This is a genomic window from Paenibacillus sp. J22P59 (assembly GCF_059383895.1).
This window is the reverse complement of record NZ_JBXENX010000015.1, coordinates 1-115,343: the sequence shown is the minus strand read 5'-3', so window position 1 is coordinate 115,343 and position 115,343 is coordinate 1. Positions and strand designations below refer to the sequence as shown.

The 115,343-nt window shown below is 44.0% G+C and carries 109 protein-coding genes and 1 pseudogene (1 of these 110 running past the window's edge); 87 read left to right on the top strand and 23 right to left on the bottom strand.

Annotated features, from left to right (window positions below):
- The 8 genes from AC50YO_RS22040 to AC50YO_RS22005 all read left to right on the top strand — a co-directional run.
- A protein-coding gene (locus AC50YO_RS22040; RefSeq protein ID WP_494850367.1) for a helix-turn-helix domain-containing protein crosses the window boundary here: on the top strand, positions 1-761 show its 3' end. Its footprint begins 1,210 nt before the window's first position; 761 of the gene's 1,971 nt are visible here — the last part of the coding sequence; its start codon lies off the left edge, out of view; the stop codon is at positions 759-761.
- A gap of 62 nt (positions 762-823) precedes the next feature.
- Positions 824-1,849: a FecCD family ABC transporter permease gene (locus AC50YO_RS22035; RefSeq protein WP_494850378.1), complete on the top strand. Its 1,026-nt coding sequence runs from the start codon at positions 824-826 to the stop codon at positions 1,847-1,849.
- Positions 1,846-2,859 (top strand): FecCD family ABC transporter permease, encoded by a 1,014-nt coding sequence (locus tag AC50YO_RS22030; RefSeq protein WP_494850365.1) that lies wholly within the window; start codon positions 1,846-1,848, stop codon positions 2,857-2,859. The genes AC50YO_RS22035 and AC50YO_RS22030 overlap by 4 nt, the downstream gene beginning before the upstream one ends.
- Positions 2,860-3,108: 249 nt before the next feature.
- Positions 3,109-4,164 carry an NAD(P)/FAD-dependent oxidoreductase gene (locus AC50YO_RS22025; protein WP_494850364.1) on the top strand — a complete coding sequence of 352 codons (1,056 nt, stop codon included), beginning with the start codon at positions 3,109-3,111 and terminating at the stop codon, positions 4,162-4,164.
- Positions 4,164-5,081, top strand: a complete 918-nt coding sequence (locus tag AC50YO_RS22020; RefSeq protein WP_494850362.1) for an iron-siderophore ABC transporter substrate-binding protein — start codon at positions 4,164-4,166, stop codon at positions 5,079-5,081. The genes AC50YO_RS22025 and AC50YO_RS22020 overlap by 1 nt, the downstream gene beginning before the upstream one ends.
- A gap of 82 nt (positions 5,082-5,163) precedes the next feature.
- Positions 5,164-5,967: an ABC transporter ATP-binding protein gene (locus AC50YO_RS22015; protein ID WP_494850359.1), complete on the top strand. Its 804-nt coding sequence runs from the start codon at positions 5,164-5,166 to the stop codon at positions 5,965-5,967.
- On the top strand, positions 5,964-6,968 hold the full coding sequence (locus AC50YO_RS22010; RefSeq protein ID WP_494850358.1) for a FecCD family ABC transporter permease: 1,005 nt from the start codon (positions 5,964-5,966) through the stop codon (positions 6,966-6,968). The genes AC50YO_RS22015 and AC50YO_RS22010 overlap by 4 nt, the downstream gene beginning before the upstream one ends.
- Complete coding sequence (locus AC50YO_RS22005; protein ID WP_494850357.1) at positions 6,961-7,977, top strand: FecCD family ABC transporter permease; 1,017 nt, start codon at positions 6,961-6,963, stop codon at positions 7,975-7,977. Before AC50YO_RS22010 ends, AC50YO_RS22005 begins: the two co-directional genes overlap by 8 nt.
- Positions 7,978-8,418: 441 nt before the next feature.
- Here the strand turns inward: AC50YO_RS22005 and AC50YO_RS22000 are convergent, their stop codons facing one another.
- A complete protein-coding gene (locus tag AC50YO_RS22000; protein ID WP_494850355.1) occupies positions 8,419-8,589 on the bottom strand; it encodes a hypothetical protein in 171 nt (56 codons plus the stop codon).
- A gap of 1,043 nt (positions 8,590-9,632) precedes the next feature.
- Between AC50YO_RS22000 and AC50YO_RS21995 the strand changes: the two genes are divergently transcribed.
- The 6 genes from AC50YO_RS21995 (at position 9,633) to AC50YO_RS21970 (ending at position 13,572) form a co-directional block, all read left to right on the top strand.
- Positions 9,633-9,929, top strand: coding sequence for a LiaF transmembrane domain-containing protein (locus AC50YO_RS21995; RefSeq protein ID WP_494850353.1), 297 nt, complete (start codon positions 9,633-9,635; stop codon positions 9,927-9,929).
- Positions 9,930-9,956: 27 nt separating this feature from the next.
- A complete protein-coding gene (locus tag AC50YO_RS21990; protein WP_494850351.1) occupies positions 9,957-10,637 on the top strand; it encodes a PspA/IM30 family protein in 681 nt (226 codons plus the stop codon).
- Positions 10,625-11,107 (top strand): PspC domain-containing protein, encoded by a 483-nt coding sequence (locus tag AC50YO_RS21985; RefSeq protein ID WP_494850349.1) that lies wholly within the window; start codon positions 10,625-10,627, stop codon positions 11,105-11,107. The genes AC50YO_RS21990 and AC50YO_RS21985 overlap by 13 nt, the downstream gene beginning before the upstream one ends.
- Before the next feature lie 2 nt (positions 11,108-11,109).
- Positions 11,110-11,799 carry a PspA/IM30 family protein gene (locus AC50YO_RS21980; RefSeq protein WP_494850347.1) on the top strand — a complete coding sequence of 230 codons (690 nt, stop codon included), beginning with the start codon at positions 11,110-11,112 and terminating at the stop codon, positions 11,797-11,799.
- Positions 11,800-11,881: 82 nt separating this feature from the next.
- Positions 11,882-12,871: a sensor histidine kinase gene (locus AC50YO_RS21975; protein WP_494850345.1), complete on the top strand. Its 990-nt coding sequence runs from the start codon at positions 11,882-11,884 to the stop codon at positions 12,869-12,871.
- A 2-nt stretch (positions 12,872-12,873) separates the two neighbouring features.
- A complete protein-coding gene (locus AC50YO_RS21970) occupies positions 12,874-13,572 on the top strand; it encodes a response regulator (protein ID WP_494850376.1) in 699 nt (232 codons plus the stop codon).
- A gap of 63 nt (positions 13,573-13,635) precedes the next feature.
- Here the strand turns inward: AC50YO_RS21970 and AC50YO_RS21965 are convergent, their stop codons facing one another.
- Positions 13,636-14,310, bottom strand: coding sequence for a hypothetical protein (locus AC50YO_RS21965; protein WP_494850342.1), 675 nt, complete (start codon positions 14,308-14,310; stop codon positions 13,636-13,638).
- A gap of 55 nt (positions 14,311-14,365) precedes the next feature.
- On the bottom strand, positions 14,366-14,728 hold the full coding sequence (locus AC50YO_RS21960) for a hypothetical protein (protein ID WP_494850336.1): 363 nt from the start codon (positions 14,726-14,728) through the stop codon (positions 14,366-14,368).
- A 138-nt stretch (positions 14,729-14,866) separates the two neighbouring features.
- On the opposite strand from AC50YO_RS21960, the gene AC50YO_RS21955 reads away from it, so the two are divergent.
- The 5 genes from AC50YO_RS21955 (at position 14,867) to AC50YO_RS21935 (ending at position 20,744) form a co-directional block, all read left to right on the top strand.
- A complete protein-coding gene (locus AC50YO_RS21955; RefSeq protein ID WP_494850332.1) occupies positions 14,867-15,676 on the top strand; it encodes a YwmB family TATA-box binding protein in 810 nt (269 codons plus the stop codon).
- A gap of 112 nt (positions 15,677-15,788) precedes the next feature.
- Entirely contained in the window at positions 15,789-17,345 is a 1,557-nt protein-coding gene (gene zwf, locus AC50YO_RS21950; protein WP_494850331.1) for a glucose-6-phosphate dehydrogenase, read from the top strand.
- Between the two features lie 53 nt (positions 17,346-17,398).
- Positions 17,399-18,985 carry a peptide chain release factor 3 gene (locus tag AC50YO_RS21945; RefSeq protein ID WP_494850330.1) on the top strand — a complete coding sequence of 529 codons (1,587 nt, stop codon included), beginning with the start codon at positions 17,399-17,401 and terminating at the stop codon, positions 18,983-18,985.
- A gap of 128 nt (positions 18,986-19,113) precedes the next feature.
- Positions 19,114-19,440 (top strand): hypothetical protein, encoded by a 327-nt coding sequence (locus AC50YO_RS21940; protein WP_494850328.1) that lies wholly within the window; start codon positions 19,114-19,116, stop codon positions 19,438-19,440.
- A 101-nt stretch (positions 19,441-19,541) separates the two neighbouring features.
- Entirely contained in the window at positions 19,542-20,744 is a 1,203-nt protein-coding gene (locus AC50YO_RS21935) for an alpha-D-ribose 1-methylphosphonate 5-triphosphate diphosphatase (RefSeq protein WP_494850326.1), read from the top strand.
- On the opposite strand, the gene sspI is transcribed toward AC50YO_RS21935, so the two are convergent.
- Complete coding sequence (sspI, locus tag AC50YO_RS21930; RefSeq protein ID WP_494850324.1) at positions 20,738-20,965, bottom strand: small acid-soluble spore protein SspI; 228 nt, start codon at positions 20,963-20,965, stop codon at positions 20,738-20,740. The genes AC50YO_RS21935 and sspI overlap by 7 nt on opposite strands.
- A 155-nt stretch (positions 20,966-21,120) precedes the next feature.
- On the opposite strand from sspI, the gene AC50YO_RS21925 reads away from it, so the two are divergent.
- From AC50YO_RS21925 to AC50YO_RS21870, 12 genes are all read left to right on the top strand, one after another.
- Entirely contained in the window at positions 21,121-21,786 is a 666-nt protein-coding gene (locus AC50YO_RS21925; RefSeq protein WP_494850322.1) for a potassium channel family protein, read from the top strand.
- An 11-nt stretch (positions 21,787-21,797) separates the two neighbouring features.
- A complete protein-coding gene (locus tag AC50YO_RS21920) occupies positions 21,798-22,586 on the top strand; it encodes a TrmH family RNA methyltransferase (protein ID WP_494850375.1) in 789 nt (262 codons plus the stop codon).
- A gap of 206 nt (positions 22,587-22,792) precedes the next feature.
- Positions 22,793-23,641 carry a DUF5071 domain-containing protein gene (locus tag AC50YO_RS21915; RefSeq protein ID WP_494850320.1) on the top strand — a complete coding sequence of 283 codons (849 nt, stop codon included), beginning with the start codon at positions 22,793-22,795 and terminating at the stop codon, positions 23,639-23,641.
- A 50-nt stretch (positions 23,642-23,691) separates the two neighbouring features.
- Entirely contained in the window at positions 23,692-25,962 is a 2,271-nt protein-coding gene (locus tag AC50YO_RS21910) for a helix-turn-helix transcriptional regulator (RefSeq protein WP_494850318.1), read from the top strand.
- 140 nt (positions 25,963-26,102) lie between these two features.
- Positions 26,103-28,865: a glycoside hydrolase family 3 N-terminal domain-containing protein gene (locus tag AC50YO_RS21905; protein WP_494850316.1), complete on the top strand. Its 2,763-nt coding sequence runs from the start codon at positions 26,103-26,105 to the stop codon at positions 28,863-28,865.
- Positions 28,866-28,919: 54 nt separating this feature from the next.
- Positions 28,920-31,232 (top strand): glycoside hydrolase family 3 C-terminal domain-containing protein, encoded by a 2,313-nt coding sequence (locus tag AC50YO_RS21900; protein WP_494850314.1) that lies wholly within the window; start codon positions 28,920-28,922, stop codon positions 31,230-31,232.
- Positions 31,233-31,756: 524 nt separating this feature from the next.
- Positions 31,757-32,296, top strand: a complete 540-nt coding sequence (locus tag AC50YO_RS21895; protein WP_494850312.1) for a YkvA family protein — start codon at positions 31,757-31,759, stop codon at positions 32,294-32,296.
- 56 nt (positions 32,297-32,352) lie between these two features.
- Positions 32,353-32,928, top strand: coding sequence for a hypothetical protein (locus AC50YO_RS21890; RefSeq protein WP_494850311.1), 576 nt, complete (start codon positions 32,353-32,355; stop codon positions 32,926-32,928).
- Between the two features lie 29 nt (positions 32,929-32,957).
- Positions 32,958-33,200, top strand: coding sequence for a hypothetical protein (locus AC50YO_RS21885; protein ID WP_494850309.1), 243 nt, complete (start codon positions 32,958-32,960; stop codon positions 33,198-33,200).
- A 45-nt stretch (positions 33,201-33,245) separates the two neighbouring features.
- Positions 33,246-33,986 carry a DUF4184 family protein gene (locus tag AC50YO_RS21880; RefSeq protein WP_494850308.1) on the top strand — a complete coding sequence of 247 codons (741 nt, stop codon included), beginning with the start codon at positions 33,246-33,248 and terminating at the stop codon, positions 33,984-33,986.
- Positions 33,987-34,074: 88 nt separating this feature from the next.
- Positions 34,075-34,647, top strand: a complete 573-nt coding sequence (locus tag AC50YO_RS21875) for a TetR/AcrR family transcriptional regulator (protein ID WP_494850307.1) — start codon at positions 34,075-34,077, stop codon at positions 34,645-34,647.
- A gap of 144 nt (positions 34,648-34,791) precedes the next feature.
- Positions 34,792-35,985 carry an MFS transporter gene (locus AC50YO_RS21870; RefSeq protein ID WP_494850306.1) on the top strand — a complete coding sequence of 398 codons (1,194 nt, stop codon included), beginning with the start codon at positions 34,792-34,794 and terminating at the stop codon, positions 35,983-35,985.
- Positions 35,986-36,078: 93 nt separating this feature from the next.
- Here AC50YO_RS21870 and AC50YO_RS21865 read toward each other — a convergent pair whose 3' ends face one another.
- Entirely contained in the window at positions 36,079-36,855 is a 777-nt protein-coding gene (locus tag AC50YO_RS21865) for a TerC family protein (RefSeq protein WP_494850305.1), read from the bottom strand.
- Positions 36,856-37,199: 344 nt separating this feature from the next.
- Between AC50YO_RS21865 and AC50YO_RS21860 the strand changes: the two genes are divergently transcribed.
- The 3 genes from AC50YO_RS21860 (at position 37,200) to AC50YO_RS21850 (ending at position 41,982) form a co-directional block, all read left to right on the top strand.
- The gene (locus AC50YO_RS21860; protein ID WP_494850303.1) at positions 37,200-37,778 is read left to right on the top strand and encodes a TetR/AcrR family transcriptional regulator; all 579 of its coding nucleotides are present in this window, start codon (positions 37,200-37,202) and stop codon (positions 37,776-37,778) included.
- Between the two features lie 89 nt (positions 37,779-37,867).
- The gene (locus AC50YO_RS21855; RefSeq protein ID WP_494850302.1) at positions 37,868-39,961 is read left to right on the top strand and encodes a YhgE/Pip domain-containing protein; all 2,094 of its coding nucleotides are present in this window, start codon (positions 37,868-37,870) and stop codon (positions 39,959-39,961) included.
- A 122-nt stretch (positions 39,962-40,083) separates the two neighbouring features.
- A complete protein-coding gene (locus AC50YO_RS21850) occupies positions 40,084-41,982 on the top strand; it encodes an LTA synthase family protein (protein ID WP_494850301.1) in 1,899 nt (632 codons plus the stop codon).
- Between the two features lie 311 nt (positions 41,983-42,293).
- On the opposite strand, the gene AC50YO_RS21845 is transcribed toward AC50YO_RS21850, so the two are convergent.
- Positions 42,294-42,776: a hypothetical protein gene (locus AC50YO_RS21845; protein ID WP_494850300.1), complete on the bottom strand. Its 483-nt coding sequence runs from the start codon at positions 42,774-42,776 to the stop codon at positions 42,294-42,296.
- Positions 42,777-42,873: 97 nt separating this feature from the next.
- Positions 42,874-43,035: a hypothetical protein gene (locus tag AC50YO_RS21840; RefSeq protein ID WP_494850299.1), complete on the bottom strand. Its 162-nt coding sequence runs from the start codon at positions 43,033-43,035 to the stop codon at positions 42,874-42,876.
- Positions 43,036-43,226: 191 nt separating this feature from the next.
- Between AC50YO_RS21840 and yunB the strand changes: the two genes are divergently transcribed.
- On the top strand, positions 43,227-44,294 hold the full coding sequence (gene yunB, locus AC50YO_RS21835) for a sporulation protein YunB (RefSeq protein ID WP_494850297.1): 1,068 nt from the start codon (positions 43,227-43,229) through the stop codon (positions 44,292-44,294).
- 44 nt (positions 44,295-44,338) lie between these two features.
- On the opposite strand, the gene AC50YO_RS21830 is transcribed toward yunB, so the two are convergent.
- Positions 44,339-45,409, bottom strand: coding sequence for a M23 family metallopeptidase (locus AC50YO_RS21830; protein ID WP_494850295.1), 1,071 nt, complete (start codon positions 45,407-45,409; stop codon positions 44,339-44,341).
- A 131-nt stretch (positions 45,410-45,540) separates the two neighbouring features.
- Here AC50YO_RS21830 and lipA point away from each other — a divergent pair, with 131 nt between their 5' ends.
- Both lipA and AC50YO_RS21820 read left to right on the top strand, forming a co-directional pair.
- Positions 45,541-46,443 carry a lipoyl synthase gene (gene lipA, locus AC50YO_RS21825; RefSeq protein WP_494850294.1) on the top strand — a complete coding sequence of 301 codons (903 nt, stop codon included), beginning with the start codon at positions 45,541-45,543 and terminating at the stop codon, positions 46,441-46,443.
- Between the two features lie 36 nt (positions 46,444-46,479).
- Entirely contained in the window at positions 46,480-47,133 is a 654-nt protein-coding gene (locus AC50YO_RS21820; RefSeq protein ID WP_494850293.1) for a YutD family protein, read from the top strand.
- A 127-nt stretch (positions 47,134-47,260) separates the two neighbouring features.
- Here AC50YO_RS21820 and AC50YO_RS21815 read toward each other — a convergent pair whose 3' ends face one another.
- Positions 47,261-48,049: an NAD kinase gene (locus tag AC50YO_RS21815; RefSeq protein ID WP_494850292.1), complete on the bottom strand. Its 789-nt coding sequence runs from the start codon at positions 48,047-48,049 to the stop codon at positions 47,261-47,263.
- A 116-nt stretch (positions 48,050-48,165) separates the two neighbouring features.
- Positions 48,166-49,230 carry a sporulation integral membrane protein YlbJ gene (gene ylbJ, locus AC50YO_RS21810; RefSeq protein ID WP_494850291.1) on the bottom strand — a complete coding sequence of 355 codons (1,065 nt, stop codon included), beginning with the start codon at positions 49,228-49,230 and terminating at the stop codon, positions 48,166-48,168.
- Positions 49,231-49,777: 547 nt separating this feature from the next.
- On the opposite strand from ylbJ, the gene AC50YO_RS21805 reads away from it, so the two are divergent.
- Entirely contained in the window at positions 49,778-50,506 is a 729-nt protein-coding gene (locus AC50YO_RS21805; RefSeq protein ID WP_494850290.1) for a DUF2225 domain-containing protein, read from the top strand.
- On the opposite strand, the gene AC50YO_RS21800 is transcribed toward AC50YO_RS21805, so the two are convergent.
- Both AC50YO_RS21800 and AC50YO_RS21795 read right to left on the bottom strand, forming a co-directional pair.
- Complete coding sequence (locus AC50YO_RS21800) at positions 50,503-50,745, bottom strand: hypothetical protein (protein WP_494850289.1); 243 nt, start codon at positions 50,743-50,745, stop codon at positions 50,503-50,505. The two genes, AC50YO_RS21805 and AC50YO_RS21800, sit on opposite strands and share 4 nt — an antisense overlap.
- Complete coding sequence (locus tag AC50YO_RS21795) at positions 50,742-50,921, bottom strand: YycC family protein (RefSeq protein WP_494850288.1); 180 nt, start codon at positions 50,919-50,921, stop codon at positions 50,742-50,744. Before AC50YO_RS21795 ends, AC50YO_RS21800 begins: the two co-directional genes overlap by 4 nt.
- A 171-nt stretch (positions 50,922-51,092) precedes the next feature.
- Between AC50YO_RS21795 and AC50YO_RS21790 the strand changes: the two genes are divergently transcribed.
- The 23 genes from AC50YO_RS21790 to AC50YO_RS21680 all read left to right on the top strand — a co-directional run bounded on the left by AC50YO_RS21790 (position 51,093) and on the right by AC50YO_RS21680 (position 75,797).
- Complete coding sequence (locus AC50YO_RS21790; protein WP_494850287.1) at positions 51,093-52,880, top strand: M3 family oligoendopeptidase; 1,788 nt, start codon at positions 51,093-51,095, stop codon at positions 52,878-52,880.
- A gap of 166 nt (positions 52,881-53,046) precedes the next feature.
- Positions 53,047-53,706 carry a CBS domain-containing protein gene (locus AC50YO_RS21785; RefSeq protein WP_494850286.1) on the top strand — a complete coding sequence of 220 codons (660 nt, stop codon included), beginning with the start codon at positions 53,047-53,049 and terminating at the stop codon, positions 53,704-53,706.
- A gap of 7 nt (positions 53,707-53,713) precedes the next feature.
- Positions 53,714-54,520, top strand: a complete 807-nt coding sequence (locus AC50YO_RS21780) for a pyruvate, water dikinase regulatory protein (protein ID WP_494850285.1) — start codon at positions 53,714-53,716, stop codon at positions 54,518-54,520.
- A 65-nt stretch (positions 54,521-54,585) separates the two neighbouring features.
- Positions 54,586-55,551: a class II fructose-bisphosphatase gene (gene glpX / locus AC50YO_RS21775; RefSeq protein ID WP_494850374.1), complete on the top strand. Its 966-nt coding sequence runs from the start codon at positions 54,586-54,588 to the stop codon at positions 55,549-55,551.
- Positions 55,552-55,574: 23 nt separating this feature from the next.
- Entirely contained in the window at positions 55,575-55,973 is a 399-nt protein-coding gene (gene ndk / locus AC50YO_RS21770; protein ID WP_494850284.1) for a nucleoside-diphosphate kinase, read from the top strand.
- A gap of 283 nt (positions 55,974-56,256) precedes the next feature.
- Positions 56,257-57,012, top strand: coding sequence for a YveK family protein (locus AC50YO_RS21765; RefSeq protein WP_494850283.1), 756 nt, complete (start codon positions 56,257-56,259; stop codon positions 57,010-57,012).
- Positions 56,993-57,655, top strand: a complete 663-nt coding sequence (locus tag AC50YO_RS21760) for a CpsD/CapB family tyrosine-protein kinase (protein ID WP_494850282.1) — start codon at positions 56,993-56,995, stop codon at positions 57,653-57,655. Before AC50YO_RS21765 ends, AC50YO_RS21760 begins: the two co-directional genes overlap by 20 nt.
- A gap of 242 nt (positions 57,656-57,897) precedes the next feature.
- The gene (gene galU, locus AC50YO_RS21755; protein WP_494850281.1) at positions 57,898-58,785 is read left to right on the top strand and encodes a UTP--glucose-1-phosphate uridylyltransferase GalU; all 888 of its coding nucleotides are present in this window, start codon (positions 57,898-57,900) and stop codon (positions 58,783-58,785) included.
- Between the two features lie 16 nt (positions 58,786-58,801).
- Positions 58,802-59,491 (top strand): sugar transferase, encoded by a 690-nt coding sequence (locus tag AC50YO_RS21750; RefSeq protein ID WP_494850280.1) that lies wholly within the window; start codon positions 58,802-58,804, stop codon positions 59,489-59,491.
- 23 nt (positions 59,492-59,514) lie between these two features.
- Entirely contained in the window at positions 59,515-60,453 is a 939-nt protein-coding gene (locus AC50YO_RS21745) for a GDP-L-fucose synthase family protein (protein WP_494850279.1), read from the top strand.
- Between the two features lie 26 nt (positions 60,454-60,479).
- Complete coding sequence (gene gmd / locus AC50YO_RS21740) at positions 60,480-61,469, top strand: GDP-mannose 4,6-dehydratase (protein ID WP_494850278.1); 990 nt, start codon at positions 60,480-60,482, stop codon at positions 61,467-61,469.
- Between the two features lie 72 nt (positions 61,470-61,541).
- Entirely contained in the window at positions 61,542-62,810 is a 1,269-nt protein-coding gene (locus AC50YO_RS21735; RefSeq protein ID WP_494850277.1) for a hypothetical protein, read from the top strand.
- On the top strand, positions 62,779-64,209 hold the full coding sequence (locus AC50YO_RS21730; protein ID WP_494850276.1) for an oligosaccharide flippase family protein: 1,431 nt from the start codon (positions 62,779-62,781) through the stop codon (positions 64,207-64,209). Before AC50YO_RS21735 ends, AC50YO_RS21730 begins: the two co-directional genes overlap by 32 nt.
- Positions 64,210-64,233: 24 nt before the next feature.
- Complete coding sequence (locus AC50YO_RS21725) at positions 64,234-65,457, top strand: O-antigen ligase family protein (protein ID WP_494850275.1); 1,224 nt, start codon at positions 64,234-64,236, stop codon at positions 65,455-65,457.
- The gene (locus AC50YO_RS21720; RefSeq protein ID WP_494850274.1) at positions 65,450-66,586 is read left to right on the top strand and encodes a glycosyltransferase family 4 protein; all 1,137 of its coding nucleotides are present in this window, start codon (positions 65,450-65,452) and stop codon (positions 66,584-66,586) included. The genes AC50YO_RS21725 and AC50YO_RS21720 overlap by 8 nt, the downstream gene beginning before the upstream one ends.
- A 3-nt stretch (positions 66,587-66,589) precedes the next feature.
- A complete protein-coding gene (locus AC50YO_RS21715; RefSeq protein WP_494850273.1) occupies positions 66,590-67,732 on the top strand; it encodes a glycosyltransferase family 4 protein in 1,143 nt (380 codons plus the stop codon).
- Complete coding sequence (locus tag AC50YO_RS21710; protein ID WP_494850272.1) at positions 67,729-68,295, top strand: putative colanic acid biosynthesis acetyltransferase; 567 nt, start codon at positions 67,729-67,731, stop codon at positions 68,293-68,295. Before AC50YO_RS21715 ends, AC50YO_RS21710 begins: the two co-directional genes overlap by 4 nt.
- Positions 68,292-69,527, top strand: coding sequence for a glycosyltransferase family 4 protein (locus AC50YO_RS21705; protein WP_494850271.1), 1,236 nt, complete (start codon positions 68,292-68,294; stop codon positions 69,525-69,527). Before AC50YO_RS21710 ends, AC50YO_RS21705 begins: the two co-directional genes overlap by 4 nt.
- 14 nt (positions 69,528-69,541) lie before the next feature.
- The gene (locus tag AC50YO_RS21700; protein WP_494850270.1) at positions 69,542-70,699 is read left to right on the top strand and encodes an acyltransferase family protein; all 1,158 of its coding nucleotides are present in this window, start codon (positions 69,542-69,544) and stop codon (positions 70,697-70,699) included.
- Between the two features lie 31 nt (positions 70,700-70,730).
- A complete protein-coding gene (locus tag AC50YO_RS21695; protein WP_494850269.1) occupies positions 70,731-72,107 on the top strand; it encodes a sugar phosphate nucleotidyltransferase in 1,377 nt (458 codons plus the stop codon).
- 137 nt (positions 72,108-72,244) lie between these two features.
- Positions 72,245-73,219 (top strand): glycosyltransferase family protein, encoded by a 975-nt coding sequence (locus tag AC50YO_RS21690; RefSeq protein ID WP_494850268.1) that lies wholly within the window; start codon positions 72,245-72,247, stop codon positions 73,217-73,219.
- An 18-nt stretch (positions 73,220-73,237) separates the two neighbouring features.
- The gene (locus tag AC50YO_RS21685) at positions 73,238-74,575 is read left to right on the top strand and encodes a UDP-glucose dehydrogenase family protein (protein ID WP_494850267.1); all 1,338 of its coding nucleotides are present in this window, start codon (positions 73,238-73,240) and stop codon (positions 74,573-74,575) included.
- Positions 74,576-74,603: 28 nt separating this feature from the next.
- Positions 74,604-75,797 carry a nucleotidyltransferase domain-containing protein gene (locus tag AC50YO_RS21680; RefSeq protein WP_494850266.1) on the top strand — a complete coding sequence of 398 codons (1,194 nt, stop codon included), beginning with the start codon at positions 74,604-74,606 and terminating at the stop codon, positions 75,795-75,797.
- A 41-nt stretch (positions 75,798-75,838) separates the two neighbouring features.
- On the opposite strand, the gene AC50YO_RS21675 is transcribed toward AC50YO_RS21680, so the two are convergent.
- The 4 genes from AC50YO_RS21675 to AC50YO_RS21660 all read right to left on the bottom strand — a co-directional run bounded on the left by AC50YO_RS21675 (position 75,839) and on the right by AC50YO_RS21660 (position 79,904).
- The gene (locus tag AC50YO_RS21675; protein ID WP_494850265.1) at positions 75,839-78,052 is read right to left on the bottom strand and encodes a right-handed parallel beta-helix repeat-containing protein; all 2,214 of its coding nucleotides are present in this window, start codon (positions 78,050-78,052) and stop codon (positions 75,839-75,841) included.
- A gap of 166 nt (positions 78,053-78,218) precedes the next feature.
- Positions 78,219-78,617 carry a lasso peptide biosynthesis B2 protein gene (locus AC50YO_RS21670; protein ID WP_494850373.1) on the bottom strand — a complete coding sequence of 133 codons (399 nt, stop codon included), beginning with the start codon at positions 78,615-78,617 and terminating at the stop codon, positions 78,219-78,221.
- Positions 78,618-78,663: 46 nt separating this feature from the next.
- A complete protein-coding gene (locus AC50YO_RS21665) occupies positions 78,664-78,954 on the bottom strand; it encodes a lasso peptide biosynthesis PqqD family chaperone (protein ID WP_494850264.1) in 291 nt (96 codons plus the stop codon).
- Positions 78,951-79,904 carry an aldolase gene (locus tag AC50YO_RS21660; RefSeq protein WP_494850263.1) on the bottom strand — a complete coding sequence of 318 codons (954 nt, stop codon included), beginning with the start codon at positions 79,902-79,904 and terminating at the stop codon, positions 78,951-78,953. The genes AC50YO_RS21665 and AC50YO_RS21660 overlap by 4 nt, the downstream gene beginning before the upstream one ends.
- 150 nt (positions 79,905-80,054) lie before the next feature.
- Here AC50YO_RS21660 and AC50YO_RS21655 point away from each other — a divergent pair, with 150 nt between their 5' ends.
- From AC50YO_RS21655 to AC50YO_RS21630, 6 genes and pseudogenes are all read left to right on the top strand, one after another.
- Positions 80,055-81,845 (top strand): ABC transporter ATP-binding protein, encoded by a 1,791-nt coding sequence (locus AC50YO_RS21655; RefSeq protein ID WP_494850262.1) that lies wholly within the window; start codon positions 80,055-80,057, stop codon positions 81,843-81,845.
- A 118-nt stretch (positions 81,846-81,963) separates the two neighbouring features.
- Positions 81,964-83,889 (top strand): asparagine synthase-related protein, encoded by a 1,926-nt coding sequence (locus AC50YO_RS21650; RefSeq protein WP_494850261.1) that lies wholly within the window; start codon positions 81,964-81,966, stop codon positions 83,887-83,889.
- Between the two features lie 34 nt (positions 83,890-83,923).
- Positions 83,924-84,058 (top strand): paeninodin family lasso peptide, encoded by a 135-nt coding sequence (locus AC50YO_RS21645; RefSeq protein WP_494850260.1) that lies wholly within the window; start codon positions 83,924-83,926, stop codon positions 84,056-84,058.
- A gap of 264 nt (positions 84,059-84,322) precedes the next feature.
- The gene (locus AC50YO_RS21640) at positions 84,323-85,438 is read left to right on the top strand and encodes an acyltransferase family protein (RefSeq protein ID WP_494850371.1); all 1,116 of its coding nucleotides are present in this window, start codon (positions 84,323-84,325) and stop codon (positions 85,436-85,438) included.
- A gap of 120 nt (positions 85,439-85,558) precedes the next feature.
- Positions 85,559-86,689, top strand: coding sequence for a P-loop NTPase family protein (locus AC50YO_RS21635; protein WP_494850259.1), 1,131 nt, complete (start codon positions 85,559-85,561; stop codon positions 86,687-86,689).
- Between the two features lie 70 nt (positions 86,690-86,759).
- Positions 86,760-87,539 (top strand): annotated as a pseudogene (locus AC50YO_RS21630) (TadA family conjugal transfer-associated ATPase); the annotation flags it as partial.
- A gap of 220 nt (positions 87,540-87,759) precedes the next feature.
- On the opposite strand, the gene AC50YO_RS21625 reads toward AC50YO_RS21630, so the two are convergent.
- On the bottom strand, positions 87,760-89,586 hold the full coding sequence (locus tag AC50YO_RS21625; RefSeq protein WP_494850258.1) for a recombinase family protein: 1,827 nt from the start codon (positions 89,584-89,586) through the stop codon (positions 87,760-87,762).
- Between the two features lie 487 nt (positions 89,587-90,073).
- On the opposite strand from AC50YO_RS21625, the gene AC50YO_RS21620 reads away from it, so the two are divergent.
- From AC50YO_RS21620 to AC50YO_RS21600, 5 genes are all read left to right on the top strand, one after another.
- Positions 90,074-90,646, top strand: coding sequence for an NUMOD4 domain-containing protein (locus AC50YO_RS21620; protein WP_494850257.1), 573 nt, complete (start codon positions 90,074-90,076; stop codon positions 90,644-90,646).
- A gap of 218 nt (positions 90,647-90,864) precedes the next feature.
- Positions 90,865-91,500 (top strand): hypothetical protein, encoded by a 636-nt coding sequence (locus AC50YO_RS21615; RefSeq protein ID WP_494850256.1) that lies wholly within the window; start codon positions 90,865-90,867, stop codon positions 91,498-91,500.
- A gap of 426 nt (positions 91,501-91,926) precedes the next feature.
- Entirely contained in the window at positions 91,927-92,658 is a 732-nt protein-coding gene (locus AC50YO_RS21610; RefSeq protein ID WP_494850255.1) for a hypothetical protein, read from the top strand.
- Between the two features lie 35 nt (positions 92,659-92,693).
- Positions 92,694-93,356: a DnaA N-terminal domain-containing protein gene (locus AC50YO_RS21605; protein ID WP_494850254.1), complete on the top strand. Its 663-nt coding sequence runs from the start codon at positions 92,694-92,696 to the stop codon at positions 93,354-93,356.
- A 338-nt stretch (positions 93,357-93,694) separates the two neighbouring features.
- Complete coding sequence (locus tag AC50YO_RS21600) at positions 93,695-94,972, top strand: hypothetical protein (RefSeq protein ID WP_494850253.1); 1,278 nt, start codon at positions 93,695-93,697, stop codon at positions 94,970-94,972.
- 333 nt (positions 94,973-95,305) lie between these two features.
- On the opposite strand, the gene AC50YO_RS21595 is transcribed toward AC50YO_RS21600, so the two are convergent.
- Positions 95,306-96,736: a hypothetical protein gene (locus AC50YO_RS21595; RefSeq protein ID WP_494850252.1), complete on the bottom strand. Its 1,431-nt coding sequence runs from the start codon at positions 96,734-96,736 to the stop codon at positions 95,306-95,308.
- A gap of 303 nt (positions 96,737-97,039) precedes the next feature.
- Here AC50YO_RS21595 and AC50YO_RS21590 point away from each other — a divergent pair, with 303 nt between their 5' ends.
- From AC50YO_RS21590 to AC50YO_RS21545, 10 genes are all read left to right on the top strand, one after another.
- Positions 97,040-97,636, top strand: coding sequence for a recombinase family protein (locus AC50YO_RS21590; protein ID WP_494850251.1), 597 nt, complete (start codon positions 97,040-97,042; stop codon positions 97,634-97,636).
- Between the two features lie 312 nt (positions 97,637-97,948).
- Complete coding sequence (locus tag AC50YO_RS21585) at positions 97,949-98,329, top strand: ATPase, T2SS/T4P/T4SS family (protein WP_494850250.1); 381 nt, start codon at positions 97,949-97,951, stop codon at positions 98,327-98,329.
- Positions 98,322-99,191 carry a type II secretion system F family protein gene (locus AC50YO_RS21580; RefSeq protein ID WP_494850249.1) on the top strand — a complete coding sequence of 290 codons (870 nt, stop codon included), beginning with the start codon at positions 98,322-98,324 and terminating at the stop codon, positions 99,189-99,191. The genes AC50YO_RS21585 and AC50YO_RS21580 overlap by 8 nt, the downstream gene beginning before the upstream one ends.
- Positions 99,192-99,205: 14 nt before the next feature.
- Positions 99,206-100,075: a type II secretion system F family protein gene (locus tag AC50YO_RS21575; protein ID WP_494850248.1), complete on the top strand. Its 870-nt coding sequence runs from the start codon at positions 99,206-99,208 to the stop codon at positions 100,073-100,075.
- Positions 100,076-100,108: 33 nt separating this feature from the next.
- A complete protein-coding gene (locus AC50YO_RS21570; RefSeq protein WP_494850247.1) occupies positions 100,109-100,294 on the top strand; it encodes a Flp1 family type IVb pilin in 186 nt (61 codons plus the stop codon).
- A 1-nt stretch (position 100,295) separates the two neighbouring features.
- Complete coding sequence (locus AC50YO_RS21565) at positions 100,296-100,988, top strand: hypothetical protein (RefSeq protein ID WP_494850246.1); 693 nt, start codon at positions 100,296-100,298, stop codon at positions 100,986-100,988.
- The gene (locus AC50YO_RS21560; protein ID WP_494850245.1) at positions 100,985-103,252 is read left to right on the top strand and encodes a TadE/TadG family type IV pilus assembly protein; all 2,268 of its coding nucleotides are present in this window, start codon (positions 100,985-100,987) and stop codon (positions 103,250-103,252) included. Before AC50YO_RS21565 ends, AC50YO_RS21560 begins: the two co-directional genes overlap by 4 nt.
- Entirely contained in the window at positions 103,218-104,180 is a 963-nt protein-coding gene (locus AC50YO_RS21555) for a hypothetical protein (protein ID WP_494850244.1), read from the top strand. The genes AC50YO_RS21560 and AC50YO_RS21555 overlap by 35 nt, the downstream gene beginning before the upstream one ends.
- Entirely contained in the window at positions 104,177-104,692 is a 516-nt protein-coding gene (locus AC50YO_RS21550; protein ID WP_494850243.1) for an A24 family peptidase, read from the top strand. The genes AC50YO_RS21555 and AC50YO_RS21550 overlap by 4 nt, the downstream gene beginning before the upstream one ends.
- 19 nt (positions 104,693-104,711) lie before the next feature.
- Positions 104,712-106,244, top strand: coding sequence for a DUF6382 and FHA domain-containing protein (locus AC50YO_RS21545; RefSeq protein ID WP_494850242.1), 1,533 nt, complete (start codon positions 104,712-104,714; stop codon positions 106,242-106,244).
- Positions 106,245-106,324: 80 nt separating this feature from the next.
- On the opposite strand, the gene AC50YO_RS21540 is transcribed toward AC50YO_RS21545, so the two are convergent.
- The 5 genes from AC50YO_RS21540 to AC50YO_RS21520 form a co-directional block, all read right to left on the bottom strand.
- Positions 106,325-107,236: a TIGR01777 family oxidoreductase gene (locus AC50YO_RS21540; RefSeq protein ID WP_494850370.1), complete on the bottom strand. Its 912-nt coding sequence runs from the start codon at positions 107,234-107,236 to the stop codon at positions 106,325-106,327.
- Between the two features lie 16 nt (positions 107,237-107,252).
- On the bottom strand, positions 107,253-107,756 hold the full coding sequence (locus tag AC50YO_RS21535; protein ID WP_494850241.1) for a LytA/YqiH family protein: 504 nt from the start codon (positions 107,754-107,756) through the stop codon (positions 107,253-107,255).
- Positions 107,757-107,900: 144 nt separating this feature from the next.
- Positions 107,901-108,338, bottom strand: coding sequence for a DUF2621 domain-containing protein (locus tag AC50YO_RS21530; protein ID WP_494850369.1), 438 nt, complete (start codon positions 108,336-108,338; stop codon positions 107,901-107,903).
- A 241-nt stretch (positions 108,339-108,579) separates the two neighbouring features.
- Entirely contained in the window at positions 108,580-109,086 is a 507-nt protein-coding gene (locus AC50YO_RS21525) for a DUF3231 family protein (protein ID WP_494850368.1), read from the bottom strand.
- 156 nt (positions 109,087-109,242) lie between these two features.
- Positions 109,243-109,554 (bottom strand): WGxxGxxG family protein, encoded by a 312-nt coding sequence (locus tag AC50YO_RS21520; RefSeq protein WP_494850240.1) that lies wholly within the window; start codon positions 109,552-109,554, stop codon positions 109,243-109,245.
- Between the two features lie 263 nt (positions 109,555-109,817).
- Here AC50YO_RS21520 and AC50YO_RS21515 point away from each other — a divergent pair, with 263 nt between their 5' ends.
- The 5 genes from AC50YO_RS21515 (at position 109,818) to AC50YO_RS21495 (ending at position 115,113) form a co-directional block, all read left to right on the top strand.
- Entirely contained in the window at positions 109,818-110,948 is a 1,131-nt protein-coding gene (locus tag AC50YO_RS21515; protein WP_494850239.1) for a deoxyribonuclease IV, read from the top strand.
- Between the two features lie 55 nt (positions 110,949-111,003).
- Positions 111,004-111,897 carry a formyltetrahydrofolate deformylase gene (gene purU, locus AC50YO_RS21510; RefSeq protein WP_494850238.1) on the top strand — a complete coding sequence of 298 codons (894 nt, stop codon included), beginning with the start codon at positions 111,004-111,006 and terminating at the stop codon, positions 111,895-111,897.
- 165 nt (positions 111,898-112,062) lie between these two features.
- A complete protein-coding gene (gene tkt / locus AC50YO_RS21505; RefSeq protein WP_494850237.1) occupies positions 112,063-114,081 on the top strand; it encodes a transketolase in 2,019 nt (672 codons plus the stop codon).
- Positions 114,082-114,098: 17 nt separating this feature from the next.
- Complete coding sequence (ppnP, locus tag AC50YO_RS21500; RefSeq protein WP_494850236.1) at positions 114,099-114,416, top strand: pyrimidine/purine nucleoside phosphorylase; 318 nt, start codon at positions 114,099-114,101, stop codon at positions 114,414-114,416.
- Positions 114,417-114,591: 175 nt separating this feature from the next.
- Entirely contained in the window at positions 114,592-115,113 is a 522-nt protein-coding gene (locus tag AC50YO_RS21495) for a DUF420 domain-containing protein (protein WP_494850235.1), read from the top strand.
- Positions 115,114-115,343 lie beyond the last annotated feature (230 nt).

Genomic DNA, 115,343 nt, shown 5'->3' with positions numbered 1-115,343 from the left:
CTCAGCGTGTTGTAGTCGATTATTTGATTGGTGATGTATTGGCCCTAGGTGTAACTCCACTAGGTGTGGCGAGAGTGGCAAGGGGCGAATCCGAGGCTGTTTTTGCTAACCAGATTACAGACTCTATTAAAATAGCTATGGAGCCGGAAGATGTCATGAGTCTTGAGCCTGATCTGATCATTTTAGCATGGGGCGATGAGAATTATGAAGATTTATCTAAAATTGCTCCGACAATTTATGTCCCCTATGGTGATATGACGACAGAAGAGCGGATACATTTTATTGGCGATGTTTTGAACAAGCAAGAAGAGGCTAAGGCTGTTTTGAATGCTTATGCCGGAAAAATCGAAGAAGCGAAGCTATCCCTGCAGAATGCAGGTCTTTCAGACGTGACGATTACTATGGGAGAATTCAGTGATAAAAGTAACTACATCGCTGGAGCCAAGCATGCAGTGGGCGAGCTTGTTTATAATGAGCTTCAAATGCAGGCACCGTCAAAAGTTCAAACTGATATTATTGATACAGATAAATATTGGGGAGATATCTCTATGGAGGTCTTGCCCGCTTACGTAGGGGATTATGTAATCTCCATAGGAGATACGAAAGTTCCTGCTGATAATGCGGTTTGGAAATCACTACCTGCTATGCAACACAATCGGATTCTAACGGTAGGTACATCGCTATCTTGGTCCACGGATATAATGACTTCCAGTGCATTGGTTGATCATATTGTAAATCAATTATTAACATTATCTAAATAGGGTTCTAATTTATGAGCCGTGCTTCAAACTAGATGGTCAATAGGTACGGAAAGGAAAACATGATGATAAACAGGCCTAAGCAAAAACGCCGTGGGGCGATGAACTTCACCATGTACATGGTGGTAGGGCTTGGATTAACGGTTCTCATGTCGGCGGCATCGATTAGCTTCGGTGCCGCCGACATGAGGTTAGCGGCTGCATGGGAGGCTATATTCCGATATGATCCAACTCTAACTGAGCATCAAATTATTCAAACTCTTCGTCTTCCGCGTACCGTAGCCGATCTGATCGTCGGGTGCAGCCTTGCGGTATGTGGTGCTATCATGCAGGGGACGACGCGCAATCCGCTGGCCGATTCCGGGCTGATGGGGATTAGCTCTGGGGCAGCATTCTCGATTGCACTTTGCCTGGCCTTTTTGCCGGGTTCTTCGTATGGGCTGATGATGCTGTTTGCTTGTCTGGGAGCCGCGCTTGCGACGGGGATGACCTACTTCTTCGCGTCACTGGGCAAGCGCGGGATGACGCCTCAGCGGCTGATACTGGCAGGATTGTCCATCTCTATGCTGTTTGGTGCACTTAGTCAGTATTTGGCGATCAATTATAACCTTGGCCGAGCATTAGCATTCTGGACGGCAGGCAGTACAGCGGGGGTTAAATGGGGGGAATTGCTGATTATCTCACCGCTATTTGTTGGTGGTGTAATGCTGGCGCTGGCGCTGTCTCCTTCCGTTACACTGCTCAGTTTGGGGGATGATGTGGCAAGTGGACTCGGTATTCGCAGCGGACGGGTCAAAGGTTTATCGACGATTATCGTGCTCGTGCTGACGGGATTGGCTGTTGTTGTGATTGGCCCGCTTGGTTTTATTGGTCTGATTACCCCGCATATTGTGCGATACATGGTCGGTGTCGACTATCGTTACATTATTCCGGCGGCTGCGCTATATGGTGCGTTGCTGACCGTATCGGCCGATCTGGCTGGCCGCTTGATCAATAAGCCGTTTGAAACACCTATCGGCATTATATTTTCTATCATTGGTGTGCCGTACTTTCTCTACCTGGCTCGCAGGCAAAGGAGGGAATTTGCATGATCAAGCAGCGTTACACGGTTCAACGGGGTATCATCGTCAATGTAGTGTTTCTGGTGCTCATCATTATGTTTGCTATCTTAAGCATGAATTCTGGCAAGATGAACCTTTCACCGCTAGAAGTACTGAACGTTCTTCTGGGAAATGGTACCGAAAAGCAAAATCTGATCGTGTTCGATTTTCGACTGCCACGAATCGTACTGTCGATCTTGGTAGGTTTGGGAATGGGAGCGGCTGGGGTCGTGATGCAGAGTTTGCTGCGCAATGACATGGCTAGTCCGGGGACACTGGGGATTAGTTCGGGATCTGGTTTGTTTGTCCTGTTCTTCGTTGTATTCATCGCATCGACAGGAAAGAGCTCCTATATTGCTTTGCCACTACTGGCCTTTGTTGGCGGACTGTTGGCGGCGGGATTAATCTTCTTATTATCGTATCGCCGTGGGAGAGACATCTCGCCAATCGGTTTGATCTTAACCGGTGTCGCGCTCGGCAGCGGGTATGGGGCGCTGACCACCTTCCTGACACTCAAACTGGATGATTCGCAGATGACCTTCATACTGCACTGGCTAGCGGGGAGTTTGTGGGGCGATGATTGGCGCTATATTTCTGTACTGGCACCATGGGTCTTGATTTTACTCGGCTATATTTTCTACAAGGCTCGCATGCTGAACACTCTACATCTAGGCAATCAGACTGCACAAGGGCTGGGTCTTGCCGTGAAGCGACAGTTTTTGGCGTTGTCGATCGCTGCTGTTGCTTTATCCTCTGGGAGTGTGGCCGTGGGAGGAAGCTTCTTCTTCGTTGGCCTGATTGCTCCGCATATGGCAAGAAAACTGGTAGGGCCCGATCACAAATTGCTCGTTCCGGCTGCCAGTCTGGCCGGGGGATTAGTCGTGGTGCTGGCTGACACGATTACGCGCACGGTTAGCATGGGGGGAGATGTGCCGACGGGAATCGTCATTACGGTCATCAGTGTTCCTTACTTTCTTTATTTACTAGCGAAGGCTAATTAGGAGGACACCAAAAGGCAGAGTAAATTAATTCAATTTACATTTAAATGAAGCAAAATAATCGATCACCAATTGATTACATTCCCCGATGTTTTACTTGTTATGGCGCTAATGGCAGCGTTCAAGGGCCGAATAAAGACAACAATACAGAAAATCTCATAAATATTGACTGAGCCTTTAATACAACATATAATAAATGAGATCAATAATCATTATCAATTAAAATAAAATAATTAAAGGATGTGTTAGCAAGTGTCAAGATATCAAGACGAACTTTATGATATTACCATCATTGGTGGAGGACCAGCCGGACTGTTCGCAGCATTTTATGCAGGTTTGCGTGAAATGAAGACGAAGATCATAGAAGCGGATAGTAGGTTAGGTGGCAAGGTTCATGTTTATCCGCAAAAAATGATATGGGATGTTGGCGGATTACCTCCTTTGACAGGAAGAGAGTTTATTGAACAATCTATTGAGCAAGGACTCACATTCAATCCTACCGTTGCATTGGAACAAGTCGTAACCAATATTGAAAAAGATGATGATGGCATTTTTGTACTTACTACGGCAACAGGAGACACTCATTATTCCAAGACCGTCATTATTGCTATTGGAATGGGTGGTGTAATTAGCCATATGAAGCTTGAAGTACCGCGAGCATCTGAATTTGAAGATAAAAATCTCTATTATAAGGTGCTCGATGTAAACGACTTCAGAGGGAAGTCATTGCTTATATCCGGTGGTGGTCCAACCTCCATTGATTGGGGAAATGATTTATCTCCTATTGCGAAGGATATTACTTTAATTTATCGAGGGGAACAAATGAAGGGGCTGGAAGCTCACAAGACCAAACTTATCAATAATGGTGTGAAAATAATGTATAATACCGAGATTCGTGAACTTAAAGGCAAGGATCATATTACTGAAGTAGTTCTTTACAATAATAAGCAAGATGAGATATTTCAGATCGAACTTGATGCTGTACTCGTCAATCATGGTTATCATAAGGATAATTTACTATTTAGCGGGGAAGGAAAAAAAGTTGAACTGGATCTAATCGATAATTTCTTTATCAATAGTAGTTCTAAGGGACACAGTGATGTACCCGGTATTTATGGAGCTGGGGACTGTGTCATCTATGATGGCAAAGTGCAACTGATAGCCGGTGCCTATCAAGATGCAACAAATGCTGTGAATTGTGCGAAATTATATATTGAACCAAACGCTAGTAAAACCGCCTTGGTATCTTCACATAATGATATTTTAGATGAAAAAAACAAGAAATATTTATACGAGGAGAAAATTTAATGAAAAAACTAATCATAATAAGCATTTTGCTTTTGATTTTTTTAACGGCTTGCTCTAAAAATGAACAAGGCCCGATCCAGAATGAAACAGGCGCAGGTAAAACCCAAACGTTCACAACGGACAGCGGGGATAAAGTAGAAGTACCTGTTAATCCGCAACGAATTGTCGTTCTTCATCCTACATACGTAGGCGCTTTAGTTAAGTTTGGGCATATGCCTGTAGGCGTATCTTATTATGTTGATCAAGATGAGGTGCTTAACAAAGCTACAGAAGGAATCGAAAGGATCGATCCAGAGAAAATTGAAACGATATCAAATTTAAAGCCGGATTTAATTATCGCCACCGCTACTGAACCAAACTTAAATAAGTTGAAACAAATTGCTCCTACAGTAACATTCGATTCGATGATTAGCACATACAAAGATAATACTCGTTTACTTGGAAAATTGATTGGGGAAGAAGAACAAGCAAATTCTTGGCTGCAGGAGTGGGAAAAGACAATGGCTCAAGACGCCCAGGTCTATGCAGAGCTGATAGAAGGTAAGACGCTCTCCATCTTCCAATCCTCTCCTAAAGCACTAATATCATTTAATACCGATTATGGCCGCGGTGGTGAAATATTATATGATGGCTATGGATTTGTACAACCTAAAGCATTGGCTGAAGTGACAAAAGATCAATTTAATGTCACCTTGTCAAATGAAGATCTTCCGAAATATGTTGGTGATTTCATTATTTTAGCAACTATAGGAAATGAAGCAGCACCTGTTACCGAAACGGCAGTATGGAAAAACTCAAAAGCTGTCCAAGAGGGCAAAGTCATCAAATTGGATTTAACAGTGACACGGTATAATGACCCCATTTCATTAGAAGCTCAAAGAGATATTATAAAAGAGCAGCTTGATCAAATGAAATAAAGAGCTAAAAACCTTTTCCTAGAGAATTCTTTGCGAAAAGGTTTTTATTTTATTTATACATTATTCAAAAGGAGGGAGTTCTATGGTTCGTCTTACAGGCCGAGGATTATGCATCGCATACGGTCATAAAAATATCATCGAGAATCTGGATATCGATATCCCGGATAAAAAAATCACCTCTATAATTGGTCCTAATGGTTGCGGGAAAACAACCTTACTGCAGGCATTATGCCGACTTCTTCCGGTTAAGAAAGGGAGAATCCTACTGGATGGAGTGGATATCTATTCAGTGGCATCAAAAGAAATAGCTAAAAAAATCGCTATCTTACCTCAAATGCCAAAGGTTGCAGATGGTTTAACCGTGTGTGAACTCGTATCTTACGGCAGATATCCTTATCAAAAAGGGTTTGGACAGTTAACGGAGGAAGATCTTGAAGTGATACATTGGGCTTTGCAAGTTACAGGGATATCGGAATTTAAATATCGAGTAATTAATGAATTAAGTGGGGGGCAGCGCCAAAGGGTGTGGATTGCTATGGCGCTTGCACAAAAAACAGATATTATTTTCTTAGATGAGCCAACGACATTTCTGGATATTGAACACCAATTAGAAATTTTGGAATTGATTACAGATCTTAATCGGAACCAAAATACGACCATTGTTATGGTGCTTCACGATATTAATCAAGCGATACGCTTTTCTGATTATCTGATCACAATGAAGGATGGCAAGGTTATTACACAAGGCTCTATTCATGATGTGCTATCTAGCCAATTATTGACTCAGGTTTTCAACATTGATGCGATATTGGAGATGGACAAAATAACTGGAAGACCCATGATCTCACATTATCAATTAGCGAAAAGGAAATATTCAAATCAATGAGGTTGAAAAAATTAGATACATCTCACACTGTTCTTAAATTTACCGTCACTGGTGTATTCATGATGGTCCTATTTTTATTGTCGGTCGTATTGGGTAGTGCCGAAATTAATATTCCAACGGTTTTTCAAGCTATTTTTGATTATGACCCTTTGAATACAAATCACAATATTATTGTAGATATTCGTATTCCTAGAAATATTGGCGCTTTACTCGTTGGTATTGCACTTGCTGTTTCAGGGGCGGGCATTCAGAGTGTGACGAGAAATAGTCTTGCCGATCCCAGTTTAATTGGCTTGAGTTCGGGAGCTGCACTTATGCTTTCATTGACCTACGCACTCTCGCCTTCAGTATCATTCTCCATTTTAATATTGACGAGTTTTATAGGAGCGATACTAGGAGGAACGATGGTGTTGATGATCGGGCGCTCAAGAGTCGATGGATTTAATCCAATCCGCCTGATTCTGGCAGGTGTTGCGGTCAGCGCATTGCTTAGTGCATTAAGTCAGGCGATTTCTCTTTACTTTAGACTTAATCAATCTTTAATATTTTGGAGTGCCGGAGGCGTCTCTGGCACATCGTGGGAACAGCTATACATCGGCATGCCCGTCGTCATTACGGCTGTCGTTATATTCCTAGTCATGAGCAGGCAATTAACAATTCTGAATTTAGGAGAAGCTGTGGCAAAAGGCTTGGGGCAAAATGTTAAATTCACTCGAGGAGTAACTATGATTTTGAGTATGCTACTCGCAGGAATTTCCGTAGCTATCGTAGGGCAAATTGCATTTGTAGGGTTAATGATTCCGCATATCGCAAGATTATTAGTAGGCACAGATTATAAAAGAGTCATCCCCTTATCAGCCATGTTAGGAGCAAGTCTCGTTGTTGGTGCAGATACCGTTGCCCGTTTAATGGGAGAAGCGCCTATCAGTGCAATCATTTCCTTTATAGGTGTTCCCTACTTTTTATACCTGATTAAAAAAGGGGGTAATCGAGATGATTGACCCTCGCTCAAAAAAATTACAGCTGATCCTATTTATCAGTTTTTTAATCCTACTCTTTCTGGCTATGACATGGAGTATCACTTCCGGCGAGTATAAAATGAATGTATATACGTATTTTAAAACGTTATTTGGGCAAGGCGAGTATATGGATCATTTAATTTTAATGAAATTTAGAATGCCTAGAATGATTATTGTTGTGCTGGCGGGTATGGCATTAAGTCTCAGCGGGGCAGTTATTCAAAGTATCACAAGAAACCCATTGGCTGAACCAGGAATTCTCGGTATAAATGCCGGTGGAGGGTTTGCTATTGCTGTACTCATTATCATCGGAAAAGTAAATCCAAATACGTTTATTTATGTATTACCGCTCATCAGTGCGGTTGGCGGCGTATTGACTGTAATGTTGATATTTCTATTGAGTTACAATAAAGGAAGAGGAATAAGTCCAGCGAGTATGGTTTTAATCGGAGTGGGCATATCTACTGCTCTATCTGGCGGCTCAATTGCGATCATTCGAAAATTCAATGAAAGTCAGACAGAATTTATCTCTGCCTGGATGGCGGGTAATATTTGGGGTGATGAATGGCCATTTGTCATCGCCTTTCTTCCTTGGGTACTCATCATTATCCCGTTTTTGTTTTTGAAATCCAATGTTTTGAATATTATCAATACGCATGATCAACTAGCAAGGGGTTTGGGGATAAACTTGAATCGAGAAAGAATGATCATGCTGATCTCCGCTGCCTTCTTGTCTTCAACCGCAGTTGCGGTTGTGGGTTCCATTGGGTTTGTCGGTTTAATGGGGCCGCACATAGCTAAGTCACTAGTTGGACCACGACATCAATTGTTCTTACCCATTGCCTTGTTGACAGGTGCTCTTTTGCTCGTGGTCGCGGATACGATTGGTCAAACGATTATGTCCACAACTACCATCCCTACTGGGATTGTTGTAGCCATTATCGGTGCGCCATATTTCCTATACCTGATGTATCGAACTAAATCTATGTAAAGCGCCACAACTATTAATAAAGATGACAACGGGATGAGAATCATCGTACCCAGAAGGTCTGCTCACTTGAAGAGACAGCTCACATAATGTAAATTTGGTGAGATTAAAGAGATGGCGATGCTAGGGAGGTTATCCCTGCACCGCCATCTCTGCTTTTTGGTCTATTGCTGTTTTCTTGCGCGAATTGTGGGCGAGCGAAAGCCACCCAACCTCAAGGCTCACTGTCGGCAGGTCTCGAAGCAGGAATCGTTGGAGTCCCCGGTTGTTCTTGATTTGTCCGAACACGCAGCCTGTTCAATCCTTCTTCAAACCGCTAGCATGTATCTTTTACTTCGAGAGTGTCGCTTCCTTACTTCATATCTGTTTTCTTTCGTTTCCTTGCTTTGCTAACAGAACCGCAGTTTTCTCCCAGCCGCGTGAGTCCATGTATCTTCGGCTTCACTATACTGCCAGTTGTCCAGCTTGAGTATATCTTACTGCCGCTTCTTCGGGGTTTTCCGTATGGTACGTGCTGTACTTCACCAAGGCTTCCAACTGTTGGCTTCCCAAATAAGCATAACCTTCTTCCCCGCCGCAGCCGATAATGAACAGATTCTCCGTTCCAATAGACACATTGTAGCTAGGCTAAAGCTGACCACTACACATGTGATCTTCTTTTATCCGCATGAAAGGCGGCGTCAGGTTCCTGTATCTGTTCCAATCGCCGCTCTGAAAAGAGCAAGGACTGGCCCAAAAGGCAGGCTCCCAAGCTAGAGAAGGAATGTCATGTACAATTGAATGAATACATTTGCTCTATCTCATTACTCAGACCGGTAAAAAGGAGCAACAGTGAAGCTATGTTCATTAGTGGGGAAGGTTGGTTTCCGACTACGGAATACAGCTGACGTTATCTCTGATATGCCCCAGATTGAGCCTGTTTTTTACGAAAACCGCTTCATAGAATAGGGTAAGTGCCTCATATCAGACTTAAGTTAACCGTTACGCATGTGACCTTCTTTCATTCGCTGAAAGGCGGCGTCAGATTCCTGTATCTGTTCCAATCGTCGCCCTGAAAAAAGCAAGGGCTAGCCCAAAAGGCAGGCTCCCAAGCTAGAGAAGGAATGTCATGTACAATTTTATGAATCCATTTGCTCTATCTCACTGCTCAGACCGGTAAAAAGGAGCAACAGTGAAGCTATGTTAATTAGTGGGGAAGGTCGGTTTCCGACTAATGAATACAGCTGACGTTATCTCTGATATGCCCCAGATTGAGCCTGTTTTACGAAAAACGCTTCATAAAATAGGGTAAGTGCCTCATATGCACTATCTATATATAGTTCCTAGAGCTTTAAGAGCTTTAAGAGCTTTAAGAGCTTTAAAAGCTTTAAGCCCTTTAAACCCTTCTGCATACCTATGAAGGAAAGCCCCTTTTAAATAACCAGCCTTATCAATTAAGCAGCTATATTGAAGTTAACCTTGGGGGTCTCATACAGGGTAATTCCTAGGAACGGGGCTGCTCCCCGACCTAGGTCTAGTTCAGAAACCGCCGTAGGTCCGTTTTAGAAAAAACGAAAACGATCTACAATAAGGACATAGGCAAGAGAGCAGCAAGAAAGAAACAAAGCAACACAGGAAATGAACTTCCTGATAAAAACGGAGAGGCGGTGGTAATAGAAATGGAAGGTAAAAAAGCATTAGGTGTTGTGCTCGCTATCGTAGGTGGTTTGGTAGCACTGAAATTAATCGGTGTGCATATAGGCGCTATAGTAGGCTTCTTGTTCCCTATCATTTTAATCGGTCTTGGTGTGGTGGGCTGGAAAAACAATAAAAAATGGTTAGGCGGCATTCTGGTTGTCATTGGCGGATTTATGCTGTTAGGCAAACTATCCGGTCTCATTATGCTGGCACTGGCAATTGGATTGATTCTAGTAGGCGTCTCGATATTCAAGAAAAATAATTATCGCGGATACTAATCAACAATATAATGGGGAGGACATCGAATGAGTATTTTACGGCGAGTGCGCGACATAACAGTCGCAACCTTGAATGAAAGATTAGAGAAAGCAGAAGATCCGGTCCGCTTGATCGATCAGTTCCTATGGTCGACACGAGAGGATATCATACAAGCAGAGAAGCTATATCAGCAGTATGCAGGACATAGCAATCACTTGAAAGCACAGTGGCTGCAAGCGGAGCAACAGAAAGAGAAGCGCGAGCAGCAGGCAATGACCGCACTGAAGGCTGGAGAAGAGCAATTGGCCAGAATTGCACTACTCGAGAAAGCAAGCAGTGAGGAGCGAGCGATTCAATATCGTGATTTATATGAGCAAAGCAGGCAAAATACTCTAGATCTAGAAGAGCAATTACGCCAAATGCGCAGCGAATATCAGTCAGTGTACGATAAGCGTGAGTATTATGCAGCACGAATGGAATCGCTGCGATTGCAGCAAAGAATGAATTCTCGTTATGCTTCCGACACAGGCTCACAGCAGCCTGGGACAATGTTCAGACGACTCGAAGAACGGATCAGCGATATGGAGCTGGAGGCTAAGAGCTTGCAGGATCTGCGCCGGATGGGAAAGGAGTTCGTCACGGAAACAGGGAACACGGTCCAGTCGGTAATCGAAAGAGAATTAGAGCAATTGAAAAGGAAGCTTGAGAAGGAAGGATGGTCGTCTTGAAAAAACTGTACCGTTCGACACGCGATAAAAAGCTGTTCGGCTTGTGCGGCGGGTTAGCGGAATATATGAATGTTGATGCAACGTTATTGCGTATCTTGCTTATCGTTGTAGCGATTTTCACAAGCGGTGTCGCTATCCCGGTCTATATTATAGCAGGCATGGTAGTACCTAAAGAGCCTAATATTCATGGCGGTTATGGCTATGGTCCAGGCCCTGGCTACGGTGGCGGCTACAATAATGGTGGCTATGACGCTGGACATGGCAGCAATCAAGGATTTGGCTCCCAATATGGCGGACCATACAAAAACCCACCACAAGGACCATGGGGAGGAAGTGCACAGACTGGTTCCAGTCAGCAAACATCTTCCCAGTTCGATAGCATGATGGATGATTTGGAGAAAAAAGCACTGCGTCGTGAAATTGCAGAATTACGTGCCAAATTGGCAAAATACGAAAAGGGGGACATTTAATTATGGGAATCTTTAAAAGAATGAAGGACATGACGAAAGCATCGATGAATGAGGTATTGGATAAAATTGAAGATCCGGTTGTTATGCTTAATCAATACTTGCGGGATATGGAGTCTGAGATTCATCAAGCAGAGGTAACCGTTGCGAAGCAAATGGCGAATGAACGCCGTATGAAGCAACGCTTGGAAGAGGCTGTTCGCAGCACTGGAGACCGTGAAGTGAAAGCTGAAGCTGCTCTACGCGCTGGTCAAGAAGAGCTTGCTCGCAAGCTGCTTGAAGAGAAATTATACTTTGATCAAAAAGTAGTAGAATATACAGAGCTTCATGCACAAGCTAGAATTCAGGCGGAAGAATTAATGCAGCAATTGCACACACTAAAGGACGAGTTCTATCAGCTTCGTAACAAGCGTAATGAGCTGGCTTCCCGTGCACAAGTGGCAAAAGCACAAAAGGAAATGGCACAATTGAGCTCGAATCATACAATTGACAGCGGCTCGGCTTCAAGAGGCTTCCACCGCATGGAAGAAAAAATTATGCAGCTTGAAGCAGAAGCAGATGTTCTTCGCACACCATACTCTTATAGTGGAGCAGGGGCTTCCACTCCATTCAATGCAGCAGATGCAGAGAAAAAGATGAAGGTTGATGAGCAGCTCGAGGCTCTTAGAAGCAAGCTGAATAAATCAGCAGAATAATTCATCAAGCAAGCAGAACTGAGCGGACCGGTATACTGGTCTGCTCTTCCCTGCGTAGAAGAGAAGGAGTTGACTAAGGCGGATGGCAGAAGGGAAGCCACCTCGGCAGGAACCTAATAAAGCAGCTCATCGCAAAAACATTACGGAGACGGTATTGTGGCTTCTGATTATCGTGAGTTTAGTTGTCATTGTATTGCAGGGGGTTGGATATGTCGAGTTATTAACCCTTCAAGGAAAATGGGCCGTAATTGGGCTTGCGATAATAGGCGCAGCGATGGCTGCCGCAGCCCTTATTGGTTATTTGCAAAACTCTAAGCTGAAAGAAGCCCTGCAGCGCTTAGGTGAACAGCAACGCAAACGCAATTATCGCGTTACATTTGATACTGCGGAGGATGTCTCGGATGCTTCCAGCACGGAACAACAAGAGAACGAAGCGATCTGGACCGAGAAAGTAAAGTTCTCAGCCGTTATCGAAGAACGGCAAAGGTTGGCACGTGAGCTGCATGATGCTGTAAGCCAACAATTGTTCGCTATATCCATGACCGCCACAGCCGTAAGCCGGACGATTGAGCGTGATTGGGAAAGAGCAAAGAGGCAAGTACAGCTTATTGAAGAGATGGCTGCTGTTGCCCAGTCCGAGATGAGAGCTCTATTGCTTCACTTGCGTCCGGTGCATCTGGATGGCAAAAATTTAGCGCTGGCTTTAATTGCATTAGTTGAAGAATTGAAACAGAAAGTACCAATGATGATAGAATTGAGTGTAGATGATACTATTGCTCTGCCATCTGAGACAGAAGACCATCTATTCCGGATTGCTCAAGAAGCCTTATCGAATACTTTGCGGCATTCTAAAGCAGAGAGCATGGAGATTAGATTACAACGTTACGGTAATGAAGCACGTATGGTCGTGAAAGACAGCGGAGTTGGCTTCGACCTAGAAGCTAAGAAGCAAACCTCCTACGGTCTTCTTACTATGGAGGAGCGAGTTAATGAACTTGGCGGTTCATTACATATGGTTTCTAAGCCGGGAGAAGGAACAACGATTGATATAAGAGTACCGATGGACAATTAATGATGGGTAAATTTTTGAAAGCGGTGAATAAGGTGGAGCCGATAGAACAATTGAATCAACGGATTAAAGTACTGCTGGTGGATGATCATGAAATGGTACGAATCGGATTGGCTGCTGTGCTGGACACGGAGGAAGGAATTGAGGTCGTCGGCGAAGCGAGCAATGGATATGATGGTATTCGACTGGCACAAGCCTATAAGCCTGACGTTGTCTTGATGGATTTGGTCATGGATGGCATGGACGGTGTAGAGACGACAGCGAAGCTGCTTGAGCTCTACCCTGAGTGCAAGGTAATCGTGCTTACAAGCTATCTGGATGATAGTAAGCTCTATCCTGTTATTGAAGCGGGGGCTTTCAGCTATTTGTTGAAAACCTCTCGTGCAACGGAGATTGCCGAAGCGATACGAGCGGCAGCTCGTGGGCAATCTGTATTGGAGTCACAGGTGGCGGCCAAGATGATGAACAGGCTTCGTCAGCCTAAGCAGCCATCCCAAGCAGCGCTTCATGATGATCTTACAGAGCGTGAGATGGATGTCCTCAAGCGCGTGGCTCAGGGCCTGTCTAATCAGGAGATTGCGGATCAGTTGTATATCGGTATTAAAACAGTGAAGTTTCATATTACGAATATTTTTAATAAGCTGGGCGTGGATGATCGTACACAGGCAGCTATTTACGCTCATAAGCAGGGAATTGCAGAATGAGAGCGAAAGAATAACGCAAGAAAACCATTTAGTGGTTTTCTTGCGTTTTTTTGATAAGTTGCATTAAAGGGATCTATTGAGAAGAAAACCGCCTGATGGGAAAGGCCAGTAGGTCTGGGCAGATTGGTAATAGGTCATATAGGGCTGCATTAGTGGAAGATCTTGACGCAGGACGTCAATCGCCTTGGTGTCTTGTGGTTCTTGAAGAGCTTGTTGCACGTTCGTTAGAAGTCCGGTGGAGCCAATCAGGCAGCTGGACAAGAATGAAGTGGAATGCTGATGGTTTTGGAAGAAGCCTGACGCTGTTGCTCTATCCAGATACCATCCTGTCTCGATGCGATTCAGACCAAATAATCTTGCAGCAGGATGGTTCAGCGCTGTCTCTATGCTTGTCCATTGAATGCTGTCTATAACATCAGAGAGCTTGTAGAATCGGTCTTCCAGGTCTTGAATAACGGAGGCGAATTTCTCTAATTGATGAATCACGTTGCTCTGACTGAAATCATGACGAAGCCGATCAGCTATTTCTCTGACTGAGGAATGGGTGCTTCTGGTCTCCTCCAGCCATTCTGCGGCACTCTGGGCAGCTTGATGGTAAGGGGTATTCCAATTGGTATAAGGTTCTGGAGGCAGCTGGAATTCCCCTTCTCGATATGGATAGGATGCATAGGGTGTAACGGATTGGACAGGTGTAATTCGGACAGGGCGTGACTTGTGACTGATCGGAGAAATGAACATGGCAACTGCCTCCTTCTTCTTCTTACTATTTATAGTTTAGCGATCGACTGGGAATCTAGAACAACAAGAACAGGAACGCGATGAGTGATAAGTCAAGGGCTAGTGCTCCTCCAAAAGGGGAGAAGGGCTCCGGTCTGTAATAGTATGGATCGTATGGATAGGCTTGTGTTTGGACGGGAGGCTGTACAGCTGCCTTTTTATTTTTTGAGGACTCTTTTTTGTTTGCTTCAGTCTTGGTCTTCACCTTTGATACCTCAGCGCTAGAATGGCGGTCTGATTCCTCATTAAGGACTACTCTACCGTTGCGGCAGCTGCTCAGAATACCGATATGTCTGGTGCCGTCTTTCATAATGACATAGACGGGCATTCCGCATAATGGCTGTAATATGTCTTCCTGTAAAGGATAGAGCTGTTCCATGTCAGGATGCCTCCTTTGTTGTTGTGAAGCTATGGAACAGTCTATTCACCTACAGGCTAATGTGTATGGATATATACCCATATTACTGGACCAATGAAACGATTCGTCTTATCTTGGAAAAAAGGAGTGTACCCAAGGATGCCGACTATACATTCTTACCGCAAGGCACGGAACCGCAAAAAAACAAGCCTGGGGATTATTTTGGCGATAGTGGTTATTCTCGTAACGGGAACCTGGACCATTGTAAGCAGGGAAGAGCTATTAAAGCATTCGCGGACAGACAAGGCATCCTTAGGTGCTCTTCAACATAATTTGGACAAGCTATGGCAATGGAATGATGAATTGTATACTGATGGCTCTGCACAAGCAGAATGGTCTTTACGCTGGGATGTGGAGGGCGGAGAGGATACACTTGGTGCATTAGTTAATAATCTTCTCTCCGGTGAAAATGAACAGAATAAGGACGAGATAAAAATAAGTGAGGCTCAGGTCTTTACGAAAGAATTCCCTGCGTATGGAGGAGCTATGACGATACATATCTTTCCGACGGCTGAGGGAGGCCAAGCAGAAGCAATGTTATTGTTCGTAACACAGGGCCAAGCGGACAAAGCTGGGATAATTGCATTCTTGCAGAAAGTAGAAGCTAGCTTGAAAAAGGCCAAGTGGAGCTATTCGGGAGGAATAACCGTTCGTGGTGCTGTGGAATATGATGATTCAGCGAATAGGCTAGCTTTACAGGCGGGCGCGAAGCTTGTGGATCGTTATGATGACAACGCAACGAGAAGCGAAAGTTATTATACAGAGAGGCTCTATGAGAGCATTCACACGGGGGATGGCAAGCGGGTTAACCTGCAAATTGCCACGCATCGCGACAGCGAGAGCAAGGACTTGTCTCTAATCGTGGGCTTCCCTGTTATAACGGGAGATTACACCACTTCTAAGCAATAACTGATCGTTAGAAATATAAGTTTTTTTTATGGTTGATTAATAGCGGTTTGAGGATTAATATGCTAAACTACATAACATGTAAAACTATAAATTATAGGAAAGAATGAGGAATATGGAGCAGAATACGAACCTTGATCTTACATCTACACAGGGCGCTGTTTATTACTTGTTTGGTGCAACAGGCGACTTAGCAAAACGCAAATTGTTCCCGGCCCTGTTCAGCTTATATAAAGAAGGGAAGCTTTCTGAAAACTTTGCTGTAGTTGGTCTTGCTCGCAGAGCTCGTACCAATGAGCAGTTCCGTTCCGATGTATATGAATCGATCGTAGAATTCTGCCGCTATAAAGCAGATGATGCAGCGCTATGGAAGCGATTCGCTGAACATTTCGAATATATGCCGCTCGATATTAATAATGTGGATGGCTTCCGTGAGCTTGCGAAGCTATCTGAGCAATTGGATGTTAAATTCAATATCCCGGGCAATCGTTTATTTTATTTGGCGCTAGCACCGGAGCTGTTCGGTCCTGTATCCTTCAATCTGCGTGATGGCGGATTGCTGGAATCTTCAGGATGGCATCGTGTAGTTATTGAGAAGCCCTTTGGCTATGATCTTGAGTCAGCCGGCAAGCTGAATGCTCAGATTAGTCAAGTGTTCAAGGAAGAAGAAATTTATCGGATTGACCACTACCTTGGCAAAGAAATGGTACAAAACATTCAGGTCATTCGTTTTGCGAATGCATTTTTTGAACCATTGTGGAATAATAACCACATTGCCAACGTGCAAATCACGCTATCGGAGACGGTAGGCGTTGAAGAGCGCGGCGGTTATTATGATAAGTCCGGCGCATTGCGAGATATGGGGCAGAACCATATGCTGCAAATGCTCACAATGATCGCTATGGAGCCTCCTAGCCGTCTGCACGGCGAAGATATTCGCGATGAGAAGGTTAAGGTATTGCGTTCTCTGCGGAGCTATAAGAATAGTGATGAAGTTCGTGACAATGTAGTTCGCGCGCAATATACAGAAGGTGCAGCTCGAGGAGCAGAGCTTCCAGGCTATCGCCAAGAGGATTCGGTTGCGGAGGAGTCCAAGACGGAGACTTATTTTGCAGCTAAAATTTCCGTAGATAATTTCCGTTGGGCGGGTGTGCCATTCTATATTCGTACAGGGAAGCGTCTTCCGGTAAAGACCACTGAGGTCGTTATTGAATTTAAGTCGATGCCACAGAATGTGCTGTTCGCGCAGCGCCATGATTTGGCACCGAATCTGCTCGTTATCCGCGTTAATCCAAATGAAGGTATCTATATTAAAGTAAATGCGAAAACCCCTGGAGCAGACAACTCTGTTCAGCCGGTGGCAATGGAGTTCTGCCAAAGCTGCCAGATCGGATTGAACACGCCTGAAGCGTATGAACGTCTGATTCACGACGCTGTACGTGGCGATTCTTCTTATTTCACTCGTTGGGATGAAGTTGCACAGGCATGGGAATTTGTAGATCGTATTGCTGATGCATGGAGAGAAGAAGAGACGGAGCTTGAGCATTATGCTGCCGGATCATGGGGACCAAAAGGTGCAGATCAGCTGTTGGCTAAAGAAGGCTTCCACTGGTGGCCAGTGAATGGTCAAGAGGAAGACAATGTAGTCTGGATATCTAATAGCAGCAAATAAGTAAGTAGCGTTATAGATATTCGTATGTGTGACGCAATGAAGGGAAGGCAAGTATGAGCCAAACGATAAAAAAGGAATTACAAGCGGAAGTAGATAAGCGCCGTACCTTTGCTATCATATCCCACCCTGACGCCGGTAAAACGACGTTGACTGAGAAGCTCCTCCTATTCGGAGGAGCCATTCGTCTTGCAGGGTCGGTAAAAGCAAGGAAGGCAAGCCGCCATGCCACATCTGACTGGATGGAAATTGAAAAGCAGCGTGGTATCTCGGTAACGTCCAGTGTCATGCAATTCGATTACCTTAACCATCGGGTTAATATTCTCGATACTCCTGGTCACCAAGATTTCAGTGAGGATACGTACCGTACGCTGACTGCTGCCGATAGTGCCGTCATGTTGATTGACGTAGCAAAAGGCGTAGAAGCACAGACTATTAAGCTGTTCCAGGTATGTCGCAAGCGCGGTATTCCTATTTTCACATTCATTAATAAACTCGACCGTGAAGGTCAAAGCCCATTCGAGTTGATGGAAGAGCTGGAGCGGGTGCTCGGCATTCGATCCGTACCGATGAACTGGCCAATTGGAATGGGGCGCGAGCTTTGCGGCGTCTATGATCGTATGAAGAACCAAGTGGAATTGTTCAAGGGCAATGACCACAATACGATTGAGGTTACGAAAGTCGACGACTATAATGATCCGATCATTCGTGAGATGGCAGGAGACTATTTGCATGACCAGTTGGTTCAGGATTTAGAGCTGCTGGATGTTGCAGGTGATCCCTTCGATCTTGAGAAGGTGCAAGCAGGAGAACTGACACCTGTATTTTTCGGAAGTGCGGTTAATAACTTCGGTGTTCAGACCTTCTTAGAAAACTTCTTGCAGCTTGCGCCTAAGCCTACAGAACGGATGAGCTCGGCAGGCCCGATTGATCCTACGAATGAGAAATTCTCTGGCTACGTGTTCAAGATTCAAGCGAATATGAACCCTGCGCATCGTGACCGTATCGCTTTTCTACGAATCTGCTCGGGACGTTTCGAGAGAGGCATGAGCGTGCGTCATATACGTGCAGGCAAGGATATTAAGCTGTCCCAGCCGCAGCAATTTCTAGCTCAGGACCGTGATATTGTAGAGACAGCCTATCCAGGCGATATTATCGGCCTATTTGATCCAGGTATATTCCGTATCGGGGATTCCTTAGCACAAGGCGGGGAAGTTATCTTCGATGAAATGCCGACCTTCTCACCTGAGATATTCGCAAAGGTTACTGTGAAAAATGCACTCAAGCATAAGCAGTATCAGAAGGGCATCGACCAGTTGACGGAGGAAGGAACGATTCAGGTCTTCCATTCCGCAAGCGGTTTTGAAGAAACGATTCTAGGCGTAGTTGGTAACCTGCAGTTCGAAGTATTCGATCACCGTATGCGTGGCGAGTATGGCGTGGAAATTCAATTGCACCGGATGCCGTTCCAATTCGCTCGATGGATCGTTGGCGATAAGATTGATCCCGCTAAATTCCGCATTAATACTACCCTCGTGAAAGATAAAAAGGGCAACTATGTCGTTTTATTCGAGAATGAATATGCGATGCGGACAGCGATGGACAAAAACCCAACGCTGCAGTTTTTAGAGACAGCTCCATAAGAAGGAAGGATAAAAGATCCAGGTATGCTTTATGATACCGGGATCTTTTATTGTAATTAATTACCATTATTAGGTTGTAAGTAAGAAGTTGGGCAGTTTATAATAGGAGAGTGGAGGTGAGGGAAGCTTTGAAAACATCACGAACTTTGAAATGGGTGACAGGATCGTTAGAGATCTTTCTTGGTATTCCGATCTTGGGAGCTATCGTTATTGTAGGCTTAGGCTATGTGCCCTTATTTATTATGCTAATTCTTCATATTCTGACGTTAGTATTTAGCGCGCAAGAGAATACAGATAAACATGGCAGCATCCTTGGTATCGTAACTTCTATGATTGCATGGATTCCTTTCGTTGGCATGATCATGCATATCATTACCGGAATTATTCTTATGGTAAATGCAGCAAAAAATGATGAGAATAGAGAATTGATGCCGCCACCGCCGAATAGTTTTTAACTTCTTCTCCTTATTCAAAGTCAGACTTCCTCTAAAGGATGCGGGCTTTGAATTTTCTTTTATAGAAGAATAATGCTCAATTAGAAGGAGTGCGATTACGGATGAACCAGCATGCAACTCCATCTCAGAATAAGCTTATTATTAATGGAATGATTATTTTGCCCGATAAGGCTGTTCAAGGGGCTATTGCCATAAGAGACAGTATTATTGATCAAATAATGACCGAGCAGATCAGTGTTGAGCAATGGCTTCAGGATTATCCTGAGAGCGAGGTCATTGATGCAAGGGGACAATATGTGCTGCCAGGACTAATTGACATACATAATGATGCTATTGAGAAGGAAGTTCAACCGCGTCCGAACACATTGTTTCCTCTGGATATGTCGTTATTGGAATTCGAAAGAAGGCTGCCGCTGCATGGCATAACGACGATGTATCATTCTTTATCACTGGGCATTGGTCTCAGCCTTCGAGGTGACCATTTACTAACGGATTTGGTGGAGCTAATTAATGAGTATCGTGAGAAGCGTTCGGTCATCCGTAATCGTATTCACTTGCGATATGAGGTCTCTTATTTACCGGGACTCGAGCTTGTACATAAGTACTTGAATGAACATACCATTGATTATTTATCCTTTATGGATCATTCTCCGGGGCAAGGTCAATACAAGAGCGAAGGCTCATTCGAAAGATATGTTATGAAGAATCAAGGTATAGGACCGGATGAGGTTCGCATTCTCGTAAATGAACTTACGGATCGAAGAGCACAGATAGACTGGGAAAAGCTCAATGAGCTCGGAAGGCTGGCAGCTGATCGTGGAATTGCAATCGCCTCTCATGACGATGATTCCATCGCCAAAATAGAGGAGTCTATAGGCTATGGCAGTACTGTATCTGAATTTCCTATTAATCTCGAAACAGCGAAATATGCTACAGCTCGAGGGCTGTCAGTATGCGTAGGAGCTCCTAATATTGTTCGCGGCGGCTCGCATGATGGAAACCTTCACGCCTCTGAGGTGATTGCAGAAGGAGCGGCTACTATTATCTGTTCGGATTATCATCCTTCTTCCTTGCTTAGAGCCATATTCAAGCTGGCAGATGAAGGAACAGCCGCCTTGCCGGCGGCTGTTCGAATGGCTTCTCTTCATCCTGCTGAGGCATTAGGCCATGCCAATGAATTTGGATCAATAGAGCCTGGTAAAGCGGCTGATCTGATTATTGTAGATCGTTATCATCTACATCCATGGGTGACACACACGTTAGTAGCAGGCAAAACTGTATACACTGCAAATATTTGCTATTGAGCAGTTGCACCAGATTGGTGGAGATGATTGTGGAGCGTATCAATTAGACGGGATTGCTCCTGCGGATTGATGTGCTGCCATATGATCTCGAACAATACACCGAGCCCGGGCAGGGTGCGCTCATCATGTCCTACAGAGCCTTCTACAACTTCTAATAGCTCTTCTTTGGAATTACTTTGTACCCTTGTAATAATCGCCTGACGCAAGTCAAATTCGTTCAACGAAGATCTCCTCCAAATCGCCTTATAATAGTGCTTCCTATGTGGATGCAAAGAACCTAAGGTTACTATATCCGAAGCGGTTCTTTTTCATCCTCGGGAGAGGTTATGCTATAATATACATCGATCAAGCAATGCCCGAAGGGGGAACAAAGCTGATGGCTAAGAAGCAATATGCAGTTATAGGAATGGGAAGGTTTGGTTCAAGCGTTGCATCTGCATTGACTCAAATGGGCTTTGAAGTGCTTGTTATAGACTCAAGCGAGCAGCGTATTCAAGAAATTTCTAATCGGGTAACGCATGCAGTATCGGCAGATTCTACAGACGAGGAAGCAATGCGTTCCCTAGGGATACGCAACTTTGATGTTGTCGTAGTAGCAATCGGACAGGATATTCAGTCCAGTATTCTGACGACGCTGATCTTGAAGGATCTTGGCGTAGGCACTATCATTGTAAAAGCGCAAAATGAGCTTCATGGCAAAGTATTAACCAAGATTGGCGCGGATAAAGTAGTATTCCCGGAAAGGGATATGGGACTTCGAGTCGCGCATCATTTGATGTCACCGAATATTCTTGATTATGTGGAAATATCGGATGATTATAGTATTATTGAAATCAAGGCATCCCATGCTATGATCGGCAAAAGCTTGAAGCAGCTCGATATCCGGGCAAGATTCAAATGCAACGTAATGGGAATAAAAACAGGCACGAATATGAACATTGCACCATATGCCGATGATTTGATCAAGGATGGCGATGTTCTTGCGATCGTAGGCAAGAATGCAGATCTGACTAATTTGGAAATAGCTTATTCGGAAGGCTGATTGTGAAACGAATGAACCCTGATATTATAACGTCTATACAAAATGATCGAGTGAAGCAGTGGGCTTCGCTGCTGGATAAAAAAAACCGTGATCGCACAGGTCTCTTCCTTATTGAAGGGGTGCATCTCGTACAGGAGGCATTCCGTGCCTCCGCCGCTGTTCAAGCAGTTGTCTATAATGGCGACCGCGGTATACCGCATGAGCTTGAGCCCTTTACTGACAAGGCAGATTGGATTCAGGCATCGCCGCAGGTCATGGCAAAATGCTCGGACACCGATACAGCTCCGCCTGTATTTGCCGTTGTATCCAAGTTCAAAGCAGAGACTGTGGCTCTATTCGGAGATCATAGCCTTGTTGTTGTACTGGATGGCGTTCGTGATCCTGGCAATGTCGGGACGATTATCCGGAGTGCGGATGCGGTGAAAGCCGATGCGGTTGTACTCGGTAAGGGCTGTGTGGATCTATACAATCCGAAGACGGTTCGTTCAACGATGGGCTCCTTATTTCATGTGCCGATTGTTGAGGCGGACTTGTCTGAGCTATTGCTTGCAGCGCAGAGTAAGGGGATTAAACTCATAGGGACGAGCCTTCAAGCTTCCCATACCTGCTATTCCTATGATTGGACACAGCGCTCATGGCTCTTGTTCGGCAATGAATCGGAGGGGCTCTCGCATGCGGTCCGCGAAGCTGTCGATGAATCTGTCATTATTCCGATGGAAGGCGAAGCAGAATCGCTTAATGTGGCGATGGCGGCTACTGTGCTGCTGTATGAGGCGCTGCGGCAGCGGAGATTTAATTAAATATTATATCTCTATTCTTAATAAGTGGATATAGTCTATTATATTGAATTGAAACGCCATTTTGTCAGAACCCATAAAATCCCGATAAGTCAATAAAATTTGATTTATCGGGATTTTATGTAGTTTAAGAGACCTATTCTTATACCATTTGATAGAATAATTAATAACGCAATATTTGCTGGGAGACTACCAATCAGGAGGAACATATGATTATTGGAAGATGGTCTACAAGAGCACTGGGGGAGCATCGGCCTTATGATGTTGATGTGATCGTTTTTTTACCAGACAGTACCGGTTGGATATATTCATTGAATAGAAGAACCAGTTATACAGACACATTTAATTGGAGATATAATGCCAATGGAAGCTTAAATATCGAAGGGAAAATCCATGAGTACAAGGATGAGGAGGCCAAAGCATCCAATATTGATATTAAGGAGGTTTTCTATAAGATTGATGATGGAGTATCTGGTAGAACAATCACTTTCACCTCTCCTATTAGCAATGGACATTTCGTATTCGGTCTAGTTGATGAGGATGTTCCAGATTTAGTTAAGAAACTAGATGAGGAACAGCGGATTGAAGAGTACATAAAATTTTTACATTGGCATACTCCGAAATCTGTAATCGAATTTGCCAGCAATGAGCTAATAAAAATGGATGATCAGTACTTGCCTTTCCTACTACAGCCATGGGAAATAGCATATTGGGACGCTGCTGCGTTAACTTTATCAAAAGTGGAATATTCGAGGCTAGAACCTGTAATCCCTAGTTTAATTGAATGGTTGTATGATCTCAATTGGCCAGGTGCGATGCGTATTGCTGAGCTATTAGTTAAAATAGGGCTCCCTGTAATTCCGCACCTTAAGTATTATTTAACGGGTAATGATGAACAAATAATTTCATGGATCTTATCCGAAATTATTGAGAACTGGCCCAAGGAATACGTCATCCATTTGAAAAACGAATTACTGCAATTAACTGTAGGAGATAAGTCACGAGAGCACATAAGCCTTACAGCAAAAAGTATCCTCGAAGAACATAAGCTGATATAGTGCAGCTATAGCAACATCGTTATTCACATCGGAAGAGGAGATCGTTGATTGTGAACAAGAAGAATAATGGATCTGAAAATAATGTATTGGCCGCAATCGAGACGATTGAGGAAGTGGATTTTCTGCTTATGACTGAGCTGACGGTATGGTTTGTTCTTTCTGGGTATTTGGAAATTATGCGGAACGGCTCGGATATACTGATTCGGACAGGCGATATTTTCGTTCTGAATAAAGGGGATATTGTTCGTGTCATTGGCAGTGAGGACAATGCGACGCTTACGGTGAAGTTTCTAACCAATGAGTATCAAGAGGAGTTTCCGCTATTCAAGCTTAATATTCCACTGTCGATGGTCTACAAAAAAGAGGGCTATGAGCTTGTCAAAAATAGTATGGCGTATTTGTATGTGGAAATGCATTATCCGGGGGTCGGTTCTGACTATATGATCGAAGGGTATGTGAAGCGTTTGATCGGACTGCTGCATCGATATCTTGGGTCGGCGGACGAAAAAGAGCAAGCGCATGCCGCTTCCGATAAGACGAAAGAAATTGTATCGTATATCAATGTTAATTATGCCGAGAAGCTCAGCTTGGATGAAATCGCTGAAAAGTTTTATAGCAGCAAATATTACTTGGCGCATTCCTTCAAAAAACAGTTGGGGATTACCATCGGAAATTACATCAAAGAAGTGCGACTATTTCATAGCTTGCGAATGCTGGAAAGCACGAATGACAAAATTGTTACGATTGCTTTAGCTAACGGGTTCCCTAATGTACGCTCCTTTAATGAGGCATTTAAAATAAGGTATAAGCTCACGCCTGCTGAATTCCGTGAAGAGCGCCTAATAAAAGCGGTGCAGAACCATGCTGAAGGGGGGCTGTCCCAAGATGTATTGGAATTGCTATCCCCTTATGTGCCTTTAGGTGAATTATCGACTGTTGCACCTATTGTCCCCGATCGTATCGAGGTTCAATTAGATCTGAATAAAACGATCAGCCGATATGCAAAGGTCAATCATGTATTGAAAATAAAGGGCGAGCTTGTGGATAGCCGATTGCTTGAAGTGCAACAACGTCTTGGCGTGAAGTGGGTTGCGGTTACCCGTATTATTAAAAAAGTAGACATCCAATGGAACGAAGGCCAATTGGATTGTTCATTTAGAGAGCTGGATCGAATGCTGCAGCAAATTGTAGCTGTCGGCATGTATCCGTACCTTCAATTTCAATCAATAGATTTCGATGATTGGGAGGAGCGGGGCTTTTCAAATAAGGGCGGGTTCCAAACGGTCATTACAGAATTGAATCTTCATCTGCAACAAAATTATAGGACCAACCAAGATTGGATATATGAATTCCGTTGTTTCTATGAATTGCAAAATAGCGGGGAGCTATGTTTGCCACTAGTGAATGCTATTTCAACCTTTAGTGGATATAAGAACGTTGTCATTCATTTTCCTATGCCGCCCGAGGATGCGGTTCCGCTCGATATGGACTGCCATAATGCTATCTATTGCATCGATGACTGGACACGTATGCGCAAGATTCCACTCGAAGCTGCGCTTAATCATCTATTCGATGAAGCTTATATTCGAGTTATTGGCGAAAATAAGAACATGAAGGATCAAAACCGTATTTTGGATCGAATGCTGGTATATGAACATGATGAGTATTTGCATGCCTATTCGGATCTTGCGCAAGCCAATGCGAATATTTGGCAATACATAAGCCTAATGAATCAAAACAAAAATGCAGGCGATTATTTTCCGCCGTTATCACTAGATTCGGCAAGACTGTTCGAGTATTTTCCAGATGAGCTGGCTAGTAAGCTGTCATTATGTACACTGGATGGTCGTTACAAGGACAATTGGTATGCAACAGAGTTTGTGAGCCGCCTATTTGATGAGCTTGTGTTCCAGAACGATTCCTGTATCGTGACCAAGCAGCAATTTAATTATCGCATTTTGACCGTATATCCAGAAGAAGAGGTACACCTGATTATTAATCAGCATAATGAACAATTCAAATCGACCAGGCGTAAGGCGAAAAGTCCGTACATATATGTAAAGCTGGATTTAGAAAACCTGGAAGGAACGTACCGATTGATCAAGCAACGATTAACGCCTGAGCAGATAGATCAGCGATTGGACCTTGCTGAATTAAGGAAATGTAAAAAGTTGTCCTTCGAGGACATAGCCTATTGGAATGCAGTCAATCGCCCTTCAAGAAGCGTTGAACTCCTGAGAATAAAGGGGGATTATACGCTTGAATTCGAGGTTCCACTCTTCGGAATCGTGATGATTGATTTAGAAAAGACCAACGAATAATGCTAAATATTGCTCATCCGTTTCTGCAGCAAATCGGATGAACGCAATATTTAGCTTTTTTTTCGGCAACTTCCTCATAGTTAAAATGTAAGCGCTATATTAAACTTGAAAAAATGAAAGATGAAGACGGAGGGGTCGCCGTGTTGGAGTATTTCAAAGCCAAACAAGCAAAGAAAAAGGAAATTGTGCAAAAAGTGAAGGAAGATAAAGCCAAGCTGCGGGAGCGCAAACAAGAAATTAGCGCTCTGCCGGAAACGGAACGCAAAGCGGCAATAGAACAGGACAAGCAATTACGCAAAGAGCAGCAACAACTAAGAAAGACTGAGCTGAAAGCTCTAAGCCGCAAAGATCGCAAGGCGATGAAAAAAGAAGTGAAGCGATACAACAAAATTAAGAATAGGCCAAGACGTTTTGCAGGTTGGTCAATAGTAGCGGTAATTGCGATATTATTGATCGTACAATTCGGTCCACTCGCTTTCAGTATTCTCGAAGCTATGTCAGGAAAGCATATTACCGCCGTAACCGACACGCCTGAGGCGCTTGCAGCACGTGAGCACGGTGGGAAAATAGCGGAAGACATCGCGAATGAAGGCATTGTCCTATTGAAGAATGAAGACAAGCAACTGCCATTGCAGGATAAAAAGGTTAACGTCTTCGGAGTAGCGGCATTAGAATTGCGTTATGGCGGCGGAGGCTCGGGTGCTGGAGATACTTCCCGTGCAGTTAATTTGTTCGAAGGCTTGGAGAATGCCGGCATTTCGTATAATAGAGAGCTTTATAGCCTGTATCAAAAAGTCGGTGAAGAAGCGGGAGTGGGCACCAAAGGAAGCACTGGAATTACTCAAGTAGTAAAAGGCATGATCGGCTTAAACTCCAGTGATGAGCCGATCATTGATTATTTGTCAGATGAAGCAATAAGCCAAGCGAAGGCTTATTCAGAAAATGCCTTAATTGTCATTGCCAGTGAGAGTACAGAAGCTAGCGATGCGACTGCTGAGCAGTTGAAAATGACAGAGAATAAGCGTGCCTTGATCGAAAAAGTGTCTAAAAGCTTTGACAATGTGACGATAGTGGTTAATGCGGGGAATGCGCTGGAGCTTGGTTTCGTCGAGGAATATGAATCCATTAAGTCTGTATTGTGGATTGGAACGCCTGGTCCTTATGGAGCAAATGCTCTAGGCAATATTTTAGCAGGAAATATTAACCCATCGGGCCGTATTACCGATACGTATGTCTATGATAATTCATCGGCTCCGGCAAGCGAGAATTTCGGAGACTACAAATATGATAATCTGAAATATTCATTCCTTAACTATCAAGAAGGCATCTTTGTTGGTTACCGTTTCTATGAAACCTTCTATTTAAATGACGAAGAAGGCTATCGAAATACGGTGTTATATCCTTATGGACATGGATTAAGCTATACCGATTTCGAATGGAAGGTACTGAATCAGAGCTTGTCTGAAGAGAAGATTGAACTGCAAGTCGAAGTGAAGAATGTGGGAGACAGAGCTGGGAAAGATGTCGTTCAAGTGTATTATTCTGCTCCATATATCGCGGGCGGCATAGAAAAATCGGCAATTGAATTGGGAGCCTATTCTAAGACATCCCTGCTGGAAGCTGGTCAATCTGAAGTGCTTACCCTTTCGTTTTCTACCGAAGAGATGGCTTCTTATGATATGAATGTAGAAGAAGCGTATGTATTAGATCCGGGCACTTATTCGATTAAAGTAGCTCGCAACGTTCATGATATTGTAGCAAGCTATGATCTTGAGCTGGCAGAGAAAAGAATTTATAAAGAAGATAAGAATACTGGAACGGAATACGAGAATCGCTTTGAGCTGGCAAAAGGCGAACTAACATATCTATCACGTAATGATTGGAAGAATACGTATCCTTCTGATGATAATATCAGCCATAAAGCGCCTCAATATGTGCTCGATGCATTCTCCAAAGAGAAGGAAGCTTCGAAGCTGGCAATGCCAACCATTGGCGCGGATAACGGCTTGGAATTGAAGGATTTGAAGGGCTTAGCCTTTAATGATCCGAAATGGACAGCCTTCATGGACCAGTTTACTTTAAACGAAATGATCGACTATGTATCAAACGGAGCATATCGAACGATGGCAATAGAGCGGTTAGGCGTTCCGAAGACGCTGTTGATGGACGGACCGGCTGGATTTAGTTATTTCTTTAAGCCAATCGAGGCAGCATCTTATCCATCAGAAATCGTTATTGCAGCAACCTGGAATAACGAGCTGGCTTATCAAATGGGAGAAGCAGTCGGCAAAGAAGCTCGTGCCTATGGCATTCAAGGCTGGTATTCACCGGGCATGAATATTCACCGTACGGCGCAAGGCGGCCGTAACTTCGAATACTTCTCTGAAGATCCATTGCTTTCAGGAAAAATGGCAGCCGCTATGATAAACGGTGCGCAGGATCAAGGTATTATTGCCTTCATGAAGCACTTTGCGCTAAATGATCAAGAAACAAATGCTCGTTCAGGAAATCTGATATGGGCCAATGAGCAAGCGATTCGTGAAATTTACTTGAAGCCTTTTGAGATTACGGTCAAAGAGAGCCGCCCTCTAGGCGCGATGTCCAGTTTCTCGATTATCGGGACAAAGTGGGCAGGAGCAAATTCCATCTTGCTAAATGATGTTCTGCGTAAAGAATGGGGCTTTGATGGTTTTGTGTCCAGCGATGCAGTCTTTGGTTTCATGAAAGCGCCGGATGCGGTTGTAGCAGGCAATGACATCATGCTCGATATTATGACGCCAAGCAAGAATGAAAAACTGTTAAAACAAGCGTACGAGAAGGATCCTGCAGCCATTGCGAACGGAGTTCGTACAAGTGTTCAGCATGTGTTGTACACGATTTTGCAAACTTATTTATTCGAATAATAGGCGGTTGAATGTGGGGTGAACAGCTTGAAGTATAGAGGATTAATCGAAAGCATGACGTTAGAAGAAAAAGCGTCATTTATGTCAGGTGCAAATTTCTGGAATACAAAAGCGATTGAACGATTGAATATTCCAGGCATTATGCTGACCGATGGGCCGCATGGTCTAAGGAAGCAAGGAGGCAAGGCCGACCACTTAGGCTTGAACAAAAGTCTGCCAGCCACTTGCTTCCCAACGGCAGCAACCTTGGCGAATAGCTGGGACAGACAATTGATTCATGATGTCGGTCAAGCAATCGGCAAAGAAGCAGCCAGTGAAAAAGTGAGCGTGCTGCTGGGGCCAGGACTAAACATTAAGCGGAATCCGTTATGCGGACGCAACTTTGAATATTTTTCCGAGGACCCTTATTTAACAGGAGAATTAGCGAGCGAGATGGTTAAAGGCATTCAAGCCAACGGCATTTCGGCATGCCCCAAGCATTTTGCGGTCAACAGCCAAGAGCATATGCGAATGACGATTGATGAAGTTGTTGATGAACGTTCGTTAAGAGAGCTGTATTTGGAAGGGTTCAGACGTGTAGTTGAGAAGGGCCAACCGAAGACCATCATGACCTCTTACAATAAAGTTAATGGGACATTCGCTAACGAAAACAATGATCTGTTACAGGATGTTCTGTATGGAGAATGGGGCTTCAACGGCGTGGTTGTTACGGATTGGGGCGGCAATAATGACCGTGTTGCAGGGTTGAAAGCAGGCAATCAATTGGAAATGCCTTCGACCAATGGGATTACGGATCAAGAAATCGTGCAAGCCGTTAGAAGCAATGAGCTGGCCGAGGAAGTGCTGGATGAGGCTGTTCATCGTCTGTTAGAGCTGGTGTTTGCCACTCAGTTGAACGATCACGACACGCCGCGCATTGATTATGATGAGCACCATGATCAAGCCATTGATGCTGCCAAACGTTCCATTGTGTTATTAAAGAATGACGAACATATTTTGCCGCTGGGATTGGATAAAAAGGTTGCGATTATTGGCGATTTTGCCAAAAACCCTCGGTATCAGGGTGCTGGAAGTTCACTGATTAATCCTGCCAAGCTGACTAATGCCTGTGATGTGCTTGGTCAATCTGGCTTGCAAATTGTTGGATATGCACAGGGCTTCAAACGAATGGGCGGTAATAGCGAGCGGCTGTTACGAGAAGCTGTTAAGTTGGCTGAGCAAGCGGATACGGTTCTGTTGTTCTTGGGATTGGATGAAGGCAGCGAAGCGGAAGGCATTGACCGTGCTCACCTTGGGCTCCGCGAGAACCAGTTGGACTTGCTGCAAGCATTGACGAAGGTCCATTCCAATATTGTGGTCATTCTTGCAGGCGGCGGCGCGATTGAAATGCCGTTCGTTCACGATGTGAAGGCTATTATTCATACCTATTTATCTGGACAAGGAAGCGCAGAAGCGCTAACGAGTGTTTTACTTGGAGCTTATAATCCAAGCGGCAAGCTTAGCGAGACATTCCCGATCGCATACCGTGATGTTTCATCTGCTCCTTATTATCCCGGCAAGGAGGCAACGGCGGAGCATGTTGAAGGTATTTTTATCGGCTACCGTTATTTTGATACCGTTGGCAAACCGGTACTGTTCCCGTTTGGCTATGGGCTGTCCTATACAACCTTTGCCTATGGAGATCTAACGGCTGATCAGCATAAGGCATCGTTCACCATTACGAATACAGGTAAGGTTGCCGGGGAAGAAGTTGCGCAGCTGTACATCCAGAAGCATGCTTCGTCTATATTCAGACCGAAACGAGAATTAAAGGGCTTCGAGAAGGTGTTCTTACAGCCGGGTGAAAGCAAACGTGTCACGATCATGCTGGAGGAGCGCGATTGGTCGTATTATAATCCGACGATTCATGATTGGGCAGTTGAGCCTGGAGCCTATGATATTCAAATCGGCAGCTCAATTGAATCTATTCATTTGCATGAACGAATTACGCTGGCGGGTGATTCTGTTTTTTGTGAGCATACAAAGGAGCAATTCCCTCATTATTTTAGCGGAGAGGTGCATACAGTACCTACAGAGGAATATAAGCGTTTGTTAGGCTACGAACCTCCATCGCCGTATTGGGACCCGAAACAGGACCTTGGGTTGAACGACACGATTGCCCAAGCTAAATATAAGAACATATTGGGAAAAACCATTTACCATCTTGTTTACTTCTTTAAAAAGTTTTTTGATGCCATCAATAAACCTTTGCTAGCGAATAATGTCTACTTTGTTCTGAACATGCCATTCCGTCAAATCGATCGTTTTACTGGCGGTAAGATTAGCAGAAAGCAAATATTGAAGGTATTGAAATGGATAAACCGATAACGAATGGTTAAGCGAAAAGAGGACTAACCTTTCAAAGGTAATTACGAAATAAATTGTTGAAAAAACTCGTCCAGTGCTTGCTAAGCAAAGGACGAGTTTTTTGTGATTTTGCCATCTGCATTTAACCTAACAGCCCCGCTGCGGATTAGTCAGACAGCTCAGGCTGCTTGTACGAAGCGATATAGTCTTCGGTGGTCTTTTTACCCGACTGAACTAAATTTGCTTTGAGAATGTCTGTTAATCAAAGTTGACAAATTTATAATATTGGCTATCATTCAATAATCCTATGTTCACATTTTATGGGTTAGTTTGAGCTTGAATTTGCGAGGTATACGGTAATAGCCGCTTATAAAATTTTTCCAAATAATAAAAGAGAATAAAGGGGAATGAAGATAATGCTCGAAATAGGAAGTTATATTATAAGTTTAAATAAGAATGCGCTATGTGATGCTTTAATAGATCAGGGGTAAATAATTACAGGATCAATTGAAAACGATATATAGAATGGAAAGGGGAATAATCGAATGTATAAAACATTGGAATGTCCTAATTGCGGGCAATTGAATACAGTGGATACGCATAAATTCACGGAAGCAGCCTGTGAGTTTTGTAAAGTGAAATTTAGTGATGAGGTTGAGCTAGCGGCTTATGAGTCAGATCATGAGTTAGTTGCCGCGCTAGAGAGAAGCAGCGAATTTCCTCTTACGGAAAAAGTAGATGTGAATGCCTGGACCTCCAGAATTGGTGGCAGTGACAAGCAAGAGGAATATGTGAAAAAGGGCTTTTTGAAAAAAATCAAAAAACAGGCGTCCAAAATTTCCTTTGCGAAGGATGCAGTCGCCATGTACTACTGTGCCATGGATAGCAAAACGCCGTTATCAGCAAAATTAACTGCAATGGGTGCACTCGCTTATATTATTCTTCCGATTGACCTGATTCCTGATATTATTCTGGTTCTAGGCTATACGGATGATGCCGCCGCATTTTGGGCCGCTTATAAAATCATTAGTATTCACATTACAGATGAACATAGGAAGCAAGCCGAAGATTGGTTCGCTAAATAAAAGGCAAGCAACCTTTCACTCTGTTTTTCGTCCGTAATAAAAAGGATGGTGCTGTAGTGAAAAAACTAATGCTGCTATTGATTTTATTCCTGATGCTGCTTCCCTCACAAGCATTCGCTCTTTCTTGTGTAGAGCTCCCCACTAAAGAGGAGGCTTACGAGAAGTATGACGGTATTATCATTGGTAAGGTCAGAGAGGTTATTAGGAAAAAGGAACATAATGAAGTGAAGCTGGAAGTGGTCAAGAGCTATAAAGCGATTGATCAGACACTCCTTTCTGTGAATGAGAATATAACCTGGGGTGCCTTATGGGGACCAAGCGAGGTAGGCGAGCAATATTTGTTCTTTCTGAAAAAGGAAGGGACTGTATGGGAGAATCCTCTCTGTGCTCCCAGTAATAAGGTATCTGAATCTGCAAAAGAAATCGCCTTTTTGAAAGATAAAGAGATTCCTCTGTCTGCACCCTCAAAAGAGAGCATTGAGCCAGACAGCAATGCTTCGGAGCAAGGAAAGCTTTCATCAGGACAGGACGGGAAAGAGGCTTCTTCAGGGTTGCTTTTAACGATAACTATCCCAATTGTATTGATTGCTCTCGTTCTAATAACACTTGTATTAATGAAACGAAGAAAATGAAATGAAAGAAATAGAAGAGAGGTGATATGATGGCTGAATATAACAGAGATAACACACATGAAACGCAAAAAAATCCAATTACTCAAGAAATAGATAACGACAATTCATTTAATAATGATTTACAACCACTCCAAATCATCGAAGGTGGAGGCCCGCTGAAAAAAGTCGATATAAGTACGTTACCTAAACCATTGAGGTTTTTTGGTTACTTCCTAATCTGTGTGGCAGTTCTTATGCTCATCACAGTGGTTGTAGTTTCATTTATTAAATAGTGGTATGGATTGCTCTTGTTCTATTTGGAAGGAGGCTCGTCATTATTGCCATTTACATTTGCTCATCCGCTCTATGCCGCGCCGCTCAAGCTGATTAAGCCTCAATATATTAGTTTAACAGGACTTATTCTTGGCAGCATGTCCCCTGACTTTGAATATTTTATTATGCTGGAGCCCTACCAGAGGATCGGACACTCTGTATGGGGGCTATTGCTTCAGGCAATTCCATTAAGTCTCTTGCTTGCTTATGTATTTCACAATGTCGTGAAGCAGAGCTTATGCGATCATCTTCCATCGGTATACAGGCTTGATGAAAGGGCTAAGGGAATGCTTGGGAGCTGGAAGCTGGACAGCTTGCGAAGCTGGAGCGTGTTTATCGTATCCGTAATAATAGGCTTTTACTCGCATGTGCTGATGGATGCGTTCACTCATCAGACAGGCTATTTTGTAGTTAGATTCTCAATTCTGCAGCAGCAGCTATATGGGCTCTCTTTATATAAAATACTCCAGCATTCGTTATCATTGATTGGACTCTTAATCGAGGCGCTTGTTCTTCTGTTCTTATTAAGCAAAAGCAACCCAGAGTCCATTCGAATTACTTCAGTTCATGGAAATGCGAAGGCCGTTTATTGGAGCATTGTGGGCCTAACCACTATACTTACTGTAATTTTAAAGCTGCTTTTGTCTGAGAGCACGAATAAGCTGGGAATGCTAGTTGTTGCCCCGATTTCGGGATTTCTGCTAGGAATTATATTGGCTAGTGTATTTAGTCGAGCTCGAAGCTGAGCTTGATTTTTTTTATGAATTGGAGTATATTTTGAATACTGATAAAACTATTTCTGTGTAATTAGTTTTCTTTCTGAGGAGGATGATAATGCAAGCAAGGATCATGAGAGCATTCATAGAAGAAATTCATGACAAAAGCATGAAGTTCACGATGGATGATTTGGCGAGGCGTTTGGGAATTAGCAAGCGTACGTTATATGGTTACTTCTCCTCGAAGGTTGAGATATTGGATGCCATCATTGATCATGAACTCGCGGAATTCGACGAGAAGACCGACCTTATTATCCAAGATGATCAACTTACGCTATTAGAAAAGATTAGACGAGCCATTACGGTTGTTCCGGAGTACAATGAATTTTATGATCTACGAATATTGGAGCAGATGAAACGATATTATCCCGATCAGTGGGAAAGACTCCATAAGGCATTGAACCAGTGGGATGCTTTGCAATCACTCATATTAGAGGGCATGGAGCAAGGCCTTATTGTGAAGAGGAATATATCAATGGTCATGAAATTAATCATTGATGCGGCGAATTCGACGTTGGATCGACGATTTTTTTTGGAGAATAGCATTACAGTATCGGAGGCGCTGCACTCCATCGTAGATATTTTATTGTTCGGTCTTATCGAAGAGCCGCATAAAACACCGTTGCCATAGCACATAGTAAAGTTAGTCAATTCTCCCCGCTGGGGAGGACTTTTTCTAAATATGAAAACTAAAAAAACAATAATAGTTTTATTGTTATCCAGTAGAGATGACATCAGATGCCAAGACTAAACTGAATTAAAGGAAATGTGAAATATGTCATTATTAACACGCAATAAAGGCGCAATGCTGCTCTTAATGTTCAATATCTTTTTGGCTTTCGCAGGAATCGGATTGGTCATACCTGTTATGCCTACCTATATGGCTGAACTCCATATTAATGGAACAATGGTAGGGATGCTTATTGCTTTATTTTCACTGACTCAGCTATTATTCTCGCCACTAGTGGGCAGATGGTCTGATCAATACGGAAGAAGAAAAATGATTATAATCGGTATGTTTATTTTTTCTATATCGGAGCTTCTATTCGCACTAGCTAACTCTATGTGGCTATTGCTCATATCAAGGCTGCTTGGCGGGGTAGGTGCGGCTTTCGTAACGCCAGCTATTATGGCTTATGTAGCCGATATAACCACGTCGGAGGAGCGGGGGAAAGGAATGGGCCTCATTAATGCCGCAATCTCGACGGGCTTTATTATTGGGCCAGGCATTGGCGGCTTCCTGGCGAATTACGGAATTCGAGTTCCCTTCTATGCAGCGGCGATTGCAGCAGCGCTCGCTATGCTCCTGTCCCTCACCTTATTGCCGGAATCATTAAGTAAGGATAAACAAATGATGGCGAGAGCCAGATCAGATAAGAATGAGAATTTAATCCAACAGTTCGTGAAGTCCTATCGTTCTACCTACTTTATTGGTTTAATCATTGTGTTTGTTCTAGCTTTTGGCTTAGCCAATTTCGAGACGATCTTCGGATTGTTCGTAGATGCCAAATACGGCTTCACGCCTATGGATATTGCGATAATTATAACCGTAGGATCCATTTCGGGAGCAATTGTCCAAGTAACCGCCTTTGGGGCGATCATTAATCGTTTCGGAGAAAAAAGAGTGATTCATCTGTGTCTTGCTATAGCGGGCTTGTTTATTTTCCTTACACTGTTCGCTAATAAGTATTGGATGATTATGCTTGTTACCTTTATTATTTTTCTGGCGACGGATATATTGCGACCAGCTGTCAGTACGCTGCTATCCCGCCTGGCGGGCGATGAGCAAGGCTTTGTAGCTGGAATGAACTCCTCTTATACGAGCCTCGGTAACATAGCGGGACCTGCAATTGCGGGCATTCTATTCGATGTATATATTGGCTTGCCTTATTTGCTTGCTTCTATTGTATTGTTCGTTGCCTTAGCCATTTCAATGCAATGGGGAAGAAGAGAGAAGAAGCTTCAATAATGAAGTTGTTTGACCGAGAGGACTATGATGTGAAAAAAGACGATGCCCCGATTCATTGGAATGGGGCATCGTCTTTTTGTTGATTATAGATGGTTACTTTGCGGGTTCTGTTATTTCTTTTTTATCTTTATCGCCTGACAAGAACCAGCCGACCACTGCGATTAAGACGAGTACAACATAGAAGGTAATTTTCCAAGCAGGGGACTTGGCGAATGCTTCTGGCAGAATTCCCAGTTGCGGATGTGACAGGGTATAGACGGCTAGCTTCACGCCTACCCAGCCGACGATGACAAAGGCTGCGAGCTCAAGTCCAGGCTTGCGTTCAAGCAGCTTGACGAACGCTGTTGCGGCGAATCGCATGATGACGAGGCCAATGAAACCGCCAATGAAGATAACGGCGAAGTGTCCGCCATCCATGCCGCCAATACTCGGCAGGTTCGTTGTCGGAAGCGCCATAGCCAATGCCACGGCTGCCAAGATGGAATCAACTGCGAAGGCAATATCGGCAATCTCTACTTTTAAAACCGTTAGCCAGAAGCCGCTTTTTTTAACTTCTTTTTCTTTGACTTCTTCATGCTTCTTGAATATGACTTTTCGGAAGATATGGTTTAAGGCGATAAATAATAAATACAAGGCTCCAATAGCTTGTACCTGCCATACATCTACGAGGAACGAGATGATGAATAAAGAAGCGAACCGGAAGACGAATGCGCCTGCGAGACCATAAAATAGAGCTTTCTTACGTTCTTTCTCAGGAAGATGCTTGACCATAATTGCGAGTACGAGTGCATTATCCGCTGCGAGCAGACCTTCAATTGCAATCAGGATAAGCAGTACCCAGCCGTATTCCATTAATAATCCGATGTCCATTGCGGTTTCCTCTCCTTTGTCTTCTTAAGTAAATTTAACCAGTGCTACTCCCAAAAAAGAGACCTTTGCCTTTAGTTGGAGGCAAAGGTCTCGCTAACAACGTTAAAGTTGCCAATAAAGCCGGAGAATATGACTATTCTCGTAATGACGACTTTACTGTAGCAGCTACTCCCCTTTGGAGTAAAGCACTATGAAGTTATAAAAAGGTATACGCACTCTTTATAGAGGTGGTTTCAAAAAAGTAAAAAAGAAAGTTGAATTTTGTTGAGAGATATGTTAAATTACTTAATGACTAATTGACCGATATTAACTTTCAGTCATTTATCGTAAAGGAGGCTGATGGAATGTCCATAGACCGCAAATCATTAATCTTGAAGGCGGCAACGCAGTCCTTTGCTCAATTCGGCTACAAAGCGACGACAATGGACTTGGTATCAAAAATTGCAAATGTAGGAAAAGGGACAATTTATACGTTTTTCAAGACGAAGGATGAGCTATTCGATGAGATTTTGCACAAATCGTTCTTAGAGCTTAAGGAAGTGCTGAACAGCAGCATGAAGCAAGGCGATACGTTCATTCACAACCTGTTCAATATGATGGATTCTATATTAGAATTCCGTTCTGACCATGAATTATTCATTAAGCTGGCACAAGAGGTTAGAGATATTGGTACGCTGCAGGCTTTGGACGGTATCCGCCGGATGGAAGAGTACGCGCTCGCCTTTCTAAAGCAGCAGATTGATCAAGCCATTGACAGCGGTGAAGTGAAGCCTTGCGATTCCAGCATAGCGGCATTCATGCTCCTGCGATTGTATTTGGCTCTAACGACAGATTGGAACAAGATGAATGAACCGCTTGATAAGGAACAAATAAAAGCGAACATCAGTCTTGTCATAACGGAAGGCATTGTTAAGCAAGCTTAACTCTTTAGCCTGAAAAGGCTATATTTTTTACTAAATAATGACTGAAAAACGAATCCAGTCAAATATTCAATAATAAAGGGTGTGTGAGGATGAAGGCAATACATGTATTTCTGAAAGATATGAAAATTCTCGTAACCAAACCGATGCTTCTTCTCACTTTTCTCGGTGTGGCTGCTCTGCCTATGCTGTATAGCGGTTTTCTGGTAGAAGGCTCATGGGACCCTTATGGCAATACGAATAAGCTGCCGGTCGCTGTAGTGAATATGGACCAGGGAGCCGAGTATGAAGGGGAAAAGATGGACGTCGGCAAGGACTTCGTTGACGAATTGAAGACCAATGATGACTTCAAATGGGTATTTGTTGATGAAGAGCAGGCCAAAGATGGAATGGACAACAATAAATATTATATGACAATCACGATTCCGCCGAATTTCTCGCAAAATGCGACTACGCTTATGGAAGATAAGCCCGTACAAGCAGAAATTATGTATGAGCCGAACAGCCATTATAACTTCGTAGCTGGGCAAATAGGCAATACGGCGATGAAAGAGCTGAAGTCTAAGCTCAATACGGAAATTACCGAAGCTTATACACGCAGCATGCTTGAGCAGGTCGACACGATTGCTGAAGGTCTCCAGGAAGCCGGAGACGGTGCTACCGAGCTGAAGGATGGCGCGGGCAAGCTGGAGGAAGGCTTAACGACGCTGAAGACGAATATGAGCAAGCTTGCAAGCGGAACGACAGAGCTTCGCAGTGGATTAAAGCTGCTTCATAATGGTGCTGACAGCCTGCACAAAGGGGCGGGGACGTTAAGCGATGGAAGCTCTAATCTTGCTGGCGGCTTGAGTCAGTTGGCTGAGGCACAAAAGCAATTGAACGAAGGGGCGGTCAAATCCCAAGCTGGAGCTGTTCAGCTAGAACAAGGCTTGAAAGAGTCGATGGAAGGCAGCTCCCAGTTAAATCAGGGTCTGACTTCGTCTGTAGCAGCAAGCAAGCAGTTGGCAGACGGTTCCAATCAAGTTGCCAAAGGGCTGGAGCAATTAATGGCAGCAACTCCTGAGCTTCAGGAGAATGAGCAGTTGAAGCAGCTGCTTGCGGCAAGCAAGCAGGTTGCAGCAGGCAATGCACAGCTGCAGGAAGGTCAAGAAAAGCTGCTTGCTGGCAGTAATAAGCTCGATAAAGGACAGCAGAAGCTGCATGAAGGTGCTGCGCAATTAAGCGGAGGACAGAAGCAGCTTGTTCAAGGGATGGACCAATTCGGCAATAAGCTCAATGATGCTGTAACAGGAGGCAAGAAGCTTGCGGATGGAGCAAAGGCTCTTCAAGCAGGTGCATCTGAGCTGAAAGGCGGCCTGAATAAGCTGTCAGGCGGGGTCAATGATCTGGCGGACGGTTCTGTGAAGCTGGATGATGGAGCAGGCGAGCTGCAGACTGGCTCCGTGAAGCTGGTTGATGGGTCAGGAGAGCTTGCTGACAAGTTGAATGATGCGGCAAGCAAAACATCAGATGTGAAAACAGGCGATGATGTCGTAAGCATGTTCGCAGACCCAGTGAAGATGCAGGAGAACAAGAGCCATAAGCTTGATCATTATGGACTGGGCATCGCTCCTTATTTCTTATCGCTTGCTCTATTCATGGGAGCTCTTGTATTCACAACGGTATTCTCTGTAAGAGAATCCAACGTGCCGGGTGCTTCCCCGATGGGACGGTTCGCCAGCCGGACCTTGACATTCGGTTTGGTTAGTGTGGTGCAATCTTTACTGGCAGATATCGTTCTGCTCTATGTATTGAAGCTAGAAGTACAGAGCATTCCGCTCTTCTTCCTCTTTACTATGATCTCAAGCTTGGCATTTACCTTTATTGTGCAGGCGCTTGTCACTTGGTTGGATAATCCGGGACGCTTCGCTGCTATCGTATTAATGATCTTCCAGCTGACTTCAAGCGCAGGAACATTCCCGCTGGAGCTGCTGCCGGAGTGGATGCAGAAGGTAAGTCCATGGCTGCCTATGACTCATAGCATTACGGGCTTCAAGGCGATTATTGCGACAGGCGATTATGGGCTGTTAAAAGAGCAGATTATTTATCTTTCCAGCTATGGCTTGTTGTTCCTGGCATTAACGTTCCTCTACTTCTACCGTCAGAATGCTAAGCGCGCGAGTAAGGAAACAATGGCCAAAGCATAGAATGATATCCTCTTTCTAATCCTGTAAAAATAGTTTAGTATAAATAGAATACTGGTTTGATAGATTGGAAGAGCCATCATCCCGTGATGGCTTCTTTTTTTTTTTGAAATAGGAGTGATTGGATGTATTGGTTAAAAGATAGTGATTACAAACGTTCTCCCCTGTTGTTGTTTTTTTTGCTGCTGTGGGTGAAATCCGGTGTATTCCGATTTTTGCTTTTTGGCGAGCTGGAGCTTTTGGGCGTGCTCGCTGATGCCGCTGCCTTGCTAGGCTTGCTCTGCGTAATTGAGCTGATATCTCCTAGCAGATGGAGGGGGATTGCTTATTGGGTACTGAATGCCATCTTCTCTCTATTATTATTTGCTTCCACCATATACTTTGCTTATTATGGCTCGGTACCAACCTTTACTGCCTTGAAGGCAATCGATCAGGTAGGGCAGATTCAGTCCAGCATCGATTCCTTGATTAAAGGCATCTATTATATTTATTTCGTTGATGTAGCTATTCTAGCAATCATATATGTTATCCGCTGGGCAAGAGGCGTTCGTGTGAAGGGACGCAAGCGGATTGGAAGAGCGGGCCTGCTCATTGGCTGTGCCTGTATCTGTCTGGCCTTATCAGGCCGATCGGTCTATGTATCGGGCGGTATGGCCAATGAATTGGAGCAAGCGAAGAGCATTGGATTCCTTAATTATCAGGTAGCAGCCGCTTGGCAAGCAGGAAGCGATACGATAGCGGCTAATACGGGCAGTCTAGAAGAGACGACAGCAGCTATTAAGGAGCTGCAAGCCTCGTATCCTTACCATACTGCTTCGACTGGTTCTTCTGCTTCGAAGGGATTCGGCTCAGCAAAAGGGAAAAATGTGATTGTTGTGCAGCTGGAGGCGTTTCAGAACTTTCCCGTGCATCTGAAGGTTGGAGGCATAGAGGTTACGCCGATACTGAATAAGCTTACGGAGGAGAGCTATTATTTTCCCCATGTTTATCAGCAGATCGGGCAAGGCAACACCTCGGATGCGGAATTCATCTCCAACACCTCAATCTATCCTGTAGGGAATATGGCGATGTCTACGAACTTCGGGGATCGTGAGCTGCCAAGCTTGCCTCGTATGCTTCAAGAGAAGGGCTATACATCAAGCACCTTCCATGTGAATGATGTATCCTTCTGGGATCGGAACAGGCTTTATCCTGCGCTTGGCTTCGATAAGTATTACGACAAGCCTTATTACAATAATGATCACTTTAATGAATTCGGACCATCTGATGAGGAGCTCTATCGAGTGGGAGTAGACAAGCTGTTGGCCCTCAAGGAGCAGAATAAGCCATTTTACGCGCAATTTGTTAGTGTCTCTGGGCATTTTCCATTCAAAGTGCCAGCAGAACATATACAATTGCAGCTCCCGGAGCAGCTGGAAGGAACGCATCTGGGTGATTATTTGACCGCGATGCATTATGCCGATTATGCGCTTGGCACGTTGATCGACCAATTGAAGGCAAACGGCCTGTGGGAGGATACGGTGCTCGCTGTCTACGGTGACCATTCCGGCCTTCAGAATGAAAAAGCAGATGCGGCTATGGTCAGTGAGCAATTGGGCATAGACTACAACGAGCAAATCAGCCGATTCAATATTCCTTTCATTGTACGAGTCCCAGGCCAAGCAAAAGGTACTGTAGTGGATCAGCCGGGCGGACAGCTCGATATGATGCCAACCCTCGCCAATCTTCTGGGGATGCTGCCTGAGCAGACAGGAACAGTAACATTCGGGCAGGATCTGCTCAATATAGACAAGAATGTATTCGGAATGCGTTATTATTTGCCGACAGGATCTTTCTTTAATAATGAAGTGCTGTTCGTGCCGGGCAAAGGGTTTGAGGATGGCACAGCGATCAGGCTGGATACAAAAGAGAAGGTAGAGGATATTGAGCCTTATCGCAGTGATTATGAATATGTGCTCAAGCTGATGAATCTATCTGATGACTATGTACGGCTGCTGCCGAAGCGGGGATTGCCAACCGAATAAGGAAATAGAGATTAGGGCTATCCCACAACGGTATGGAGAGTCCCAAATTGACAAGAACCATTGAATCCATAAGTTAAATGGAATCAATGGTTCTTTTTGATTTCTGAGTGACTCTATATTCCTTCATGGAGCCAATAGCTTCAGGAAGGCTGGTTCTGATGCTGCTTTATGCGGATGAAAGAAGAAACCGAAAATGGCGGTGCAGGGATAGCTCCCTAGCGCCGCCATATTTTTTCGTTGGTGTTCCGATAAAGTGAGCTGTCTCGTCAAGTATGCAGAGCTCCTTGTGGGACACCCATTTGTAATAGAGGCTAGGAGCGAGAGAATCCTTCCTCGTCCATATACAACGTTACCTCGTCATACGTCTCGAAGGCCATCTCTAGGCTGAGGCCGGAATAAACATACCACATGTCGTCCTCCAGCTTAACCAGCAGCGTCTCGTTATCGGCATTGCTCCAGTTCTCTTCTTTTTTCTTCTTTCTTTTACGTGAAGATGCCGCCGCTTGCGGCTCTTCTCTGACAGAGAGAGAGGCAATTGCAGAGTTAAGCAAGCTGCGCAGCTGCTCTTCACTGAAATCACGTATGTTCACAAGCCCCTTCTCATCCTTGCTGTAATCGTTCAGAAGAGCGGCATAGACGAAGCCATTGCCGTTCGGGTGCAGGTGATAGACGATATTTTTGCGGTCATACAGGCTATCCTCATATTGAAAATTCACCCGTCCAAGCGATACGTCATTGCGCTGCAGCTCAGTAAATGATTCGATGATTTCTAGTTTTTCTTTAAAAGTTAACATTTGATCCCCCAGCTCTTGATATTCGTTATGTGGTAGTGATTATACCATAAGCGGTCTTCATTCCCCCAGCAATCGGAGATATCGACGGCGAAATTTTTTAGAGATGCTTGCGGTTGACTTGCTCATTCCGAACCATTTGCTCAAGTTTTTCCACTAATGAGGCATGCTCGGGAGGCGTCTTGCTCAGACGGAATAAGGATTTTCTTTTTTGCTTGTTTAGCAGCTCCAGCAAATAGAGCTTTTCTTTGAGGGAGAACATCAGCCTTCAGCTCCTTTGGTCATTCCTGCTCTTTAGCTTCACTCGTCAATAGTGTACGTGAACTGATGAGCAAGGGCAAGGCGATTACGGAGTTAAGCGATTCTGGCAATGATGCTTTCGGTTCTTCTTTTTTGTCCTGCTTGTGCATAAGGATGTAAAGGACAAACGTTAGCGTAAGGAGGCGACGTGAGATGGCCAAATGGGGCAGAAGAGGCTGGTCGCTTCGTTCCTTGGGTCTGGGGCTAAAGCCTAGCCGCCCGTTCAAACGGGTAAAGAAGCTGAGCTGGGGAAGCCAGGCGGGCCGTTCTAGTACGAGCAGACCGAAGCCTTGGGGGAACAAGTCAATTGCAGGACCGAGTTCACAGGCGTGGGGCGGCAAATGGCAGCCTCGCAAAAAACCTCTAAGAGCAAGCGGAAGCAAGCCCGGCTCATCGGGAGGCTGGGGCGCGAAGCCGGCTTCTCCGAAAAAAAGGCGCAAGCTATGGATTATTGTTACGCTGTTGGTTCTATTATTCGGTGGAATCCAAACCTTTATTTATATCGAGGAGCAGCTTAGGCCGCCCTTAATGAAGGTTGCCCAAATTCGGATTAAGCAGGTGGCGACGCAAGCCATCAACAAGGCAACGACCGAAGAAGTGGCAAGCAATTCCGACTTTGAGAAGCTGATTGATTGGAAGATGAACAGCAATGGAAAAATATCAGGCTTCATGCTTAATTATTCAGAGCATACGAAAATACGTGCCCATACGATTGATATCGTAGAATCTACACTTATGGATTTGAAGGAAATTCCAGAGCATATTCCGATTGGGAATGCGATTGGGAGCGCCATTATTTCCTCTTATGGGCCGCGAATTCCTGTGAAGTTCGAGCCGGTAGGCGCAGTGAAGGTAGATCTGAATACGAGACAGAAAAATGCAGGCATCAATATGATTTTGATTGAGGTGTATATTAGAATCGTGACTGAGGTTGCGATCATTATTCCTTTTGAGACGGAGCCGCAAATTGTTGAGACTGAAATTCCGATCTCCTATTTGCTAGTCGTCGGTGACGTGCCTATGTATTATTATGATAACAAAGGCAATCCTGTCGGAGACTCTGCTCCCAATGCGCCTAATATCGCTCTTCCGTTGAAGGCGGATAATGGCGTGTCTGTCCCTTCGGATGGAAGCATGATTGAGGAGCATCTAGAATCCTCGGATAATCCTTTACCTGAAGCGAGCAGTAAGGATGAGGGGTCAGAGAATCTAGCTGAGTAGAAAAAAAAGAGCAGTCCCTGCTGGTTAGGGAGCTGCTCTTTTCATTAGGATTTGGCTTTTAATCGGCGGCGTTCCTCTTGTTCCCAGCTTCTAAGCATAGGGTAGGGATCGAAGGACCACTCCATTAAGCCACGGTCACGGTAAATGCCGTAATGAAGATGGGGCGGGAATTTGCCCTGTGTGCCCGGCTTACCGTAGCCGGAGCTGCCTACCCACCCAATGATTTGGCCGGGCTTAACCAGGCTGCCTTTTTCCATCGTTTTATCAAAGCCCGAGAGATGTGCGTAATAATGGTAATAGTTATTCAAATCACGAATGCCTATCCGCCATCCGCCATAAGGGTTCCAGCCCTTCACCTCAATGACTCCATAGGTGGTGCTTCGTACGGGCAGCCCATGATTAGCGAATATATCGGTGCCTTCATGCGTTCTTCTGCCTCCCCAGCCGCGGGCATTCCCCCATGTGCTTTTATAAGCATAGTTAGTGCCGACAGGCACAGGAAAAGCATGCTCGAATAAATCCAGCTTGCCGAACGCTTCATAGATTTTGGAGAATTGCTGGATACGTTGTACAGCTCTGCTGTTACGATAGTAATCCCATAATCCAATTGCAAAATCATCCTCTGTCGTGCCTCCATGCAGCAGCATCCGATGAACAACAGAGAACAACAGATCATAATCATTAGATCGGTCTGCGATTCCATTGCCGTCACCATCACGGCCGATTCCATCGAACCATTGAATGGATACAGGAATGTGATCGGTCTGATCTGGATTAAGGGCACCTGCCCAGCGCTCTTCATCGACAAAGATTCCGACAACGCTGCCAAGCTGGGGCCTTGCTTTTGGTCGGGCATTGGAGAGTGTCCTCTCATATTGGTCAATGGCAGCAATTTGATACCAGGAGATTCCTGTCTGAGCACTTAACTGCTCATATAACAGCTGTCTTTCACTTAGAATATCCTTCTTGTCCTTGTCTGATTGAGCAGATGAGGGCATGGCTTGCTCTTGCGGTTTAGAAGCAGATACTGCTGGAGCAGGGAGACTGCCACTGAGCAAGGAAGCGACAGCAATTGCCGCGATTATTGGAATATTCGGTTTCAATCGGTTCCACATCAGTTCCACCCTTTCGAAAGCTTCAAGCATAATCGTTATGTTCTACAACTGATTGGTTTTTATCCGTAATGTGCTATAATAAGCGGTAGAGATTTTCTCATCATAATTGAAGTGAAGGCAGGGAGTGCCGGATGAAGCAGAAAAAAGAAAAGTTGCAAAAGCCAGACTGGCTTAGAATAAAACTTACAACAGACGGAAATTATGCGGAAATCAAAGATATGATGCGTTCGAAGACGCTGCATAGTGTATGTGAAGAAGCCCGTTGCCCGAATATTTATGAGTGCTGGGCTAACCGTACGGCAACCTTTATGATTCTGGGCGATATTTGTACGCGTGCTTGCCGCTTCTGCGCGGTCAAGACAGGCTTGCCAACTGAGCTGGATCTGCAAGAGCCGGAGCGGGTAGCGGAAGCTGCTGAGCAAATGGGCTTGCGCCATTGTGTAGTCACATCGGTAGCAAGGGATGATCTGGCCGATGGAGGAGCTTCCATATTCGCGGGATCCGTACGTGCTATCCGTGAGCGTATGCCGCTATGCCGTGTAGAGGTATTGATTCCTGATTTTCTGGGAAATAGGGATGCCCTGCAAGTGGTAATGGATGCGAAGCCGGACATTCTGAATCATAATATTGAGACTGTAGAACGGTTGTCGGATCGCGTGCGCGCGCGTGCGAAATATGCTCGTTCCCTTGAGCTGCTCCGCCAAGCAAAAGAAATGAATCCTAAGATTCCTACGAAGTCTAGCATTATGCTCGGACTTGGAGAGACTTTTGAGGAAATTTTGCAGGCGATGGATGATCTTCGTGCCGTGGATTGCAACATATTGACGCTTGGTCAATACTTGCAGCCATCACCGAACCATTTGGCTATTGAACGATATGTGCACCCAGATGAATTCGCGAAGCTGAAGGAAGAGGGCTTGAAGCGCGGATTCCGCCATGTGGAATCTGGACCGCTCGTCCGTAGTTCCTATCATGCTCACGAGCAGACAGATTCAGCAGAAGCTGCACAAGTACGCGAGCTAAGCAACGCATAGCTTGTATTTGATGCATCGAGAGGTGGGGAAACAGCGTTGATTCAAATCGGAGGCAAAATATATGAGCTTTTGCACGAGAATCGAAATGGCTGGAATGTAGAGGCGTTTCGAGATCGGTACAGCGAGGTTCTAGAGCGTTATGATTATATTATTGGAGATTGGGGCTACAGCCAGCTGCGCCTCAAAGGATTTTTTCGGGATAATCATATGAAGGCTTCTAAAGATAGCGCCTATTCGGGCATATCAGATTACGTGAATGAATATTGCAATTTTGGATGTGCATACTTCGTTCTGGAGAAGACCGGGACGGTTAAGAAATCGGATGATGAGGAAGCTGTAGAGGTGGACGTGCTGTCCAAAGGAAACGATTCCGTCTCAACCGAGGAAGAGCTTGACCTAGGGATGGACTCTTTGGCAGATGCAGTGCTCGCTGGAGCTGCTGCTGCATCAAGGGAAAGCACCTTCAAAACGCCTCGAAGCGAGGAGCAGCCATCACAGGCTCCACAGCAAAAGCAAAGAAATTCTCGGCATGAATCGGCGAATCGTCGGAGCTACCGGCCTAATACTGGAGAACGCAACAAAAAGCCTATCCGTCCATCCTCTAATAAGGATGTAGCCGTAACGGCAGAGGGTGCTCAAGCGGCAAGCGTGAAGGACAAGGTCGTTAAAGAACCGAAGCAGCCATTATGACAACAATAAGCCGCTTTACGAGGATATTTTTCGTAAAGCGGCATTTTTTATTACGCACGTATGGACAACAGCAGGATCACCAAAGACGGCGCTTCTCAAGGAACCGCCGTCTTCCCCGATGGAAAGGCTAGATATCAATAAAGGCGTCCCTGACACGTTTCCAGAAGGGAAACGGACGGTAACGTGCAAAGCTTACCTTGCTGGTCCCTACCGAGCAGCGAATAGAGTGAATATCACTGCGTTGAATGCTGAGGTGGTCAATGGTAAGCAAGAGGCGCTGCTCTTTCTTCGATATAATGTCACAATGGTGGTGAGCAGGGAGCATTAGGGAAGAGCCTAATGTTCTGTATACCCGGTTATTAATGGATGCGATCTCTGCAATTTGCAGCGATTCAATATAAGGATGCACAATGGCTCCGCCGACGCTTTTATTATAAGCCGTGCTGCCTGAAGGAGTAGAGATTACAATACCATCTCCTCGGAACATCTCGAAGAGCTCGTCATTCACGTTAATTTGAACGACAAGCGTGGCGTCCACACCCTTGAGCGTGAACTCATTCAGGGCCAAATATTTGAAGCAATGCTCAGGCGTCTCTACTTGAATCTCAGCAAGCGGATAACGCACAATCTGAGGCGTCTGCTCAGCCATCATCGTTACAAGCTCATGGAGCTCATTCGCCTGCCAATCGGCATAAAAACCAAGATGGCCTGTATGAATACCGACAAAAGAAACATCCGCCACCTGTTCGAAATATCTATGGAAGGCTTGAAGCAAAGTACCATCGCCACCAATGGATACGACGATCTCCGGCATCTCATCGTTACGAATAAACCCGCGTTCTTTGGCTAATTGATGGAATTGTTCTGCTAAAGATTGTGAAAGCGTATCGCCTCGGTCAATTACCGCATATTTCAAGAATGTAAACCCCTTCCGATTGAACGTTATCGTCCATGAAAGAAGGACGTAAAGTCAGCTTGTTACCTAGATGATATCGGAATGCGGACATAAATTCAATGAGTTGCTACGAAATGTTAAGGGGATAATACATTCCATAGCAGATAAACTAAAGCGAGGGAAATAAATCCATGCCCAAGCCTAGCTAGCAGTAGTGGTCGGTACCGAAGATCGGTCCTGCTTAACAGGCTAACGACCTGCGCATGAACGGACAGCCCTCCCCAAGAAAGAATCCATGCAGCGATCGCAACCTGATGTATTAATTGGCTGCTTGCATTGCCTGCTTCTCTTGCTCCGAGCGTAACTTCGAATAAGCCGAATATCGCAGCATCCGCAAGCTTTGGCGGTAATCCAATCATACCGAATAGCAGCCTGAGTGCCTCAGAAAGCGCCTCAACAAGACCTGCTTGCGTAAGCATTTCCATAATGACAGAGAAAAAAACGACGAGACCGCCAACGACAATCATTAGCCGCAGTGCCGATTGTATGGAATCCTGAAGCAGCTTGCCCAAGCTTCTGCCATCCAGTAGGCGAGCCTCGTGCATAGCTTTGATTGCGTCTTTCATTCTAGAGCGGGTAAGTTGAATTTGACGTGCTTGTATACTTTCTTCTGAAGCGGGAGCATTCTTATCATGGAAACGCATAAGCAGGCCAATAATCAATGCGCCTCCATAATGAGCTGCGGCAAGTACTGGCGCTAGTGCAACGTTATGAAAGAAGCCTACGGAGACAGCGCCGATTAGGAAGACGGGATCAGAGGTTGTTGTGAAGGCAACGAGCCGTTCTCCTTCTGCTCGATTGACGAGTTTTTGCTCCCATAATTGGGCTGTTAATCTTGCGCCTACTGGATACCCGGACACATAGCCCATGGCTACGACGAAGCTTCCTATTCCCGGAAGGCGGAATAAAGGCCGCATAAGCGGATCAAGCAGCTTGCCGAAAAAATGAACGATGCCAAAGCCGAGCAGCAGCTCTGATATGACGAAAAAGGGAAATAAGGCAGGGAAGAGCACTTGCCACCATATAGATAAGCCTCGCAAGGAGGAGACTAAAGTCTCTGCTGGGAATATAGCCATGAGAAGGACAATTAGCAGCGCGCCAATGCCGGATATAGAGGCGGGATGAGCCAGCGCTCGAAGCATGTGGGGGAACCTCCTTCAAGTTTTGCGAAGCAAAACTACTTCGAAAGCATGGGCCTTAAGTTTTGCGAAGCAAAACTACTTCGAAAGCCTAGGTATATAGACTGAGAAATGATGCTTGTACAGCCCTTGATTCATTATATGAAGGCGGGCAAGCATCCATCACAAGAAGTAAAAAATATGCTTTTAAATTTTTTAAGAAAACGCTTGCAAAACTTCTGGACGTGGCAATTTTTTATGGTACAATAATAGTACCTTTGAAGGCTGGGAGTGATATGAATGAGCTATATCGCTGGCATACTCGTCTGTGCTTTTGTTTATGTCATTCGAGAATCTCTGACTGCACCAGGAGAAGAGGATTACGAAAGTTAAATAGCATGTCTACAGAATAACAATCCCGCATTGGTCGACAATGCGGGTCTTTTTTTTCTATAATTTCAATAGAAATAATTCTAAATACCTACAAATAGAGGCTCCTTTTGACGATAAATAGGAGTATAGACCTCCATTCTTTGTGGTTGGACTATAGGAGAATAGGAGATGTGACGCTATGGACCCACTTTATCAGACTAAAATACAATGTATTTGCTGTGAGAGCAGCTTTATGACATCGCGCGTTCGTCCTAGCTTCAAGAAAGCGATGACGACGGATACTGATTTTTGCGGATATTATAAAAATAATGTGAATCCTGATTACTATGTGGCACGGATATGTCCTAGCTGTGGGTTCGCATCAACGGAGAATGGAATAGAACGTTTGAATGATCGTCAGAGGAAAGCGTACTTAGATGAAATCGGCGGTCGCTGGATTAGTAGAGATTACGGCGGTGAGCGGAATGCTGCTGAGGCGATGGCGACGTATAAGCTGGCCCTTCTCACAGCACAAGCCATTGGAGAGAAGCAACGTGTAATCGCGGGTATATTGCATCATATTGCTTGGTTATACCGCTATGAGCAAGCGAAGGCAGACGAGCAGCGATTCCTGAGATTCGCCTTGCAAGCCTATATAAAGGTCTATGAAGGAGAAGGCTCAGAGCTGAACAATGCGAAGCTTATGTATATAATCGGCGAGCTGAATCGGCGAACTGGACAATTGAATGAGGCTGTGAAGTGGTTCTCGCGTATCGTGAATGACAAGCGTATTATGGATGCGGCTATGATTCGTGCAAGCCGCGAGCAGTGGCAGCTGATTCGTGAGGAAATGACCACCGGAACGAAGGGGAATCCCGGCGGTGAATTGACGCAAGAGGATCGTAGCCCTGTTGAGACGACGGCTTAACGGGAAAATTTGCGAAGCTGCTCATCTGCTAACATATAATCAGGGTCCATATCAATAATTGTTACTTTACTGTGACAGCATGGGAAAACAAGAAGCTTCTTTTTTCCATGCTGGATTTCATTAATTTCCTTAATGCGCAGCGGTATGAGTACATTATCCGCATTACAGAAGGGACAGCTTGGGACATATACATCATTCATGATTTTATCGTAAGGCCAGGTATTCTCGAAAGGAATCATGAGGAAGTGTCTCCAGAGACAGGCTTGTCCGCTGCTTCAGCCTCTGCTTTTGCAAGCTCGGCTAGTTTTTGCAATAAAATATGGCGAGGCATATGCATCAAATGCTCAATAGGTACTCCAAGCTGCTTAGAGAGTTTGATAGCTGTATCGGGTGATATTTGTAATGGTCTGGACATATGGTGTAATTCCTCCAATCTGGATATAATTAAGTTATACACCGCTGATAGAGATTGCGCAAATAAAAACGCGGATCTGTACGGCGGTGTTTTTCGTACGAGCATGAGATGTTACTTGAATGCCAGCGATTACATCAAGCTGTTCAAGCAAATGGAGAGGAGACGGTAGAAATGACCAATGGACAACATTATCCCCTGCAATGGGATCTGGAGACCTTCTATGAAGGAGGTTCTAGCTCGGCCTCATTTGCACAAGAGCTGAAGGGGATGGAGAGCGACGTGGCGGAGCTGGATCGTCTGCTGTCGACGACTGGAGAAGATCTGCTGCAAGCACTTGATGAAAAGACTGATCTTGTGCAGTCCATTCTTCTGCGCCTTAGAGAATCGGAATCCTTCGTAGGCTGTTTAATGGCGCAGGATATGAGAGATACTGCAGCTAACGGGTTAAATGACCGGGTAAAGACAGTAGCAGCTAAGTTTATTGGCTCACTTACCCGTTATGATAATGAGCTCCGCCAAATAGGGGACAAAGATTGGAAGAAGTGGACTTCACAGGGGACGGCAGCGAACGTTGCTTTTAGCTTGTCTGAGCGCCGTGAGCTCGCGAAAGAAAAGCTTGCTCCTGAATTAGAAGCATTAGTCGGCGATTTGTCCGTGGATGGTTATCATGGCTGGGCCGATCTGTATAATCTCATTGTGTCCAAAGCAAAGTTTGTCATAAGCGGCGAAGATGGGAAGAGCAAGACACTGTCGGCAGGCCAAATGCATAATCGCCTGTCAGATAGCGACCGTTCCGTACGGGAGGCTGCTTTTGTAGAATGGGAAAGAGAATGGGGAGAGCTTGCTGATCTATGCGCAGATACGCTAAACCGCATTGCCGGCTTTCGGTTAAAGCTATATGACAAGCGGGGCTGGCAATCACCGCTTAAGGAGCCGCTCCAGATGAATCGAATGAGCGAGGCGACCTTGAATGCGATGTGGTCTGCCATTGAGGAAGGCAAGCCTGCGCTCATTCAATATATGGAGCGCAAAGCCAAGCTGCTCGGGCTGGAGAAGCTGGATTGGCATGACGTTGGTGCACCAATCGCTTCATCAACGCAGACGATCAGCTTCGATGAGGGAGCGGCCTTTATTATAGAGCAGTTCCGTAAATTCAGCCCAGATCTGGCTGAATTCTCTGAGCAGGCCTTCCGTGAAGGCTGGATTGAAGCTGAGGATCGTCCAGGGAAACGCCCCGGAGGATTCTGTACAGCCTTCCCGAAGACGGGCCAGACGCGAATTTTCATGACTTACTCCGGTACAGCGGACAATGTATCCACCTTGGCGCATGAGCTGGGCCATGCTTATCATCAGCATGTTATGAATGATCTCCCTGCCCTATCCCAAGAATATGCGATGAATGTAGCAGAGACTGCTTCGACATTCGCAGAGCTGATCGTATCGGATTCCGCAATGAAGGCAGCTGCTGACCCTGAGGAAAAGCTGAATTTATTAGAAAATAAAATTCAGAACTCCGTTGCGTTTTTCATGAACATCCATGCGAGATTTCTATTCGAAACTCGTTTTTATGAACAGCGCAGACAAGGGATGGTTACGGTAGAACAACTGAACAGCTTAATGGAAGGCGCACAAAGAGAAGCGTTTAGTGGTACGCTAGGTACTGCGCATCCGTTATTCTGGGCTTCCAAGCTCCATTTTTATTTAACAGATGTACCGTTCTACAACTTCCCGTATACGTTCGGCTATTTGTTCAGTGCGGGCATTTATGCGCGGGCACAGCAAGAAGGACCGGCATTCGCGGACCGCTACGTACAGCTGCTTCGTGATACAGGACGAATGACGGTGGAAGAGCTGGCGCTCAAGCATCTTGGCGTAAAGCTTGATGAAGCTGAGTTTTGGCGTGATGCGGTGGCATTGACGACGGAGGACATTCGGTTGTTCTTAGAAATGACTGAATAGGGCAACAAGCATAGAATTATAAAGCAGGCAGCTTACTCCATAGGGGTAGGCTGCCTTTTTATTGTCACATCTGTATATGTTGTGTATTAAATATATATATGCTATATTATTTTCAGAAATAAACCACTTATATAACGAATATATGCGCTGTATTGAATCGGAGGGAATGATTATTCAGCTATCCAACAGGCAGCTTGAGCTTCTAGATCTCGTTAAGAAGCAAGCCCCTATAACCGGAGAACAGTTAGCCGAAAATCTTGGCGTAAGTCGTCCGACGCTGCGTTCAGATCTTTCGTTGCTTGTCATGCTTGGTCTACTCGATGCGAAACCGAAGGTTGGCTATTTTCTTGGAAGCGCTTACCATAGCGCCGAAAATTCGGGAGCAAGACAGCGCTTCGATAATATAAAGGTTAAGGAAATACAAGGTGTGCCGGTGAATGTCCCTGAGACGTTATCGGTTCATGATGCGGTTATTATGCTGTTTACAGAAAATGCGGACACCCTGCTTATTATTAATGAGCAGAAGAAATTTGTAGGATTGGTTACACCGAAGGATCTGCTTAAAATTACACTTGGCAATCCAGGCACAGCTGCTATTCCGATTAGTCTCGTCATGACGCGCTCTCCCAATATTGTCTCGCTTCATCCTGAAGAATCGGTCTCGGATGCCATTCGCAAGATGATGCTTCATCAGGTAGATTGCTTGCCGGTTATTACACCGAGTGAGGGGAAAAGCCTTGAATCCGAGGTAACCGGATGGGTATCGAAATCGAATATTGTTCGACTGATGTCGGATATCGCAACGGCTGCGGAACTGGGGGAGTAGGGGAATTATGAGTGACACGATGAAGATTATTTATGTATGCTCCGATGCAGTTGGGGAAACGGCAGAAGCGGTTGCCAAGGCAACCTTGCGTCAATTCACATCTGAGCATGTCAAAATTAAAAGATTGGGACATATGAAGACAGAAGATGAGGTCATTCAAGTGGTAGCGGAAGCCTCCCGTACAGGTGGCTTTATCAGCTACACGCTGGTGCAGCCTGAGCTTCGTGAGTTAATGAAGGAAGAGGCATTTCGCCTCGGTGTAAGAGCTGTTGATGTAATGGGCCCGATGATGCAAGCGTATGTAGATACATTCGATAGTTCTCCTAGTCGCAAGCCAGGCCTTTTACATTCTATTGATGATGAATATTACCGCAGAATGGATGCGATTGAATTCGCGGTTAAATATGATGATGGCAAAGACGCGAGAGGATTCGTACAAGCTCAGGTCGTTCTAATCGGCGTCTCCCGGACCTCCAAAACGCCGCTAAGCGTGTTCCTGTCTCACAAGGGCATCAAGACAGCCAATTTGCCGCTTATGCCTGAAGTTAGACCGCCTGCCGAGCTATATCCTGCGCCTGGCAAGCTGATTGTCGGCCTAACGATGCAGCCTGAGCAGCTGCTGGATATTCGTGCTGAACGATTAAAAGTATTGGGACTTCCAGGGTCGGCTCAATATGCTTCTTTGGAGCGTATTATGGAGGAGCTGGATTATGCCTCTAATGTAATGAAGGATTTCAACTGCCCTGTAATAGACGTTACGAATCGAGCAATCGAGGAGACAGCGGGAATCATTATGGAGTGGCTTAACGCATAATCCTCGTTTGGTGGTATGGACATATCCAAATTGGGAAATATAGAGAGTAAGGGGTCTGACCTATGTTGGAACGTGAACTGTCTTTGGAGCTTATACGTGTAACAGAGCTTGCCGCATTAGCGGCTTCCCCTTGGATGGGACGTGGCGATAAGAACAGTGCAGATGGTGCAGCTACTGAAGCGATGCGCAGCATGTTCGATACGGTATCCATTCGTGGCACTGTCGTGATTGGCGAAGGTGAGATGGATGAGGCTCCAATGCTCTATATCGGTGAGCAAGTAGGCAGCATGAGCGGACCTGAGGTGGATGTTGCCGTTGATCCGCTTGAGGGAACGGAAATCGTCGCCAAAGGATTGAATAATGCAATAGCCGTACTTGCTGTAGCAGGCAAAGGCCAATTGCTGCACGCTCCTGATATGTATATGGAGAAGCTGGCAGTTGGGCCCGCTCTGGCAGGCAAGCTTTCCCTGAAGGACCCGATTCGTACGACTTTAGAGAAGGCTGCTCTAGCGCTTGATAAGCCTATATCTGATTTGACCGTTATGATTCTGGATAGGGAGCGGCATGCGTCAATTATTGCAGAGTTAAGAGAAGCAGGTGTGCGCATTAAGTTTTTGTCAGACGGCGATGTGGCTGGAGCGATGGCGCCTTCTTTTCCAGAGGCAGGCATTGATCTGTATGTAGGCTCCGGCGGGGCTCCGGAAGGGGTTCTTGCTGCAGCAGCATTGAAATGCCTGGGCGGTGAAATTCAAGGACGATTAATGCCGGAGAGTGACGAACAGTATGACCGCTGTGTATCTATGGGCTTAACTGATCCTGGGAAAATTCTGTATGTGGATGACATGGTTGGTACCGATGATGTTATATTCGCAGCCACCGGCGTAACTCCGGGTGAATTTCTTGGCGGCGTTCGATATTTGCCTGACCAGCGCGCGGAGACACATTCGATGGTCATGCGTGCAAAAACACGAACGATTCGCTTCATCAAATCCCTTCATTACTTACCGAACAAACAACTATTGCGTAAATAACAGATATGAAAGAGGTAATTAATATGGAACGTACTTTTGTTATGATAAAGCCCGATGGCGTGGAACGTGGATTAATTGGCAATGTGATTTCAAGATTTGAGAGCAAGGGCTTCAAATTGATCAAAGCCAAATTGATTCAGCTGGACAAAGAGCTGGCAGGACGCCATTATGTTGAGCACAAGGATAAGCCGTTTTTCGGAGGACTTGTCGATTTCATTACCTCTGGCCCTTCTTTTGCAATGGTTTGGGAAGCACCAAATGCAGTGAAGAACGCTAGATCATTGATTGGCCAGACCAATCCTGCTGATGCTGCACCTGGAACGATTCGTGGCGACTTCGCTCTTATTCTAGACAGCAATATCATCCATGGCGCTGATTCAGTTGAAAGTGCGGAACGCGAAAGCCAATTGTATTTCCAATAGAAAGCTAACTTAATAGAGAAGATTTGAGAACCACGCTAAGCAGTTATTCTACTGTTTGGCGTGGTTCTTTACGTTGTCTTCATATCGGGTAGTTTTGCAACGTTATGTAGCAATTTTATGAAAATGAATGAAAAGACTATTGACATGTTACGTTTTGTATCGTAAAGTTAGACAAAAGGAATACATATTGTATCAATAATTGCACTTGTCCAACTACATCTAGGAAGTTGAAAATCTGCAAATAAGTATCGACAATCATGCATGTATTACAGGAGGTATTACAGTGGAGCTTAAGCAGTATTTAAAAATAGTCAAAAAAAAGCTATGGCTTGTTCTAACGATTGTTGTTATTGCCTGTCTGGCAGCTGCCGTAAAAAGTTACTTCTATACAACTCCAGTCTATGTCGCTCAGGCCAAATTAATCGTTAACCAATCCGCAGAACAAGCAGGCATGCAGATGGCAAGCCCCAGCTTAATGCAATCGAGCCTCATATTCATTAATTCCTACAAAGAAATTATTAAATCTACTGCGATTATGAGTAAGGTAGCCGAACGATATCCAGAGCTGGACCTAACCCCAGAGCGAATGTCCAATACGATTTCGGTTACATCAGCGAAGGACTCTCAAGTAATGAACCTCACCTACGAAGATACCTCGTACAAAAGAGCTGCTGATGTAGTGAATGCAGTATCAGCAGTATTCAAGGAACAAATTCCACAAATTATGAGCATTGATAATGTAACGATATTGGATAAAGCGAATCCTGACCGCAATGCTGCTCCTATCAATATGAATCCCGTATTAATGATAGCCATTAGTCTAATTGTCTCTCTTATGTTGTCTATTGGACTCGTATTTCTACTTGATTATCTCGACGATACGATTAAATCAGAAGAAGAGCTCGATCTTATTCTGGGTGTTCCCGTGTTAGCGGTAGTAACCAAGATAGGCAAGGAAGACAGGCGTTCTTCAAGGAAAGGGAATACTCCACATACACGAGAAGCGGGTGAAAATAAATATGCGACGCTCAATCAATGATCACAATCTGATTGCTCTCTCGAATCCGCAATCTCCGATTTCGGAAGTCTATCGATCACTTCGTACGAATATTCAATTCTCATCATTAGAAGAACGGCTGCAGGTCATTATGGTCGTATCTACCAGGCCTAATGAAGGAAAAACAACGACAGTCAGCAATCTTGCTGTTACCTATGCCCAAGAAGGAAAAAAAGTATTGCTAATCGATGCAGATCTTAGACGGCCTTTCTTGCACAAAGTATTCTCGCTGTCGAATCATGCAGGCTTAAGTAAAATTCTGCTCGATGAAGGCGACGTTGATGCCAGTATTCAAAAAACGATGGTGGAGCATTTGCATCTACTGGCAGCCGGTCCAGTTGTATTGAATCCATCGGAGCTTCTTGCTTCAGATCGAATGAAATCCCTTATTAGAGAGCTGCGTTTCAAGTATGACATGATTCTGATTGACACGCCTCCTGCCTTAGCTGTGAGCGACAGTCTGGTCATTAGTACGTTTTGTGATGGGGTTATTCCTGTTGTAATAGCTGGCAAGGTAAAGAAGGATGATGTGTTAAAAATGAAAGCTAATTTGGAGCATGTGAATGCGCGTGTTATCGGATGTGTTTTTAATAAGACGGACCGAAGAGAGACGATTAAGCTCTAAGCGGAACAAACTCATAAATCATCTGTTGGTAATGTCTACTGTACCACTATCACTGTAGACACTCGGTCATACTGTGGGTCGATCGACCTTAGACATTATTGTCGAGGGTATGGCGTGAGGCGGGGTTAAATGCCCCTTTTTTTAAAAATGCTGGTTATGTTTTTTGGAATGAAAAAAATATAACCAGCATTTTTAATAGCAAGAGCCACCTAGATAAAAATAATAAGGATAGGGTGATCATATTGACAAAGGTAAAAAAAGCAATCATTCCAGCCGCTGGTCTAGGTACCCGTTTCTTGCCAGCAACAAAGGCAATGCCCAAGGAAATGCTTCCGATCGTAGATAAACCCACCATTCAATACATAGTGGAAGAAGCGATCGAGTCGGGTATTGAAGACATTATTATCGTTACGGGCAAAGGAAAAAGGGCCATTGAGGATCATTTTGACCATGCGTTTGAATTAGAAAATAATCTGCTGAGCAAAGGCAAATTCGATCTTCTGGATGAGGTGAGACGTTCCTCTAACGTTGATATTCATTACATTAGACAAAAAGAAGCGAGAGGCTTGGGGCATGCCGTATGGTGTGCTCGCAATTTCATTGGCAATGAACCGTTCGCGGTATTGCTCGGGGATGATATTGTGCAAGCGGATATTCCGTGTGTGAAGCAATTAGCGCAGCAATTCGAGCTAACTGGCCGATCAGTAATTGGCGTGCAAAGTGTACCGGCAAGCCAGACGCATCGCTATGGAATCGTAGATGTCTTGGAGAAATATGATCGCTTGTATAAAGTAAGGCAATTTGTGGAGAAGCCTCCAAAGGGAGAGGCGCCATCGAATTTAGCTATCATGGGCAGATATATTCTTACGCCAGAAATATTTGGCTATTTGGAGAATCAATCTGAAGGGGCAGGAGGGGAGATTCAATTAACCGATGCAATACAGCGGTTGAATGAGAATGAGGGCGTGTACGCTTATGATTTTCAAGGCACAAGGTATGACGTTGGGGAGAAGCTGGGTTTTATAACGACCACTGTAGATTTTGCACTTCGTAATGAGGAGCTGCGCACATCTTTGCTAATCGCACTAGAAGATATTCTTGAACGTGAGCGTTCTAATAAGATTCTTTAGTAAGAGGTGAATAAAGATGTCCCCGATTTCACGAAGAAACGAAGCAGAGACTATGCTCAAAGGTGGGGTATATGCTGGCTATGAACGCAGAAAAGCACTTCGGCTGTACTTGATGGTTAAGCGCGCTGTGGACATAGTAGGGGCGATGTTTGGCGTTGTTCTGCTTTCTCCTTTACTGCTTATTGTTGCTTTAATTATCAAAGTAGAGGACCCGAGAGGATCTGTGTTCTTCTACCAAACGAGAGTAGGGCGCAATGGAAGAAGCTTTAAAATGTATAAATATCGTTCCATGGTATCGAATGCAGAAGAGCTGCTTGAAGGATTGCTGGAACAAAATGAAATTGAAGGCGCCATGTTCAAGATGAAAGAGGACCCCAGAATTACTAGAATAGGGAAACTGATCCGCAGGACGAGTATTGATGAGCTGCCGCAGCTATGGAATGTCATACGCGGGGATATGTCGTTGGTGGGTCCTCGTCCGCCGCTGCCTAGAGAAGTCGATCATTATACGAACTATGAGAAGCTGCGTTTGAGAGTTACGCCAGGCTGTACAGGTCTATGGCAAGTCAGCGGGAGAAATGATCTTAGCTTTCATGAAATGGTGGAATTGGACTTGGAATATATAGCACAACGAAGTCTTCTATTTGATATCAAAATTATTCTGCTCACGATAAAAATGCTGTTCGGAGCAAAAGGCGCCTACTAATTCGATAGGAGTTGAAAAGGAGTATGAACCATAGTTCCAAAATATATGTTGCAGGGCATAGAGGCTTGGTAGGTTCCGCTATCGTCAGACAATTACAGCGGGAAGGGTTCAATAATCTGGTTCTCCGAACAAGCTCAGAGCTTGATCTGCGGGATAAAGAGCAGGTGGAGCAGTTTTTTCAGGAAGAGATGATAGATTATGTTTTCTTGGCTGCCGCAAAAGTAGGCGGAATCGCAGCTAACAATGATTATCCAGCGGATTTCATCCGAGATAATCTATTGATTCAAACGAATGTCATTGATGCTGCCTATGAAGCTAAGGTCGAAAAGTTACTATTTCTGGGTTCTACCTGTATTTACCCGAAATTTGCAGAGCAGCCATTAAAAGAGGAATATTTGCTTACTGGACAGCTTGAGCCAACGAATGCGCCGTATGCAATCGCTAAAATTGCCGGTATTACGATGTGCCAATCTTATAATCGGCAATATGGAACAAAGTTTATCTCGGCCATGCCAACCAATATGTATGGGCCTAATGATAATTTTGACTTGCATACGTCACATGTTCTTCCGGCACTTATTCGTAAATTCCACGAAGCCAAGCAAGCCGGTTCAGAGAGTGTAGAGGTCTGGGGTTCCGGCACGCCAAGGAGAGAATTTCTTCATTCGGATGATTTGGCAGCCGCTTGTGTATTCCTTATGAAGCATTACGAAGGTGATGAAATTGTCAATGTCGGCGTAGGAGAGGACATCTCGATCAAGGAATTGGCAGAGCTTGTTCAAAGAACAGTTGGCTATGAGGGAACAATTAGGTTTAATGCTTCTGTGGCAGACGGTACGCCAAGAAAGCTAGTTGATGTGACTAAAATAAATGGATTAGGCTGGAAAGCGGTCATTCAACTGGAAGACGGCTTGCGCTCTGTCTATGACGCTTATCAGAAAGAGCAATTAGTAAGACAATAATAGGGTGGATTCCGGAGGTAACGATAATGAAGAGAGCTTTGATAACAGGCGTAACGGGACAGGATGGATCTTATCTGGCAGAGTTTCTGCTGGAGCAGGGATATAAGGTGTATGGGCTCAGAAGAAGGACAAGTACAGCGAATTATGAGAATGTAGCACGTATTAAGAACCAAATTGAGTGGATTTCTGGCGATTTGACGGATCTTGGCTCGCTAATCGAAGCGGTCAAAATAGCTGATCCCGATGAGGTGTATAATTTGGCGGCGCAGTCCTTCGTCGCTGCATCCTGGCCGCAGCCGATGGCAACCGGGCAAATGACGGCATTGGCAGTTACGAATATGCTCGAGGCCGTTCGGCTTATCAAGCCGCAAGCGAAGTTTTATCAAGCCTCCAGCAGTGAAATGTTCGGTAAGGTTGTAGAAACGCCTCAGAAGGAAACAACTCCTTTCTATCCAAGGAGCCCATATGGGGTAGCTAAAGTATACGGCCACTGGATTACGGTCAATTATCGGGAAAGCTTCAACATGTTCGCATGCTCAGGCATATTGTTCAATCACGAATCGCCTAGAAGGGGATTAGAATTCGTTACGCGAAAGGTAACGGATGCAGCGGCTCGTATTAAATTAGGGCTGCAAAAGGAACTGCGAATGGGGAATTTGGATTCCCTGCGGGATTGGGGCTTTGCAGGCGATTATGTTAAAGCGATGTGGCTGATGCTTCAGCAGGACGAAGCAGAGGATTATGTTATTTCTACTGGAGAGATGCATACAGTCAGTGAGCTGTTAGAAGTAGCCTTCACGTATGTCGGCTTGGATTATAAAGATTATGTCATTATTGACTCTGAATTTGTACGTCCAGCAGAGGTTGATTTGCTGCTTGGAGACTGCTCAAAGGCGAAAGAAAAGCTGGGCTGGAAGTTAGAAGTCGGATTTAAAGAGCTGATTCATATGATGGTAGATGAAGACTTGAAACGGGTAAGAGCAGAAGCAGCTTATAATGAACTCGTTGGAGTCTAATCTAATATTGTAGCCTAGAGTGATAGGGAAGCCCCTATCACTCTTTCATTTGGCTAGAAAGCTGGCGTTGAGATGATTCGAATAAAACCTTACATTGCGCAAGCCTCGACCTGTAAAAGCTGTGGTGTCCTAATGGAAAGCGGTCCTATTCTATGGCAAGGCATTCATGTCTGTCTACAATCCAAATGCAAGGCTTGCGGCAACAAATATATAGAAGATCTAGAGGTAGGGCATGCCACCACCTATCCTTATTCCATTGATCTGTCCGATAACAGTCTGCTGGGCGATCAAGCTTCAAGGTCTTGGCTCGGACAGCCATTCCTGCAGTCTATTCTTCAGCCATCCAACGATGGCGAGATACAGCTGAAAGTTGAAATAAGAAAAGCAAGGGAAAGCATCGTCATTATTAATTGCATTGATTTTCTCTATGGTCATGCGCTGCTAAAGCTATTGAATGCAGAGCGTGAGAGAGAGGAAAACCCAGACGTCGGAATTGTTATTCTCATTCAAGAATTCATGAAATGGATGGTGCCGGATTATGCAGCCGAGATATGGTCGGTCAATCTTCCTCTCTCGAAGGCACAGCGTTATTATCCTGAATTGAATGAACAAATAACAGCAGAATGCGCAAGGTTCGAGCAAATTTTTGTTAGCAAAGCCTACTCTCATCCGAGTCATTTCAATATTGAGCAATTCACCAAGATACCTCCCTATCGTATGCAAGAGGAGAATCCGGTACAAATCACCTTCATTTGGCGAGAAGATCGCATATGGATGAATAATCCCTATCTTATAAAAGCAGCCAAAAAGATTAAGGCGATGCGCTTCCTGTTAAAGCCGCTTGTGCTGCTCCAACGGAATAAAGTGGTCAGACTATTCGCCAAAGTAAAAAAAAGGTTGCCAGACGCAGCCTTTGCTGTTGTAGGACTCGGTACGGCTTGTCGCTTTCCAGCATGGATAGATGACCATCGCGTGGAGAAATTCAACCTGTCTGCCGAGATCCAGGCTTGTCAGGTGTATGCATCCAGTAAGGTTATTATTGGTGTGCATGGCTCTAATATGTTAATCCCTTCAGCCCTTGGCGGTATGGTGGTGAATCTTATGCCGTCCGATAAATGGGGCAACTTTGCACAGGATATTTTATTTACGGAAGATAATAGCCGGATGGCTTCTTATCAGTACCGATTTGTGCCATTGGAGACGCATATTCATGTACTCGCAAAAATTATCATTAAGCAAATTGCGGGCTTCAGCCATTATTATGAGCAAATGAATGAAGACATTATGACGATTAGGAATGAACAAAGCGATGAAGAGAGTAATAGAGCTATTGCAAACTAAAGAGCATCCCTTCTGGGTGCTGATTCAGCAAGTGGTGACGAAGCTATTAGTTGGCATAAAGTTTTTAATTATAGCTCGAATATTAGGTCCAGCAGAAATGGGTCTCGTAAGTATCGCCCTTGTCAGCCTGTCCATTGTCGAGCTGCTTACTCAGCTTGGTGTAATGGAAGGAATTATTCAGCGCAAGGAAAGCTTAAATGAACAGCAAAAAAACGCATTATGGACACTTTTATTGGGACGAGGGCTTGGAATCGGGCTCGTGCTGCTAATAGCTGCCCCTTATATTGCGGAGCTGTTCAAGGACTCCAGATCTGTTCCATTACTGATGCTGGCAGCAGGCATTCCTCTGTTCACGAATGCGATTAGCGTAAAGTGGTATGAGCGCATCAGGAACAAGGACTTTAGATCAACGGGAAGTATTCAATTAATTACGGCAGTGTTAGACTTGGCCCTATCCATTGGGCTAGTCATCGCCTTAAACTCACCGATAGGTGTAATTGCCGGGCAATTGATCTCTCAGTTTGTCAAATGTGCAATCACATTCATTTGGTTTAAGGATAGGCCGCGGCTTAACAAAGATATGGGCAGCATTGCAGATATTCGCCAATATGGCAAATGGATTTGGGCCAATAGCATCTCGACGTTAGTTCTTTACCAATTCGATAAAGTGATAGCCTCCCGATTTCTTGGAACGATGACGCTAGGCTATTATCAAACGTCGCAGAAGCTAACGCAAATGAGCATTAGCGATGCCTCCTATGCCCTGGGGCAATATTATTTCCCAGTATTTTCTAAGTTGAATCGTGACAATCCTAATCAGCTGAAGAATGAATTTCTGAACATGAGCTATCTCGTCTCGATTTTCTCAATCGTAACCTCTGTCTTTATTTATACCAATGCGAATATGGTTATTGAGCTATTGTTAGGCAAAGAATGGCTGGGCTTAGCTCCTTTATTAGGATTTATGCTTATTACTGCGACACTGAGCGCGATTATGAATGTATTCGTAATTTTGCTTCGTGCGGTTGGCAAGCCCCGGATCGTAACTTGGTCCTCCTATGTGCAGCTTGCTGTGTTTCTCCCTGCTGCTTTAATAGGCGTCGTCTATTTCCAAGTGTATGGACTGCTATTCTCAAGCATTGCCGGGACTTTATTAACTACCTGTATTCTAGGCTTCTATGCCTTCAAAGAGCTAAAGGTAAAGCTTCATATAAAGGATATTAAGAAAGCAATTAAGCCTTGTGCCATCATTCTTGCTTTGTTTATTATGCCTTTGATCTTTGGACAAAGGCCTGCCTTCATTCTTTCCTCTCTTCTCTATGCGGGCAATGCGGTCATGCTCGTAAAAATAGTTAAGCAAACAAAGACCATCAAGAAAGAACTGGCTGTCAGTGCATAAAGATTGGAAGTGCAGAGGTGCCAAATGCAAAACAAGGATTTAATAAAGAAGAAGTCTTTGGATTGGGGAATTTTGTTCATTAGCTTACTGCCGGTAACCAATATTATAAAAGGCGGTTCAGGTATTGTTTCTCCGTTACTTGATATCACTTTGATTAGTTATATTTTTTTATACTTTATTTGCTTTTATAGAGTGGTGCTAAAGAATAACTTAATTCATCTGGTTAAGGGAGATTTCATAGCGCTTATATGGAGTGCTCTTGTATTGCTCAGTATTTTATATTCACAATATACTGCGCAGGCCATTGATAAGTCATTGAAATTCATTTTTTTCGGTGTAGGTCTGCTGATTATTTGTAGAATATTGCTGCCTTCAAAAGAAGAGATTGATAAGCTTTTTTCTTATACTTTATATACTTGGTTCGGAGTGGAGATCTATATTCTTTTTGATTTTGTAGCATCCGGGGCGCCCCTGGGAAGATACACCTTCTACAATGTGCATCCTATACCGATTGCCATGACTGGCGCCATGGTGTTATTAATCGTGCTTGTCCGAACGATGCAAAGGAATATGAACAGTATCCTCGGCATTGTGATCATGTCCGTTAGCTTGATGTGTATTTTGATTAGCGCTTCTAGAGGTCCGCTTGTATCCATGTTGGTTGCAATTGTATTCATTCTACCGCTTGTCGTAAGGAGAATGAAGCTAAAGGTTATCGTGACGATTGCCATATCCATTATCTTGCTTTCTCAAATTCCGTCTATTAAGAATCAATATGATTACTTGTTCAACCGCATGGGTAGTTCGATCGGGGAAGAGGATCAATCTACACTGGAGAGATATGATATCCAGCGGTTATATTGGGATTCTTTCTCAGCCAACCCAGCGATGGGAGCGGGAATCAACGGTGTCGCACCGTCGCTAACTTCTCACAATATATTTATTGACGTTATTGGAGAGAATGGAGGAATTTTATTTGTAATGCTTTTATTGATGGTGGGCTTTTTCTTTTTCGATTTTGTGAGGACGATAAAAGCCGGGACGGACTATACCAAGATTATGGTAGTGACCCTGCTGCTATTCGTTCTCGTTAGCTTGCAATTAAGTTGGGATTATTCAGAGAATAAATATCTATTCGTTCTATTAGGAGTATACCTTTCTTATAATCGGATACTTAGAGCGGATCATCAGGTTGAAAGAGACATTCTTGATTTTAAACTATACAGAAGAGGGACTAAGTATGAATAAAGTGCTGCTTCTAACGAATACGATTGCTCCTTACCGGATACCGGTATTGAATAAACTGAATAGTCAATCAGATGTTCAGTTAATGGTGTGGTATTTGGAGGAAAGAGAAAAGAATAGAGAGTGGCAGATCAATCATAGTGAAATCCAATATGCTTACAAGTGCCTGCCTGGTCTGCACGCCTTTATTCAAAAGCTGGATATGGGGGTGCACCTCAATCCGGGTATTTTTCTGCGCCTGATTAAGCATAATCCGGATGTAATCATTACATCAGGGTATGATGCCCTTGGGTATTGGACGGCTCTGTTCTACAGCAAGCTGTTCGGAAAGAAATTCATTGTATGGTGGGGAAGCACGCTGGAGAGCAGCCGTGTACAAAATAAATTGGTGAATAGGGTTCGCCGCTTTTTTTTCAGACTATCGGACTCATTCATCACTTATGGAACAGAATCTGCTGCTTGCTTAGAGCATTACGGGGTCAAGAAAAGCAATATCGTGGTTGGATATAATACGGTGGACATTCGTGCGTTCTATGAAAAGTATACCGCTTATCGCATGCAGCATTCCAAAGACAGCGAAGGTCCAATAAAGCTCCTGTTCGTAGGGCAATTAATCGAGCGCAAGGGAATTGTTCAAATCATTGATGCTTTGAAGCAGGTCGGCAATGAAGCGAAGTGGCAGTTGAAAGTAATCGGTTCGGGTCCTGATGAGCAGAAGCTGAAGGCCTATGTGCAGGAGCAGGGCATTGCCTCGCAAATTCAGTTCGAGGGCTATAAGCAAAAGGAGGAAGTGATTCAATACCTGATTGAATCGGATTGTTTGATCTTTCCTTCCTTAATTGAAGTATGGGGACTGGTTGTTAACGAAGCGCTCAGTACGAATACGTTTGTATTAGCGTCCAAGTATGCAGGAGCGACGAAGGATATTATTGTAGACAAGCAAAATGGCTTGATCATTGATCCCTTGAATTCACAGAACTTGATTGAATCCCTGCAATGGGTCTTCCATAACAAAAGCTATATTCAATCGAACTGGAAAAACAAATTTGGATTATGGAGAAAAATGCATCCGCATTCTTATGCCAAGTCGGTATCCAAGGCGGTTGACCGTGCATTATCTTCGGAGGGTTAAGAGATGAAAAATATATTGTATATTCAGCCTTACGCCAGCCATGTGGGCGGGGTAGATACCGTGCTTCTCCAGCTTGTTCAAGGCCTGGATCAGCGCCAATACAAGGCCTTCGTCGTATTGCCGGCATGGAGCCCATATGTCGAGAAGTATGAAGCAGCCGGAGCAACTGTATTGTTCGCTGTGCTGGCTGTATTCGGCAAGCCTACCGATGTTTTTTATTATTTCAGAAACCTAATCAAATTGTTCCAATCCGTATGGGCCTTGAGGAAGATTGTGAAAAAACATCATATCGAGCTTATTCATTCTCATAAAATGGAGGTAATCGGCGGGAATATCGTAGGCAAGCTAATGCGAATACCGACCTTGCAGACCGTTCATGAGCTGCCGCGAAAGCCTCTAATCGCTTATAAGCTTGTTGGCTATATTGACCATCTATTCAATGATCGTATTATTGTTCTATGTGATAGAAGCAAGGAAATGTTCCGTTGGGGAGCTCGGACCTCCAATAAGTTAATTAAAATCTATAACGGTATTGATGTGAAGCAGCAGCATAATGAGAAAATATCCACGCTTCGCAAGGAGCTGCAGCTGCAAGAGACGGATCGCATCGTCATTACGGTTGCGAGATTGTCGCCTATGAAGGGGATCGAGTATTTATTGCGTGCAGCGAGCTTAATGAAGCAGGACTATCCACATATTCATTTCGTAATTGTGGGCGATGTTGCCTTTGATTCGGAGAGGGCGTATAAAGCTTCGTTGATGGAGACTGCACAGCAAAATCACTTGAACAATGTTCATTTTCTCGGGATGAGAAGAGATGTATCGGAGCTGTTAAGCCAGTCGGACCTATTCGTGCTGCCATCGGTCTATGATATATTCCCAACCGTTATTCTCGAAGCGATGTCGGCTTCCCTCCCTATTGTCGCGACAGATGTGGGAGGAGTTCCAGAGATGCTGAGCGGCAAGAATGGGATTATTGTACCGCCTCAAGATGAAGCAGCCTTGCGGCAGGCTATTATTGATATCTTTGATCTGGACTATAAAACAATGGGCAGTGAAGGCTTGTTTTTGCTCAAAGCAGCCTTTACGCGTGAGAAGTATGTAAAAAGCACGACTGCTGTGTATGAGGAGCTATTGGGTGTATGAAAAATGTTATCCGGTTGGATAAGTATCAACAAACGCATTATTCCCGAGGTCGGAATGGGCTGTATGTCTTGTTATGGTGGTTCATTCAAGGAACGCTGTTCCGCTGTTCCCTGCATAATATGTACCGCTGGAGAAGATGGCTTCTAAGGCAGTTCGGAGCGGATATCGGCAATGGGGTATTGATTCGTTCCACTGCCAAATTTACTTACCCTTGGAAAGTAACAGTTGGGGATCATACGTGGATAGGCGATCATGTGCAGCTGTATAGCTTGGAAGAGATTAAGATAGGCAACCACTGCGTAATCTCTCAAAACTCCTATCTATGCACAGGCAGCCACAAAATTAATGATATAGCCTTTGGCCTCGAAGTACAGCCGATTGTCATTAAGGATGGAGCATGGGTAGCTAGCGATGTCTTTGTGTATCCGGGGGTGACCATTCATGAAATGGCGGTTGCAGCTGCAAGAAGCACGGTTCTAAAAAGCATTCCAGCTAATGAAGTGCATGCTGGTTATCCTGCTGTCTTTTTAAGGAATAGATTCGCGAAAGAGGTCCTGCTATGAAACCGAAAATGGTATTTGTCATTAATTATTTTCATCCCGATTATGAATCTACAGGACAGATTTTGACGGAGCTTTGCCTGTTCCTGCAGCATGACTTCGATATTACGGTCATTGCCGCACAATCTGCTGATTCAGAAAGCAGCGGTGGAAAATCAGCACGGGTAGTACAGGATCATCTGGAGCATATTGCTATTCTTCGCATTAAGCTGCCCAAAGTAAATAAGCTTAATAAATGGAGTAGGCTGCGCTATATAGCTGCCTATTTTTTTTATGCCATTTGGCTGCTCATCAAACAAAAAAAGGTCAGCTTTATTTACACGATCTCTCAGCCTCCTATTCTTGGTGGACTGATCGGAACGATTGGCAAGGCTCTGAAGCGTGCCAAGCATATTTATAATATTCAGGATTTCAATCCCGAGCAGGCCGCGGCCAGCGGCTATATGAAAAATAAGCTCATTCTGAATACTGCGCAGTGGATCGATAAACTGAATTGCAAATACGCTGATCATATCATTACAGTGGGCTACGATATGCAGGAAACATTACTTAAACGCTTCGCTAATCAGAAGGTGACGGCTAACTCCGTTATTAATAATTGGACGAATGAGGAAGAGATTATACCGCTCGCTAAGGATCACCCTAGAGTACGGGAGTTTCGTGCCCGCCATAATTGGAACAATAAATTTGTCGTCATGTATTCAGGCAATCTGGGGCTTTATTATGATCTGGAAAATCTAATCCGGCTGACGAGCCAGTTCAAAGAGGATAAGGATCTGATATTTGCCTTTATTGGCGAGGGGGCTATGAAGAAGAAAATGCAGGAGTATGTGCAGCAAGAGCAGCTGACAAATGTATGCTTCCTCCCCTATCAGCCCAAGGAATATTTGAAATATTCATTGAACGCAGCAGATGTACATTTAGTAGTCAATCAAAAAGGAATCAAGGGTGTCTCTGTCCCAAGTAAAATTTATGGCGTCATGGCAGCCGGCAAAGCGGTTCTGGGCGTGCTGGAAAAAGGCAGCGAGGCTTACCGGCTGATCGAAGAGAGCAGCTGCGGGAACGTTGTTGAGCCTCAGCAATATGCAGAAATCACTAATCAGCTCCTCCTTATGCGCAGCATGGAGCAAGAGGAGCTGATTAAGTATGGGCTTCGAGGCAGAGCCTACTTGGAACAAACGCTGAGAAGAGATATTTCGCTAGGCAAATACCGTGAGCTGTTAAATTCGATATAAAGGCAGGGGTAGGGATGGAAAGGTATCATCAACTGGATGCGTTAAGGGGCATCGCAGCGTTAGTTGTGCTCATGTGCCACAGTGTAGGGTTATTCATGACCTTAACGCCTATCATGAGCTACTCGCCGCTCTATTTAGTGGTGGGGGCTGGGCACGAAGCTGTTATTTTCTTTTTTGTTCTTAGCGGGTTTGTTCTCACGATTCCCTATCAAAGCAAAGGGAGCATGAATTATATCGCTTATTTACTCAAACGTTTTTGCAGAATTTACCTTCCTTTTATCGTTGCTACGGTGCTGGTGCTGGCGGCCTGTTATTGGCTGTTCGAGGGCGGCGTTCTTAATCTTGGAGAATGGCTGAGCAGCAAATGGACGGTTAATGTAACGCCAGCTGTTGTAGGTGAGCAATTGAATTTATTAACTAATCACGAAACCTCGATGTATAACCCTGTTGTATGGTCATTGATTCATGAGATGAGAATATCGATCATTTTCCCATTGTTATTATTGTTCGTATTCAAGTTCAATTGGGTTCAATCTCTTCTGCTGGCAATGGTGCTGTCTGCAATAGGCGCACTGAATGAAGTGTTTTATTTTGAGAGCTCGCTGGGGTATCAAACAACGATGTTTGATTCTATACATTATGCCTCGATGTTCATCATAGGCTCGTTGTTGGCAAAGCATCGTGTAGAGCTTGTTGCCTTAATCAATAAGCAAATCTCGAAGCGAGCTAGAGTGCTGCTTATTGTCATTGCTTTTTTTGCTTATACCTATTCTAGAGTGTTGAATAAAGTGCCGTTTGAATTTATGAGAATGGTAACGGATTGGGGCATTGCTCTAGGGGTTTCCCTTATTATTGTGTTTTCCTTCGCGAATCCGGGCTTTAATAAATTGCTCAAGCGAAGCTTCTTTGCATTTATAGGGAAAATCTCATACAGCCTTTATTTGTATCATGTCTTGATTCTCATTGTAATGGCACATTTGCTGCATGACCTTCTTCCAGGATGGTCGATTGCAGCCTTGTCATTAGTTCCTATATTCGCAGTCTCTTATTTGTGCTGGAGATGGATAGAAGTGCCGTCGATTCGTTTGGGCAAATCATTCGAGAGAGCAATCAGCAAGCTAGGCGATAACGGAATAAAGCAAAAGGCCGGCAGCAACCTAACTAAAACATAAAAATGTGCTTGGCAACGGAGGAGATATAAAGATGAAACTAGTACTGTTATCCGGAGGCTCAGGAAAGAGACTATGGCCGTTATCTAATGATGCGAGATCCAAGCAGTTTCTGAAGGTGCTGGAAAATGACGAGCATGAGCTTTGTTCTATGGTTCAGCGCGTATGGGGACAAATTCAGGCCAATGGATTAGGGGATTCAAGCTATATTGCTACCAGCAAATCTCAGATCGAAATGATGCAGAGCCAGATTGATTGGCAGGTTCCTCTAATCATCGAGCCGGAGAGGCGGGATACATTCGCGGCAATCGCTTTGTCCGCTGCTTATTTCTATTCTCATCTGGGGGTGGGCTTGGAAGAGACGATTGCTATATTGCCTGTAGATCCGTATGTAGAGGGACATTTTTTCGAGGCTATCAAGCAGTTGGATGAGGTATTAAACGAATCGAAGGCAGAGATCGCCCTAATAGGGGTTAAGCCTACTTACCCGTCCTCGAAATATGGTTATATTATTCCTTCTGAGCAAGAGGGGCTGGCATCAGAGCTGGAGTATTTAACGGTCAGCCATTTCCGTGAGAAGCCGACGGAAGAAATCGCAAGTCAGCTAATTGCAGAGAAGGCCTATTGGAATTGCGGCGTATTTGCTTTTAAGCTGGGCTATTTGATTCAGCTATTGGAGCAGAGAGGGCTGCCCATTCAATATGAAGAGCTCTCCAAGCAATATCATACCATGCCGAAAATCAGCTTTGATTATGAGGTTGTTGAGAAAGCAGACCATATTGTTGTACTTCCGTATGATGGGTATTGGAAGGATCTCGGCACCTGGAATACGCTGACGGAACAAATGCATCATACCCAGATCGGCAAGGGCATTATTAGTGATGATTGCGAGAATACGCATCTGATTAATGAAATAGATATTCCAGTATCTATTCTGGGCTTATCCAATATTGTAGTGGCGATAAGCCCAGACGGTATCTTGGTAACGGATAAGAGTGCGAGCCCTAGAATAAAAGATTTTATCGACGCTGATCTGGAGCCGATGTATGAAGAACGCCATTGGGGCTGGATTCGTATTCTGGACGACCAGACTTACGATGATGGCAGATGTGTCGCGACGAAGAGAGTATGTATTCAAACGGGAAAAAACATCAGCTACCGGATGCATTCCGCACGTGAAGAGGTGTGGACGATCGTCAAGGGGAGCGGGGAGTTCGTTCAGAATGGGAACTACATGCTCGTGGGCGCGGGTAACGTGCTGCATCTGCCCATGAAGACGCTGCACAGCATACGTGCTCTAGCCGAGCTGGAGATCATTGTGGTTCAGAGCGGAAGAACGGAAGAACGCAATCAGTTAGTGGAACTGTATCAGACCTGGGAAGAGCTGTCCCAAAATTGTATGAAAGTGTGACAGGGGCGTTGCGGACGATATGTTATTATGTCTCGGATTATGGCTACGGCCATGCAGCCAGGAGCATAGCTATTATTAGAGCTCTTATAGGGCGATATCCAGGGCAATACAAAATTATAATTTGTTCCAATAAAGCGTTGGAATTTATGAGGCTATCGCTCCAAGAGCGATTTGAAGCGCCGCTTTTTTTTAGAGTATGCGCATCTGACTTAGGTTACGTGCTCCAACCAAACTCGATTGAGCCGGATAAGCAGAATTTTAGTGTTCTTTATGAAAAGTATGTGGCTGCAATGCCTTATGAGGTGCAGCGAGAGACGGATTTCTTATGCAGTGAACAGGCTGATGTCGTTATCTCTGATATTTCGCCCATCCCCTTCCTTGCGGCAAAGGCTGCGGGTGTAAGCTCAATTGGGATTTCGAACTTTACATGGTATACAGCCTATCAGCCTTTTCTAAAGGAACAAGCGCTGGAGCCCCTGCGGCAGGCTTATCTGCAAATGGATTATTTTATTCGTCTATCAGGGGCAAGAGAGCCGCAATGGACAAGTGAGCATGCACTTGCAAGCGTTGGATTTTTTTGCCGAGAACCGGATCAGGCAGAATGCGAAGCCATCAAGGAACGCTATAATGCGGATCGGAGCAAACAAATCATTTATTTTGGTCTAGGCATGAGCATTCAAGCCGAGCATCTGGATGGACTAAAGATGTGGCAGGATGACTCCTGCCTTTTTGTTGTGTCCAGCAATATGAATATTCAAGGTTCGAATATTATTGCTATCCCTCCTGATTATACGGAAACGCAAAATTTCATAGCGGCATCTGATGTAATCATTTCGAAGCCGGGGTGGGCAACGGTCGCGGAGGCCGTTATAAGCGATAAGCCGCTAGTCTTGCTGAAAAGGAAATTTATGCAGGAGGACTGCAATACAGTGCAGGCCATTGCTGGCAGGATGGGCAGTAGAATACGGCAAGTTGCATGGGAGGAGCTCCAAGATTTCTTAATAGATCCGAGCCTCTTAGAAAGCCCTTATTCCAGCAAGGATGTCTCTATTCCGAGCAATGAAGCGAATAGCGATCGAATTATTGCTTTTATTCATAACGTTTGTAGGTAGCGAGAGGAGTGACTGGTAATGAAGCTGGCAGTCATTGGTACAGGTTATGTTGGATTAGTCTCAGGTGTCTGTTTCTCAGAGCTGGGCAATGAGGTTATTTGTGTGGATAAAATAGAATCGAAGATTGAAATGCTTAACAGGGGTGAGGTACCTATTTATGAGCCGGAACTGCAGCAGCTGATCATGAAAAATAAAAATGCAGGCCGTCTCCAATTCACCGATGATCTGCATACGGCTGTTCAGCAATCGGAAATTATTATTATAGCGGTAGGCACTCCCTCTAAGCCCAATGGAGAAGCAGAGCTTGGCTATATTGAAGAGGCTGCCAAAGAGATTGGCCGAGCCATAAACGGATTCAAAATCATTGTAACCAAAAGTACGGTACCGGTAGGCACCAATGAAAAAATTCAGGCTATTATTGCTAAGCATTCCGCGTATCCGTTCGAAGTTGCATCTGTTCCTGAATTTCTGCGTGAAGGCACAGCCGTCTATGACACGCTGAACCCCGATCGAATTATTATCGGCACAGCAAGTGAGGCAGCGAAACAAAGCTTAATTGAGCTTCATCGGCCCCTAACCGAACAGATTATTGTGACGGATATTCGAAGCGCGGAGATGATTAAGTATGCCTCGAATGCTTTTCTGGCTACCAAAATTTCATTCATTAATGAAATTGCGAATATATGTGAAAAAGTAGGGGCGGATGTAACCGAGGTAGCTGCTGGCATGGGCTATGACAAACGAATTGGTTCCTCCTTCTTGAAGGCGGGCATCGGATACGGAGGCTCTTGCTTTCCCAAGGATACACAGGCACTCGTTCAGATTGCTGGTCAAATGAATTATGAGTTCAAGCTGCTCAGGTCAGTGATCGAAGTCAATTATGATCAACGCTTCAGTATCATTCGCAAGCTGGAAGCGAGCCTTGGAAATTTGTCGGGCAGAACTGTGGCGATATGGGGACTTGCTTTTAAGCCGGAAACGGATGATGTCAGAGATGCTCCTGCCTTTGAGATTATATCGGCTTTATTACAACGAGGAGCCATCGTTAAGGCCTATGACCCAATTGCGACTCCAAACTTCATGCGTGATTTCAAGGGAATAGGCATTATTTATGCAAGCTCTGCGGAGGAAGCAGCAAGAAATGCAGATGCCCTGTGCATTCTCACGGAGTGGAAGGAGTTCCATGCGATAGCTCCTATAACGATAGAAGCATGGCTGAAATCTCCCTATCTGATCGACGGGCGCAATATATATAGCCCTGAACATCTGAAGGATACGAAGCTAGTCTATTATTCGGTAGGCAGACCGAATATGAACAAGGGAATTAAGGAAGGAACTCCAATGCTGCCGGTATAGGAGCAATTAACGAGGAGCGTAACTAAAGATGGACCATACCAACCAGCCAACAGAGTTTCCGGATGAATTATTATTTATTATTGCTTGTCTGCAAATAGCGAGGGACGATTGTGACGGAACCATTCAAAGGAACTGGGAGAATCATCAGCTTAATTGGGAGCAATGTATCCGGCTTGCCAAGCATCATCGCATCTACCCTCTCTTATATCAGAAGCTGAAGCAGCTGAAGCTGTCTTTTGTTCCAGCCTGGGTGATTCAGAATTTGCAGCAAGCCCATTATAAGAATACACTGCGCATGCTTCACCTTACCTCCGAGATGAGGAAGGTCGTTCAATATTTTACGGAGCATGGTATTGATAGCCTTCAGCTAAAGGGTCCGATACTTGCCTATGAGCTGTACGGTGACAGCTCACTTCGAACGAGCAAAGACTTGGATATCCTGATACCTGTGGATAAAGTAGAGCGGGCTGAGGAGCTATTGATCATGCTCGGCTATAGCAACAGAGACCCTTCACCGCGTATCCTCAATGACTTGAAGTGGAAGGCTCATCATAGCTCCTTCGACCATGCTGTCCATGAGGTTCAGATCGAATTGCATTGGCGGTTAAGCCCCAATAGTATAGAGGAACCATCATTTGAGCAGCTATGGAGCAATAGAAGGCTTCATACCAGCACAGGCTTCCCTATTCCGTATTTGGGGCATAATGACTTGTTTTTGTATTTGGTCTCGCATGGCTCACGGCATGGCTGGTTCCGTTTGCGCTGGTTGGTTGATATTGGCCGAATGCTTGGAAGAGCGTCGGATTGGGAGGCGCTCCGTCAAGCGGTTGCCGGTTCGCATAGCCGTTTTGTTGTAGGGCAGGCACTGGCGCTCTCTCGAACGCTGTTCCATTTGGAATTGCCTGCTGCACTTGAGCCCTCCTCTCATCAAAAATTAGCGGTTAAGCTGGCCCAAGACGCCGTACCCTTCATGAAAGAAATTGTCTCGATGAGCCCTGTGCCGGAAGAGAAAAGCCTCGCAGCATTATTTCAGCGATACACCCTAATGCTCATGTCCAATAAGGAGAAGGTTTTTTATATATTAGGCAAGCTATATCCAAGTGCATGGGATGCCCGATTACTGCCCTTGCCGAGGCAACTCCATTTTTTATATTTTCCACTGCGTCCAATCCTATGGTTGTTGGGGCGAATAACGAAGAGAGAAAAGGGTATCAGCACTTGATCAGCAGGAGAACTGGGGACGGGAGCTGCCCGTCTCCATGACTAGGGCAGGAGCAATAGATTTCTAAATTCAGGCTGGCCTAATGTAATTGCTGCATTCGACTTGCTTGTGGTGAAGGGCGCGTCAACCGTAATGGTATGATTGTCGAGATCGATGCTCGTGACGTAACGAGTCTCATTGTTAATAGTCAAATATTGCCCGGGTCCAATGCCATATAGGCTGGAGACCGAGCTGATAGATGCGATGTTCTGGACGATGGTCCCCGTTACTGGAATGAGGGGCCCATATCCGTAGGTGCCAGGTCGAATGCAAACCCTTTCATATACGGTTCCAACAGCCAAGCTTATATTTTTTACACGGTCTCCCTTATGCCAGGTTCTTGCCGTGTAGGTAGTTGGCGGGGTTGCGTTCGGAAATTCATCCGTGTGAAGCGTTCTGCCGTCGATACGATCGCCTTCCCAGATTGCGCATCTGCCTTGGAAGGTAGTATCGCCAGCGGAGGTGGCTTGAACAGAGTGAGGAATAGCCACATTCTTGAAGTCGTTGTTTCTAATCACCAGAGTCCCGCCTCCTACAATCCCGGTGTTCGGACGATTATAGGAAAGCCCTGTCTTGATCATCGCATAATCGCTTGAGAGACTGCCCCCTACAAGGTCAATTCCTTTATTGCACTTAATGAAGAAATTGTCCTCCATATGGGCAAAGGGGTTTCTGCGCAATCGTATTCCTGTAGAGCAATCTACGAGATGATTTCTTCTAATCTGTGTGCTGACGACCTTAATAGGGTCTAGATTCAGTCCATAACCACTGCAATTCCGAATCGTATTGCCTTCAATTAACGTAACCTCATTCTCATGATTAGGCTTCGTAGAGCCAGCCCAGTATACTCCGTTCTGGAAGTTTCTAATATAATTCCCCTTCAGCTCAAAGCTTGTAATCCCTTCTCCGTTATCAATAATGATTCCATTGCCCGGTAAAGCATTCGTGTATTTATTCTCTTCTCTTATAATACTGTTCTCAATAATCCGGCAATTGGGAATGCGGACATGAATCGCAGCATCAAATGGCAGGCCGTCTCTGCCGGGGTTCACGATGCGATTGTGAATAATATCTACCCCAACATAGTCAGAGGTTCCTCTGGAGTGCTGCGCGACTTCGAAGGGATTGACACGTGTAACAATGGCACCTGTTGTTGCCCCAATCTGATTGCCGCTCTTAAGCGCCGATTTCTCGATATGGTTATGGCTGATTGTAATTCCATTGGTATACCGAATATAGATGCCTTGCTCCCAAGTGACATAAATACGATTCAGATGAACCATTAGATTGCCTCGATACGTAGGTGCTTGACCGGAGTCATCGAAGCTGCCTCGATAGATTTGTATACCGCAATGTGGGCCAAGAATAAAGTTTTCTGTAATAATGCCAGGATTCTCATCATAGGTCTGGGCTAACCCGTCAATGCCAATATCCAGGCCAGGCACTTCAATATAGTTGCCGCTTATGACGAAGTTATCTGCTTTTTGAGGCTCAGGCATTTTTCCGCTATAGCCAAATATGATCGCACCGGTATAAATATAATTTTTAAGCGTGACGTAGCTTCCATCAAGCAGGGATTCGATTGTTTTTCCCGTTTCGGAATAGAACCAGTTCGTTCGTATTTTGAATTTGGAGCATCCGCGGTACATAATTCCTTGAGAAAATTTGCGGAAGGTACAGTTCTCAACTACCCAGTTGGTACTGCGATAAGCATCAATGCACGTATTGTTTCTGCCCGGAAGGAAAGTAATGTTAGGCATAGCTCCCTCATCGATCCTTCTAAGGTGGGTCGTTAAATCGATATTCTCAAATTCAAATCCTCTAATGGACCAGTTCTCTGTATTAGGCTCTGCATAGACCAATGCGAAAGTGGGGCCGGTGGGCACTGAATGGTCTATTCTTATTAGCTTCACATTCCCATGAGCTACCCAATGGACATTAGATCGCTTATGAATTGCGTTATCAATAGCATAAATGCCGTTAGGGAATATAAGAGTACCTCCACCTGATGCGGCAAGCTGGTCCTCAGAATCCTGTATCGCTTGTCGATCACTGACCGCTCCTTTGCCTGTAGCCCCCATCCATTTTACGTTGGTTCCACGGTCGCCGAGCTCATTATCTATTTCGCTAAAATTATTGCTTACTTCTTCCCGTTTCAGATTATCCTGTGCAACCCATGCATGCATACCCAAATGTTTCGTTTTGTTGGTTGACATGTTAGATCCCTCCTTTCTATATAATAATAAAACTATCATTTATTGGTCACTAGAATAGTGGCCTTCGCATGCCTGTTTTTGAGGTGATTTTTTTATTGCATTAAAGAAGGAAACTTTCAGAATGTAGCGGCTGGAAGTTTCCTTGTAGGAAGAACTAAATATGGAATTAATGGTGAGAGAAATAAGAAACAATGGCGTAGCGGCTCTTGCTTTCCCCTCCGCTAACGAAGATATCGCCGCTCCGCAGCCAAGCGTGGGCAGCCATTTGTCCCCTGTCATCTCGCCCTGTTCCAAAGTAGATCGTGCTTGGAATCTGTCTTCGGGCGAGCATTTTCATAGCAGCGATAGCCATCACTAAGCATTTACTTTCCCATAAGGTATATTTGCTCATTCTATTAATTGCTCTTGCGATATTTTTGATGGTTATCGCCTGCTGCTCTGTTATTTCATGCGAGGATTCTACTAAGTGTATGCCTAGAGAGGGCGCGAGCTTGCGGAAAGGAATGAGCTTCAGAATTCTGGCCCAGCCCAAATAGATAAAGGCCTCAAGCATCAGCATGCGCATTCCGCGTGATAAGGAGAGAAATCGGCGTATTTTGGTCAACAAGGGTTTAATCCTTTCTTATTTCGATAAGCTTTTCTTGTAGGAGATGCTGAAGAAATACGATGACTTGCAGCTCGCAATCGAGCTCATTTATTTCGAATTCTTGACATAATGTGTTTACGATTTCACTGGTCGTGGCGGGATCGGAAATCAGCTCCCAGATTCGTCCGCCAGTTTGGCCGAGGTTGTAGTAATTTCCACTCTCCATGTTCATCATAACGGTCTCATTGTCCATTTGGCTGATAAGGAACCCGGGAACCTGCGCGACTCGATCTTCTTTGTCAATTAACATGTTCATTGCTTGATTACCTCTTTCTCACGAATAGTATTTAACAGAATTTGAACTAATTGAGGGGCTGTGAAGCTCAATGCGGGACGCTGCAGACGGTAGCAATTCAGTTGACTGGCAAGGCGGGAAGCGAAGGTGAAATGCCACTGCTGCTGCTTCAACAAAGAAATAATGGAGGTTCGATAAGTATGCCGCAATAGGATATGCAGAGCCTGCATTCGGTTATAGGGCTGGAACAGCAGGGAGTCATCGAGTGATTTGGTAAGCTCAATAACGCCAGCAAGAGGAATAGGGCTGCTTATGTACTGCGTTTCAAAAGGAACTGCATACTTATTTACTCTCTGATAGAGAGGGGCGAGCCCGGAAGTATCGAGGCCCAAATGCTGAAGGCTTTCTTGCCATAGCTTCTGCTGTGGATAAGAAGGATGGATCAGCGGATGATTCATCTCTTCATCAAAGGTTAGAGCGATAACATCATCCGTCACCAATGGGTAACCCTGTTGGCGAAAGGCAGCTGCTAGCGTTGATTTGCCGGCTCCTGAATCGCCTACGATGGCATAGGCTCTGCCATCAATAACGACAGCACTGCCATGCAGCGGAAGAATGCCTCTTTTCATTAATATAATTCCCATACAGGTACCTAACAGGAAGAGCCTGATTCGGCTTTCATCGGCATGCTCATCAGGCATGATTAGAATGGAATGAGAGCCTTCTATGCGATATAAAGCGGCTCCGGGAATATACAAAAGAACGGCGTCTTGATCCGTGATAAGCTGCTGCTTAGTGAAGAGGGTACGGTCGAATGAACAATGATCACGGCGGGTAATGATCACATCAACTGAATCAACCTGATTATCAGAGGCGATTAGTTCAGGCAAGGCAATAGGGCTTGAAAGACGCAGGCTGAAAGCAGAATAAATGATAGAAGATGCTGCATTAATAAGGATCACCCTTTTCAACAGGTTAAAGAGCTTTTATGATACATAATGTATCATAAAATTACATATCCTTCAATCCTTTCGACTATAAAATAAAAACGGGTGAAGACATTGTAGCAGAGAAATGTCCATGCTATAATGATACAAATTGTAACCAAACGGAGGAATGACATGTCGGACCTGTGGTTTTTTTTGAAGCGTCTTCATGTAGTAGCTGGAATTAAGCTTTATTCTGCCCTGCTTTTTATGCTCATCATAAGTTTAATTGAGGGAATAGGCATCTATCTTCTTATCCCCCTCTTGGGAATGGTAGGGATCATGAGTATGGATGTGGCGGGAGTCCCCGTTGTGGCCACAATGTCTGAGCTGATAAGCAAGCTCCCGTTCACTCTGAACTTAATAACGGTTTTATTAATTTATACTGTTCTCATCGGAGGACAGGCGCTGCTGCAGAGAAGCCAGGCTTTATTCAGTGTGAAGGTACAGCAAAGCTACATACAGGATTTAAGGAAGGGAACCTACCGAGGCTTGCTTCAAGCCAAATGGGAGTTTTTCATGAGCAAGAGGAGATCTGATTTCAATGAAATTCTCTCGATGCAGCTCTCTAGAGTAAGCTCAGGCATTTTTTTGATCATCAGCTTAAGCGCTACATTGGTGTTTACAGGCATTCAGATTATATTTGCTCTGTGGCTGTCAGTGAGCCTAACGATGATTATTCTGCTTAGCGGACTGGTGATTATGCTGATTTCACGGAGGTATCTGCGCAAGTCCCGGGTAATTGGAAGCAGATCCTCGGAGCTGTCACAAAGCTATTTTGCCGGAATAACCGATCACTTTAACGGAATCAAGGATATTAAAAGCAACCGATTAGAGCATTCGCATATTACGTGGTTCTATCGCTTATGTGCTCAGATGGAGCAGAACGCGGTTAAGCTTGTGAGAGTCAATACCTCGTCGCAGCTCCTCTATCGCATTGCCTCGGTCATCTTAATTATCTCTTATGTCTATATTTCATTAGAATGGCTGGCCGTATCGGCTGAGCAGCTTATTCTGATTATTCTCATTTTCTCACGGTTATGGCCCAGGTTTATGCTCATTCAATCCAACTTGGAGCAGCTGGTAACCAATCTGCCTGCATTCAAGATATTGCGAGACTTGCAGCAAGAATGCGCGGAGAATTGTGATCCATCTTCTCTGGAGGAGACACAGGGGATACTTGGGTTCAATATGCAGCAAGCAATTGAGTGCAGGAAAGTTTACTATCGCTATGACAAAAGTCAGAATAGCTTTGCTCTAAAAGGCATTGATTTGACCATTCCTGTAAACAAAATGACAGCGATTGTTGGCAAATCCGGTGCTGGTAAAAGCACGCTTGTCGATATGCTGATGGGTCTACTGCAGCCGGACCAGGGACAGATTCTAATTGATGGCATTCCTGTGAGCAGCGGGCAAATAACGGCCCTCAGAAGCTCAATCGGTTATGTGGCCCAAGATCCCTTTCTGTTCAATGGCACTTTGCGGGAAAATCTAGGTATGGTAGATGAGACCGCAACAGAAGGGGCTATGTGGGAAGCCCTCCATTTCTCCGCTTCTGATGAGTTCGTGAGGAAACTGCCAGATGGCTTGGATACCAAAATTGGCGATCGCGGACTTAAGCTTTCAGGCGGTGAGCGACAACGGATCGTATTAGCTCGGGCTATATTAAAAAGACCTTCTATTCTCGTTCTGGATGAAGCAACAAGTGCACTCGATAGCGAGAATGAACAAAAGATTCAGGAGGCCTTGGAAAGATTGAAGGGCAGTGTGACTATTGTGGTTATTGCCCACCGGTTATCCACGATTCGCAATGCTGATCAAGTGATTGTAATGGAAGAAGGCGAAATCATTCAGCAAGGGGAATACGGCCAATTATCGCAGGAAACGAAGGGAACATTCAATAAATTACTAAGCTATCAAAGATGATACAATATGTATTATTAATAAATAAATAAAAGATTAGTATTTTCTCATGGATGGTATTGATTTCACAAAGGATTGTGATATAATTGCTACAAAACGTATCTAAAGTAGAGGAATTCATATGAGCGTAATATCTGGTGTTGTATCTGTAGCAGGCAGTGAACGCACGTTGCTTGACCTTAAGAACGTGATTACAGCCGTGAATGGTTTTCCGGGAGATGATTTTCAGATTTGGTCCAAGGGCTCAGCCAGCTTTGGATGTCGTGCCCAATGGGTCACCAAGGAATCCATTCATGAGCTTAATCCTTATTCTCACGAAGATTCCGGTGTTGTTATTGTAGCAGACAGTATCATTGATAATCGTGATGAGCTATTCGAAAGATTAGGCGTTCCGCTCAGAGACCGGCATTTGATTAGCGACACCAGATTAATTCTGTTAGCCTACTTGCGATGGGGGCCGGCTTCGGCGGAATATTTATTGGGCGATTTTGCTTATGTCATTTGGGATGAACCTAAGCGGCTGCTTTTTGGAGCTCGAGATTTGCTAGGCAATCGAACTCTTTATTATCATAGAAACTCTAGCTTGCTCGCCTTTTGCAGCGTGGTCAGTCCATTATTCTCTCTGCCTGCGTTGGCGAAAAAGCTTAATCTTAACAAATTCGCTGAATTTCTAGCTATACCAAGTGTGCTGGATGTCGTAGATATTCATTCCTCTTATTATGAAGGAATTCAGGAACTGCCTCCGGCACATTCCTTCCTTCTCCAAGACGGCAGCTTTACCATTCGGCAGTATGCTTCGATACTCCCGCAATCGCAGATTCGATATCGCACTGATCAAGACTATACGGAGGCTTTCAAGCATTTATTCGAAGAGGCCGTCAAATCAAAGCTGCGTACCTGTAAAAAGGTAGGGCTGACGTTGAGCGGAGGGCTTGATTCCGGGGCAGTAGCTGGCTATGCTTCTCGATTGTTAAGGGAGGAAGGCAAGAAGCTTCATAGCTATAGCTTTGTGCCTCATGCAGATTTTGTAGATTGGACGCCGAAGCATGCTTTTGCCAATGAGAGCGAGCCTGTTCAAGAGGTTATTAATTATATAGGAAATACGGAAGGGCGATTCCTGTCCTTTCCTGGAATCAACTCCTTAACTGAAATAGATGAATGGCTGGAGACGTTGGAGGCACCATACAAGTTCTTCGAGAATTCATTCTGGATTAAAGGAATACATAAACAAGCCGCTGCTGATGAAGTGGGCGTATTGCTGACAGGAGCCAGAGGGAATTTCACGATCTCTTGGGGAGCGCCCTACGAATATTATGCCCATCTGCTCAAAAATTTCCATCTCATCGAATTATATCGGGAGATGACGCTATTCGGCAAGCAGGTGAGAGCAGGGCGGAAACGAATGGCCCTAGCTTTACGGAAGTACGCTTTTCCAACTAAGCCAGCGACGCCTTTTTCTCCTTACATGAAGCCGTTAATTAATCCTGAGCTAGCTAATCAGACTAATATTTTCAGCAGATTAGAGTCCTATGATGTGGGGTTGAAGCCCTCTCAGGTCAAAGTAACAGGAGAAAGACAGGATTATTTCGGCAATCTGGCCGTTGCAAATATGAAGGGAAGCATGGCATCCAAGTCATCCCATCGCACAATGGTATGGGAACGTGATCCGACAAGTGATGCTCGTATCGTGAAATTTTGCTTGTCGATTCCGTTCAATCAATTTGTTCAGAATGGTTATGGCCGTTCTCTTGTCCGCAGGGCTACGGAAGACATTCTTCCAGATTCTGTACGACTGAATCAACGTACCAGAGGAGTACAGGGGGTAGACTGGGTTCATCGAATTATCCCACATTGGAGTCAGGTGCAGGATGAATTGTCGTTATTATGCCGCGATGATTTGGCCTCCGCTTACATTGATACCGAGCCGATCCTTTCGTTCCTCGATCAAGCTAATAATATCCCGAGGGCTGAGCATGCCAATGATCCTTGGTTAGCGTATCTTATGAGAAGCCTAATTGCTTATCGGTTTCTAAAAAAATTTGCCTAGTGTGAGGAAGACAATGAGAGGAGGTGAAAAATAAATGAAAAAACAATGGGAAGCTCCTGCTTTGGAAGTGCTGCATGTACGCGAAACTATGCTTGGTTTCGGTACAACTATCAAAGATTTTGTCTACGTTGACGGCAAGATCGTTGACTCGGACGATTACGACTCCTAGGATTTACACTACTTAGATTATGCATGATCAAGAATTAATGGACTTATGAACTAGGGAGCTTGCAATAAATAAAAGCACTGTGTGGGTACTGCGGCTTATGTCGTACCTCTACAGTGCTTTTGTCTTTTTTTGAAGAAAGGTGGTCGCCAAATGGTAAAATTCTACGAATAGGAATAGTATCAATTTGATACAAAATGTATCTAATTGTGATATAATACATATTGAAAAGTACTTTGGTCAAGAAGGGGTCGGGTAGTTGTAGGGATCATTAGATTATGGTTAGCTATTACCGTTGTAGCAGCACATAGCGGGCCTTTTTTCGGGTTCTCTTTCGTTGGAGGAGAAGTGGCTGTCGAAGCCTTTTTTATTATTTCAGGTTTTTATATGGCATTGATTCTTAATGAGAAATATTTAGGCAAAGGTTCTTATTTATTATTTGTAACGAATCGGCTTTTAAAGCTATACCCCATTTACTGGGTGATCCTATTTATTTCTATATTTATTTCGACTGCTTCTTATATACTAAGAGGGGACGGGGCTCTGCTGAATGAATATATAGTTAATTTTAACGCTATGGATGCGGGAGCGCTGATCTTTTTTGCCATTACGAATCTTATTCTATTCGGACAAGATAGTAGTATGTTTCTCCAGATCATCAGTGGTCATCTAGCTTTCACCTCTAACTTTAATGAGGCTGCTCTTCCAGGCTTGAGGTTCTTATTGGTGCCACCAGCATGGTCGTTAGGCGTTGAGCTGATGTTCTATCTTATTGCTCCGTTTATCGTCAGACGCAGCGCATGGACAATCGCAGCGCTTATTGCAGTCAGTATTGCGGTGAAAATTTATACGGTTTATGTGCTGGGCTATGATCATGACCCTTGGACCTATCGCTTCTTCCCGGCAGAATTAGCGTATTTCTTATTGGGTGCTATTGCTTATAAACTGTACCTTCCTGTAAAAAAAATGAAGAAGTTGAGGCAAATGCTGCTTGGTAAATTATCGTTCAGTATGATTATTGCGGTCACCTTTTTGTTTGAATATATTCCGGCCTCAGTGCTAATTAAGCAGGTTGCGTATTGCTTCCTCGTATTCGGTGGGATATCCTTTATATTCCAATGGAGTAAGATGAATAAGCTGGATCGTTTATTAGGGGAGCTCTCTTACCCTGTCTATCTCTCCCATTGGCTAGTTCTTGGCGTTCTTAGCGGGATGGGGCTCGATGCTTATAAGACAGCATTCCCGTTTCTAGTAGTTGCAGCATGCCTTATATTGTCTGTCCTTCTCGTTCAATTCATCATGAAGCCGCTTGAGCATTACAGGCAGTCTAGAGTGAACAGGAATATCGGAAAAATAATAGCCCGTTATCATTTTTATAGTTGACGATAATGATATCATATGGTAAATTCTTCTTGATCTTAATGGCAAATACGGAAGCACCGTAGAAGGCCGCAGGTAACTGCGCCTTTTACGGTGCTTTTTTGCGTTTGTCTAACCTGGGGAATGAAGGAGGAGTCGCTCATACGCTTTCAACTGGCAGTAGCAGTACAAGAGCCAGAATATGTGCGGAGGCTGGCTGAATATGTGAGGGAAAGTGAGCAATGGCAAGTGACGGCCTTTACGAATTGTAATGCCTTTGTTGAATTTCTGAAGGGAAAGCATTCGGTGGATCTGATTGCTGCGCAGCCAGCCTTTCTGGACGCGGCGGCAGGGCTTCTTCCAGAAGGTGTGCCAGTAGCCGCATTAGTTGCAGGCCGAGGGCACAGCAAGCTGCAGCATGAATTGCTCCAATTTCAACCGGTGCCTGAATTGCTGCAAGAATTATCGGCAATTTGTACAAGTAGAGGGAAGGGATCACGGAGGCTGGCTTCCAAAGAATCTTATCCGGTTGTGCTTACTGTCTATTCTTCATCTGGCGGAGTAGGTAAGACAGTACTCGCCCAGCAATTGGTACAGACAGCAGCAAGCAATGGGAAGCGTGCTTTTTACTTGAATCTGGAGCGCTGGAATGCGCTGGAAGCCCTGTCAGGCGAATCACTGAATGAAGCAGGAAGGGGCAGAGAGAGCATGTCGGAGCTGCTCTACTTGCTTAAGTCGCAGCCAGATAAAGCTAATGCTTGGCTGATGGAGCACCGTATAAGAAGCCGCTTGCTCAAGGGGGATTATATTCTTCCTTGCTCCAATGCGGAGGATCGTCTTCTGTTGCAGGCAGAGGATGCCGAGGCGATTGTTCAGGCTCTAGCTGAATCGGGACAATATGATTGGATAGTCATTGATCTGGATGAGGGGATGGAGCTGCTTCACGTTGCTCTATGGGAGCAAAGCGATCATGTGATTTGGTTGGTCACGAGTGACCCCTCTGTTATGTGCAAGAGCGAGCATGCCTATCAATATGCACAGGAGCAGTGGAAGGAGCAAATGCGGCTGCTCCATCAACGATTCCGATTCGTCATGAATCGATATGATGCTTCTGCGAGTGTTTCTGTAACGAAAGCGATCATAGCGGCTCTTCCTGAAGTCCATGACAGGAATCAGCTAAGCTCACTAGCATCTCCTCTTTATCAGGCGGCAGTAGAGAAGCTTTTTCAGCAGCTAGAGAAGGAAGGAGGGGAGCGGCGCTTTGCTAACGGATGAAGTAGTGCATGCGCTTCGCGATGAGATTCGAGGGCAGATTGATTTCAGCGGTGCCATATCAGATGAACGAATGCAGCATATTGTGGAGCAGACGGTATTTGCTTGGTGCGACAGCCATCCGCTAACGGCAGCAGAGAAGGTTAAGCTTGTGCGCCGACTGTTCCATTCCTTCCGAGGGCTCGATATTTTGCAGCCTCTAATGGAGGACTCTTCCGTTACTGAAATTATGATTAATCATTATGCCGAAATTTTTATAGAACGTTCCGGAAGGATGAGTCGATTCCACGCTTCCTTCGAGAACCAGGAGCGGCTGGAGGATCTCATTCAAGCAATTGTATCCAGCGTCAATCGGGTAGTAAATGAATCTTCTCCGATTGTTGATGCGAGGTTGAAGGATGGCTCCCGTGTCCATGTCGTACTGCCTCCGGTCGCACTTCGCGGACCAGCCATGACGATTCGCAAGTTTCCAGAGCGGCCCTTGGCAATGGAGGAGCTGGTAAGGGGTGGGGCTTTGACAGCTGAGGCGGCGCAATTTCTGAAGCTTCTTACGAGGGCACAGTATAACGTCTTCATAAGCGGAGGCACCGGAACCGGCAAGACGACCTTCCTTAATGCGTTGTCTCAGTACATATCGGAGCATGAGCGTATCGTAACGATTGAAGATTCCGCAGAGCTTCAGATTCATGCGGTTCCGAATCTTGTATCGCTTGAGACAAGGAATGCGAATACGGAGGGCCGGGGTGAAATAACGATTCGTGATCTGATCCGTGCATCACTGCGGATGAGACCCAGCCGGATTATTGTCGGCGAGGTGCGCGGTGGAGAAGCTCTGGATATGCTGCAGACAATATTTATAAAATAGGACATATGGGAGATTAAGAGATGAGACGATATAGAAAACCGCTAGCACACTCTGAATTGACTAGATACATAAATTTTAAGATTCCTGTTACCGTCTCATTCTATGACGTTTTAGAGACTGGATTAATTCAATGTCATGATGATGTTGTAGTCAAGATAAACGGAAATTATTACGTTAAGGACGTTTGTTTATTTTGGGCTTCATAATGTTAATCATTTTCTATTTCATCAAGTAGTTCAGCATAATCTGATAGGACAGGCTCACGAGTAGCATACTTCATTAATATTTCTAGCTTCTCATCGGTTAAATCATCTGAATTGTCTTGAATGACGTTGGCTCGTTTTTGTTTAGAATATTCTCTGTGCAATTCAATTGTGTTTTCACCCATGAAATTCAATTCAATATTTAAAGTGTGCTTTTCTCCAAAGTCAATACCTTCTTCAAATGGCTCATCAAATGTGGTTGCGACAATTTGGGCAATGAATTTCCTCAAAACTGCATTTGTTAAATTGTCCAAGTCAACGCCATTCAAGGCTTTTGTAAAATCTTCAAACCTTAATTTAGTCTTCGTAATTTCGTCATCAATGTATAAAAGACCATTTAACTTTGATTCGGCATCATATAACTTGTCTGCAATCTTTTTACTTCGTTCGTCATATTCGTTCTCGCTTATTTTTTTTCTAGCGTACAGATTGAAGTTGATTTCTCTATCTTCTTTTAGAATACCAATATTTGCATTCAAGTTTGATATTCGTTCATCAAGATTAGTTGTATCAAATTTTGTCTTCAATATGGTATTAAGGTAGTAATTGGCTGTCTTTGGGCTGTTCTTGTACTTAATTATTTCATTCGTAACAAATTCAATAAGCTTTTCTTCATGTTGAAGGTTTCTATACCTACATTTTGATTTTCCAAAATTGTCATTGTTACGGCAGAACCAATAGATGAAAGTATTTTTGTGGTTCTTCTGTACTTTTCTACGCAAACTACCACCACAATTACCACACTTCAATAGATTTGAGAATAAATGTTTGTTTGAATGTCTGCTTTCACCTCTAGCGATAGTCCGTACTTTCTTTGTTACTTCTTCACCTTCATCGTTCTGAACAATAGCATTCCTGTATTTGAAGTCTCCAAACTTCTCAAAACGTTTTTGTTTCTCCATTTGTGCAAGTCTAAATGTTTCATCATCAATTATTCGCAATGATTCATCATACGTAACAATCTGTTCGTTTCTTGGAATAGCCTTTACGATATTACGGTTTATGTCTATGTTTTGAGTTCTATGTAAGCGAACTTCACCTGTGTAGACAGCATTTTTGAGCATCTTCGAAATTAGACTTTGGTCAAAGATTGTCTTCCCACTTTTTGTTGGAACACCTCGCTCATTTAAGAGTTTAGCAATATTCCTTAGTCCCATACTTTGATTCAAGTACATGTCAAATACTTCCTTTACAACTTGCGCTTCTTGCTCGTTGATAACAAGCTTGCCTTCTTTAATGTTGTAGCCGTAAGGTTCACGACCACCCCATATGCCGTTTTTATAACCCTGTATTTTACCAAACTGAACAGCATCACTTTTTGCTCTTGATTCCTCTTCTGCCAATGCAGAAAATATCGTTATTTTAACATCATCTGTTCTGTTTAGAGTATTGATGTTCACATCTTCAAAAAAAACGCCTACACCAACCTCACGCAAATCACCAATAAATTTTAATATCTCTTGGACATTTCGCCCAAAACGACTGATGTTCTTGATTAGGATAATATCAAACTTTCTCGCTTTTGCATCTCTTATCATTTGAAGGAATGCCTTCCTGTACTTTACAGACTTTGCGCCAGAAAACCCTTCATCAACATAATAACCATTAGTGACTTCTGCTGTTCCATCTCTCTTGCAAAAAATTCCACAACCAAGAGCAGATTGATAATTTTTGGACTCTATCATCTCAGTAAAGTATTGAACCTGTGAAATAATCGAGTTCTTTTGTTCTTCGCTATCAGAACTTACCCTTGCGTAAAAAGTTGCTCTCAATGATTAATCACCCCAAAGTAGATAATAACTATGTATATATAATAGGAATTATATCAGATGCAAATTTGTATGTGAAGACTGTGGCTGTATCGTATGAAAGATGAAAAAAGGAAAACTCAGGTATTTCATTCCAATGTATTGATAGCTAACAATACTTTGATACGATATCAGACGCTTTAGAATTGATTCTAAACGGCTCAAAATACATTCCAATGAATCTTTTCAATGTTCAGGATAAGAGTCGAGGGGAAACAATTAAAGGAAGTCCTAGAGCACATTTCGGCTTCTATAGTAAATTACTCATTATTACTTATATTTGCCAAAATATAATAAAAAATGGTCATCTTAACTCTTTAAGAAGTGAGGAAGAAAAGGAGTACATACCCTTTTCTCAAAAGTGGAACAAAGTAAATCAACCTTTGCCAATCTTGGCAAGGGTTATTTGTCGTTCTCTCCTCAACAATTCGGCAAATAGGAGATGGTTATTATGACAACTAAAGAAGTGAATGTTAGTTTAAATGAGGATTTACAAGGTGAAGAATGGCTTTCAGTAGTAGATTATGAGGGCTTGTATGAAGTGTCAAATTATGGACGAGTTAAGTGCCTTAGTAATAGTGCTAGTCGCAAAGAGAAGATTCTAAAACCACAAATACAAAGAGATGGATACAACAGAGTCACTTTGTCCAAGAAAGGTCAGAAAAAGAGAGTCCCTATTCATAGGCTAGTAGCAATTGCGTTTATTCCAAATCCGCATGGGAAAGAGCAAGTTAATCACGAAAATGGGGATAAATTGGATAACAGACTAGAAAACTTAAATTGGATGACACGCAAAGAAAATATTGATCATGCTTATGCAACTGGACTAATAAAGAAGAAAGGCAAACCAGTAATTGCTACTCACATCGACACAGGCGAGAAACAAGAATTTGATTCGCAGACAGAAGCAAGCAGACAATTCGGTGTTAATGTGAACATTATTTATAATGCTCTACAAGAAAGAAGCACACATGTAGGTAGATGGAGATTTGAGCGTAGTTCGTTAGATATGAAATTATCTTAACAACAAGTTACAAGCAATCATTGGTCTTTCAATGTTGACATAGATTAGCTAGAGAATTTACAAGTAAGTCCATAAAGGGTGGATGAAGACCTGTCTAGTATGGGTTTCATTTTCATTGCACAGGAAGCAGAATATTGGTGCATTATAATTTCCATTTTCCGGTTGGTTATGGAAGGATAAAATATAGTAAGTACGTAGAACTATTGGAGGTAGATATTATGAGCCACGAATTCAGATGGATTACAGGAAAAATTACAGATAAGACCCAAGCGTTTGATTCAAGAGGTAACCTTTTATACTGGAAAGATTCTAATAAAAGCCAACTAACAACTGAGGTCACGCAATATATAGCTTACAGTTACACTATTGAGGAAATGGAAAAATTGAATATTGCAATTCAAGGCTATGGTGATGATTCAATGCCAGTTAGTGTTTGGGGTACTGGCGATGGAATCATCAAAAATACTGAGTTTGATTTTGGAGATAGTGCGAGGGGTTATATCTATAAAACAGAAGATGCGTTTACTATAAAATACAATGCCAGTGAAACAGCACACAAGAGAAAAATAAAATTACACAATGATGGTATTCAAATTGAAAGTCATAATCAACCAATAAATCTCAAAGGCAAAGGGTTTAGCATAGAGTCTAGTGGCGGCGCAATTCAATTACTACACTCGTCAGGTGCAAGCTTTGGAATTAATGATGAAGGAAATACAATCACTATTAAACTTGCTAATGGAAGTTTAATTGAACTTAATGATGAAGGCTTGAATGCTAATATCAATGGTGACATTCAACTAAATGCTACAGACGATATTAAAATTACGGGCAAAAAGATTGAACTAAACTAAACTTATTCTCCTTTCTTTCATGGGGTTGATTTAGTTAAGAATTGTTATGAGAACATGCCGAAATTATATTTATACCGACAAAAAGCGGAGCGCCTGATAAAGCCCTCTGCTTTTTGTTCTGTACTTTTGTGTTTATTTATATGGACACATATAGTTTTTTGAAGCATCGAACTTTATCCATTCATATAGTTCTCTCATGCTTCTACTGTATCAGATTTGCTCTGTTTCAAGCTGAAAGGAATGTAAAAAGTCATACCTGTACACTCTTATGCAAAATTGAATTTTTAAATTAACAGTACTTTATTTGGCATTGGTTACTTTTATATAGTAAATTACTTTTAGTTTGATTAATATTCTTGTCTGTGCTATATTCTTCTCGAAAATCCATTGCGTTTTTGCTATACAAATATTATATAAAGGGTGGTTATGATTATCGTGGCTCTCTTAAATCAGCCTGAGAAGTTATTGAAAATAATTTGGAACGGTGACTTTGACAAAATTGCTGTATATGCGGACGGAACGTGGCAAGTCGATATGTATACAAAAAAAGAATTGATTTCATTAAGAAAAAACGAAATAACTGAACCGTCTAAGCTTGAAGCATTGAATCAATTGATGATACTTAACACTAAATTGCTTGAAACTACTACAGAGGAATATGCAATCATAGCAAAGGAAGACTATAATTTTCAATTTACACTGTGGGAACATCAAGGACAAGGTTCCAAAGATTGGGCTGATGATAAAGGAGAAGTATATATAGAACGTCCTTTTGAATACCAATCTTTTGCGTCTCTAGAAGAAAGAATACAATCTTATTACCTCGAATATCAAATTGACAATTTATCGTCGTTAAAAAATCAACTTAAAGTCGAACATCACTTTGAATTTGAATATGATTTTGGTGATTCCTTTATTTTCAGTCCAAATGATGACAGTCTATATTTCCAAACCCCATTTAATGAAAAGGTCGCCTTTTTTATTGTTGGCAATAAAGGTAACCCACAGTGTTACATAGACAAGATTCATCCTCTGTATCCCAAGATTAAGAGTGAAGTATCAAGAGTTACAAACTTAGCCTTAAACGATGCTCGAAATTCTGTAAAAAAAGATTTACACGAATGGTTTAGGGAGCAATTTGGACGGGCGTTAAAATAACATTTAGTTTTTCACAATTTATAAGGAGTGACGATATGGCGGAATTTAATGACGATAGAAGCAAAAAGACTCACGAGAACTTCGAAATAATTTTGCCCCGATTGTGGGAGAAAGCTAGGGAAAACGAACTCAAATTGAAATCAGAATATATAACGACTCTTCACACAAAACTTCTTGATGAAATCAAAACACTGATTTCAAAACCTTCTTTTGACACATGGTTTAGTGGACTCAGCATTGAAGATATACAGGAAGATAACAGCATCGTTCTCGGAACCAAAACAACATTAACGAAAGAATGGCTAGAACAGCGGTACTTGTCGTTAATCGAGAACTCCCTCAAAACCGTTACTAACATTGATTTCAAGGTTTATATTGTTCTTAGAAGTAATGAGAATGGCGAGAGAAAGATTGAGGAACCATTTACAATTGAGCAATGCACAAAGTGTAATTGCAATGACTTAAAGGGCAAGAATTTAGAAATCCCCTTTGAACTCGGGGGAATCGTGAGTATCACTGTCGAAGGCTTCTTATGCTCTAATTGTGGCGCTGAATATTATTCAGATGTATTTAAAGATGTGATGAGATTATTAAAGCGAAGAGATATTGAACGCCGAATAAATCCAATGCACCTACAATCAAAGGAATACAAAATATCATCGGCGAGAGCGGCAAGAGATGATGATGAAAATGGTTGATTGAAAGTTCAAAATGAAGACCACTTCAATTTACGAAGTGGTCTTCTTGTTTAAGTTCAATATCTGAGATTTTTTTGTTTTATGACTCTCATAAATGCAAATGAGAATCGTAGGAGACATATCGAAAAAAATTAAATTATGCTCCTTTAATGACACTTTGCGGAAATCGAATATAGTGCTAATATGAAATACCCCAAAATGTATTTAATATGTCCGACCAATATCCCTTAACATCATTTTAAATATACCAAAACAATAATTTTAACTGCTAACCTATTCGAGTTCAATGAGATAAGGATTTCAAATAAATTTCTAGAGAATACAAGGAGATGATACAAATGTCCCAAAAGGTATCTAGTATGTCCGACCAATATCCCTTAACGCTTGATAATCACGCTAAAAACATCAATATTCACACTAATAACATTCAAGACATTATTGATAAAAATATCGAATCATTACAAGGTAAAGTACAATCACAGAGTATCTGTTTGTACAACATGTATGAAGTAAATGATTATCTCAAAAGCCAAGACCTGAGAACATTCTTAGGTGTAGCACCAAGCGGAAACTTCTGTGATATTTTTCATTATGATGCTGATTATAGTTCAAGTATCTTCATGAGCAAAAGTAAACAATTCATGTATAAATGTCACAGCGAAAGTCATCCGTTCTTAGGAACAATCATTCAGATTGTCGAAAGGCTATTAAAATGTAGCATTGTCGAAGCCGAAGACTTTCTTATCCAAGTTTACAATATTGAATTGAATGAAACAGAAATACAAAAGCAAATGAAACGAACTCTGGACGCAAATAAAAGGTTATTGAAGTCTAAAGAACTAGATAAGATGTATCCTCATTTTCACAAAGTAATCAAGCCATACATTAATGACTTGTACATTCTGTTTGACATGATAAAAGAGAACTTGCCTAATGGAAGTAACCCTCATATCATGTTCTATCATTCAATAAGGAAAATAGCAAAGCATCTGCGAATGTCGGCAGATACAGCAAGCAGAAGAATGAGCCTGTTTGCTCTGCTTGAATTGATACTCAAACTAGATGATGAAAGTATTCCAGAAGATTTGTTACAAAGTCTTAGGCAATGGCAGAAGGACAATGGATATCCGTATCGTAGCACAGTCTATGGTATTCCAAGCTACTCCTACGACCTGTTAAGCGTGATTGATGCAAAATGCAAGAAATATATCGACAATGGAATGACAACAAAGACAATAAGCTATGAAGGCTTCTGCAGAAGTTTCGGAATAGATGAAGCAAATAGTGCATTTCCACAAGACAAGAATAAAGAGATTACTGAACTGAACGATATTGTTTCAAAAAAATTTGAAAAAACGCTTATTCATCTAATCAAAGAGCAAGGCTATACGACAGAGAAGCAAGTGCTTAATGAAGTCAAGCTGTACTTTAGAGGACAACAACGATACAAGCAGGAACAATTCAAGCGTTGCCTGTCTGAAATCATAGACAAGTATTGCTTGCAACTAGTTAGAGTAGATAAGATGCTAAAAGGAAAGCTAGGATTGCAAGGTAATGGCTATCCAAAAGTAATCATGTTTGAAGATGACTTGAAGCAAATGAGATTGTTACATTGATAGTAAAGGTTAGAAATAAATCAAAAAACGAAAGTGAGTTACTTACATGTTATATATATTGGATGGTGATATTAAAGAAATTAGAAAGCATCTTTGGGCTTTCTTATGTCCAATTTAAGCCAATTGAATGCCTGTACAGGGCATTAAGTATTGTCAACTGAGACCTCATGAGTAAAAAGTCAAAAAGCCCTGTTATTGACTCCTAGGGCTTCTTGTTATGGATAAAATACGAGTTTCATTTAGACTCACTCATCAGCGAGTGTATTTGTCAAAAAACAGACCATTCTTCTAGATGCACTCGAGTGTTATTTGTTTCACAAATAGGCTTGTGACCTACAGATTGGTGTCTAATTTTGGGTCACAAATACAATCGTTAAGTATCTTCAAAACCTCACTGTAATCATTTAAATCGACATTCGGAACATTCGTTATTTTAGCTTTGTTTTTACAAATTATCCGTTCGCATCTTGTTTTAAAACTATAGCCATTCATTCTAGATGCAGAATTAGACCTTGATTGCATACTTGATTCTAATTCAACGAGTGCATAATTTATGTTTCCAATACACTCGCTATCCCATTCCAAATAGTTTAAACAGAGTTCAACATATTCAGATTCTTTAGACTGAAACTTACTATAGTTATCATATTGTGAACCTGCGTCTGTCTTAAAGAACCAAGACGATACTTCAAAAATATATTTTTTGAACACATTGTTACTGTTAAGTATCCACAAATTTCTTTTATTTTGTTCAAAAGAATCAATTAACTCAATGGTACGGCTATTTACGATTTTATTAACGTCTACATATTCTCTATAATTGTCTAAAGTTTCGACTAAAAGAACCCAAAAGGTTTTCCTTGAATTATAAAGATAATCATAAGCAAAGCGTAACCAATTTGATAATTCGTCCACAATAAATTTCGGTTTGAGCGATACGGACATTTCAAGCAAGTATGGGAAATAGTTGTAGAAGTTAAAGAAAAGTGTCACATCACTTGAAATCGCTTCTACTATGCCATCCCGAATATTTTCATGACTCGATTCTAATATATCTCTCCAATATTTTGAGTTTTCATCATTCACCAAGTCCCCTCTTTCAGTCTTCATTAGGTTTTCAAATAGTTTTTGAAAGAAGTCTTTAGAATTATTATGACAAATCACATGTACATCATTCATTATTGTGTTTACTGTCTCTGGGTTTACTATCTCTGGAAATCTATAGAATTTATACGCATTTTCTAATTCCCTTAATAAGTACTCCTCGCCACCAAGAACATAAAATTTACTTAAATTATCAATCATATAGTTCCAGAAACATTCTACTGTTGAACTATCAATTGTTACTTGTCTTTTTGCATGAGCGCAATCATTTCTAATAATTTTCCAGTTATTATAAGCTGTTTTAACCTGTTCCCCATTTGTAAAATGTAAAATTCCAATAGGCTTTTTAATATTTTTATCTACACAAGATGCTTCTACAATTGTATTTAAGTGACTTTCCCAACCATCATCATCTTCTAATTTTTTTATAATTTCACATTCCCAAAACTTTGGGTTAGGATTAGAAAGTTCTTTGCCATAAGTACATTCCAAAATTCTATTTCTAATTGTCGTTTTAAAGGAGAGATATGACATAATAAAAGCAGACTTATATGCTCCAATTTTGTAGCAACGCACAGATTCCTCAAAAAATTCATTGGCAGGGTCTGATTTCTTAAAAGGTTTCGTTTCCTCAACCCATGTTTCAATTCGTAGTTTCATATATAATTACCCCCAAATATAGTAATTTCGTATGCAATAAAGGTACATCTATTTACCCTCAAAGTAAATACATGTCGAATAATGAAACTCTTTCGAATTCTACCTGAATGTGCCTACAAATGTATTACCAAAAATAATACCGTCCATCCATAGGCTTTCTGAATAGTCTAGAAGTTTCGACTTTTGCTCTATCGTAAATATAGTTTAAAAGTCTAAAACATCTGTACTTGAAATCGTCCAAAAGATAGTCTAGAATATTTAGTATAGAAGATTATAAACATCTAGACGATAGGGGGGATTACAATGACAATGTACGGATACGCTAGAACATCGACTGTTGGGCAGGACAATGGACTAGAGACTCAGAAACAACTTCTTAAAGAAGCAGGGTGCGCTAATATTTATCATGAGCAAGTGACTGGAACATCTACAGAGAAGCGTTCTGCATTGAAGGAACTATTAGAAGCAATGTCAGAAGGTGATACGCTTGTTGTAACCAAGATAGACCGTCTAGCCCGTTCTATCATCGACCTGAACAATATCGTCAACGACTTGCTTGCAAGAGGCATCAATGTAAAGTTCTTAAAGGACAATTTACATTTTGAAGCTGTTGAGAAGGCTAGTCCTTTGCAATCTCTTATGTTTAACATGCTAGGCTCATTCGCACAATTCGAGAGAGATTTAATAGTAGACCGCACAACAGAAGGCAGAGAACGTGCTAAAGCTAAAGGTACTCATATGGGGCGTCCTGCTAAGGATGCAAATGACATCAAACGTGCATTGAGACTTTACGCAGAGAGAGAGTCTAATAGCCTGACAGTAAGTGAAATTATCAAGACCACTGGCATACCTAAAGCTACATTGTATGCTGAACTAAAGAAACTACAGAAGTCAAAGTAGTTCCATATAGATTGAATGTGAAGCCCATCATAGAATGATGGGCTTCTAGTTTTTTTCAGTGATAATGAAGCGGGCAGAGATTCACCCGTAATTTACTACATTTAAGATATACACATGAGGATTAAGATATGAGGGGGGGTGGTTGACAGGGGAAGTGCAATTAGAGTGAATATGGAATGGGCGTACACTTCCATGCTAAAACCCTGTCAGAAGATTTTACGATACGAATACTCTTTTCATTTTTTCGTCCCTTAGTCAGCTATACCCCTTTAATGTTTGTATTTGTCCTATTATATAGACGTACTACAGGCTATGAACACAGGGCATCAGGGGAGCATGTCAACGGGGCATGGGAACGGGGCATGTGATATGCTCGCCCGCCTAGAGACGATGGTGCTGAGCGGCGCGGATATGCCGGTTCAGGTGATTCGGCACCAGATTGCTTCGGCGCTCGATATCGTCGTTCACTTGTCCAGATTCCGTGACCATTCACGACGCGTGACAGAAATAAGCGAGATTACTGGGGTAGAGGGAGGGGAGATTATGGTGAAGCCGCTCTTCAAATTTGCTGAGGAAGGGGAAAGAGAAGGCAAGGTGATTGGCTCTTTAAGACGTACAGAGCATGTCTTGCATAACAGGGAGAAGCTGCTCATGGCAGGGTTCCAGGGAGATGGAGCTCGCTCTTATGAATGAGTTAATGAAGCAAGGGAAGGGAAAGCCAGCCTCTCGATTCAATAGAATGGGAGCATCACTATTAGCTTGGTGCGGGTGGCGCAATGAGTATGGGGTGCCGAGAAGAACCAGCCCTTCTTCATTAGTCGATTACGACGAATATCAATTATCGGGCAAGCAGTTCATTATCGCAGCCTTAATGGGATATGCCACTCTATTAGCAGCTGTATACCTCATCTATCATTCTATTATCGTCTCTGCTATACTGGCTAGCGCTGGAATCTATGTACCCAGATTATTACGGGATTCGCTGCTGCAACGGCGCAAACAACGATTAAAGCTGCAATTCAAAGAAGCGCTATACTCGCTTACCTCGTCACTTGCGGCAGGAAGGTCTGTTGAGAATGCCTTTGCGGCTGCGTTAGATGACCTAAAGCTCCTTTATCCTGATGCCAGGACCGAGCTGCTACATGAATTTCAAATTATTCAATATCGTCTCAATAGCGCAGAGCCTTTGGAGCAGGCCTTACAGAATTTCGCGCTTCGAGCCCATATTGAGGATATTATGCAATTCTCCGATGTGTTCGCTGCTTGCAAGCGAGCTGGCGGAGATTTGGTAGAAGTGATGAAGCGGACTTCACAGACAATTGGGGAAAAGCTTGAGGTTCAGCAGGAGATTATGGTCATGCTCTCCCAAAAGAAATTTGAGGCGCGTATTATGATGGCCGTTCCTTTCGTATTTTTGGCCTTTTTAAGTATAGCTGCGCCAGACTATATGGAGCCGTTGTATGAAGGTATAGGCTATCTGATATTAACAGTGGGACTGGCTGTATTGGTGCTGTGCTTTTGGTTCATCCATTCCATTATGAATATACGGGTTTGACGAGGAGGATCATAGTGGCCGCAGTCCCTGCTCTATTAAGCATTGTATGGTTAGTGCTCATTGATTGGCGTACGCTGCAACATTTAATTACTGGGATAAGAGGATGCAAGCATGCGGAGCATTATGATTTCAAAAAAGAACTATTCGTAAACCCGTTTGATAGCTTACTGCAGAGAAACGGGATGTATGAGCAATTACAGCTATTATTAAGCAGCCTGCATGTTAAGCAAGTACTATTGCGAGGCATAGATTGGCAGTTGGGTCAGACAAAGCGGCTTCTGGCCGAGTCTATCGGCTATGGCTACCTATCCTTAACCTGCTGTTCCTTATTGGCCTGGCTTGGACAAGAGCCGCTGCTGCTTGCTATGGGGTTGCTATTGAGTATTGCTCTGCCCGTTCGAACTTTTATTGAAGCAGGCCGCCAAGTAGAGAGAAGGAAGCAAGCAATTATATTAGAGCTTCCAGAGGCGTTAAGCAAGCTCATGCTACTAGTCGGTGCAGGCGAGACCGTCATTCAAGCGTTGTCTCGTTGCCTTGAAGGGAAAGACAACCAGAAGCATCCGCTATACAAAGAATGGAGCAGATTGATTCATGCTTTGAGTAATGGAGAATCTTTTAGTACGGTCATTGAAAGGTTTAATCGGAGCTGCTCTGTACAAGAGGTGTCGATCTTTACGACCGTATTGCTGCTCAATTACCGGAGGGGCGGAGAGCATTTCGTACTGGCTCTGCGAGAGCTCTCGTATACGTTATGGGAGAAACGAAAGGCGATAGCTCGAATACGCGGCGAAGAGGCTTCATCGAAGCTGGTTTTTCCGCTCGTTGGAATATTGCTGGTAATGATGGTATTTGTGGCTGCGCCAGCGATGCTCTTAATGTCTTAAATTAGGAATAGATAAGAGAGGATGAATAGGTGAATGGAAAAGATGAGGAGAGCAGCGAGATCCTTTTGGCGCTCGGAGAGTGGTCTAGGCACCTTGGAAATTATATTGATAATTGCAGTGGTCATTATTATTGCGCTGTTATTCAAGGACTGGATCATCGCGCTGATTGAGCGCCTTATGGGGAATGCCGATGCCAAAGCAGATGAGATTTTTACCTAGCATGCGGTTTTTGGAGAGGCTGAGACAAGAAAGAGGCAGCTTCACGCTTGAATCGACCTTTGTTTTCCCCCTGCTATTATTTCTTATTTTTACGTTTCTATTATTCAGTATGGTGATCTATCAGAAGGTTGTCCTTTATTATTCGGCTGCCATTACAGCAGAACGGGCTGCATTCAGTTGGGATAACAGCTATCGGAACCCGCGCAATGGAATGCTTGCAGACAGGCAGTATGACGGCTTGTATTGGCGATTGAATGATGACTATTTATTGGGCTCTTTGTTAGGTCTGGATCAAGCATCATCTGGAATTAAGCTGACTATTCCGAGGCTGGAAGAAGGACAAGGCTTGGTTCAGCGCAAGCTATTCGGCGCTTCCCAGTGGATAGGCAATACAGAAAAACAGCCATTTACAGGCGATATTCAATATGCTCGAGGGGTGCTTAGCAAAGCGGTTCAAGTAAGGCTTAAGCAGCCTTTGACGATTGAACCTTTACAGAAGCTGCTTCGTGTAGGAGAACCTGCTTCAGCTGCGAGAGCTGCTATTGTAGATCCCGTTGAATTTATTCGCACCCTGGATACCGTTCGTTACTACAGCTTCAAGCTTGCTAATTCCAATAGCGTCTCTACCAAGGAACAGGCCTCTCAAGTGCTGTTGTCTTATGCAGAGCGTTCGACCAAGAAGAACTTGAAATGAGGGAGAATTCCTTGCTTGCCAGAGCTGAACGTGTAAGTCGGAGATTCGTCAAGCGAAGTGATGGGGCAGTAACGGTCTTTGCAGTAATTATATTGTCAGTGCTGCTGCTCTTTGTCTCTGTTCTGATTGATTATGCTAGAATCGCGGTGCTTCACAAGATGACGGAGGATGCTGCCCGCTCAGGGGTGCGCTCCGTTCTCTCTGCTTATGATGCCAGATTATATGAACGCTATGGCTTATTTGGCAGAGGGGGAACAGATTCAGACAGCATTTATGCAAGAGTAGTCCAATCCAATATAGAAACGGCAGATTCCTTTTCAAGAGAGCAATTACGCTTTGTTCAGCCTGATATTATAGCTGCACATACGAATACAGCCGAGGTGCTGGGACAGCATGGGGTTTTTATTCGACAAGTACTTGAGGATATGAAGTATAAGGCTCCTATTGATTTCACATTGGAGCTAGCTTCCAAGTTTGCTCCTACCGCCAGCACAATGAAGGAAGCTGCTGTAACGGTCAATCTGTTGGAGAAGCTGAGAAAGCTATATATGCAACGTGAGGCTCGGCTGGCAGCTGTGTTGAAGCTTCAAGAGCAAGCAGCTTATTCGTTGCGGGATAGTGAGTTGGCAGCATTGCTCCCTGCTCCATCATTCAAATCACCAGCTAGCGATAATGCCCTTCAACTGGCACGTGAATATGGAACCTATGCGGGATGGGTACTCCATGATCAGAAATTGCTCGAGCGAGGCAAGTCCCCTGAGCATGTGAAGGAGATCGAAGAGTACGAGGACAAGGGAAAGAGAATGATTGCTAAGCTGACCAATGTTATAGAGCAAGTAGTGCAACGGCATGAGAAGCTGCAACTGCAGGCAGTTCAAGAGCTTGAAGCAGCACGATTATTGAATGAAGAGATGAAAAGAATCGAGCAGGAGGCCATTCACTCCCCTTTATATGGCGATTATGATCGGGTGTCTGGCAAGGAAGTGACAGACTCAGAAGTGTATCAGATGAATGGTGAGGAACTTGCTTCTGAATTGAAAGAAATCCAACAATCTGCAGGTCAGCTTATTATTACGGACAATTGGTTTGAGGAGTACAGAGCTGAGCTATTGGATCAACTCGCTGCTTATAGCTCTCTTGGCAGAGGGATAACAAGCTTTATAGAGAACCTTACTGCCGGAATGAAGCAGCCTGATCCGCTCAAGCAGTCATTGGCAGCGGATGTGAGTGCTATGCAGACAGCCTATGAACAGTATAAAACCGACTATTTGGACGCAGGATCGGTATTCCACAGACGGGACAAGCAGTTGAACAATAAGGAGATTAACGACCTGAATCGTGAGCAGGAAGCAAAGGCAGATTCTCTCTGGGGACAAGCCCGCGCTCTGCTGCTGGGCCTCAAATCATCTTCAGGGACAGAGGAGCAGCAAGACAGCTTTGCACAAGTAGAAAGGAGATATAAGGCGAACCTGCTATTCAATGAAGCTGGCGGATCTGTAGAGGATGAAGCAGCGAATAGCCAACATATTCCGGCAGATGCAAATGATGCAGCAGCCTTTTCAACGGCTGTTATAGGAGGGATATTTACCGGGCTGGCCAATATGCTCGAACAAACGCGGGACAACGTCTATTTATCCGAGTACACGCTTCAGCGCTATTCTATATTTGCTCCCGAGCGCTTACGGGCATTGCTGAGGAAAGGAGATAAGGCTGAGTTGCAGCAGGCAGCGACTTTCGCCAATCAGGAAGTAGAGTACATTATTTATGGTTTCCATCATCCTACTGCCAATCTCGCAGCTGCTTATGGCGAATTGTTGGCTGTTCGAATGGCGATCCGAACAATGGAGGGTCTTGTGACATGCAGAGGAGCAGGGCATCCTTTACTTATTTTATCTTGTTCGTTGGTCTATGCTTTGGAGAAAACGATCGAGGATATGATTGCTTTTACGGAACGCGGAGCCGCTCCGCTATCCAAGTATGTGAAGGTGGACGTTACTTATACCGATTATTTGCGTTTATTTATGCTCGTTCATGGAGGAGCGGCGAGCCCGCAGACAGCTGCAAGAATGATAGCAGCTATTGAGCATAATGGGAGCGTCACGTTGTCGGGTGTTCCTACAGCAGTTACTGGAGAAGTGCAAGCGGCCGCTAATCTATGGTTTCTTCCTGGTGCGATGCGAGCACTGGGGAAGCTTGGCTTATTGCAGGGAAAGGTTGATAAAGGCCGATATGAAACGTCGCAAACGGTTGGTTGGTCGTATTAGCCTTCATCGAACAGATGAGCGAGGCAGTATTGTATTGGAAGCAGCGCTTGTTATGCCGCTGCTTCTCCTTGTGCTTGTTATGTTCATTATCATGATTCGCCTCTGTGCGGTTCAAATGGCGTTGCAGTCTACAGCCTCTCAAAGCGTTCGGCAAATCGCAGCTCATATTCATCCAGCCGATTTGGCTGTACAGCAGTCTATGCCTGCTGCTCCTACCGCTTTTTCTCCAGTGAATCTGCCGATGTCGAAGTGGACTGAACTAGCAGCAGAAGCAGCCTCCTGGCTGCCCGATCCAGCTGGCGCGGTTGCATCTGCGGCATTGCGGGGCGATTGGCAGCCGCTCGTGGATGCCGCAGCAACCGAGCTGGGAAGAACAGCTGTTGAGCCATTGCTTCGGCAGTTTGCTGATCAAGCGATTCTTGAAAAGGATCTTATTAAGCTTAGTGGTCTGTCGTTGCCAGATTTGAAGAAGAAGGAAGAGCCCTATCTGACGATTATTGTTGAATATGAGTTTCCTATTCGTCTTCCTCTTCTTAATAAACGGATTGTATTGAGAGAGCAGGCCTCAGAACGGGTATGGATACATGATGCTAATGCGGCTGCGGACCAAGCATCCGATGATGAGGACGTAGTACCGATACAAATTATTTCAATTGAGCCTGCACCTCTGCGGCCGGGCAATAAGGCGACAGTTATTGCCCTTACTTTGCCGAATGAACCGGCCTCCCTCTCCGTAATGTACAAAAGCGGATCAAGCCAGGCTAAGCATTTGGGCGAAGCTATGGCAGATGATAATGGTTATGTCCAATGGACCTGGCTCGTATCAGGAAATACGACACCAGGCATATGGGAGCTGACAGCAGCTTCCTCGTCAGGGGAGAAGGTGTCTATGCATTTTAACGTAGTGAAAAAGGAGCAGGCTCAATGAATATATCACTAATTGCTGCTGCATTATTACTAGCTATTGCCTTGTATACGGATATGAGATGGATGATCATTCCTAACCGGCTAACAGTACCGTTCTTTCTCATAGGCTGTCTCTATCAACTCTTAATAGATGGCTGGTCAGGCGGTATTTATGCCATGGGAGGTGCGGCTGCAGGCTTCATTCCTTTATTGTTCCTGCATTTGGCGAGAGGAATAGGAGCGGGGGACGTCAAGCTATTTGGAGCAGTTGGAGCCTGGGTCGGGGCGATGGCTACGCTGCAATTAATGCTGTACGCAATCCTATATGCCGGCTTATTCGGATTGATTTTACTTATGATCAACAGACCTTTTGCCCAGCGAATGATAGTAGGCGTCAGCTCCTTATTCTTACATAGGTGGGTGGAAGGTAAAGAGGAAGGAAAGCAATGGGGTTCAACTGCGAACGTGACCTCGTTCCCATTCATGCTGGCTGTTGCGCCCGGTGCAATGACGGCTTGGGTATTTGCAGTTTAGATAGAACAGGAGGACGGCAATGTACAGAATTGATTTTGCAATGAATCGTGGTCACGAGATGATTGTGGATCGAGATAACGGAATAAGAAGAGAGGAGCTCGAGGAGGTAGAGCTGAACATGCTTAGGTCTAACCGCATCCCACATTTACTACCGCTCGAATGGTTCGAGTTAGATGGACGGGTGACCTTCCGTTACGCTCTATCTGGCAGGAGAATGCTTTCCCACCGATTGGCTATGCAATCCTTGACGATGGAGCAGTTCTATATGATGCTATTAGGCGTTGTTGAAGCTTTGGATGAATGCAGGCATTATATGCTGCGGCCAGAGGGCTGCTTGCTTGATGATCAGTATCTATTCATTGGAGAGCAATGGAATGATATTTGTATGGCGTATATTCCATTAAAGCAATCAGAGCAATCGATTGCTGGAAACGCTAATTTATTATCTTTGGTTGTCCGCTGGACAGCACATATTAGCGCTATTCACGGAGTTGGACTTCAACGCCTGCTGCAGTTGCTGAACCAGAGTAATTGGCCGCTTGCAGAATTGCGATTGGCATTGCTTGAATTGCTTGGCAACTCTATTACTGCTCCGATACTTCATGCCCCAGTGCCTGATAGCTCCCGTGTAGTTTTTGATGCTCCTCTGTCTTCTATACCATCTAAGACGGAGGAAGTGCGATCTTTAGCTTCATCTGATAGTCAGCCCTTATTTAGAGATGAATATATAGAGAAAGATGATCTCAAGGATGAGGAGAACACGCAAGAGGAAGGAGATCGAAAGCGCCGCTTGATCATGACGGCAATTCTAGTAATCGCTATAGTGATTGCTTGGAAATTTATTTACTTATCCTCTTATACAAAAAACAGCTTATTCATTAGTCTGGGTTTGACCTTATTATGTACGGCTGTACTTTTGTATATATGGACGAGGAGGGAGTCTGCTTCTCTTCTCATTACTAAGGATTGGAAGGATCAGGATTACGAAGAGAGGAACCCGGATTCTACTTATATCCGACCGCACTCTTCAGGCACAAGTGCAGCAACTATAGGTGCTGCAAGGACAAGTGTAGAAAGCAGCAAACAGGATATTTGGAATCATCTAGCTTATTCAGATTCGATACTGAATGAAGGACATGAGGAACAGGATAAATCGTTGGAGCAAGCAGATAGATTCCGCCCGTATCAGCAACAAGCAGATCAGACAGTATTGTTAGGCCAAACGAAAGAAGAATTAAATGGGAAGAGCAAAAGACTTGTTTTATATCGGGAGTGGGGTGGAAGCAGCGGCCCATTGTCTTGGCAAGGGGAGAGATTTACGATTGGGAGACTTGGCGAGCATGTGAGTTTTGAAGAAGAGGCACCAGGTATATCGAGGCTTCATCTGGAGATTGATCATTTGAAAGGAGTACTTCAAGCGAAGGATCTTGGTTCACGCAACGGCAGCATGTTGAATGGGCAAGTAATGATTCCCTATAAAGCCTATCCAGTCAACATAGGCGATATTATTCAGCTTGCTGGCAGAAGTGGTCCGAAATATGAGCTGAGGTGATATTCAAATAGAATATTAACCTACACACAACAGCTAAAAACACCAAATAGGCAGAGCTTTTGCAAGAGTTACTGATCCTTTTAGTGAGAAGTTTTATTCGTTAGCTCTGCGAGAGCACTGTGAATAGTGGGGTACCGGAATTCAAAGCCATGCTCAAGCGCCTTGCGAGGAGTTGCATATTGTCCATCCAGCAAGAGCGTAGATAATTCACCAAGCACGGTCTTCATTAGGAAAGCTGGTGTAGGAAACCAATGGGGCCTCCCGATTGCTTGACCAAGCGCACGGCCAAATGCATCATTCGTTACAGGCTCTGGAGCCGAAGCGTTAACAGGGCCTTGTATATGTCGATTGTCCAAGCAAAATAGAATGAGATTGACGATATCTGCCAAATGAATCCAAGACAGCCATTGCGCACCGCTGCCAAGACGACCGCCTGCGAATAATCTATGAGGTAAGGCCATTAAAGGAAAAGCACCGCCTGCTTTGTTGAGCACGACGCCGACTCTTAGCTTCACAAGCCGATCGACGGCGATACCATCTGCGGCCTTCTCCCATTGCTGAACAACTTGCGAGAGGAAATCAGTCACGACGGTAGGGCTGGACTCATCGAATTTTTTTGTTAATGAACTTCCATACGCAGAAATACCGGAAGCGTTAACGACCACTTCCGGTTTCTGTGTGAGTTGTTGGATTAAGTTCGAAATACGGGCAGCAGCATCTAATCTGGAGTTTAGAATTCGTTGTTTAGCTGCTGCTGTCCAACGCTGATTGATCGATTCACCGGCTAAATTGACGATGCCGTCGATGCCATCAAGCGTATAAGGATGCTCAGCTAGCTTGTTCCAGGTAATGTAATGGAGTCTATCCTTATGATCGGAGCCTTTAGTATGCTCTGATCGCGAAATGACCCACACCTCATCCCCTCGGTTATGCAAGGCTTGCACCAATGCTTTTCCGACAAACCCAGTACCTCCAGTAACGGCAACCCGCATTTCGTTCACCCTTTATTTATTCTATTTTGTCCAGCTTCTTCAGCCAGAATTGAGTAACATCAGCATCTATTTTCTTCTCTGTATACTCGAACTTAATCTTGGAATCAGGCTCTAATTTGTTAAGCGTATCAGAGAGTTCATCTGTGAATTGCAAAGCCATTGGTCCGTCGCTAGTAATAACCTCAATGGAATGTGTATCCATCATACCGCTATATGTTCCCTCAGCTGTTTTCACAGCAGCATCGTCGTTTCCATTCGGCTTGTCTTTATCTGTAGCTTCAGGTGCAGCATTATCAGGTTCTGATACCCCGCTATTCGCATCGTTACCGTCTTCCCCCAGATTGCTGTCTCCTGGCGTCTCAACTGCATCGCCTGGTTGTTCCAATGATGCTCCCGGATTTGTGTTGTTCGGAGTCTTATTGTTACCATCTCCACATGCTGAAGCTGTCAGCATGATAGCTAGAAGAACGGCGCTCGTTACGACCAAGCGATTCTTCTTCTTACTCTTCGTTGTTGTCATAGTACAACCACCTCCTGCCTTTATATAACGAAAGCAAGCCGCATAAAGTTCCAAACGTTTTGTTAAGACGAATAGAAACCCTGAGTTTGCTTCCTACTAATTACACAGGATAAGCGGTACTCAAACAACAAAAAGAGCTATTCACTATTTGTTCAATAAATGCTTGTAGGGCGCGTAATCAATGCCTTTCCGATCGAGAAAAGTGACAAGGCTGCGATAATCCCGCTTCGGTGTTGCACGTATGTATCCTTCGATGCAATGCGCTTGTGTAACTTCTGTTGCTCCGTTATCTATAGCTACTTGCCCGATTCTGGCAGCAATGGAATGTTTGGCAATATCGCGGAAAGCAGTAGGAACGGGAGATACTAACTCATCGAGAAATTGCTTAGCCTCGTTCGTCCACATGCTGCGGCTGCGTTCGACCCAATAATTTTGCCAATCCAGCTTGGACTTGCCGTCACGTTGGGGCAGCACCTTGAGAAATTTGCGGAACATGAAGAAGCCGCCGATGGCCATTGCGCCAACCATTACAACAGCCCAAAATATAATGAAATACATAAACCAATCAGGAGTTGTTTTCATATCGACCTTCACCTCAGCAAGAATTATACCGTATTCCAAGATTTATTTCATTCCTAAAGATTTATTTCGATATTCCTTTGAAATTACCTTGATAAATAAGGTCTCAGATCATGCGTATGCCTCAAGCCGTATGGGGTCATACGTGTATTATTAATTTTTTCTTTTTATATGAATTTATAGAGTTTACGGAAAGAACAAGAGTGAATTAAAAAACCTGCCACTAAGGGCAGGGTGGATTCTATTATTCAGGTCGCTTAACTTGAAGCGGGGGTGGGATAAGCCAACCCTTTTCTTTATTTAACTCCAGTATCTTAACGCCTATTGCCGTTTTGGCAAGATGATATTTAGCAAATAGCGCACCAATATCTTCTCTAATGGACTGACCCATTGCTTGACTACAAGCTACCAGCCCTAATGCTGCGTCAGCCGCAATTTTAGCGGCAATTTCAGGATCAGAGAATCTTGCACCTGCTGGAATGTCTTCAAGTTTAACTGGCGGCCTTTCCGGCAATATTGGCGTAGGAGTTATCCCGTTTTCAGTAAGCAGAGTATCGAGTTCTTTAATCTCCAGCTTAGCTTGATCAATGAGAGCATCCAGTATTTTTTTTAACTCCTTATCACCAGCGTGGTTTAGGAATGCTTGGTAGCATGAAAGTGCTCCTTTAGCTACAGAAGAGGCTGTCCAAACACTAAATATTTCACCATAGTGCATAGGTTCTTCTTTAGGATTACCGCTTAAAATTCCCATTTCATATCGCTCCCTTAATTCTTGGTTTTGAACAAATTTAATATGCTCAACAACATAGAAATAATTCAGTGAAAAGGAGCAGTAGCTATAATCAATCATTTGTTTTAGTTCATTAAAGAACCCTCCCGTTAAATGGAGGGTTCATGAAAAAAGATTTTAGGTATGTTCTCTGTCGCGGCTTCTTAATCCGAACAAGCCTGCTAAGCCGAGTAAGCCGAGCCAGCCCCAATTGAAATCATTGTCGTCTGTTGCGGCATTTGCCCGGTAATTGTTCGCGTTGATCCCCCGATTATTGCGATCTGTATCATAACCATTCATTTGATGAGTATTCGTTGTACTGTTTGTTCCATATCCATTCATTGGATTGTTATTTAACGTTTCCATTTGGCTTGATTGCTCTGCAAAGGCTGGCATAGAAAGTGCGAAGGACAAAATTGCAATGAAAAACAGTGAACATAATGTTTTCATTTGAGCTAAAACCCCTTTTCAATTCGAATTTTGTACGCTTATAAGCTTCCCTTGAAAGAACGTACTTATTCTCTAATTGTCTTTTTCACCTCGTAAGCTGCTTTATTATGTGCCTTCGAAAAAACGCAATAAATTGACCTTCCGTATAAAACAAGGATTTTGATGCAATGAAGGTTTAGTTTGCGCAATGTTGGCCTTACTAGATTTATTTCGACATTCCTTGTAAAATAAGGTTTGATCAACCGAAAGGGGAGTTTAGAAGTATGTTGAAAATTGGTTCCCATGTTTCTTTTTCGGACAAAGGGCTGCTGACTGCGGCCAAAGAGGCAATATCCTATGGTTCGAGCTCATTCATGATTTATACCGGGGCACCGCAGAATACCCGGAGAAAGCCGATCGAATCTTTATATATTGAAGAAGGCAAAGCCGCAATGGGACAGGCCGGTATAAATGAGATTGTCGTACACGCACCTTATATAATAAATCTGGCCTCTTATAAAGAAGATACGTTCGAGCTTGCTGTGCGATTTCTTCAAGAGGAAATTCGCCGGACGCATCATATTGGCGTTAATAATATTGTTCTGCATCCAGGTGCTTTTACAGACAAGGACGCAGAGTACGGTATTTCCAGAATCGCCGAGGGCCTGAATGCAGTATTGGAAGGCACGAAGGAAACGACCGTGAATATTGCACTGGAGACAATGGCAGGCAAAGGCACAGAAATCGGCCGCAGCTTCGAGGAGCTGGCTGCCATTATAGATAAGGTTCAGTATAATGACCGTCTGACTGTATGTATGGATACCTGCCATATGCATGACGCCGGCTATGATTTGATCGGGAATCTGGATGGCGTTTTGAAGCATTTTGATGAAGTAGTTGGACTAAATCGTGTAGCCGTTGTTCACGTGAATGACAGCAAAAACCCGCAGGGGGCTGGCAAGGACCGCCATACGCCAATAGGCGCAGGATTCCTTGGCCATGAAGCGATCCAGAGAATCGTGCATCATGAAGCGCTTGCTGGACGCCCATTCATCTTGGAGACACCGTGGATTGGAAAAAATGATAAGACGCAGCGCCCGATGTATGAGGCGGAGATTGCTTTGCTGCGCGGCGACGCCATGGAGCGATTCGGACAAGACTTCTTCGATCACGTAGAGCGTCTGCATCATTTCTTCGGCAAGCTGGAAGTGGACCCTCGCATGTTCGTCCTCTCCACTTGGGAGATGCTCAAAAACGATGCGAAAGCCAAAAAAGCCGATCCTCGTGAGCCGATGGAACGCCTGTATGATCTGGTTGCAGCTGGTGATGCTCTTCCAACTGAGCTGACCGAGGAGCAAGTTAACCAACGGATTACAGCATGGTTCGCAGGCAAGCAGCTGCTGGTTACTGTCTAAGCCCTAACAGCAAGAAGCACACACAATTATATGTAGGAAGGGAAGTTTGACATAGATGTCGTCTTCAACCAATCAATTACAGCCGTCCGCTCCTATGAGCGGACGGGCACGCATGCTGATCTCCTGCCCGGACAGATCGGGAATCGTGGCAGCCGTGTCCCATTTTTTATATGAGCATGGCGCGAATATCGTACAGTCTGATCAATATACGATGGACCCGGAAGGCGGTATGTTCTTCATTCGCTTCGAGTTCGATCTGGCAGATATGGACAAGGAGCTTCCTATTCTGGTGGAGGATTTCGGCCGCGTAGCCGATCGCTTCGATATGAAATGGCATACGTTCCGTGCAAGCCGCAAGAAGCGTCTTGCGATCTTCGTATCCAAAGAGGATCATTGCCTGATGGAGCTGCTCTGGCAGTGGAAAGCCGGCGATCTGGATGCCGATATTTCAATGGTGATAAGCAATCATTTGGATATGAAGGAGATGGTCGAGTCCTTCGGCATTCCTTATCATCACATCCCGGTAACAGCCGATACCAAAGCAGAGGCAGAGCGCAAGCAGCTTGAGGTTGTAGCTGACAAGGCTGATCTTATCGTGCTTGCTCGCTATATGCAGATTATTTCTCCGAAATTTATTGAGCAATTTCCGAATCGCATCATTAATATTCATCACTCGTTCCTGCCAGCATTTGTTGGAGGTAAGCCCTATGCACAGGCGTATACGCGCGGCGTGAAGATTATCGGTGCTACTGCCCATTATGTAACGGAAGAGCTGGATGGCGGACCGATCATCGAGCAGGATGTTCAGCGTGTCAGCCATCGCGATAATGTAGTTGAGCTCAAGAGAATAGGCCGCACAATCGAACGTGTTGTACTTGCACGTGCTGTGAAGTGGCATCTTGAGGACCGTATCATTGTCCACCAGAACAAGACTGTCGTGTTTAATTAATCCCGAATCTGGACCCTCTCAGTCTCAATTATGATGGTAATATGGTAATGACCAGTTCGGAATGGTACAATATTCAAAGCTATTGCGCTAACTCACCTGCGCTATTGATAACGTTGAAGAGCACGAAAGACACAGCTTGATCAAAGGATCTTAGGAGGAAATGCAATGACAGTTACTCAGAAATCGATTGACCAGCTTTCGATAGACACGATTCGTACACTTGCAATTGATTCAATCGAGAAAGCAAAATCCGGACATCCCGGCATGCCGATGGGCGCCGCTCCAATGGGCTACCAACTGTTTGCAAAAAATATGACGCATAACCCATCGAACCCGACCTGGATTAACCGCGACCGTTTCGTATTGTCCGCAGGTCATGGCTCGATGCTGCTGTATAGCTTGCTTCATTTGTCCGGCTATGATCTGCCAATTGAAGAATTGAAAAACTTCCGCCAATGGGGCTCCCTTACACCGGGTCATCCGGAGTTCGGCCACACAGCTGGTGTTGATGCAACAACTGGTCCATTGGGACAAGGCGTTGCAATGGCAGTCGGCATGGCGATGGCAGAGGCTCAGCTGGCTGCTACATATAACAAAGAGAATTTCAAAGTGATTGATCACTTTACTTACTCTATCTGCGGCGATGGTGATTTGATGGAGGGCATCTCTCATGAAGCGGCTTCCTTCGCAGGCCATTTGCAGCTCGGTAAGCTAGTGGTGCTGTATGATTCTAATGATATTTCTCTAGATGGCGAGCTTAGCTTGTCTTATTCGGAGAGTGTACAGAAGCGGTTCGAAGGCTATGGCTGGCAAGTTCTTCGCGTAGAGGATGGCAATGACCTTAACGCACTTGCGCAGGCTGTATCGGAAGCGCAAGCTGAACTTAGCAAACCGACCCTGATTGAAGTGAAGACGGTTATTGGCTACGGCAGTCCCAATAAAGGCGGTAAAGGCGGTCACCTGGGTACGCACGGATCACCGCTCGGCGCTGACGAGACTAAGCTGACGAAGCAATTCTACGGCTGGTCCGAGGAGCATCAGTTCCATGTGCCGGATGAAGTATATGCACATTTCGCAGAAGTGAAGAAGAATGGCGAGCAAGCGAATGAGCAGTGGAATGCTTTGTTTGCTGCTTATAAGCAAGCTAATCCAGAGCTGGCAGAGCAATTCGAGAATGCAATCTCGGGTCAATTGCCTGAAGGCTGGGATGCTGATCTGCCTGCATATTCGACTGAGGACAAGCCATTGTCTACTCGTGTTGCATCGGGTAATGCACTTAACGGTCTAGCTGCTAAGAACCCTAATCTAGTTGGCGGTTCTGCTGACCTTGAGAGCTCGACAATGACGCATCTGAAAGGCCTGACTCAATTCAAGCCTGGCAGCTATGATGGCCGTAATATTTACTTCGGCGTTCGGGAATTTGGGATGGCTGCTGCAATGAATGGTATTACGCTGCATGGTGGACTGAAGGTATTCGGAGGTACGTTCTTCGTATTTACAGACTATCTGCGTCCTGCAATACGCTTGGCGGCACTGATGAAGCTGCCAGTAGTCTATGTACTGACTCATGATAGTATTGCAGTTGGCGAAGATGGACCTACGCATGAGCCAATCGAACAATTGGCTTCGATCCGTATCATCCCTGATTTGACGGTTATTCGTCCTGCTGATGCTAATGAGACATCTGCAGCTTGGGCTTATGCGATTGAGAATCAAGACAATCCGGTAGCGCTGGTGCTGACACGTCAGAACTTGCCGATCCTAGAAGGTACTGTATCAGGCGCTCGTGAGAATGTCGGTCGCGGTGCTTATGTTGTATCGGATGCTGCGAATGGTCAGCCTCAAGCTCAAATTATTGCGACAGGCTCCGAGGTTCAACTTGCGGTTGCCGCACAGCAAGCACTTGCTGAGGAAGGCATTCAAGTTCGTGTAATCAGCATGCCTAGCTGGGATCTGTTCGAGAAGCAGGATCAAGCATATAAAGATTCCGTATTGCTTCCAGAGGTGAAAGCTCGCGTTGCTGTTGAGATGGCCCATCCATTTGGCTGGGAACGCTATGTAGGTGACAAAGGCGTAATTATCGGTATCGATCGCTTCGGCGCTTCGGCACCTGGCGATCGCGTAATCAAAGAGTATGGATTTACCGTAGAGAATGTTGTAAGCAAAGTAAAAGCTGTACTATAGAGGAGAGCTGGACGAAGATGTCGCAATTCGATAATGTAACGGTGATTAAAGAAGCTAATGTTTACTTTGACGGTAAAGTAACAAGCCGTGCGGTGTTGTTCGCGGACGGTACGAAAAAAACGTTAGGCATCATGCTCCCTGGCGAATATGAGTTTGGCACGGATTGTGTTGAGATTATGGAGATTCTTGCTGGTGACCTGAAGGTTCTTCTTCCAGGTGAAACGCAGTGGCTGCATATTCAAGGCAAAGGCGAGTTCACAGTAGCTGCTAATACGAAGTTCAAGCTTCAAGTAACTGCGGTATCTGATTATTGCTGCTCGTATATTACGGAGTAATTATGGCATAGAAGGAGGGCTGTCCCATATGGGGCGGCCTTCTTTTTTTATGGAGAAATTCATGAAATTGATATGGAATAGTCAAGGTTTCGTGACATTCCAAGTAGAAACCGAATTGTTTTTGTCCACAAAATCGGATAAGGTGGAGATAGCCTCGTATAAAAGGAGAGTCCTAATGAAAGAACGTAATTACACCCCATTGATTGCTGTTTTATCAGTTGTGCTTGTTCTGATTATAACGGTATTGTTTTTCTTGCCGGCTTATGATGGAGAGCTTCATTTTGATGTTACGATCCTTCCGCTGCTCAATGCGATATTCAATTGTTTTACATTCATATCGTTAGTTGTAGCGCTAGTTGCCATCTTGAAAAAGAACGTTAAGCTTCATCGCCGTTTCATTGCCGCAGCTTTTACATCGACAACCTTATTTCTCGTCTCCTATGTCGCTTATCATTATTTGACAGAGTCGACCAAATATGGCGGGGAAGGTGTAATGCGCGGAATTTACTTCTTCGTATTGCTGACTCATATCCTATTAGCAATTGTCGTTGTGCCATTGGCGCTTTTATCGGTTGCACGCGGTCTGTCTATGCAGATTGAGAAGCATCGCCGCATTGCGAGATGGACGATGCCGATCTGGCTGTACGTCAGCTTTACAGGCGTTGTAGTGTACTTAATGATATCGCCGTATTATTAATAAATAAGGGGCTGTCCTAAAAGTCATGAAGATGATTTTTGGGACAGCCCCTTTATTTCAAAAGTAGTGTTATTTTTACAGGTAGAAGGAGGAACAACTCCAGGAACCGTAGGACCACTCCCATGAACCCATGAACCCATGAACCCATGAACCCATGAACCCATGAACCCATGAACCCATGAACCCATGAACCCATGAACCCATGAACCCATGAACCCATGAACCCATGA

Coding starts and splice junctions, on each gene's coding strand:
- AC50YO_RS21855 (WP_494850302.1), top strand. CDS start 37,868: ATGAAGGCAATACATGTATTTCTGAAAGATATGAAAATTCTCGTAACC.
- AC50YO_RS21865 (WP_494850305.1), bottom strand. CDS start 36,855: ATGGACATCGGATTATTAATGGAATACGGCTGGGTACTGCTTATCCTG.
- AC50YO_RS21750 (WP_494850280.1), top strand. CDS start 58,802: ATGTCCCCGATTTCACGAAGAAACGAAGCAGAGACTATGCTCAAAGGT.
- AC50YO_RS21850 (WP_494850301.1), top strand. CDS start 40,084: ATGTATTGGTTAAAAGATAGTGATTACAAACGTTCTCCCCTGTTGTTG.
- AC50YO_RS21600 (WP_494850253.1), top strand. CDS start 93,695: ATGTCCCAAAAGGTATCTAGTATGTCCGACCAATATCCCTTAACGCTT.
- AC50YO_RS21550 (WP_494850243.1), top strand. CDS start 104,177: ATGAATATATCACTAATTGCTGCTGCATTATTACTAGCTATTGCCTTG.
- AC50YO_RS21840 (WP_494850299.1), bottom strand. CDS start 43,035: ATGTTCTCCCTCAAAGAAAAGCTCTATTTGCTGGAGCTGCTAAACAAG.
- AC50YO_RS21920 (WP_494850375.1), top strand. CDS start 21,798: ATGAACCCTGATATTATAACGTCTATACAAAATGATCGAGTGAAGCAG.
- AC50YO_RS21730 (WP_494850276.1), top strand. CDS start 62,779: ATGAAGAGAGTAATAGAGCTATTGCAAACTAAAGAGCATCCCTTCTGG.
- AC50YO_RS21870 (WP_494850306.1), top strand. CDS start 34,792: ATGTCATTATTAACACGCAATAAAGGCGCAATGCTGCTCTTAATGTTC.
- AC50YO_RS21725 (WP_494850275.1), top strand. CDS start 64,234: ATGCAAAACAAGGATTTAATAAAGAAGAAGTCTTTGGATTGGGGAATT.
- AC50YO_RS21970 (WP_494850376.1), top strand. CDS start 12,874: ATGGGTAAATTTTTGAAAGCGGTGAATAAGGTGGAGCCGATAGAACAA.
- AC50YO_RS21795 (WP_494850288.1), bottom strand. CDS start 50,921: ATGTCCAGACCATTACAAATATCACCCGATACAGCTATCAAACTCTCT.
- AC50YO_RS21705 (WP_494850271.1), top strand. CDS start 68,292: ATGAAACCGAAAATGGTATTTGTCATTAATTATTTTCATCCCGATTAT.
- AC50YO_RS22030 (WP_494850365.1), top strand. CDS start 1,846: ATGATCAAGCAGCGTTACACGGTTCAACGGGGTATCATCGTCAATGTA.
- AC50YO_RS21700 (WP_494850270.1), top strand. CDS start 69,542: ATGGAAAGGTATCATCAACTGGATGCGTTAAGGGGCATCGCAGCGTTA.
- AC50YO_RS21680 (WP_494850266.1), top strand. CDS start 74,604: ATGGACCATACCAACCAGCCAACAGAGTTTCCGGATGAATTATTATTT.
- AC50YO_RS21535 (WP_494850241.1), bottom strand. CDS start 107,756: ATGACAACAACGAAGAGTAAGAAGAAGAATCGCTTGGTCGTAACGAGC.
- AC50YO_RS21620 (WP_494850257.1), top strand. CDS start 90,074: ATGACAACTAAAGAAGTGAATGTTAGTTTAAATGAGGATTTACAAGGT.
- AC50YO_RS21895 (WP_494850312.1), top strand. CDS start 31,757: ATGTATAAAACATTGGAATGTCCTAATTGCGGGCAATTGAATACAGTG.
- AC50YO_RS21560 (WP_494850245.1), top strand. CDS start 100,985: ATGAGGGAGAATTCCTTGCTTGCCAGAGCTGAACGTGTAAGTCGGAGA.
- AC50YO_RS21985 (WP_494850349.1), top strand. CDS start 10,625: ATGGTCGTCTTGAAAAAACTGTACCGTTCGACACGCGATAAAAAGCTG.
- AC50YO_RS21655 (WP_494850262.1), top strand. CDS start 80,055: ATGTCGGACCTGTGGTTTTTTTTGAAGCGTCTTCATGTAGTAGCTGGA.
- AC50YO_RS21925 (WP_494850322.1), top strand. CDS start 21,121: ATGGCTAAGAAGCAATATGCAGTTATAGGAATGGGAAGGTTTGGTTCA.
- gmd (WP_494850278.1), top strand. CDS start 60,480: ATGAAGAGAGCTTTGATAACAGGCGTAACGGGACAGGATGGATCTTAT.
- AC50YO_RS21915 (WP_494850320.1), top strand. CDS start 22,793: ATGATTATTGGAAGATGGTCTACAAGAGCACTGGGGGAGCATCGGCCT.
- AC50YO_RS21935 (WP_494850326.1), top strand. CDS start 19,542: ATGAACCAGCATGCAACTCCATCTCAGAATAAGCTTATTATTAATGGA.
- AC50YO_RS22005 (WP_494850357.1), top strand. CDS start 6,961: ATGATTGACCCTCGCTCAAAAAAATTACAGCTGATCCTATTTATCAGT.
- AC50YO_RS21520 (WP_494850240.1), bottom strand. CDS start 109,554: ATGAAAACATTATGTTCACTGTTTTTCATTGCAATTTTGTCCTTCGCA.
- ndk (WP_494850284.1), top strand. CDS start 55,575: ATGGAACGTACTTTTGTTATGATAAAGCCCGATGGCGTGGAACGTGGA.
- AC50YO_RS21960 (WP_494850336.1), bottom strand. CDS start 14,728: ATGGAACAGCTCTATCCTTTACAGGAAGACATATTACAGCCATTATGC.
- AC50YO_RS21695 (WP_494850269.1), top strand. CDS start 70,731: ATGAAACTAGTACTGTTATCCGGAGGCTCAGGAAAGAGACTATGGCCG.
- AC50YO_RS21760 (WP_494850282.1), top strand. CDS start 56,993: ATGCGACGCTCAATCAATGATCACAATCTGATTGCTCTCTCGAATCCG.
- tkt (WP_494850237.1), top strand. CDS start 112,063: ATGACAGTTACTCAGAAATCGATTGACCAGCTTTCGATAGACACGATT.
- AC50YO_RS21515 (WP_494850239.1), top strand. CDS start 109,818: ATGTTGAAAATTGGTTCCCATGTTTCTTTTTCGGACAAAGGGCTGCTG.
- AC50YO_RS21830 (WP_494850295.1), bottom strand. CDS start 45,409: ATGTGGAACCGATTGAAACCGAATATTCCAATAATCGCGGCAATTGCT.
- AC50YO_RS21580 (WP_494850249.1), top strand. CDS start 98,322: ATGAATGAGTTAATGAAGCAAGGGAAGGGAAAGCCAGCCTCTCGATTC.
- AC50YO_RS21710 (WP_494850272.1), top strand. CDS start 67,729: ATGAAAAATGTTATCCGGTTGGATAAGTATCAACAAACGCATTATTCC.
- AC50YO_RS22035 (WP_494850378.1), top strand. CDS start 824: ATGATAAACAGGCCTAAGCAAAAACGCCGTGGGGCGATGAACTTCACC.
- AC50YO_RS21785 (WP_494850286.1), top strand. CDS start 53,047: ATGATTATTCAGCTATCCAACAGGCAGCTTGAGCTTCTAGATCTCGTT.
- AC50YO_RS21800 (WP_494850289.1), bottom strand. CDS start 50,745: ATGATTCCTTTCGAGAATACCTGGCCTTACGATAAAATCATGAATGAT.
- AC50YO_RS21990 (WP_494850351.1), top strand. CDS start 9,957: ATGAGTATTTTACGGCGAGTGCGCGACATAACAGTCGCAACCTTGAAT.
- AC50YO_RS21745 (WP_494850279.1), top strand. CDS start 59,515: ATGAACCATAGTTCCAAAATATATGTTGCAGGGCATAGAGGCTTGGTA.
- AC50YO_RS21995 (WP_494850353.1), top strand. CDS start 9,633: ATGGAAGGTAAAAAAGCATTAGGTGTTGTGCTCGCTATCGTAGGTGGT.
- AC50YO_RS21685 (WP_494850267.1), top strand. CDS start 73,238: ATGAAGCTGGCAGTCATTGGTACAGGTTATGTTGGATTAGTCTCAGGT.
- ylbJ (WP_494850291.1), bottom strand. CDS start 49,230: ATGCTTCGAGCGCTGGCTCATCCCGCCTCTATATCCGGCATTGGCGCG.
- AC50YO_RS21595 (WP_494850252.1), bottom strand. CDS start 96,736: ATGAAACTACGAATTGAAACATGGGTTGAGGAAACGAAACCTTTTAAG.
- AC50YO_RS22010 (WP_494850358.1), top strand. CDS start 5,964: ATGAGGTTGAAAAAATTAGATACATCTCACACTGTTCTTAAATTTACC.
- AC50YO_RS21585 (WP_494850250.1), top strand. CDS start 97,949: ATGAACACAGGGCATCAGGGGAGCATGTCAACGGGGCATGGGAACGGG.
- AC50YO_RS21610 (WP_494850255.1), top strand. CDS start 91,927: ATGATTATCGTGGCTCTCTTAAATCAGCCTGAGAAGTTATTGAAAATA.
- AC50YO_RS21720 (WP_494850274.1), top strand. CDS start 65,450: ATGAATAAAGTGCTGCTTCTAACGAATACGATTGCTCCTTACCGGATA.
- AC50YO_RS21615 (WP_494850256.1), top strand. CDS start 90,865: ATGAGCCACGAATTCAGATGGATTACAGGAAAAATTACAGATAAGACC.
- AC50YO_RS21675 (WP_494850265.1), bottom strand. CDS start 78,052: ATGTCAACCAACAAAACGAAACATTTGGGTATGCATGCATGGGTTGCA.
- AC50YO_RS21780 (WP_494850285.1), top strand. CDS start 53,714: ATGAGTGACACGATGAAGATTATTTATGTATGCTCCGATGCAGTTGGG.
- AC50YO_RS21875 (WP_494850307.1), top strand. CDS start 34,075: ATGCAAGCAAGGATCATGAGAGCATTCATAGAAGAAATTCATGACAAA.
- AC50YO_RS21650 (WP_494850261.1), top strand. CDS start 81,964: ATGAGCGTAATATCTGGTGTTGTATCTGTAGCAGGCAGTGAACGCACG.
- AC50YO_RS21525 (WP_494850368.1), bottom strand. CDS start 109,086: ATGGGAATTTTAAGCGGTAATCCTAAAGAAGAACCTATGCACTATGGT.
- AC50YO_RS21545 (WP_494850242.1), top strand. CDS start 104,712: ATGTACAGAATTGATTTTGCAATGAATCGTGGTCACGAGATGATTGTG.
- AC50YO_RS21790 (WP_494850287.1), top strand. CDS start 51,093: ATGACCAATGGACAACATTATCCCCTGCAATGGGATCTGGAGACCTTC.
- AC50YO_RS21635 (WP_494850259.1), top strand. CDS start 85,559: ATGAAGGAGGAGTCGCTCATACGCTTTCAACTGGCAGTAGCAGTACAA.
- AC50YO_RS21570 (WP_494850247.1), top strand. CDS start 100,109: ATGGAAAAGATGAGGAGAGCAGCGAGATCCTTTTGGCGCTCGGAGAGT.
- AC50YO_RS21975 (WP_494850345.1), top strand. CDS start 11,882: ATGGCAGAAGGGAAGCCACCTCGGCAGGAACCTAATAAAGCAGCTCAT.
- purU (WP_494850238.1), top strand. CDS start 111,004: ATGTCGTCTTCAACCAATCAATTACAGCCGTCCGCTCCTATGAGCGGA.
- AC50YO_RS21805 (WP_494850290.1), top strand. CDS start 49,778: ATGGACCCACTTTATCAGACTAAAATACAATGTATTTGCTGTGAGAGC.
- AC50YO_RS21955 (WP_494850332.1), top strand. CDS start 14,867: ATGCCGACTATACATTCTTACCGCAAGGCACGGAACCGCAAAAAAACA.
- AC50YO_RS21980 (WP_494850347.1), top strand. CDS start 11,110: ATGGGAATCTTTAAAAGAATGAAGGACATGACGAAAGCATCGATGAAT.
- AC50YO_RS21715 (WP_494850273.1), top strand. CDS start 66,590: ATGAAAAATATATTGTATATTCAGCCTTACGCCAGCCATGTGGGCGGG.
- AC50YO_RS21885 (WP_494850309.1), top strand. CDS start 32,958: ATGGCTGAATATAACAGAGATAACACACATGAAACGCAAAAAAATCCA.
- lipA (WP_494850294.1), top strand. CDS start 45,541: ATGAAGCAGAAAAAAGAAAAGTTGCAAAAGCCAGACTGGCTTAGAATA.
- AC50YO_RS21670 (WP_494850373.1), bottom strand. CDS start 78,617: ATGCGCATGCTGATGCTTGAGGCCTTTATCTATTTGGGCTGGGCCAGA.
- AC50YO_RS22020 (WP_494850362.1), top strand. CDS start 4,164: ATGAAAAAACTAATCATAATAAGCATTTTGCTTTTGATTTTTTTAACG.
- AC50YO_RS21665 (WP_494850264.1), bottom strand. CDS start 78,954: ATGAACATGTTAATTGACAAAGAAGATCGAGTCGCGCAGGTTCCCGGG.
- AC50YO_RS21735 (WP_494850277.1), top strand. CDS start 61,542: ATGATTCGAATAAAACCTTACATTGCGCAAGCCTCGACCTGTAAAAGC.
- AC50YO_RS21605 (WP_494850254.1), top strand. CDS start 92,694: ATGGCGGAATTTAATGACGATAGAAGCAAAAAGACTCACGAGAACTTC.
- AC50YO_RS21965 (WP_494850342.1), bottom strand. CDS start 14,310: ATGTTCATTTCTCCGATCAGTCACAAGTCACGCCCTGTCCGAATTACA.
- AC50YO_RS21555 (WP_494850244.1), top strand. CDS start 103,218: ATGAAACGTCGCAAACGGTTGGTTGGTCGTATTAGCCTTCATCGAACA.
- AC50YO_RS21945 (WP_494850330.1), top strand. CDS start 17,399: ATGAGCCAAACGATAAAAAAGGAATTACAAGCGGAAGTAGATAAGCGC.
- AC50YO_RS21530 (WP_494850369.1), bottom strand. CDS start 108,338: ATGAAAACAACTCCTGATTGGTTTATGTATTTCATTATATTTTGGGCT.
- AC50YO_RS21860 (WP_494850303.1), top strand. CDS start 37,200: ATGTCCATAGACCGCAAATCATTAATCTTGAAGGCGGCAACGCAGTCC.
- AC50YO_RS21590 (WP_494850251.1), top strand. CDS start 97,040: ATGACAATGTACGGATACGCTAGAACATCGACTGTTGGGCAGGACAAT.
- zwf (WP_494850331.1), top strand. CDS start 15,789: ATGGAGCAGAATACGAACCTTGATCTTACATCTACACAGGGCGCTGTT.
- AC50YO_RS21900 (WP_494850314.1), top strand. CDS start 28,920: ATGACGTTAGAAGAAAAAGCGTCATTTATGTCAGGTGCAAATTTCTGG.
- ppnP (WP_494850236.1), top strand. CDS start 114,099: ATGTCGCAATTCGATAATGTAACGGTGATTAAAGAAGCTAATGTTTAC.
- AC50YO_RS22015 (WP_494850359.1), top strand. CDS start 5,164: ATGGTTCGTCTTACAGGCCGAGGATTATGCATCGCATACGGTCATAAA.
- AC50YO_RS21565 (WP_494850246.1), top strand. CDS start 100,296: ATGCGGTTTTTGGAGAGGCTGAGACAAGAAAGAGGCAGCTTCACGCTT.
- AC50YO_RS21540 (WP_494850370.1), bottom strand. CDS start 107,236: ATGCGGGTTGCCGTTACTGGAGGTACTGGGTTTGTCGGAAAAGCATTG.
- AC50YO_RS21495 (WP_494850235.1), top strand. CDS start 114,592: ATGAAAGAACGTAATTACACCCCATTGATTGCTGTTTTATCAGTTGTG.
- yunB (WP_494850297.1), top strand. CDS start 43,227: ATGGCCAAATGGGGCAGAAGAGGCTGGTCGCTTCGTTCCTTGGGTCTG.
- AC50YO_RS21845 (WP_494850300.1), bottom strand. CDS start 42,776: ATGTTAACTTTTAAAGAAAAACTAGAAATCATCGAATCATTTACTGAG.
- AC50YO_RS21645 (WP_494850260.1), top strand. CDS start 83,924: ATGAAAAAACAATGGGAAGCTCCTGCTTTGGAAGTGCTGCATGTACGC.